Here is a 115,343-nt window from a genome sequence, read left to right as displayed (position 1 = left end):
GATCAGGAAGCGCGGGCCGCCGACCACGGCGCGGGCCAGCGCCAACCGCTGCCGCTGCCCGCCAGACAGACTCAGACCCTGCTCGCCGACCTGCGTGTCGGTGCCCTGCGGCAGCGCGTACACGAAGCCCGCCTGGGCGACCTCAAGGGCCCGGGCCAGCTCCTCGGGCCCCGCGTCGGGGGCGCCCATCAGCACGTTCTCGCCGACCGTCGCCGAGAACAACGTCGGGTCCTCGAAGGCGACGGCGACCAGCCCGCGCAGCTCGTCGCGCGACAGCGCGGTGATGTCCACGCCGTCCACGCTGATCCGGCCGCCCGTGGTCTCCAGCAGCCGCGGCACCAGGGCGGTCAGCGTCGTCTTGCCGCTGCCGGTCATGCCCACCAGGGCCATGGTCTCGCCCGTACGGACGTGCAGGTCGATGCCGCGCAGCAGGGGCGGGGAGTCGGCGGGCGCGTCCGCGTAACGGAACTCGACACCCTCGAAGCGCAACCCGTCCCCGGTAGGCGCTCCGCCCCTGGCGGTGGCTCCGTCCGCTGTGAGTGCCCCGTCCTCGGTCGCCCGGTCTTTGGCGAGCACTGTGCGGTCTTTGGTGAGCACTGTGCTGTCTTGGGAGGGCACCGGGTGGTCTTTTACGAGGGCCGTGCGCTCGTCCGGCGGCGCGCTCGCGGCACGCGAAGTGGCGGCAGCCGGGGCGTTCTTGCCCAGGCGGGTCCGTACGCTGGCGTCGGCGGGCGCCGGTCCCGGCTCCGCCTCCTCGGCGTCCATCACCTCGAAGTAGCGGTCCGTGGCTGTCGCCGTCTCGTTGCTCATCGCCAGCAGGAAGCCGATCGACTCCACCGGCCAGCGCAGCGCGAGGGCCGTCGACAGGAACGCGACCAGGGTGCCCGCCGACAGGTCCCCGTCCGCGACCTGCAGGGTGCCGAGCACCAGCGCGGCGCCGAGCGCCAGCTCGGGCAGCGCCATGATCAGGGCCCACAGGGTGGCGAGCAGGCCGGCCTTGTGCAGCTCGGTGCCGCGCAGCCGCACCGCCAGCGAGCGGAAGGACCTGGCCTGGCCCCGGTGCTGGCCGAATCCCTTGATGATGCGGACGCCGAGGACGCTCTCCTCGATGACGGTGGTCAGGTCGCCGACCTGGTCCTGCGCGGTGCGGGCGACCAACGAGTACCGCCGCTCGAAGTACGAGCACAGGAACACCATGGGCACGGCGGGACCGAGCAGCACCAGACCGAGGCTCCACTCCTGTGCGAAGAGGATGATGAAGCCGACGATGATGGTCGCCCCGTTGACCACGAGGAAGGTCAGCGGAAACGCCAGGAACATACGCACCAGTTGGAGATCCGTGGTGGCGCGCGACAGCAACTGGCCCGAGGCCCAGCGGTCGTGGAAGGAGACCGGCAGCCGCTGGAGATGCCCGTAGAGATCGGCCCGCATCTCCGCCTCCACCGCGGCGAGCGGCCTGGCCACCAGCCAGCGCCGCACCCCGAACAGCACCGCCTCCGCCACACCGAGCCCCAAAAGCAGCGCGCCGCCCAGCCAGACGCCGCCCGGGTCCCTGTGGGCGACCGGACCGTCGACGATCCACTTCAGCGCGAGCGGGATCACCAGGCCCATGCAGGAGGCGATGATGGCGACGGCCCCGGCGGCGATCAATCGCCCCCGGACAGGCCGCACATACGGTGCCAGCCGCAGCAACGAGCGCACGGTCGACCGGCGTTCCGGCCCGCCGCCGCCCTTCGGCGCGCCGTCGCCGTCCGCGTCCTCCGCTGCCGTCACTTCCCTCGCCGCAACCATCATGGGTGAGACTACGGTTCGCCACTGACATCGCTCACTGGGTTTTTCGCCCTAGGTCCGTGGTCCCTCTCTCCTGGCGGGCCTGCGACCTGGGCCGATGGCCCGGAAGACCAGAACCGATCGGGCGGGCAGCGAGATCGTGGACCCAGCCGTGTGACCGCTGCCGGGAGGAGCGCTCTGGTCCTCGCGCGAGGTGTCGACGAGGAGTTCGTACGCGGCGGCCCACGGCGGGTCCGGGAGCGCGTACGCGAGGGCGTCCGGGCCCGCGTGCAGGACGATCAGGAAGCTGTCGTCCGTGACCGGCGCCCCCCGCTCGTCGCGCTGCGGGATGTCCTGGCCGGAGAGGTACATCCCGACCGTGGCGGTCGGGGTGTACCAGTCCTGCTCGGTCATCTCCGTGCCGTGCGGGGTGAACCAGGCGAGGTCGCGCAGCCCGTCCGGGGCCTGCGGGCGGCCGGAGAAGAACCCGCGGCTGCGCAGCACGGGGTGGGCACGGCGCAGGGCTATCAGCCGTGTGGCGAGCGCGGTCAGACCCCGCCACCCGGCGTCCGGCCCCGGCTGGTACGCCGGAGCCCGCCCGTCCGCGCCCGCCGATCCGTCTGTTCCGTCTGTCGCGTCTGTTCCGTGTGTTCCATCGACGCTCGCCGCGTTCCCTGTGTCTTCCGCGTTCTGTGCGTCCACCGCGGGTGCGTTCTGTGCTTCCTCCGGACGCGGGGGCTCGCCCCCGGTGGCCCCGGTGGTTCGGGTGGCTCCGGTGGCCCCGGTGGTGAGCGGCGACCAGTCGAGCCAGCTCGTTTCGTTGTCCTGGCAGTAGGCGTTGTTGTTGCCTCCCTGCGTACGGCCCATCTCGTCCCCGGCCACCAGCATCGGCACCCCGGTCGACAGCAGCAGCGTGGCCAGCAGGTTGCGCAGCTGGCGGCGGCGCAGCGCGCACACCGCCGGGTCGTCGGTCTCGCCCTCGGCGCCGCAGTTCCAGGACCGGTTGTCGTGGGTGCCGTCCCGGTTGCCCTCGCCGTTGGCCTCGTTGCGCTTGTGTTCGTAGCTGACCAGGTCGCGCAGGGTGAAACCGTCGTGCGCCGTGATGAAGTTGATGGAGGCGTACGGGCGGCGGCCGCCCCACGCGTAGAGGTCGCTGGAGCCGGAGAGGCGGTAGCCGAGGTCGCGTATGTCCGGCAGGGTGCCCCGCCAGAAGTCGCGTACGGCGTCCCGGTAGCGGTCGTTCCACTCGGTCCACAGCGGGGGGAAGGCGCCGACCTGGTAGCCGCCTGAGCCCACGTCCCACGGCTCGGCGATCAGCTTGACCCGGCGCAGCACCGGGTCCTGGGCGATGACGGCGAGGAACGGGGAGAGCATGTCGACGTCGTGCATCGAGCGGGCCAGGGCGGCGGCGAGGTCGAAGCGGAAGCCGTCGACGCCCATCTCCGTCACCCAGTACCGCAGCGAGTCGGTGATCAGCCGCAGCACATGGGGCTGCACCACATGGAGGGTGTTGCCGCAGCCGGTGTAGTCGGCGTAGCGACGGGTGTCCTGCTGGAGCCGGTAGTAACCGCGGTTGTCGATGCCGCGCAGCGACAGCGTGGGGCCCAGCTCGTTCGCCTCGGCCGTGTGGTTGTAGACCACGTCGAGGATGACCTCGATGCCCGCGTCGTGCAGCGCCCGAACCATCCGCTTGAACTCGCCGACCTGCTGGCCCCGGGTGCCGGAGGCCGAGTAGGCGGCATGCGGGGCGAAGTAGCCGATGGAGTTGTAACCCCAGTAGTTGCGCAGGCCACGGCTCAGCAGGTGGTCCTCGTGCGCGAACTGGTGCACGGGCAGCAGCTCCACGGCGGTGACGCCGAGCCGGGTGAGGTGGTCGATCGCGGCCGGGTGGCCGAGCCCGGCGTACGTGCCGCGCAGCCGGGGCGGGATGCGCGGATGGCGCATCGTGAAGCCGCGGACATGCAGCTCGTAGATCACCGTGTCGGCCCATGGCGTCTTGGGTCGGTGGTCGTCGGTCCACTCATCGCTGGGCCCGTCGGCGGGCGCCGCCTCGTGCACGATGACGCCCTTGGGGACATACGGGGCGGAGTCGCGCTCATCGCGGACGGTGTCGGCGACCTGCTGCTGCGGCCAGTCCCGCACATGCCCGTACACCTGCGGCGGCAGCCCGCCCCCGGCTCGCGCGCCGCGCGCCGGGGCCCCGTCGGAGCCCGCGGGGGCGAGGGCCGACTGGCCGAAGTCGCCGTCCACAGCGCGTGCGTAGGGGTCGAGCAGCAGCTTCGCCGGGTTCCACCTGGCGCCGGTCCACGGGTCCCAGCGGCCGTGGACGCGGTAGCCGTACCGCTGGCCTGGCAGGGCGCCGGGAACGAAGCCGTGCCAGATCTCGTGCGTCAGTTCCGTCAGCCGGTGGCGCGTCTCGGAGCCGTCGGACGCGAACAGGCACACATCCACGGACTCGGCGCCGCCCGCCCAGAGCGCGAAGTTGGTGCCGGGCACGCCTGTGGGTCCCGTACGGAACCGGGCACCGAGCGGCTGCGGGCTGCCCGGCCACACGGGCGCTTCCGCGAGGGAGGCGCCGCGCTGCCGGGGCGGACGGCTCACCCTGGCCCGATCCGGCGTGCCCGTACGACCGTCGGGGGAGCCGTTGTGCGCGGGGTCGGGTGCCGCACCGGAGCGGGAGGGGGGCGCGGGCGCGGACGGTGGGGCGGACGGCGTGCTCAGTTCGGTGAAGACGTCGGCGCGGGGCCGGGCCGTGGCCGGTTCCGGGCGCTGCTCGGGTGGGCTCGACACGTATTCGCCTCCGGCGGCTCGCGGGCAAGCTCGCGGACAGACCGGGTGGGGCAGGCGCGGCTCACGCCGGTCCCGCCGCAGAACGCGAGCCCGCGCGGCGTCCCGTGCCGCGCGGGTGCGGACCTGTCCTCTCCCCTGTTCTTCCCCTTACCCCGGCGGCCCTCACACACGTGATCGGACCGTGCCGTGCCCTGTGACGTTTCCCCTGACGGGGGCGGTCGTTGGGGAATGCATGACACAGAGACGGCGGGCCGGGTGATGACGGCGCACAGAACGACGAGGCACGGGGCGACGGAGCACGGAGCGAAGGGGCACGGAGCGCGGGGCCACGGGGCCGCGGGGCGTGAACCGACGGAGTACGGGGCGGCGGGGCACGGGGCCACGGAGAACGAACCAACGGGGCACGGGGCCGCAGGGCGTGAGCCCACGGAGCACGGGCCCACGGAGCATGGGCCCACGGAGCATGGGCCCACGGAGCATGGGCCCACGGAGCACGGGCCTACGGAGCACGGGCCTACGGAGCACGGGGCGGGGCCGTGGCGGGGCTCGTCGTGTGGGGCGTCGGTGCGGGGGACGGTCGTGTGGCGCGTGCCGGTGCGGGGTGTGGTCGCGCTGGGAGCACTGCTGGCGCTCACGGCGTGCGGGCTCGGCGGCGTGGGCGGCGTCGCTGACGACGGCCGCCCGTCCGCCACCGAGGCACTGCGTGTCACCCCCGCCGAGGGCGCGAAAGCCGTACGCGCCGACAGCGTGCTGGAAGTGAGCGCTCCCGGCGGCCGGTTGGAGAGGGTCCAGGTCACCCGCTCCGATGGCGGCGGGGCGCTGCCGGTTCCCGGCCGGGTCTCGGCGGACGGCAGCCGGTGGCGGCCCACGGCCAAGCGGCTGGCGCCGGGCGCCAAGTACACCGTGGACGCCGTCGCCGTCGGCGAGCGAGGCCGTCGCTACGCCCGGCACACCACCTTCACCACCCGTGTGCCCAAGCGCCGTTTCACCGGCTACTTCACGCCCGAGCACGGTTCCACCGTCGGCACCGGGATGATCATTTCGCTGGAGTTCAACCGGCCGGTCACCCGCAGGGCGGCGGTCGAGCGCGCCATCCGCGTCACGGCCAGCCCCTCGGTGCCGGTCGCCGCGCACTGGTTCGGCGCCGACCGGCTCGACTTCAGGCCGGAGAGGCACTGGAAGCCCGGTACCAAGGTCACCCTCGATCTGCGGCTGCGCGACGTCCAGGGCGCCCCCGGCGTGTACGGCGGCCAGCGCAGGACGGTGCGCTTCGCCATCGGCCGTGACCAGGTGAGCACCGTCGACGTCGCCACGCACGTCATGCAGGTATGGCGTAACGGGCGGCTGGCGGCCATGCTGCCGGTCAGTGCGGGCGCCACGGACAGTGCCACGTACAACGGCAAGATGGTCGTGATGGACATGCTGGAGGTGACCCGGATGAACGGGTCAACGGTCGGCTTCGGCGGCGAGTACGACATCTCGGATGTCCCGCACGCGATGCGGCTCACCCAGTCAGGGACCTTTCTGCACGGCAACTACTGGGCGCCCGAGGACACGTTCGGCGCCGCCAACACCAGTCACGGCTGCATCGGACTGCGTGACGTACGAGGCGGCGGCCGGAACACCCCGGCGGGGTGGTTCTTCGCGCGCTCTCTGGTCGGCGACGTCGTGGAGGTGATCAACTCCGGCGACCGTACGGTCGCTCCCGACAATGGTCTCGGTGGCTGGAACATGACCTGGCGCGCCTGGCGCGCGGGCTCCGCGCTCCACTGAGACGCCGCGCCGGCAGCCACCCGCGCAACCCGGCGCGCACGCCCACCGTGCCCCCGCGCTGTCCCTCTCCTCCCTGGTCAGCCCGGCAACGCCAGTCCGCCCCCGCACTGGTGTCACCCCCTTCGTACGCCCTCTACCGGCGGTCCCACTTGGGACGGAACAGTGACAATCGCGGGCAGTCCACTTTGCATACGTTGTGGTTATCTATCGCCATGCGCGTATGCCGCGCGTTGGGGTGCCGCGGGGGCGCGGGCCGTGCGAGGGGAGACGACCGTTTTGAACGTGCAGCCGAAATGGGGGGCGCGAGGCCGTAAGGGTCTCCTCGCGCTGCTGCTCGGAACATCGCTGATGCTGGTGTCCGCGTGCGGGGGAGACGACGATTCGGACAACAAGGGCAACGGGAAGGTCGGCGACAAGGAGGCGTCGCAGGCCGTGGTGGCGATCGCGCCCAGGGACGGGGCGGACGGCGTCGGGACGAACGGCGCGCTCAAGGTCACCGCGGACAAGGGCAAGCTGACCTCCGTCAAGGTCGCCGACAGCAAGGGCAACGTTGTCGGCGGCAAGATCTCCGCCGACGGGTCGAGCTGGCAGCCGACCAGCCATCTGGGCGCTTCCACGAAGTACACCGTGGACGCCGTCGCCAAGGACGATGACGGCCGCGAGTCCGCCAAGCACTCGACGTTCACCACCCTCGTCCCCAAGGACACCTTCATCGGGCACTTCACGCCCGAGAACGGTGACAAGGTCGGCGTCGGCATGCCGGTCTCGCTCAACTTCAGCCGCGCCATCACCAACCGCGAGGCCGTCGAGCGGGCGGTCACCGTGACGGCGAAGCCGTCCGTGCCGGTCGAGGGGCACTGGTTCGGCAACCAGCGGCTGGACTTCCGGCCCGAGAAGTACTGGGCGGCCGGCACCAAGGTGACGCTCAACCTCCGCCTCAGCGGCGTCGAGGGTGCCTCTGGTGTGTACGGCACGCAGGCCAAGACGGTGAGGTTCACCGTCGGCAGGAGCCAGATCAGCGTCGTGGACGCGAAGACCAAGAAGATGACCGTCAAGCGTGACGGCAAGGTCGTCAAGACCATCCCGATCACCGCGGGCGCGCCGGGCACCGAGACGTACAACGGCAAGATGGTGATCAGCGAGAAGCACCCGGTGACCCGGATGAACGGGGAGACGGTGGGCTTCGGCGGCGAGTACGACATCAAGGACGTGCCGCACGCCATGCGCCTGTCGACCTCGGGCACCTTCATCCACGGCAACTACTGGTCGGGAAAGCCGACCTTCGGTTCGGTCAACGCCAGCCACGGCTGTGTCGGCCTCTTCGACCAGCGCGGCGGGGGTGACAAGTCCACCCCGGGCGCCTGGTTCTTCAACAACTCGCAGGTCGGCGATGTGGTCGTCATCAAGAACTCCAACGACGACACCATCCAGCCGGAGAACGGCCTCAACGGCTGGAACATGTCCTGGTCGGAGTGGACCGCCAAGCAGTAGACCGTCAGCACTGAACCGCCGGCCCGGACGTGGGACGGCCGCGCGCGCCGCGGCTGAGCTCCGGGCGCGGCCGTGACCGGCCCCAGGCGGGGGCGGGGAGCGTGGGCGGGCCGGGGCGGGCGGCACAGCGGACGGGAGGCCACCCGGGGCGGAAATGCCCCCGGGTGGTCTCCCGCCGTGCTGTTAGCGAGCGCTAACCTGCGCTCATGACTGAGACTGTGCACCTTGAGGTCGCCGACGGCGTGGGCGTCATCCGCCTGGACCGTCCCCCGATGAACGCTCTGGACATCGCCCTCCAGGACCGGCTGGGCGAGCTGGCCGCCGAGATCTCCGGCCGCGACGACGTACGCGCCGTCGTCGTGTGGGGCGGGGAGAAGGTGTTCGCCGCCGGCGCGGACATCAAGGAGATGCAGGTGATGGACCACGCCGCGATGGTGGCCAGGTCCCGCGGCCTGCAGGACGCCTTCACGGCCATCGCCCGCATCCCCAAGCCCGTCGTCGCCGCCGTGACCGGTTACGCCCTCGGTGGCGGCTGTGAGCTGGCGCTGTGCGCGGACTTCCGGATCGCCGCCGAGAACGCCAAGCTCGGCCAGCCGGAGATCCTGCTCGGCCTGATCCCCGGGGCGGGCGGCACCCAGCGGCTGGCCCGGCTGATCGGCCCGTCCAAGGCCAAGGACCTGATCTTCACCGGGCGGCAGGTCAAGGCGGACGAGGCGCTGGCGCTCGGGCTGGTCGACCGCGTCGTACCGGCCGAAGAGGTGTACGAGCAGGCGCTCGCGTGGGCGACGCGGCTCGCGAAGGGCCCCGCCATCGCGCTGCGTGCGGCGAAGGAAGCGGTGGACTTCGGCCTGGAGACCGACATCGACACCGGCCTCGCGATCGAACGGAGCTGGTTCGCGGGGCTGTTCGCGACCGAGGACCGGACGACTGGCATGCGCAGCTTCGTCGAGGACGGCCCGGGCAAGGCCAAGTTCCGCTGACCGGGAGCGAGTTACGCACGGGGCCCGTCATCGGCGGGCCCCGTGCCTCTTGCGGGCGAATTTTCGGCGTTGTGGAGCGGGTCTCGGCGCGAGGCGCGATGGACGCTCGGCGATCAGTGGTGGCCGTGGTGTCACCGCTGGTCAGACGGTCATGCGGGTTGCTTCAGTGCCTTTGGCATATGTCATGACCGGGATATCCGGCGTTGCGCGCGGCCGTGCCGATTCCCACGGTTCCGCCCCCAGACGGCCGTTGGGCGGCCATGATGGGGGCATGGCGGGCACGGAGGGAATGGACCACTCGCGCCGGGAAGCCGATACGGCCCCCGCGCGATGGGTGTCAACCGTTGACGACGACCTCGCCATGAAGGCGCTCGACCTTTTCGGCAACCCCACCGTGGACGAGGTACGGCTCCCCTCCCGCCCGGAGTCGGCGGGCACGGCGCGCCGCCTGGCGCAGGCGCTGGTCCTCCGGCACTGGGGGCTCGGCCCGCAGCTCGCCGAGCACGCCGTGCTCCTCGTCTCCGAGCTTGTCGGCAACGCCGTACGGCACACCGGTGCCCGCACTTTCGGTCTGCGCATGCTCCGCAGGCGCGGCTGGGTCAGAATCGAGGTCCGCGACCCCTCCCGGGGGCTGCCGTGTCTGATGCCGGTTCACGAGCTGGACATCAGCGGGCGGGGACTGTTCCTGGTGGACAAGATATCCGACCGCTGGGGTGTGGATCTGCTGCCGCGCGGCAAGACGACCTGGTTCGAGATGCGCGTGACCGACCGCTGAGCGGCCGCCGTGGGGACTCCCGGCGGCCGCCGACAGGGCCGCCCGACGCGGGGCGACCGATCCGAGGCGCCCGGTCTGAGGCGCCCGATCCGAGGCGGCCGGTCCCGGGATGACCCGCCCGGCACGACCGGCTCGGGATGACCGGCCCGGGATGACGAAAAGGCTCCCATCGTCGTTTCCGACGGGGCGGGAGCCTCTTCGTATCGCTGCCGCCACGGCATAAGGGGTGTGTCCGTGACGTCAATGGACGACCTGGCCCGGGTCAATGGGGGTCGCTGCCCCGACTATCGCAGAGAGGGTGCGATGCTTTCAAAGTGATTTTTGGGACACCGGACCTCAAATGCAGCCATATCAGATGTCAACTTAAGGTGAACTGCGACACTCACCTTTCAAGCAGCGGGTTAATGGCGGAGTTCCTTGAGGATTACATGAGCCTCGGGCCTCGAAACAAGGATGGGTCTAGACCTGGAGGGGGAATCTTTCTTTGCCGAGGCGTTAGCCGGATAGGCCGTGTGGTGCCTTGGCAGCTCCCGTACGGGAGCTCACCATGAGATCCGTGACCTGTGTCATGTCCCTGCCTATGTCCGCTGCCGGGTCCGGCGCGTCAGCGGACGCCGACCATCCCCCACTGGAACGGACTCGGAGGACCCCCATGGAAGCCCACGCCCCCATCCCGTCCCGCCGCAACCTTCTGCGCGGCGCGCTCCTCGGCGCCGCCGCCGTCGGGCTCACCGGGGCCGGCGGCCCGTCCGCCGTCGCCAGACCCGCCGGCCGCGCCGACGTCGACTACCCCGGCGCCAGCTGGGTCCCCGCCAGCACCTCCAACTACACCGCCTCCCGCCGCCCCACCTCGTACCCGATCGAATTCGTCGTGATCCACGTGACGCAGGAGACGTACGCCGACACCCTCGCGATCTTCCAGAACCCGTCCGCCAAGGTCTCCTCGCACTACGTCGTACGTTCCGCCGACGGGCTGATCGGGCAGTGCGTGCGGGAGAAGGACATCGGCTGGCACGCGGGCAACTGGGACTACAACACCCGCAGCATCGGCATCGAGCATGAAGGGTGGGTGGACAAGCCCGAGTACTTCACCGACGCGATGTACCGCGCGTCGGCCGCGCTGACCGCCGACATCTGCGCCGCGTACCGGGTGCCCGTGTCCCGGAAGCACATCATCGGGCACAGCGAGGTCCCCGGCGCCACCCACACCGACCCCGGCCCGCACTGGGACTGGGCCCGGTACCTCGACCTGGTCAACGCGGCGGCCTGATGGGACCGACTCCCCGGAGGTCGCTAATGTGTGCTGGTCAGGCAAGCACATAGAAGGGGCGGCTCACGTGGCGGACATCGAGGCGGCGCGGAATGCGTTCGAGCGGTTCGACCTGAACGGGGATGGGTTCATCTCCGCGGCCGAGTACAAGAGCGTGATGGCTCAGCTGGGGGACCCGTTCGTCACGGAGCCCGTCGCCGAGGCCATCATCAAGTCGGCCGACACCAGCAAGGACGGGCAGCTGTCCTTCGACGAGTTCTGGGCGATCCAGAACCGCTGACAGCTCGCGCTGCCAGTTCACCCGGAGCCCCCGTGAGCCCGGCGCCCCTCGGCGCCGCGCCCCACGGGGGCTCCGGCGCGCTCACGGCCCCCGGCGCGGCGCGGGGGTCCGGGGTGTCGCCGGTTGGGCCGGTGTGTGAGGCGGGCGGTGGGGGAGGGCCGCCGGGTCAGCGCCCGCCGCGCCGCTGGGCGTTCGCCCGCCGCCTGCGGTCGTTGCACAGCAGGCAGCGGCCCCAGCCGGGCGGCAGCGGATCGTCCTTGTCCCCGTACAGCGGATCGACGGCCCCGCGCGGATGGTCGGAGCAGCCCGTCGCGCCGTGCTCGGCGCCGAGCGCGTTCGCCGCGGTCAGCGCGCGCCGCAAGGCGTCGGTGAGCTGACCGGTCTCCAGTGCGGACGGCTCGGCCTCCAGCGAGAAGGCGATGTCGGATGCGGTGTTTAGCGCGCTCTGGAGCTCGCGCACCTCTGCGTATCCCATGCCCCTGAGCCTAAGCGGTCCCTCTGACAACGCCTTCGGCCCGGCCTTCTCAGCCCGCTGCGGCCCAGTCGCGCAGAGCCGCCTTGCTGGGGAAGGCGGCGACGTTCTTGTCGATCGGATTGTCGGTGTACTGGTGGATGCGCCACTTGGCCTGGATGCGGGGCTTGCCGGACGCCACGTAATCGGCGATCCACAGCCCGTCGCCCGCGTAGGAGGTGGTGTCGTGGTTCAGCCAGAAGTACCGGTTGCAGTACAGCAGCACCCGGTGGCCCGGGCGCAGCCGCTTGACCTCGCGGAGGAACTTGTCCTTCTCCGCGTTCGTGGCGCGGGTGTTGTTGCCGGTCGTCTCCCAGTCGACGGCGAGGAGGTCGTTCTCCTTCGACGCGCACTTGTCGACAAAGTAGCGGGCCTGCGCGGCGAGGTTGCCGGGCCACAGAAAGTGATAGAAGCCGACCACGCAGCCGGCCTCTCTCGCCCGGCTGGCTTGCGCCGACTGCTTGGGATTGATGTAGGAGCGGCCCTCCGTGGCCTTGATGATGACGAAGGACAGGCCGGAGGTGCTGAAGCTGGAGCTCTGATGTGAGCTGACGTCTATTCCACGCAGCATGCTGCTGCCTCCCGAGGGGGTGAGGGGGCTGGGGGGAGTGGGGGATGCGGGGGTGTGGGGGGTGGCTTGTTCTTGGTTGTTCCCGGTAACCGTCCGTACGGAACCGATTACGCACGACTAACTGTTCGGATACAACATTCAACGGCTCAACGAGTCATCGTCAACGGCTCAGCCGGTCGGCGCGCCCCTGGGCCCCGCGCGTGGATCACCGCGCGGACGCGCCCGCGTAGGCATGGCGGGTGAGCCGTGCCAGCTGAGGGCCGTGCGCGGCGAGTTCGCCCATCCGGGGCCAGGCGAGGAGGAGCTGGAAACGGGTGGCGCCGTCGTCCAGTGGGACGTACACGATGCCAGGCAGCGGTGCGGGCACGGGGAAAGCGGGGAACGCGGCGCTGCTCGTACAGGCCAGGGCCGACGCGACCGTCTCGTCGGCCGCCCGGGAGAGCCGCAGGCACACGCCGCTGTGGGCGGCGGCGCCCAGGAAGTACTGCCGCAGCGGACTGTGCTCGGGGTCGATGAGGATGCAGGTCTCGGACGCCAGGTCGGCCATCGTCACGGACCGCCGGCCCGCCAGCCGGTGCCGGGTGGCGACACCGGCAAGGAGGCACTCGCGGGCGATCACGGCCGTCTCGACGCTCGCGGGCAGCGGACGGTCCAGCCGAGGGAAGTGCCGCAGGACCGCTACCTCAAGGCGCTGGGCGCCCAGCAGGTCCAGGAGTGCCGCGCTCGACTGGTCGGTGTGCACCGAGATCGACGCGTGCGGCAGGAGCGAGGACAGCGCGCTGGCGAGGGCCGGCAGAGCCGGGTGGGAGACGGAGCCGACGCGGACGGGCTGGGCGGCCGCCTCGTCGCGGGTGTGCTCGGTGGCCGTGGTGAGGAGCCAGTCGATCAGCGGCAGTACGGTGTCGGCGCCGCTGAGGAGGAGCCGTCCCGCCTCGGTCGGGGTGGTGCCGCTGTGCTGGCGGCGGAAGAGCACCGCGCCGGTGATCCGTTCGATGCGCTGGAGATGGTGGCTGATGTTGCCCTGGCTGGTGCCGAGTTCGCGCGCCGCACCGGCCAGGCTGCCGGTGTCGGCGATGGCTCGCAGGATGCGTAAGTCGTGGATCTCCAGGTTCATATCCGTCGTGGGGCCGGGTGGCGCGGGAGGTGGTCGTACGGCGGGGAGCTCGCCACGCGCGGGCGTGGTCCGGCCAGAACGGCCAGGGCGCCGCCCGGCGTACGCCTGCCCGCCAACTCCTCGTGCGCCGCCGCCAGTAGCTCGACGAGGGGCGGCAGCAGAGGAGCCAGCGGGTTTCCGGGCTGGGTGGCGATGGTGTGGTGGGCCCGCAGCGGAAGGTCGCTGACCTGGCGGTGGACGACCCCCGGGGCGGCCGGGCGGATGCCCTGAATGAGGGCCACGCAGCCGCGGTTGCGGATGACGTCGCCTCGCGGGCCCGTCACGGGCACGTCGTAGGCGATCTTCGGGGCGAAGCCGAAGGACCCGCACAGGCGGCGCAGTACGTTGTCGCAGCCGTCGGGGCCCGCGGTGGATATCCACTCCTCGTCCGCCAGATCGGCCATGGTGATCGACGGGGCCGACGCCAGTGGGTGTCCGCTGGCGAGGGCGACAGCCACGGGACTGCGGGCGATGAGGTGGGTGTGCAGCCCCTCGCGGCTCGGGGCGGTGGCCTCACCGCACTGGCTGAACAGGGCGATGTCGATCTCACCCGCGCGGAGCCGGCTGTCGAGCTCATGGGAGGAGTCGACGGTCACGATCTGTAGGTGTCCGTCGGGGCGCAGCCGCCACAGGGCGCCGAGCAGGGCGTCGGAGAGCGGCGTCGCGTCCCAGCCGACCCGCAAGGTCCGCCGCTGGCGCGACTGATGGGTGCGCAGCCGCTCGGCCAGGTCGTCGAAGCGCTCGATGATGGTCTCGGCGTGGCTGACCATGCTGGCGCCGAGGACGGTCAGCCGGACCCCCGCGGTGTCCCGCTCGAAAAGGGGCCCGCCGAGGAGGTTTTCCAGTCGCCGGATCTGACGGCTCAGTGCGGGCTGCGGTAAACCCAGCACGGCTGCCGCCTTGTTGAGACTTCCCGCATCCGCGACAGCGCAAAGATTGCGCAAATGGCGCAGCTGCAACTCCATGAGCTTTAATGTAAGGCTCTGCCGTCGCAGGCGCCAGGGTGTGGGCGGTGAATTCAACCGTTGGCACATTCACCTTTCTCGCGCGTTCCGCTTGGCGCGGCGCGCATTGCGGAAATTGGTATGTACTATTCGCGTCCGTTGTGCGAGTTCTACGCGCGGAGCGGTTCTCGCGGCACTGAGGTATGCGTGCGCGGCATACCCCGATGACACTACCGGCGGCCCGTGTTGAGCGGTCAACATCCTGCCGACGGTCCCTTCCAGGAACCGACCCAGACGTGACCGCGACGGGATGGCGGTCATGCGAGCCGTGGGTGAGGTCCAGTCATGTTTACAACGCAACCACTTACCGCGGGGTGCGGCGCATTGCTCCCCACCGCGACACACGCCTGTATCGGGGTCAGCCCCTTTAATAGCTACTTCAGCACAAAGAGGCTGACCGCACTGGCGAAATGGGCGCTGGAGAACTTCACGCACTGCCACTTCTTCATTCCGGACACGGCCGCCGCGTACACGCTCGAAGCGCTCGGATATCCGCCGGACCGGGCCCGGCACAAGGCGCAGCGGCAGGGCCAGTATGTGCACAACAAGGTGACAACCGCCCTGCGCGCCCTGGATGTCGCCGAGCCGCGGCGGCTCATCTGGGGCATGGAGCGCCTGCACGCCGACGAGCGGTACAGCGCACTCCTCGAAGAGGCGGGCGCCCTCTACGAGCGGGACGGGACCTTCCAGGCGGCGTGTCTGGAGGCCACGCACTGGGTGCTCGACCGCAAGCTCCCGCGCGGCGCCAGGCCGACCGAGGAGCAACTGCGGCTCGCCGTCCGGTACTTCCTCGCCGAACTCCCGCTCTTCGCCGACTCCGGCGGGATCGCGGGAGTACGCCCGTCGATGTTCGTCTACCACCACCGGGTGGCGTTCCTGGAGCGCTTCTACGCCCGGGAGCTGCCCTGGCGGCCGGCCGAGGACCAGGGCTTCCTCGTCGCGCGCGACGCCGCCGCCGAGCCGCCGGTGGACGGGGCCCCGCAGCCGGACCTCGCGGCCACCACCGCCACCGGGCAGCGGGACACCCGGCGGCCGAACGGCCCGCGGTTGACCGGCCGGGACGGCGCACGGCCGATGTACGGGATGAGCAGCCCATGAGCGCCGCCGGCGACGAGGAGAGGTTCGACGACTACTCGCTGACCCGGGTGCCCCTCGAAGCGCGGCACTCCTGGGTGTCCGTCGCCGTGCAGCGGTTCGGCCAGGTCTCCTCCTTCCAGCAGTTCCTCGTGGGCGCCTACCTCGGTTTCGGCATGACCTTCACCGACGCGGTCATCGCCATCACCATCGGCTCCGTGATGCTGGAGATCATCACCATCGCGCTCGGTATCGCCGGGGTCCGCGAAGGGCTGTCGGTGTCGGTGCTCGCCCGCTGGTCCGGATTCGGCCGCAAGGGTTCCGCCCTGGTGGGCCTGCTCATCGCGCTGAGCCTCGCGGGCTGGTTCGGGGTGCAGAACGGCGTGTTCGCGCAGGGGATGCACGACCTCGACGGCGGGACGCCGGAATGGGTGTGGGCACTGGCCGGGGGCGCCGTCATCACGGCGATCACCGTCTACGGCTTCACCATGATGGCGTGGACCGCGTTCCTCACGGTGCCCGCGTTCCTCTTCCTCGCCGGGTACTCCATCGTGGACATCCTGGCCGACCACTCGCTGAGCGACCTGCTGACCTCCGAGGCGCCGGGGCCCGCGATGTCCCTCGCCGAAGGCACCACACTGGTCTCCGGCGCCTTCATCCTCGGCGCGATCATGACCCCGGACATGACGCGCTTCAACCGCCGTCCGTCCGACGTCGTCAAGCAGACCTTGATCAGCGTGACGCTGGGTGAGTACCTGATCGGCCTGATCGCCGTGCTGCTCGCGCACGCCGCCCGCACCGCGGACATCGTCGGGATCATCACCTCGTCCTCGGGTCTGCTCGGCACCCTCATCCTGGCGACGGCGATTTTGAAGATCAACGACTGGAATCTGTATTCGTCCTCGCTGGGTCTCGTGAACTCGATCGACGTGCTGACCGGGCGGCGCGTCAGCAGACGCGCCGTCACCCTCCTCATCGGCGCGGCCGGTACGGCGGCGTCGGCCATGGGAATCGTCGACAACTTCACGGACTTCCTGGAGACCATCGGCATTCTCGCGCCACCGGTCGCCGGAATCATCATCGCCGAATACTTCCTCGTACGAAGATTCCGCGCGGATCTCGACAGGGCCAGGGAAAACAACACCCTGCCCGCCCAGAGCGCCGACTGGATGCCGCTCTCGCTGGTGTGCTGGGCGGCTGGAGCACTCGTCGGCGAATACCTGGACGCCGGAATACCGTCCATCAACTCGGTGGTCGTCGCCCTGCTCCTCTACACCGTGCTCGGCAGAGCCGCCAGTGGCAGGAAGGCACCACCGACCGGCGAGCACCCCCCGGCAGAAGCCGACATGACGACAACCGGAGGATGACGTGCTGCCCCTCGTGAAACGAGAAGAACTGCGCAAGGAGATCGACCACGGCTCGGTCATCGTCGTCGACACGATGCCCACCGAGTACTACGAGCGCGAGCACCTGCCGACCGCCGTGAACATCCCCGGCTTCCCCTACGAGGAGGCCGCCCGGTTCACCGACGAACTCGCCCCCGGCCTCCTGCCGGACGCCACCGCCCCCATCGTCGTGTACTGCGCCAACGTGCCCTGCCGCAACAGCGAACTCGTCGGAGCACGACTGCTGGCGCTCGGCTACACCAACGTCCGGAAATACCGCGAAGGCATCGAGGACTGGGTCGCGGGCGGGCTGCCAACGGAGTCAGCCCCGCCATGACCTCATACGGGCGGCCAGTGACCGTGGCCGCCGGGGGACAGGCCACACCGCGAAACCGCGAAACCGCGAAAGGAGGTCGGCCAAGGACAGGAATACCGGACCGCCGGGCGCGGTCATCTCGCAGCGCATTCCCCGCCCCACAGCATTGAACGCGAAAGGACACCAGCATGTTTCTTCGCACCATGACCGTCACGGTGACCGCGGCAGCCGCGCTCATGGGAGGCGCCGTGCTTCCCGCGGCGGCGTCCCCGGCACCCCATTCCGCCAGTTCGTCCACCACCGCCGACCCTACGGTCATCGACGTGACGTCGGCCAACTACGCCCAGGTCATGGAGATGTCCAAGAAGAAGCCCGTCGTCTTGGACTTCACCGCCACCTGGTGTTACTGGTGCCAGCAGCAGAAGCCGTACTTGCAGAAGTACAACGCCGATGACCAGGGAACGTGGATATGGGCGAAGGTCGACGTCGACCGGAATCCCAGCCTGAAGACCAAGTACGGGGTGCGGGGCATTCCCACGCTGCTCAACATTCAAAACGGTCAGGAAGCGGGCAGCCGGCTCGTCGGATTTGACGGCCCCCAGTCCCTGCGCACCTGGCTCGACAACCTGTAGGACCTACCGCCGCCCCGCTCCCGGCGGGGCGGCCGGCACCGATCGGCGCCGGCCCACCGGGGTGGTCCCCTGACCAGCCGACCGCCCCGGTGGGCACCCGGTGCCCACGCCGTACCCCCGACCGGCGGCCCGCGCCACCCCCGGGCCGCCCCACCGCCTGGCCGGAGAGCCCTCCCCGGCCGCCCGGTCCGGCCACCTCGACGCGCCACGGCCCCGCCAGCGCACCCGGCACCACCCCACCGGACGCGTACGCCGACCCGCCCGCCACCCACCAGCCGCACGGCCGCGACGGCGGCCCCGCCCGTGACCGCCCCGCCACCTCCCCAGCGCCGCGCACCTGCCCCTCGCGCCGCGTAACCCCCTTCGTGAAAGGCACGCGATGCAGAAGAACGCCTTACTCTGGCCGGTCGCAGCGACCGTCCTGGCCCTGCCGCTGCTGGGCTTCTCACCCAGCGCGGACGCCACCACCACGGCGGACGCCTCCGTCTACGTGGTCGAGATCCACGGCACCGAGGCGACGCGCGAAGCCGTTCTCAAGGCGGCCCGGCAGCTGACCGCCGACGATGGCGGGAAGCTCCGCCGCGTCTACTACTCGGCGACGCAGGGCTTCTCGGTCACCCTGACGCGGGATCAGGTGACGAAGTACCTCAAGGACACCCGTGTCAGCTCGGTCACCCCCGACAAGGTGTACCGGGTGGCGGGCCGGACGGGTACCGCACGGAGCGCCAACGGCCCCACGGGCAGCGCCCCCAGCGCCCTCGGCGTCAAGGAGCCCACCCGGTCCTGGGGCCTGGACCGGATCGACCAGCGGGACCTGCCGCTCGACGGCGCCTACAGCTACCCCGGCACCGCCCCCGACGTGCGTGCGTACGTCGTGGACACCGGCGTCCGCGCCACCCACGAGGAGTTCGGCGGCCGGGCCCGCGCCGCGTACGACGCGATCAGTCAGACCACGGGCAGGGCAGTGGACTGCAACGGGCACGGCACCGCCATGGCGTCGGCCATCGCCGGAAAACGGTCCGGCGTCGCCAAGCAGGCGCGCGTCGAATCAGTGCGCGCCTTCGGGTGCGACGGCACGGGGACCATGGAGCACATCATGTCCGCCGTCGACTGGATCACCGCCCACGCCAGGAAACCCGCCGTCGTCAACCTCGGCTTCTCCGGCCCGCCCGGCTCGGTCCTCGACCTCCAGCTGTACGAGATGACGGACAAGGGCATCGCCTATACCGCCGCCGCGGGCAACGGCGACAGCGCGGGGAAGGGCGTCGAGTCCTGCGAGACGACACCCGCCAGGCAGACCACCGCCATCACCGTCTCGGCGACCGGCAAGGACGACACACGGGCCCCGTGGTCCAACTTCGGTTACTGCCAGCACCTGTTCGCCCCCGGTGTCGACGTCCCCACGGCGAGCCGGGCGGGCGACCGGCACTACACCGAGACCAGCGGGACGTCCGTGGCCGCCGCGGAGGTGGCCGGAGCCGCAGCCCTCTACCTGTCCAGGAACCCGGCCGCCGGCCCCGTACAGCTGGACAAGGCACTCGCCGAAGCGGCGACCAAGGACCACGTGAAGGACCCCGGCGAGAACTCCAAGGACCTGCTCCTCTACGTCGGCGGGACCACCGGGTCCGCCACCCCCGGCTCCACCGCCCAGGGCCTCTCCGCCGCGCCGGACGAGCGGACCGCCAGCGGGGAGGACCGGTGACCGGCCTGCCCGGGCCGGACACCGGCATCCGCGACACCATCGTCATCGGCTCGGGCCCCGCCGGGTACACCGCCGCCCTCTACACCGCGCGCGCCAGCCTGCGGCCCCTGGTCTTCTGCGGCACGCTGTACGTCGGCGGCGCCCTCATGACGACCACCGAGGTCGAGAACTTCCCCGGCTTCCCCGAGGGTGTGCAAGGCCCCGAGCTGATGGACGACATGCGGGCGCAGGCGCGGCGCTTCGGCGCGGAACTGGTCGACAGCGACGTCGTAGCCGTCGAACTCACCGGTGACATCAAGCGCGTCATCGACTCCCACGGCACCACCCACCGCGCCCGGACGGTGATCATCGCGACCGGCTCCCGCTACCGCAAGCTGGGCCTGCCCAACGAGGGAGAACTGTCAGGGCGGGGCGTGTCCTGGTGCGCGACCTGCGACGGGTTCTTCTTCAAGCACCAGGACCTCGCCGTGGTCGGCGGCGGCGACACCGCGCTGGAGGAGGCCACCTTCCTCACCCGCTACGCCAGGTCGGTCACGGTCATCCACCGCCGCCACACCCTGCGCGCCTCCAAGGTCATGCAGGACAGGGCGTTCGCCGACCCGGCGATACGTTTCGCGTACGGCAGCGAGGTGGTGGCCATCCACGGTCAGCGGCAGCTGTCGGGCGTGACCGTGCGCGACCGCGCCACCGGCGCCACCCGCCCCCTCGACGTCACCGGTCTGTTCATCGCCATCGGCCACGACCCGCGTACCGAACTGTTCGCGGGACAGCTCGACCTGGACGACAACGGATACCTCGTCGTCGAAGCCCCGACGACCCGCACCAGCCTGCCCGGCGTCTTCGCCGCCGGTGACGTGGTCGACCACACGTACCGGCAGGCCATCACCGCGGCGGGGACCGGCTGTGCGGCGGCCCTCGACGCGGAACGCCACCTCGCCGCCCTCGGCGACGCCACCCGGCCGGGCGACGCAGCCGCAGTTCGGCCCGATGGCCGGCGGCGGGGCAGTCCGCGGGAGGAGGCGCCAGCGGCGACGTAGCGACCACCGGTGGACCGCTGATGGCCCACTTGTGGCAGCTGGTCCCCGTGTCCGGCGGCCCCGCGGCCCGCGCCTGCCCGGGGACGGCGGAGAAGGAGAGGGGCACGGGGAAGCCGGCCCTCTGGCAGATGCCAGGGGGCCGGCGCGCGGGCGCGCGGCGCCTCGACGTGCGGCGCCCGCCGGTCGGCTGCCCCGGCTGCTCGCAGCGGTGGCCGAGACGGGCCACCCCAGGCACCAGCCCGCTGTCCACAGCCCGCCCCTCGGCGTCCGGGCTCCGGGCTCCGGGCTCCGGGCTCCGTGAGGTTGTCAGTGGTGCGCCGTAGGCTCGGACACGCTTGAAGAACAGGGGGAATCGTCATGCGGGGACCGCGGGGTGGCGCCGCCGCTGGGCGCCGCCGCCTCGTGCGCTAGGGAGCGGCTGGGTCCGAGGGGGTCGAGCGGCCGCCAGGGCGGGCGAAAGTCTCCGGGCGCGGGATCTCCTGGAGCTCCTGCTTGCTCGGCAGGCCCTTGGGCAGCGTGTGGACCCCGTAGGAGGCGGCGGCGGGGACCTCGCGGTCACCGAGCAGATCGCGTTCGGTGCGGAACCCGGCGTTCGCGCTCACGGCCGGGCCGCGGCCGTGGCGCGGGCGGTCAGGCCCTGGGGCGCGAGCAGCTGCCGCAGCACCTCGGTCCGCGCGGCCGTGCCGGTGGAGTGCAGCAGCGCGCTGAGGACGGCGATCCTGGCCTGCGCGGCGCGCAGCGTGCCTGTCGGCACCGCCCCGGCGGCCACCAGGTCCACGGCCCCGCCACCCGTGTACAGCTCGGTCACCGGTCCCGCCGCGACGCGCGTGGTCAGGGCGACGAGGACGCCGGAGGACACCGCCTCGGCCACGGCCTCAGCCACTTCGGGGGTGGCGTTCCCCGCGCCCGTGGCGACCAGCACGATGCCCTGCGCACCCGCGCCTACCGCCGCGCGCAGCAGATAGGGGTCGGCGTCGCAGTGGTGCATGATCATGTCGACCCGGGGCGGCCGCGCTCCAGCGGGCGGCAGCTCCAGCGGGGCCGGGCGGTCGGGCTCGTGCCGCACCAGCACCTGGCCGAGGCCCACGTCCCCGACCCGGACCCCGGTCGGGTCACCGAACGCGTCGTTGGCCAGCGTCTGCTGCTTCACGGTGCCCCGCGCGGCGTGCACCATGCCGTCGAAGACGACCAGCACGCCCAGGTCCCGTACGGTCGCCGCGGTCAGCAGGGCGTCGCGCAGATTGCCGGGCCCGTCGCTCTGCTCGTCCTCCAGCGGCCGCTGCGCCCCGGTGAAGACCACCGGCCTGCGGTCCCTGTGGTGGAGGTCGAGCAGGAACGCCGTCTCCTCCAGGGTGTCCGTCCCATGGGTGACCACCACGCCGTCCACATCCGGGTCGACGAGTATCCGGTCGACGGTGCGCAGCAGGGTCAGCTGCTGCGCCGTGGTCAGCCTGGCGCTGTTGACCGTGAACAGATCGACGACCTCCGTCGTCACCCCGTCCGGCACCGAGACTGAGGCGACCAGCTCCTGCCCACGGGTCTCCGCGGCGTACCCCGATCCCTGCCAGCGGCTGGCGATCGTCCCGCCCGTGCTCACCACCACCACGCGTCCCATATGAACGGCTCCTGTTCCCGGCTCTGGGCCGCTCGTGGCGGCGGTCTCTCGCGAAAGGGACGCGCGCCAGGACTCCGCTCATGACGGAGTGGGCGCGCGCCCCGGGGCAGCCCGTGGATGGCGGGCATGTCTGTACGCAACGATAAGACGAAACGGGCGCAATGGGATCGCGAATATGCGGCCGTTACGCGCGACATGGGGTGGATAATCGCGTCATGGACGCGATCGATCGCCATATCTTGCGCGAGCTACAGAAGGACGGCCGACTGACCAACCAGGAGCTGGCCCAGCGGGTCGGCCTCTCGCCCTCCCCGTGCATGCGGCGGGTCCGCCAGCTGGAGCAGGACGGCGTGATCGAGGGCTACCGGGCCATCGTCAATCCGGAGGCCGTCGGCCGGGGCTTCGAGGTCCTGGTCTCCATCGAGGTCGAGCGCGACCGGGAGGCCGTCGAGGCGTTCGAGGCCGCCTTGCAGGACATCCCCGACGTCATCGAGGCGTACCGGCTGTTCGGCAGCCCCGGCTGTCTGCTGCGGATCGCCGTCGCGGACATCACCGCGTACGAGCGGCTGTGGATCGAACGGCTCACGACGCTGTCCGGCGTCTCCGAGGTCAACTCGCAGATCGTGATGAAGCGGGTGAAGGCGCCACAGGGCCTGCCGGTCGACCCCTGACGGACGAGGACTGGGCGGGCCCTGACGTACGAGGGCAGGCCGACCCCCGGCGTACGAGGGCGCGGAGGAGGCCAGGGGTGGGGCGGGGACACGCCGAATCACGCCGTATGTCTTCTCATCACGCCCGCTATCCCCGAAGATCGCCGGAGCCTGCTCGCGTATGCCGCGATGCGGGCTTCTGCGTGTTCCCGGCGTCCCGGTGGCCCGGGCGTCCAGGGAAAGACCGAAAGGGGAATTGAGAATGAAATCCGCTGAACCAGGACACAAGTCGTTCATTCACCGTTCGTTCCACCCCGGCAAGGTGCCCGCATGAGCAGCACGGACAGCACTTTGCGGGCCAGCGCCACCGCGCTCGACCACGGCGAGTGGATATCTTTCGACTACACGACACCGAAACCCGCCGACCGGAACTGGATAGCCGTCTTCGCGACGGGAACAGAGCCGGTCGACGGCCGCAAGAACGGCCCGTATCTGTGGTGGGAGTACGCGCCGGAACGGTCGGGAAAGGTGGGCGTGAGTACGGGCGCGCTGAAACCCGGTGCGTACACCGCCTGTTATCTCCATAACGACGGGTACACCGCCCTGACCGACCCGGTCAGGCTCACCGTGCGGCCCGTGGCGCAACTGCCGTCCCCGGCGGTCCGCGGCACCATCGGCAGGCACGGCCACGGGCCGGGCGAGTTCGTCAGCCCCGCCGGAATCGCCGTGGACGCGGCAGGGCAGATCTGGGTCTGCGACACGGGAAACCACCGCGTCCAGGTACTCAGCCCGAAGGGGACGTTCCGCCGCGTCATCGGGCGTGGCGAACTCCGCGCCCCGCAAGCGGTGGCTGTCGGCGCGTCCGGTTCCGTATTCGTCGCCGACGCCGGCAACAACCGGGTCGTCGAATTCGCCCAAGAGGGCGGCAAACGAAGGACGTTCACCGGTACGGAAAACCCGCGCGGGGTCGCCATCGCCGAAGACGGCCAGCTGCTGGTGACCGATACCGGGGGAGAGCGTATGGTCCGTTTCGACACCCGGACGGGGCAGTCGGTCGGCACGGTCACCGCGCGCATGAGCGGCCCGCAGGGAATCTGCGTCGCACGCGACGGCTCAACCTGGGTCGTACAGAACGGAATCAGGGACAGCGGGCGCAATGGCATCGTGCGGTACGCGGCCGACGGAAGGGCGGAATTCTCTGTCGGCTACGGCCAGAACAGCAAGTTCGGCGGCCTGTCCAACCCGGCCCACACCGCCGTCGACACCACGGACCTCTACGTCACGGTGCCGGACTACGGATGGGTGGCCCGCTTCCGGCGCTCCGGCCCCTTCCTCGGCGAGTTCGGCGCGGAGACCCTGCGTTTCCCGCAGGGCATCGCACTCGACGGCCATGGCGGCCTGATCGTCGCCGACAGCGGAAACCACCGCCTTGTGCGCTTCGGAGGTAAGTGATGACCGGATTCACCCGACGTCGGCTGCTCGGCGCCGCCGGAGCGTCAGCGCTCGGCGCGACCGCCTTGCCCCCGAACCTGCGCCAGGCCATGGCGGACACCCCGCACCGCGCCAAGGGCAAGCTGGCGGACATCGAACACGTGGTGATCCTCATGCAGGAGAACCGCAGCTTCGACCACTACTTCGGCACCCTGCCCGGCGTACGGGGCTTCGGCGACCCCGACGTCGCCAAGCTGCCCGACGGGCGCCCCGCCTTCTACCAGCCGGACTCCGCCCACAAGGACGGCTACCTGCTGCCCTTCCGGCTGGACACGTCGACGACGAACGCCCAGGCGATGTCCGCGCTGCCGCACGACTGGGACGACCAGCACGCGGCGTGGAACAAGGGCGCGATGGACAACTGGGTCGCCGCCAAGGGCCGCCGCACCATGGGCTATTTCACCCGCGACGACATCCCCTTCCACTACGCCCTCGCCGAGTCCTTCACCGTCTGCGACAACTACTTCTGCTCGGTGATCGGCCCCACCAACCCCAACCGGCTGTACATGTGGAGCGGCTGGATCGACCCCGAAGGCCGCCACGGCGCCCCGGCCACCCACAACTCCATGTCCTCGGCCAACCCGCGCCTGAAGTGGAAGACCTACCCCGAGCGGCTCACGGACGCCGGTATCAGCTGGCGTATCTACCAGGAGGAGGACAACTACGACGACAACTCCCTCGCCTGGTTCCGGCGGTTCGCCGAGGCGCCGAAGGCGTCACCGCTCCACCGCAACGCCATGGTCCGCAAGTCGGCGGGCTGGTTCGAATACGACGCCATGCACGACAAGCTGCCCGCCGTCTCCTGGCTCGTCGCCCCCTCCGCGCAGACCGAGCACCCCGACTGGATGCCCGCCGCCGGAGCCCAGTACATCGCCTCCAAGCTGGAGGCCATCGCCTCGAACCCGGACGTCTGGCGCAAGACGGCGTTCATCCTCACCTACGACGAGAACGACGGCTTCTTCGACCACGTGTTCCCGCCGGTCGCCCCCGCCAAGACACCCGGGGAGTACGTCGACGGCGTCCCCATCGGCCTCGGCTTCCGCGTCCCCACGGTGGTCATCTCCCCGTGGACGGTCGGCGGCTACGTCTGCTCGGAAACGCTCGACCATTCGTCCCTGCTCCGCTTCCTCGAAGCGAGGTTCGGCGTCGGCGAGCCACACATCAGCGACTGGCGCCGCCGCACCGTCGGCGACCTGACCTCCGCCTTCCGCTTCACCCACCGCCCTCGCCCCTACCCCACCCGCGACCAGCGCCTCAGCTACACCGCCGCCACCCGCCAGCACATAGCCGCCCAGAAACAAGCCCGCGACAACAAGGACGTCCAGCCCCCGACCGGCAGCCAGACGATGCCGACGCAGGAACGTCGGCACTGACCGACGTCCGTCGCGGCCCGGCGGGTGTTGTGGGCGAGCGACGGTTGTGGCCGGTGGCCGCCGTCTTGGTGAAGGGCGGCGGTCACCGGGGGCGCCCCCGCTGGTGCGGCGGACTCCCACTCACGGCCCGATGACTCCTGGGCGCGGGCTGCGGAGGAGCGCAAGGCGCCGGTCCAGCTCAGCGTCGAGACCCTGCTGCTCGGTCGCGGTCGGGGTGTACCTGGTCCACTCCCGCAGAGCGGTCATCTCCTTCTCTGCGCGCTCCGCACGCTCTTGGGGAATCGGCGTGGTCTCGGCGAGACGGGCGAGGTAGGCGCGCAGTGACACGCCCTCAGCGGCGGCGATCGCGGCGAGCCGGTCCTTGGTCTCCTTGGGGATACGGATACTGGCGTCGGACATCGTCGTGCTCCTTCATCAGCCAGCTCACGATCCGCTCAGCCGTGTCCGGCAGTCGGGTTGGCCACCCGCACGATCAGCACCGTCCGCAGCCGCCAGTGCTCCATGTACCAGACGATCCACGCACCCTCAGCCAGCGTCTGCACGCCCGAAACCCCGGAGCTCTCGGCGCGCGGGTCACCCAGGTACTTGACGTCCGCGGCGTCGGCGAGACGCTGCGCCATCGTCTCGACCTCACGCACCAGGACCGGGGATAATCCACCGGTGATGTCCTCGCGGCTCGTCATGTACTCCCACGACCACTCGCTCACCCGGCGACCTCCGCCGCAGCAGCGTCCAGCAGGGCTGTGATGCCCGCGCCCGCTTCCCTCGCCGCCTCGACGGTGTCTGCGTCGGCGACCGCCGCTTCGAGCTCGCGGAGCCGTGCCGATCGGGCCGGGTACCGGTGCAGGGCGACGAACACGGCCCAGCGGTGAAGGAACGTGTGCATGGGCACGGTGCTGTCCGACTGGAGTGCCTGCTCCCACGCGGTGTGGAACTCCCGCTCGAACTCTACCGCCGCCGCCAGGTCCAGACGCTGCACCGCTGTCCGCAACGGCGCCTCTGACACCGGTGGCATCGCGAACAGGGGTGCGTCAGCGGGAGACTCTATGGGTTGTGCACTCACAGTTCCTCCAAGTGACAAAACATGCGCAATGGGGCGGGCGGGCAGGCCCGGCACCAGTCTGCCTCACTCACGCTACAGAGATGCGGAGAACCCCGACGACAGCCCGTTCGTGGCGCAGTCGGCGGGCCGATGTCCAGTCCCGGGATGGAGCGGCGGAGCGGCGGTCCTGTTGGCTTCGGTCGGCATGGCAGCCTCCGGTGTCATCGGTGATCGCTTGATGACTGACCGTTCAGCGCGACCGTCGTCGGTCCGAAGGTCCCGAGGAAATCTCGCGGCGTGTGTTCGCGGCCGAGTGCGACGGCAGCCGATCTCGCCAGGCGAATGGCCTGCTCGGCCTCGTCGGGCCGACCGTCGGGGACGGCGGCCGCGGACACCCGTAGGAGTAGCCACCCCCAGGTACTCAGTTCCTCCGCGGTCGCGCGCGACATGCGGGGCTCGACCTCGTCCGCCCAGCGCATGGCCAGTGTGCGGGCCCGGGCCAACTGCCCCTGCCTCAGCAGGAGCCAGCACAGTGTGGTGACCGTGCCGGCGCCCATCAGTGGGTTCGGAGCGTTACGGAGCGAGCGGTTCAGCGCGTCGCCGGCAGCCTGGAACTGGCGCGTCGATGTCAGCAGCCAGCCAGTCAGGTGGAGCACTCTGGCATGGACGGCGCGGCCGTCCGGCCCGGCTTCGGATACCGCCTCGGCGTCGCGCAACAGCGGGGGGAGGACCAGGGACAGCTCGGCGAACCGGTCGTCCGCGAAGAGCGGGAGCGCGGCACTGAGGGTCTCGTGAACGCCGGTGACAGTCGGCCCCCCGGGCGGCTCGCCGGTGGAGCCAGGGCAGTGAGGGCCTCCCGTACCGCCGCCCAACGGTCATCGCCCGTGACCGCCTCATCCTCATCGGCGTCGCGCCGGAGGCGACCGCTCGTGGGGATTCCGAGAGCGACGGCCAGCCGACGCGCGGTCTCCAGACGGGTGTCCCGCACTTCTCCCTGTTCCAGCTTGCGGATGAGGGAGAGGGACACGGCTGAGCGGGAGGCCAACTCGCGTTGCGTCATGCCCCGTCGTTTCCGGACAGTGCGTAACCGGGCCCCGATGTCCTGTGGCGTGCTCGGTGACATGAGATCGCACTCCGTTCTGACTGCTCCCCAGAACGGTACTCCGGGCGGGGCTGGAAGCTCAGTGAGTCAGGATCGACCCTCGCCCGCTACGCGCCGTCTCTTTGGGCGAGCGAGCATGTCTCGGGCCTGACGTCCGCCCCGGCCCCGAGCGCATCGACAAGGATGCGAGGAATCGGGCCTTACACCCGGTCCCCCTTCGGCTTTCCCGGCTGGTCGGGGGTGCCGTGGGGCGGGGGGCTGACCGGTGGGGCGGCGGTTTCGGGGGAGACGGGGGAGCCGCTGCGGGAGGTTGTCGGATGGTCGACGCCCGCGTTCGGGTCGCCCTGCGAGGGCGTGCTGCCGTGCTTGAGCTGGTCGAGCCGGGTGGAGAGCAGTTGCACCGCCCCGGTGCGGTTGGCGTGCTTGCGTTCGTAGTTCAGCAGCTTGTCGGTCTCCGATGAGCTCAGTGAGCGGATGCGGTGCTGCAGGGAGCCGAGGGCCAGCTGGTCGTAGTCGGCGAGCGGCAGTTCGTCGTGTCGCTGGGTGCTCATCTTTCCTCCTACGCGGAACGGCGGCGGCCACGCCCGGCTGGGCCCGCCGGAACGGGCCGCCGTGCGAGCGGGCGGCGCGTGCTGCCGCGACCCGCTCGCGCCTCGCGGCTGGGTTCTCGCGGGCGCGCTCTCGCAGGCGCCCGTACTCGGGGACCGGGTTCACCGGCCTCCGGTGTTCAAACCCCTCCCGTCTCAGGAGTCCCGCATCGATGCCCGGTCCCGGCACGGACGTTCAGGATCACCATGCCCGGGCCGTCCTCGTACTCGGCGGAAGCCGACTCCGAACCGCCCGGGCTCGCCGCCCGTCCTCAGTGCGGGTGCCGGGGGCCTGCGGCCAGAGGGACGCCGGTGCGCAGGCTCTGGAGGACGGAGGGCCGTGAGTCCCGGCTCTTGGCCGCCTCCAGCGGGATGACCGGATCGCCGCCCGGCCGGTCGGCGGGCGGTGGGTAGTCGGCCAGCTTCGCGGTGCCCCAGACGTACGGATCGGCCTGGGCGCTGCCGTACGGGGACCACGCGAGCCGCGTCTGGCCGGTCTTGTCGGCCGTGTCGGAGTCGTAGACCAGCACGTTCGCCGTCAGTGAGGTGGGGTCGACCGAGGCGGGCAGGTCGCCGAGGGGAATCCGCAGCTCGACGGTGTACCCGGCGGACGGGCCCTCGCGGACCGTGGAGGCCCACCGCATGCCCGGTGCCGTGGAGGCGGCGGGGCCCTGGTGGTGGTCGGCGTCCCGGGCCGCGCACGCTCCGCCGTCAGAGGTGAAGGGGAGGACAGCGGCCTTGAACGTGGTTGAGGTGTCATCGGCCGTGCCGCGCGGGTCGAGGGCGATCTCGACGGAGTCGGTACGCCAGTGCCGCTTGCAGTCCGCGCTGTCGAGAGCGGCGCCCTTGGTGTCGTCGGCGACGTCGACCAGGGCGTACAGGTCGTCACCGTGCCTGGTCAGGCGGGCCGTCGCGGAGCAGTCGGCGGGCGACGCGCAGCGCTCGCCCTCCCAGTGCGCCAGCCGCAGCTCCTCGCCCGGGTATTCGCCGGGGCTCGCGGTGCCGTCCACGGCGGGCCGCCGTGGCGCGGCCGGGACCGTGGTGGCGGGGGCGGCGGGGTAACGGGGCTGCGCGTCGTTGGCCAGCCACGGCAGGCCGAGCCGTTGGGTCCAGTCCCTGAACTCCGCGAACAGCGGGCGCAGGCCGTCCTGCGCGCGGGCGGGCGCGCGTACCGGCTCGCCGTTCTCGGCCAGCACGGAGAACCAGTCGCAGCCCAGCTTCTCCCGGGGCGTGGTGATCTTCGCGGGGAGGGAGCCGAAGCCCTGGGTGACGTACTCGCGGGCGGCCGTCCGCTCCTGCTGCGCCCAGGTCGTGCCGTGTTTCCTGGACCACGCGCCCTCCCAGACCCCCAGGAGCGGGAGGCCGGTGGCCGGGTCGCGTGGCGTGGCGGTGGCGCAGCCGGAGCCGACCGGGCCCTTGTAGCGCCAGTTCTGCGCCAGCAGCCGCGAGGGCCGCCACGCCCGGTACTTCTCCCGGCTGATCTGGTGGGGGAAGGCGGTGGGGTCCCCGGCCAGCCGGAACGCCTCGGTGGCCAGGCGCCCGGCGGACTGGTGGCCGCCGTGCTGGTTGAAGGGGCGCGGGTCCATGGTCACGACGGTCTTCGGGGTGGTGGCGCGGATCAGCCGGACGAGCCGTTCCAGGGTGTCGGTCCCGCCCGCCCGGCCTTCCCAGACGCGGGAGGTCAGCGGCGCGGAGAGGGTGTACCAGAAGTCGGGCTTGTCGAGGTAGAAGACGTTGCGGACACCCGCGTGCCGTACGGCCTTCCGTTCCTCCCGCTCCCTGATCATGCCGAGTTCCGCGCCCTCCTCGGGGCCCTCCGCGTTGCCGCCGCCCTCGCCGCGCGTGATGGTGACGACCCCGGTGCTCTGGCCGTCCCGCTCGCCCCACTGCCCGAAGGCGGCCAGCGACTGGAACTCGTCGTCCGGGTGAGCGCCGATGAACAGCACATCGGTGTGGGCCCGCCCCGAGGGCGGGGTGGCGGCGTCGCCCGGTGTGGCGCCGACGGCGGGCGCGGAGCCGAGGGCGCCGACCGCCGCCAGGCTCAGCGCGGCGAAGGAGGCGGCGAGTGCCGTACGTGCGGAGGGGGCGCGCCGTGAGGTGGCCGCCCGGCGCGCGGGGCGGCGGCCATGGAGGGCTGACACTCGCCTGCCCCGTCCGGGGGCGGCTGCGTCGTCTGGAACGGGGGCGACTGGCACGGGCGGCTCCCTCTCACGGCTGGGCAGGTCGGTCCATGTCTGCCCATGAGCGGTGCCTGTTCGAACATCGTCGGTGCCCCGGCTGACCCAGCCACCCGGGCTGCCCCGGCTGACCCAGCCACCCCGGCTGCCCCGGCTACCCGGGCGGCCCCGTCTGCCTCAGCACTCGATGACGTTGACCGCGAGCCCGCCGCGCGCCGTCTCCTTGTACTTGACCTTCATGTCCGCGCCCGTCTCCTTCATCGTCTTGATGACCTTGTCGAGCGAGACATGGTGGCGGCCGTCGCCGCGCAGGGACATGCGGGCGGCGGTGACGGCCTTGACCGAGGCCATGCCGTTGCGCTCGATGCAGGGGATCTGCACGAGGCCGCCGACCGGGTCGCAGGTGAGGCCGAGGTTGTGTTCCATGCCGATCTCGGCCGCGTTCTCGACCTGCTCGGTGGAGCCGCCGAGCACCTCGGCGAGGCCGCCGGCCGCCATGGAGCAGGCGGAGCCGACCTCGCCCTGGCAACCGACCTCGGCACCCGAGATGGAGGCGTTCTCCTTGAAGAGCATGCCGATGGCGCCCGCGGCGAGGAGGAAGCGGACGACGCCGTCCTCGTCGGCGCCGGGCACGAAGTTCATGTAGTAGTGCAGGACGGCGGGGATGATCCCGGCCGCGCCGTTGGTGGGGGCGGTGACGACCCGGCCACCCGCCGCGTTCTCCTCGTTGACCGCCATCGCGTAGAGAGTGATCCACTCCATGGCGTGCGCGGTGGGGTCGCCCTCGGAGCGCAGGGCGCGGGCCGCGGTCGCCGCGCGGCGGCGGACCTTGAGGCCGCCGGGGAGGATGCCCTCGCGGGCCATGCCCCGCGCGACGCACGCCTGCATGACGCGCCAGATCTCCAGCAGCCCCTCGCGGATCTCCTCCTCCGTGCGCCACGCCTTCTCGTTCTCCAGCATCAGGCCCGAGATGGAAAGGCCCGTCTCGCGGGAGAGGCGCAGCAGCTCGTCGCCGGTGCGGAAGGGGTGGGCGAGCACCGTGTCGTCGAGCTTGATGCGGTCTTCGCCGACCGCGTCCTCGTCGACGACGAATCCGCCGCCCACCGAGTAGTACGTCTTCTCCAGCAGCGGCAGACCGGTCTCGTCGTAGGCGAAGAGCGTCATGCCGTTCGCGTGGTACGGGAGGGAGCGGCGGCGGTGCAGGATCAGCTCGGTCGGCTCGTGGAAGTCGATCTCATGCGCCGTGCCGATCTCCGCGCCGAGCAGCCGCAGGCGCTTGGTCTTGCGGATGCGGTCGACCTCGGCGTCGGCGCCCTCCACATCGACCGTCTTCGGCGCGTGGCCCTCAAGCCCCAGCAGCACCGCCTTCGGGGTGCCGTGGCCGTGGCCGGTGGCGCCGAGCGAGCCGAAGAGTTCGACGCGGACGGAGGTGGTGTGGGCCAGCAGGCCCTCGTTCTTCAGGCGGCGTACGAACATGCGGGCGGCGCGCATTGGGCCGACCGTATGAGAACTGGACGGGCCTATGCCGATGGAGAAGAGATCGAAGACGGAGATGGCCACGGTGGCTGACCCCTTTGTCTGCTCGTGGTGGGTGGTTCAGGGGCGGAGAGAGCACGGGGTGATGTGCGGTCGTGCGGTGATGGTGTGCGCGGTTCCGGGCGGGCTCACTGGGCGGAGAGAGCCTGTAGCGACGACGCGGGCAGCGACGGCGCCCGCAGGGGCGAGGCCCATAGGGGGCGAAAGGAACCTTATGCGGTTGAACGGTGGAATGGTTGAACGGTTTATTGAACGGCTGGGCGGACGAGACGGGGCACCGGCTCACTACCAGTGTGCGCGGTGCCCCGTGACACGCGTCCCGCCGGAGGGTTACAGCGAGGGGTACAGCGGGTGCTTCCCGGCCAGCGCGGTGACGCGGCCACGCAGTGCCTCAGCGTCGTACGACGGCTTCAGCGCCTGCGCGATGATGTCGGCGACCTCCCGGAAGTCCTCCTCCTGGAAGCCTCGGGTGGCCAGCGCCGGGGTGCCGATCCGCAGACCCGAGGTGACCATCGGGGGGCGCGGGTCGTTCGGGATGGCGTTGCGGTTGACCGTGATGCCGACCTCGTGCAGCCGGTCCTCGGCCTGCTGGCCGTCCAGCTCGGAGTTGCGCAGGTCGACCAGGACCAGGTGCACGTCCGTGCCGCCGGAGAGGACGGAGACGCCGACCTCGGTGACGTCGGGCCGCGTCAGCCGCTCGGCGAGGATGCGGGCGCCGTCCAGGGTGCGCTGCTGGCGCTCCTTGAACTCCTCGGAGGCGGCCATCTTGAAAGCCACCGCCTTCGCCGCGATGACGTGCTCCAGCGGCCCGCCCTGCTGGCCGGGGAAGACCGCGGAGTTGATCTTCTTGGCCAGTTCCGCGGTGGTCAGGATCACACCGCCGCGCGGGCCGCCCAGGGTCTTGTGCGTAGTGGTGGTCGTCACATGCGCGTGCGGCACCGGTGACGGGTGCAGCCCGGTGGCGACCAGACCGGCGAAGTGCGCCATGTCGACCATCAGGTACGCGCCGACCTCGTCGGCGACCCGGCGGAAGGCGGCGAAGTCGAGCTGGCGCGGGTAGGCGGACCAGCCCGCGATGATCAGCTTCGGGCGGTGCTCCTTGGCCAGGCGCTCGACCTCGTCGAGGTCGACCTCGCTGGTCTTCTCGTCGACGTGGTAGGCGACCACGTTGTAGAGCTTGCCGGAGAAGTTGAGCCGCATGCCGTGCGTCAGGTGCCCGCCGTGCGCGAGGTTCAGGCCGAGGATGGTGTCGCCCGGGGTGAGCAGGGCGGCCATCGCGGCGGCGTTCGCCTGCGCGCCGGAGTGCGGCTGCACGTTGGCCGCCTCGGCGCCGAAGAGCTTCTTCACACGGTCGATGGCGATGCGCTCGATGACGTCGACGTGCTCGCAACCACCGTAGTAGCGGCGGCCGGGGTAGCCCTCGGCGTACTTGTTGGTGAGAACCGAGCCCTGGGCCTCCAGGACGGCGACCGGAGCGAAGTTCTCCGACGCGATCATTTCCAGAGTGGACTGCTGGCGGTGGAGCTCGGCATCGACGGCGGCGGCGACGTCGGGGTCGAACTCATGGAGGGAACTGTTGAAAGGCGACATCAGAATCCCGATCAGATCTCAGTCGTGAAGGTCACGTGGGCGGTTGGGTCAGTTGCCGGTGAAGGCGACGTACTCATCGGCTGAGAGCAGGTCGTCCGGCTCGTCCGTCACCTTCACCTTGAACAGCCAGCCACCCTCGAAGGGGGCTGAATTCACCAGCGACGGGTCGTCCACGACGTCCTGGTTGACCTCGGTGATCTCGCCGGAGACCGGCGCGTACAGGTCGCTGACCGACTTGGTCGACTCCAGCTCACCGCAGGGTTCACCCGCGGTGACCTGGGCGCCGACCTCGGGGAGCTGAACGAAGACGACATCGCCGAGCGCGTTGGCCGCGTGCTCGGTGATGCCGACCGTCGACGCGCCGTTCTCGGCGGCCGACAGCCACTCGTGCTCCTTGCTGTAGCGCAGCTGCTGGGGGTTGCTCATGGCGTGATTCTCCTGGATGCGGTGGCGTGCTCGTGCAAAGGGGGCTGAAAGGGCGCGATGGACCCGCGGTGCGGCCAGTCTGTCCGGTGGGACGGCGGCCGCGGTACGTGGCGTACGGCTAGCGCTGACGCTTGTAGAACGGCAGTGCGACTACTTCGTACATCTCGTGCGTGCCGCGGATGTCCACCGCCACGCCCGCAGTGCCGGGAGCGGCGTACGAGGCGTCCACATACGCGATGGCGATCGGCTTGCCGAGGGTGGGGGAGGGGGCACCGGAGGTGACCTCGCCGATGACCGACCCGTCGGCGGTGGAGACGACCGGGAACCCGGCGCGCGGCACCCGGCGGCCCTCGGCGACCAGGCCGACCAGCTTGCGCGGCGGGGCCTGCTCGGCCCGCCCGGCCGCGGCCTCCAGCGGCTCGCGGCCGACGAAGGCACCCTCGTTCGTCGTCTTCTCGAACTTCACGACCCGGCCGAGACCGGCGTCGAACGGCGTCGTGGAGGTGGTCAGCTCGTGCCCGTACAGCGGCATGCCCGCCTCAAGGCGCAGGGTGTCACGGCACGAGAGCCCGCAGGGGATGAGCCCGGCGGCCTTCCCGGCCTCCGTCAGGGCCTGCCACAGCGGCTCGGCGTCGCCCGGGGCGACGAACAGCTCGAAGCCGTCCTCACCGGTGTACCCCGTACGGGCGATCAGTGCGGCCACCCCGGCGACCGTGCCGGGCAGGCCCGCGTAGTACTTCAGGCCGTCCAGGTCGGCGTCGGTCAGCGACTTCAGGATGCCGGGGGACTCGGGGCCCTGGATGGCCAGCAGCGCGTAATTCTCGCGGTCGTCCCGTACGGCGGTGTCGAAGTCCGCGGCACGCTCGGTCAGCGCGTCCAGCACCACCTGGGCGTTGGAGGCGTTGGCGACGACCATGAACTCCTCGTCACCGAGCCGGTAGACGATCAGGTCGTCGAGGATGCCGCCCTGGGCGTCGCAGATCATGGTGTAGCGGGCGCGGCCGACGGCGAGCGCCGAGAGGTTGCCGACGAGCGCGTAGTCCAGCGCCTGGCCCGCCTGCGGGCCGGTCAGGGTGATCTCGCCCATGTGGGAGAGGTCGAAGAGCCCGGCGCGGGTACGCACCGCGTTGTGCTCGTCGCGCTCGCTCGCGTAACGCAGCGGCATGTCCCAGCCCGCGAAGTCGGTCATGGTGGCGCCGAGCGCGCGATGGGTCGCGTCCAGAGCGGTCCGGCGCGAGGGATCGGGCAGCGTGCTCATCGGTGGTGACTCCCAAGGTGGGCAGGGCAGACGAGGACATCCTCCCCATCTGTCATCGGAACCTGAGAGGTTCGCCATGACCCCTGACCGGGGTTCGGCTTGCACCTTGGGTGGAGCCGCGCGAACGGCTCGCTTTTCAGATCTGCCTCGTCCACGCGGTATCGGGGCCTGAGAGATTCAAGGGAGGACTTGCTCCTTCGGCGCCCCGGGCGAGTGATCGTCACCGATCATCGCTGGTCCGGGAACTCTCCCGCATGGGTTCAAGCGGCCTGTATGGAGTTTGCGCGCACATCATTACACGGACCCGCTCGGGGCGGGCCCCCGTCCGCCATCCTGTCCCGCATCCGGTGACGGCGTCTCCATCCGCCTTGTGGGGCATTACCTTTTCTTTACACTCAACGGATACGGACCGTAGTGACTGACTGGCCGTGGTGACCGACTGGCCGTAGTGACGCGGCGAACGACTGGTCGTGAGGACCGGTGACTGACGCGGTGACGCGCGCCTGGTCACTGGTGACTGGATGACTTGTGACTGGTGGCGTAGTGACCGGCTGACCGTAGTGACCGCGTTCGGGGAGGACGATCACGTTGCAGGGGCAGGGCATGCATGCGAGGCCGCCGGTTCCCGCTCGGCTTCCGTGGCCGCGACAGCGTCACGGGGAGCCGGTCAGGCCGGGCCGGGGCGCCGCCGTCCGCGACCTGCGAGCCGGCGGGAGAACCGGCGAGCCGGACGGCGAGGGCGCTGACGAACTCGCTGACGAACTGGCTGACGAGCTCGCCGGTGAGCCCGCGGACGAGCGGTCTGAGTGCCGCCGGACGGACGGCGGCCCCGGTCCCGCTCGCGGCGGCGGCCAGGACCACGTACGGGAACTGCGGTACGTGGCGGGAGACCTCCTGGTCGTGTCCGGCCTCCCGGGCAGCGGCAAGAGCACGCTGATCCGGCGCGTGGTGGCGGCCCTCGACGCGGGCGGCGGTGAGGTGCGCCGCGTCGACTCCCAGGACGCGCGGGACCGCTGGGACCGGTGGCTGCCCGGCTGGCTGCCGTACGCGCTGTACCGGCCGCTGGTCCGGCTCACGCACTATGCCGCGCTGTACCGGGCGCTGCGCTCCGGGGACAGCGTCGTCGTCCACGACTGCGGCACGCTCGTCTGGGTCCGCCGCTGGCTCGCCCGCACCGCGCGGCGGCGCGGCGGCGCGCTGCATCTGGTGCTGCTCGACGTCCCGCCCGAAGTCGCCCTGGCGGGCCAGGCGGCGCGCGGACGCGGAGTCTCCGGCTACGCCTTCGGCAGGCACCGCAGCGCCGTCGACCGGCTCCGCGCGGGCACCTTAGCCGGACGCCTGCCGGACGGCTGCGCGTCGGCGGTCCTCCTCGACCGCGCGGCGGCGCGGGAGCTGCACGGCATCGGCTTCGAGTAGGCGCTCCGGCCCCCGCCGCGTACGGCGCTGTCTCGCGGCGCGGATTCCCGGCGCGGTCTCACGGCGCGGAGGAGCCCCGGTCGCCGGGGTTCCGGGGGACCGGGGCTCCTCCGCGCCGCGGGGGGACGGGCCGGGCGGGGCGAGCGGCCGTCGTGCGGGGCTCGCGGCGTGCGGTCCGCGTGGCGCCTGGTGCGCGTCAGCGCGGGTGGACCTCCGCGGGCAGCGTCATCGGGGCGCCCGGCAGCGTCGGCAGCTTCGGCAGGCCCTTCAGGTCGGGGGCGGGCAGCTCGCCGCTGAGGATGATGGCGGTCATGACGTTCACGGTGCCCCGCAGCGTGGCCTGCGCGGCGGCCACCCGGTCCGCGGGCTTGGCCTTGGCCGAGGTCTTGACCAGGGAGTCCACCTTCGCCTTCAGGTCGGCGACGGCCTGCGCCCGCATGGTGCCGGCCGGCGGCGCGGCGCGGTGGGAGATGCCCGCTCCCTGACGGCCCATCTGAGCCTGCTTGGCCGGCTTGACCTGCTTCGCGGGCTTGGCGGGCTTGGCCTGCTTGGCGGGCTTCTGCGCCGCGCTCTGGCGCAGCGCCTGCAGGGCCTTGTCGACCGCCTTGCTGTGCTTGGCCAGCTCGCTGTCGGTGAGCTTGTTGTCCTTGGCCTTGAGGACGTCTTCGGCCAGCTCGGTGATGGGGTCGATGAGCTTGCCCGTGTGGTCGAGCAGCTTCGTCTGGGCGGTCACGGTCGCCGGGTCGGGTGCGGGCTTGGGTGCGCTGACGGAGCGAGCGGGGGCCTCGTCCATGGCCAGGGCCACGGTGGTGCCCGCGGAGCCGAGAGCCAGTGCGGTGACCGCGGCGGACGAGATGAGGACGCCGGTCTTCCGGGAGATGCGCATGAGAAGGATGTCCCTTCATGTTGCTGACAGGTACTCGACCACCGTGTGAAGGGCTGGCACTGTGTGCAACTCGTCGGCTACCGAGGGTGGCGTAACGGCTGGCGTGCGGATGCCTGCCGGACCGCTCCCACCTGGGGATTCATCGGAGAATGCGGCGGCCGCCAGGAGGGCTTGACGGTGCAGCCGTTAGGGTGCGTGTGCAGGTCGGACGAGATGGCGGTTGGACGACATGAACATCCCTGAGAGTTACGAAACCTCCCCGGCTGTCGGCGGATTCCCGTGCAATGAACTCGAAGAGGTACTGGCCGCTTCGCTGTCGATGAGCGCGACGGGGCCGGAGCAGGCGAGTGCGGGCGCCCGTATCGTCGAGGTGCTGGGCCGCAGCCATATCTGGGTGCCGCTGCCCAAGGGCGGCGGGCCCGCGAGCCGCGACCTCGATGTGGCCACCCTTGAGCTGAACGGTGCCGCCTTCGTGCCCGTCTTCAGCTCCGAGCAGCAGTTCCTCCAGGTCGTCGGCGCTCATATGCCGTTCACCGTCGCCCCGGCCGTGGAGTTCGCGCGCGGGCTGCCGCCCCAGGTCGGCATCGCGGTGAACCCCGGCGGGGTGATCGGTGTGCCGCTGCCGCCGCCCGCCGTCGCCCAGCTGTGCCGGGCCGGGCGCTCCGCGCTCGACCCGCACGCCGGGGGCTACGGGGAGGGCGCCGCCTCGGGCGGCCGGGTGCTGCTCTATGAGCCTGACTGGCAGGAGGAGCCCGTCGACTTCCTGGCCGCCGCCGGTCTGGAGTTCACCGCCACCCCCGGCGTGCGGACCGCGCGCCGCGCGCTGGCCAGCGTCGAGGGTGACCCTCCGGCGCTGTTCGTCGGCGTCGAACTCGACCGTCCCGATCCGCGGTCACGCGCCGTCGTGCTGGACGCGCTCGGCCGCGCGCTGGGCACGGTCCCCGTGCCGTGGCCGGTGCAACTGGTGCTGCTGGACATCGCCCAAGACCCGGTGGCCGACTGGATGCTGGGCCGCGTGCGGCCGTTCTTCGACCGTGACCTGTGACGTCTTCCCTGAGCTGCCTGTACGGGCTCGTAAGCTGGTTGGATGACTGGACGGGGTGCGTGCGAGCGCCCCCGCATTGGCTGACAGAAGGGGCGTAACCAGGTGAGCGCGGGCGCGGACAGGGGGGTGCGCAGCGACTCGTATCTCGGCGGTGGCGGGCGACGGGAGGCCGGCGCGCCCGCTGCCGGGCAGGTCGAGGACGCGCTGCGGCAGGTCACCCCGGGCAGGTATGACGCCTACGAGGCGCTGCTGCGCGCCCTCGAAGGCGGGCAGGTCTGGATGCTGCTGTGGCATGGCCAGGCCGGGTCGCCGGACGCGCAGTACGGGAACATGGACGTCGACGGCTTCGGTTACGCGCCCTGTGTGACGTCGGCGCGGGAGCTCGCCGCCAGTGGCTGGAACCGCATGCACGAGGTGGTCTCCGGGAGGCAGGTCTCGGCCGCGCTCTTCCCCGACCACTGGGGGCTGTGGCTCAACCCGCACGCGCCGGGCGGCGGCGTCGGCATTCCCTGGCTCGATCTGCGGCGCGTCGCCGGCGGTCTCGACCGGCTGCCCGCCGGGCCGCTGCGGCTGTCCGAGCCGACCATCGAAATCCACCAGTTCTACGGCCTGTTGGGGCAGAGCGCGCACCGCACCCCGGCCGTGCGGTCGTTGCGCCGGGCGTGGGTCCAGCCCGCTCTCGGCAGCCCGTATCTGGCGATCGGGCTCGATCTGTACGACACGAGCCAAGTGGCCGTGGAATCCGTACGGATGATGATGCGTCAGTCGGTCGGCGCGGTGCCCGACGGGCTGCCGGTCTCGACAGTGGCGATGTCGGACGAGTACGACCCGGTGGCGATGTGGATGCGGGCCAACAGCCGCCCGTTCTTCGACCGCGATCTCTACGGTGGCGCGCCCGCGCCGACCGCCGGTTACGGCTATCCGCCGCAGCCGTACTAGCGCCTCCCCCGCCTCCGGCTGCCCACCTCGCCCGCCTCCGTCGTTCGCGGAGGCGTTTGTGTTTCCTCCGGGGCAATCTGCCCCACTGGCCTGGCCTGATACTCCCCGGCCCCGTGCTGTCACCCGCGGGGCTGAATCCCGCCGTCTTTTCCTGAGACCTCGCTGATTTCCCCATACGCCTCCGGGCGGACGCCGCACAGGGCATGCTGGCCGCCTGGAGAGCCGTTCGCCGCACCGGTCGCGGGGCCACCGTGCCGGAGGGTGCGTTTCCGGTTCCGTCCGGGCGGCGGCGGAGTGTACGGCTCCGCATGGAAGGTGTCACTCCGGCCTGGCGCGAAGATCCACGTCTCCTCCGGCTTACGGGGCGCGCAGACCGGCGGCCGAGGCGTCGCGCGCGCCCCGGCGGTTGCCAGAAGTCCCTGATGGCGGGCTTTGACCCCCTCCCATCCGTCCCGCTCACCTGTCCCCAATGTTCGGATACCGGAACACCCCTGGCCACATCACAGTTGCGCATCCATTGCGGGTCAGGGCTGGCGGGTGATCGCGGCAGCGTTGAAGACTCCCGCACCAAGGGTTCTGCGACTCTTCGTACAGCCCGCAAGTGACTCACTTCGCGTGAACTTGCCGCTTCACCCGCACTCTTGCACCAGCTCTTGCGTCAAAGCTTTGTACTAGGTCGGCACTCTTGGCCTAGCTCCGCACTCTTTGCACCAGCTCGACACTTCTTGCACCAGGCGATGTGAACGAAGCCGCTACAGCGGCGGGCGTGGGCCGGTCACCACCGGCCGAGAGGGGTCCCCACCACGATGACGGCACCACTTCACGACACAAGCGCGGCCGAGACCGCGGCTGTCGATGTCGCGGCTGATGCCACGGCCAAGGAGATTTCGGGGCGCTCGCCCGCGCAAATCGCCTGGGTGCGGCTCAAGCGGGACAAGCTCGCGCTGACCGGCGGGTGCGTAGTGCTGTTCCTGGTACTCGTCGCGGTCTTCGCTCCGCTGATCGTGGACTGGTTCGGGCATCCGCCGAACGAGTTCCACGACGGTCCCGAGACCGTTGACGCGCTCCTCGGCGGCCAGCCCGTCGGCGACTGGGGCGGGATGAGCAAGGACTTCCTGTTCGGCGTCGAACCCGTCAACGGCCGCGACGTGTTCAGCCGGGTCGTCTACGGCACCCGCATCTCGTTGATCGTCGCCTTCCTCTCCGCGGTCTTCGCCGTGCTGCTCGGCACCATCTTCGGCATCATCGCCGGCTACTTCGGCGGCATTGTCGACACGATCATCAGCCGCACCATGGACCTGCTGCTCGCCTTCCCGCAGCTGCTGTTCATCCTCGCGCTGGTCTCGGTGGTGCCCAACGAGCTGTGGGGCCTGAGCGGTACGGGCGTCCGGATGGGCGTACTGATCGTGGTGATCGGCTTCTTCGGCTGGCCGTACGTGGGACGCATCGTCCGAGGCCAGACGCTGAGCTTGCGTGAGCGTGAGTACGTGGAGGCGGCCCAGAGCCTCGGCGCCGGCCGTCGCTACATCCTCTTCAAGGAGCTGCTGCCCAACCTGGTCGCGCCGATCACCGTCTACATGACGCTGATGATCCCGACCAACATCCTCACCGAGGCCGCCCTGAGCTTCCTGGGCGCGGGCGTCAAGCCGCCCACCGCCTCCTGGGGTCAGATGCTGTCGACGGCGGTGCGCACCTACGAGATCGCGCCCACCTTCATGATCTTCCCCGGCCTGGCCATCTTTGTGACCGTCCTGGCCTTCAACCTCTTCGGCGACGGCGTGCGTGACGCGCTCGACCCGAAGGGGAGCCGCTGACCCCTTCGCTCACCCAGCAGTTCCATAACGCTACGCAAAGTAACGTCACCACCACGGAGGTTGCGAGATCGTGACAACCCATCGCACATCGAAGCGCAGACTGGCCGCAGGCGCAGCAGTCGTCGTCGCGGCTCTGCTGACCACCGCGGGCTGCGGTGGCGGCGACGACGACAACAACGGCGAGGGCAAGGGCGCGGGCTTCAACGCCGCGAACGGCAAGGTCGCCAGCGCGTCCGAGAAAAAGGGCGGCACCCTCAAGTTCATCGGTACGCAGGACGCCGACTCGTGGGACACCACGCGTGGTTACTACGGCTTCGTGTGGGACTACGCCCGGTTCTACTCGCGTCAACTGATCTCCTACAAGCCCGCCCCCGGCCCGGCCAGCAAGGAGCTGGTGCCGGACCTCGCCACCGCCAACGCCAAGATCTCCGAAGGCGGCAAGCGGTACGAGTACAAGCTGCGTGACGGCATCACCTGGCAGGACGGCAAGCCGATCACGTCGAAGGACATCAAGTACGGCATCGAGCGGGTCTGGGCGCAGGACGTGCTGTCCGGCGGCCCGATCTACCTCAAGGAGGTGCTCGACCCCAAGGGCGAGTACGAGGGCCCGTACAAGGACAAGTCCAAGGACAAGCTCGGCCTGAAGGCGATCGAGACGCCGGACGACAAGACGATCGTCTTCAAGCTGCCGAAGCCCAACGGCGACTTCGAGCAGATGCTGGCGATGCCCGCCGCGTCCCCGGTCCGCATCGACAAGGACACCAAGTCCAAGTACGGGCAGATGCCCTTCTCCTCGGGCCCGTACAAGTGGGTGTCGTACGAACCCAACAAGTCGATGAAGATGGTCCGCAACACCCACTGGAAGAAGTCCTCGGACCCGATCCGCAAGGCGCTCCCGGACCAGATCACGCTGACCCTCATCACCAACTCCGATGAGATGGACAAGCGCCTGATCAAGGGCGACTACGACGTCGACCTCAACGCCACCGGCGTCGGCCAGGCCGGCCGCGTGGAGGCGCTGCGCAAGCACAAGGGCAACATCGACAACCCGGCCACCGGGTTCATCCGGTACGCGGCCTTCCCGCAGACGGTGAAGCCGTTCGACAACATCGAGTGCCGCAAGGCCGTCATCTACGGCGCCGACAAGAAGTCGCTCCAGACGGCGCGCGGCGGCCCGCAGGCCGGTGGCGACATCGCCACCAACATGCTCCCGCCGGTCGTCAAGGGCTCCGACCCCAAGTACGACCCGTACAACGCGCTCAAGGGCACCCCGGAGACCGCCAAGGCCAAGGAAGCGCTGAAGAAGTGCGGCAAGCCGGACGGCTTCAGCACCACCATCGCGGTGCGTAACAACAAGCCCGCCGAGGTCGCCACCGCCGAGTCGCTCCAGGCGTCGCTGAAGAAGATCGGCATCAAGGCCGAGATCGACCAGTACGACGGCTCGCAGACCACCGGCATCATCGGCAACCCCGAGGTCGTCAAGAAGAAGAACTACGGGATCATCATCATGGGCTGGGGTCCCGACTTCCCGACCGGCCAGGGCTTCTCGATGCCGCTCGTCCACAGCAAGTACATCCTGGACAACGGCAACAACAACTACAGCATGCTGAAGGACCCGAAGATCGACGCGAAGTTCGCGGAGGCCGAGGGTGAGCTGGACGAGGACAAGGCCGCGAAGATCTACGGCGAGATGAACAAGCTCGTCTCCGAGCACGCCGTGTACCTGCCGTTCGTCTTCGAGAAGAACATCATCTGGCGCAGCAGCAGGCTCACCAACGTCTACACGGCCGACGCTTACAACGGCCGCTACGACTACTCCGCACTGGGCGTCAAGTGACCGCCATCCTTATCCGCACAAGCGTCAGGCCACACGCACCCCGGCGCACCCGCCGCTAGGCACGAAGGGCAGGTGATGGCCGCGTTCCGCGGCCTGGGGTCACCGGACGACCTCCGGTGACCCCAGGCCGCGGCCGGGCCGAGAGCAGTGCTCGCATACCTCATCCGGCGGCTCTTCGCCGTCGTCCTGACGCTGATGGTCGTCATCCTGGTGACCTTCGGCATCTTCTTCATCATCCCGAAGTGGACCGGCGTCGACCCGGCGACGATGTACGTCGGCAAGCAGTCCGACGCGCAGGCCATCGAGGACATCCGGCAGAAGCTGGGGCTCGGCGACCCGATCCTCGTGCAGTTCTGGGAGTTCCTGCGCGGCCTCGTCGTGGGACGCGACTACACCGGCAACGGCGAGACCATCAAGTGCTCGGCGCCGTGCTTCGGCTACTCCTTCCGCAACGAGCAGGCCATCTGGCCCGTGCTCACCGACCGGCTCCCGGTCACCCTCGGACTCGCCGCGGGAGCCTCGGTGCTCTGGGTCTTCGGCGGAGTCGCCACCGGCATCGTCTCCGCGCTCAAGCGGGGCACGCTGTGGGACCGTACGGCGATGAGCGTCGCCCTCGCGGGCGTCTCGCTGCCGATCTACTTCACCGGCGTCGTCTCCCTCGCGATCTTCTCGTACCAGCTCGACTGGGTGAGCAACGAGTACACCGAGTTCGGGGACAACCCGGCGGAATGGTTCAGCGGGATGATCCTGCCCTGGGTCACCCTGGCGTTCCTGTACGCGGCGATGTACGCCCGGCTCACCCGGGCGACCATGCTGGAAGTCCTCGGCGAGGACTACATCCGCACCGCCCGCGCCAAGGGGCTGCGAGAACCCGTCGTCATCGGCAAGCACGCCATGCGCTCCACGATGACCCCGGTGCTGACCATCCTGGGCATGGACCTGGGCGCCCTGGTCGGCGGTGCCATCCTCACCGAGACCACCTTCAGCCTCCCGGGCCTCGGCCAGGCGGCGGTCCGGGCCATCAGCGAACGCGACCTGCCACTCATCCTCGGCGTCACGCTGATCACGGCGGGCGCGGTCGTCATCGCCAACCTCGTCGTGGACTTGTTGTACGCCGTGATCGATCCCCGAGTGAGGCTCTCATGACGACGGAATCCGCTCCGGGGCCCGTCCCCGGGCCCGCCGTGACCAAGACCGGCGCCACCGGCGAACCCGTCCAGGCCGGTGCGCCCGGGTCCGACGTCTTCCTCGACGTCCGCGACCTCCAGGTGCACTTCCCCACCGACGACGGCCTGGTCAAGTCCGTCGACGGGCTCTCCTTCACGCTGGAGCGCGGCAAGACCCTCGGCATCGTGGGCGAGTCGGGCTCCGGCAAGTCGGTCACCTCGCTGGGCATCATGGGCCTGCACACCGTTGGCCAGTACGGCCGCGGCAAGGCGCGTATCTCCGGCGAGATCTGGTTCGACGGCAAGGAACTGCTCTCGGCGCCCCCGGACGAGGTGCGGCGGCTGCGGGGCCGCGAGATGGCGATGATCTTCCAGGACCCGCTGTCGGCGATGCACCCGTACTTCACCGTCGGCGCGCAGATCACCGAGGCGTACCGGGTACACAACGACGTCGACAAGAAGGTGGCCAAGCGGCGCGCCGTCGAAATGCTCGACCGCGTCGGCATCCCGCAGCCCGACCGGCGCGTGGACGACTACCCGCACCAGTTCTCCGGCGGCATGCGGCAGCGCGCGATGATCGCCATGGCGCTCGTCAACAACCCCGAACTGCTGATCGCCGACGAGCCGACGACGGCCCTGGACGTCACCGTCCAGGCGCAGATCCTCGACCTCATCAGGGACCTGCAGAAGGAGTTCGGCTCCGCGGTCATCGTCATCACCCACGACCTCGGCGTCGTCGCCGAACTGGCCGACGACATCCTCGTGATGTACGGCGGCCGGTGCGTGGAACGCGGCTCCGCCGAGAAGGTGTTCTACGAGCCGCAGCACCCCTACACCTGGGGTCTGCTCGGGTCGATGCCGCGCATCGACAGGGACGACACCGAACGGCTCATCCCGGTCAAGGGCTCCCCGCCCAGCCTCATCAACGTGCCGGACGGCTGTGCCTTCAACCCCCGCTGCCCGTACGCGGACGTGCCGAAGGACAACCGCACCCGCACCGAGCGGCCGGAGCTCCGCGAGGTCGGCAGCCACCACTTCTCCGCGTGTCACATGTCGCAGGAGGAGCGGACGCGGATCTGGACCGAAGAGATTGCGCCCAAGCTGTGAAGGACCAAGCTGTGTCTGAGAAAGACGTGACGCTGCAGAAGCAGCGGCCGGCCGAAGAGGGCGAGCCGCTGCTCAAAGTGACCGGCCTGGTCAAGCACTTCCCGATCACCAAGGGTCTGCTGCGCCGCCAGGTCGGCGCGGTGCAGGCCGTGGACGGGCTGACGTTCGACGTACGGGCGGGGGAGACCCTGGGCGTGGTCGGCGAGTCGGGCTGCGGCAAGTCCACCATGGGGCGGCTCATCACCCGGCTGCTCGAACCCACCGGCGGTACGGTGGAGTTCCAGGGCAAGGACATCACGCACCTGGGTGTCGCCGCGATGCGGCCGATGCGCCGCGACGTCCAGATGATCTTCCAGGACCCGTACTCGTCGCTGAACCCGCGGCACACGGTCGGCACCATCGTCAGCGCGCCGTTCAAGCTCCAGGGCATCACGCCCGACGGGGGTGTGAAGAAGGAGGTCCAGCGGCTGCTGTCGCTGGTGGGCCTGAACCCCGAGCACTTCAACCGCTACCCGCACGAGTTCTCCGGCGGCCAGCGGCAGCGCATCGGCATCGCCCGCGCGCTCGCGCTGAACCCCAAGCTCGTCGTCGCCGACGAACCCGTCTCGGCGCTGGACGTGTCCATCCAGGCGCAGGTGGTCAACCTGTTGGACGACCTCCAGCAAGAGCTGGGCCTGACGTACGTGATCATCGCGCACGACCTCTCGGTGATCCGGCACGTCTCGGACCGGATCGCGGTGATGTACCTCGGGAAGATCGTCGAGCTGACCGACCGCAAGTCGCTCTACGACTCCCCGATGCACCCGTACACCAAGGCGCTGCTCTCCGCGGTGCCGGTGCCCGACCCCAAGCGGCGCGCCAAGCGCGAGCGCATCCTGCTCAAGGGCGACGTGCCCTCGCCGATCTCGCCGCCGACGGGCTGCCGCTTCCACACCCGCTGCTGGAAGGCGACGCAGGTGTGCACCGTGGAGGAGCCGCCGCTGATCGCCCTGAAGACCGGCCACCAGGTGGCATGCCACCACCCGGAGAACCACGAGGACCAGCGGCCCGGCGACACGCCCCTGGAACACCTTCCGGAAGGCGCCGGGTCGGTGACCATCTCCACGACGAAGTCGCTCGCGGGGTCGCCGGCGGACGCCGGGCCCGCCAGGGCGGAGGCCGGGAAGGGCGCGGCCGGGAAGGGCACGGCTGGAAACACAGCGCCCGCCAAGGGCGCGAAGCCCGCTCCGGTGGACGCCGCTCCGGTGGAGACCGCCAAGGCGGACGCGGGCCAGGCTTCGATGTCTGACGCGAAGACGTCTGACGCGAAGGCGGCGGCCAAGGCCGGCGAGGGGCCTGCCGAGGGGGCCGCTGAGGGCTCCGGCGACGGTTCAGGTGCCGGGTCAGGCGCTGGGGCGAATCAGGACTGAGGCGGGCGGCGGCGCGGCCCGCGCCGCCCTGGCCCGCCCCCGGCCCATGGATGTCGGCGGAGGGCGGGGGCGGGGCCCCGTTGGGAGGCATCGGCGCCGGGCACCGGTCGGCACCGGCGGACCCCTGTTCGCCCGGCCGGGGTAAAAATAGCGGGTGCTCACCGATTTGTTCACTCCCTCCCTCCTGCACTCGCTGGACCTCGCCGGGATCTTCGTCTTCGCGATCTCCGGCGCGCTGCTAGCCGTCCGCAAGAACTTCGACGTCTTCGGTATCGCGGTCATGGCCGAGGTCACCGCGCTGGGCGGCGGGCTGTTCCGGGACCTGATGATCGGTGCCGTGCCGCCCGCCGCCTTCACCGACCTCGGCTACTTCCTCACCCCGCTGATCGCCGCAGGGATGATCTTCTTCCTGCATCCCGAGGTCGAGCGGATCAACGGGGCGGTGGGGGTCTTCGACGCGATGGGTCTCGGCCTCTTCTGCGTCGCGGGCACGACGAAGGCTCATGAGTACGGGCTGAGCCTGACCGCTTCAGTCACCCTGGGTGTGGCCACGGCGGCGGGCGGCGGCGTGCTGCGCGACGTGCTGGCCAACGAGGTGCCGTCGCTGCTGCGCTGGGACCGGGAGATCTACGCGGTACCGGCTCTGGTGGGCTCCTCGGTGGCGGCGCTGCTGATCCACTTCGACGCCCTGAGCGCCGGAACCAGCGCGGTCGCGGCGATACTCGCCTTCGGGCTGCGGCTGATGGCGATGCGGTTCGGCTGGCGGGCACCACGCGCCTGGCACCGGCGCAGCGCGGCCAGCGAGGAGACATGAGCGGGGCTACCCGTCGGTAACACCTGCGTGTACGGTGCCGTGTATGGCACAGGCAACCATCGGTAACAGCGAGTTCGACCGGGACACCGCAGTGACGCTCCGCGCGTCCTCCGCCGACTCAGCGGCCGATTCCGGCACGGCACCCAGTGCGGCTCCCAGCGCGGCCACCGCGATCTACGACACGGACCTCTCCGCAGGCTGGGCCATCCTCAAGGCCCTCAACGGCGGCTACTTGCTGGCGCTGATCGGCCGCGCCCTCGGCGACGCGCTGCCGCACCCGGACCCGTTCTCGATCACGGCGCACTACCTGACCGCCTCCCAGCCGGGCCCCGCGGAGGTCCGCACCGAGCTGGTCCGCGGCGGCCGCACCCTCTCCACCGGCCAGGCGTCCCTGGTCCAGTTCGACGACAACGGCGCCGAGGTCGAGCGCATCCGCGTACTCGCCACATACGGGGACCTCGACTCCCTGCCCGACGACGTCCGCACCACCGCCAAGCCGCCCGCCATCCCCCCGTACGAGCACTGCCTCGGCACGGACGACGCACCCGAGGGCAAGCCGTCCCTCCCCGGCGCCTCCGCGATCGTCGACCGGTTCGACATGCGCCTGGACCCGGCGACGGCGGGCTGGGCCATCGGGCAGCCCAGCGGGCGAGGCGACATGCGGGCCTGGTTCGGCCTCGCCGACGGCCGCGACGCCGACCCGCTGTCACTGCTGCTCGCCGTGGACGCCCTGCCGCCGACCGCCTTCGACCTCGGCCTGTCCGGCTGGGTGCCGACCGTGGAACTCACCACGCACATACGCCGCCGCCCTGCCCCGGGACGGCTGCGGGTCTCCATCACCACCCGCAACCTGGCCGGGGGATTCCTGGAGGAGGACGTCGAGGTCTGGGACGGCGAGGACCGGCTGGTGGCCCAGGCCCGCCAGTTGGCCCGGGTACAGCTGGGCTAGCGGGTCAGCAGCGGTCCCCGCGGCGGTCGGCCGACCGGGCGGGCGCTGGTGGAGACTGGGCGGCCGGTGAGCGCCAGGCGGTCGGTGGGAGCCGGGCGGCTCGCTGTGGCGGGCGGGCCCAACTGGGGCTGCCCGAGGCGCCGTTCCGTCCCCCGGCGCTGTGGGCCACATGGCACACTGATCGGCATGGGGGACCTGGCACTGACCTTCGATGACGGCACCACCGCCTGGGTGCGTCTCGTCCCGGTCGCTGACGGTGCGCGGCCGGTGCCGCGGCCGTCCACCGAAGACGGGCGCGACAAGGCGGAGCACGGAGACGGCGCGTACGGAAACGGTACGTACGGCGACAGTACGCACGGCGACGGCGCCTACGGCGGAACGAGCCCCGGCGGTGGCGACAGCGGCGGCACGGGGCGCACGGACAGCCCCGGGACCGGCACCGGGGCGAGCCAGGGGGACGGCGCCGCGCCGCCCGACCTCGACCTTCCCGCCGGATTCGGTCACGCACGCCCGGTGAGTTCCGACGGCCGGGCCGCCCGGGCCCTCACCGCCAGTGGGCAGGTCCTCGCTGACGCGCTGCGCCCGCTGGGCGGGGTGCTGGAAGGCATCCACCGCTCGCTCGCCGACTCCACCCGGCGCCCGGACGAGGTCACCGTGGAGTTCAGCGTCACCCTGGGCACCGATCTCAGCCTCGGAGTCTTCTCGGGCAAGGGCGAGGCGAGCTTCACCGTCTCCGCCACCTGGAACCTCGGCCCGGCGACCGGCTGAGCCAGCGGGACACCGGGGCGGCGGGACAGCGCGATGCGGGCATACGGCGACGCGGGGCCGCCCGGTGCCGCTGGCGCGCGAGGACGCGCGGAAGCGGGCGCGCCCACGGTGGGGTGACGCCCGCGCGCCCGCGCGGGGCGGCGAGGCCCTGCCTCCGCCTCGCGCCCGCGTACCGGGCTCCGGTTCCGGCACGCCGCCTATCCGGCGACTTCCCGCAGAAAGCCGGTCAGCGCTCCGGTCAGCTCGGCCGGGGTGTCCTCCTGTACGAGGTGCCCGGCCCCTTCGAGCAGCCGGAGGCGGGCGCCGGGGATGAGCGAGACCAGTTCATGCGCCTTGGCGACGGGAATCCACGTGTCGTCGGTGCCCCAGCAGACGAGCACGGGCAGGTCGAGTTCGCCGTAGCGGCCCTGGATCTCGTCGGTGAAGCGCTGGTCGTTCTGGGTGATCTGCCGGTAGAAGGCGGGCTGTCCGGCTTCCCCGCACCATGGCTCGACGAGCTGGTCGAGCACCGCCGGATGCAGCCCGCGGGCGCTCGCCGAGCTGACGTACTCCCGCACCAGCGCGCGGTGCAGCGCGGGCGGCAGCTGCTCGAAGACCTCGGCGTGGCCGCCGAGCAGCCGGTACGTCGGCGACCCCCACGGGGCGAGGGCGACGGGATCGACGAGGGCCAGCGCGCGGTAGGCGGCGCCGTGGAGCAGCCGGGCACGGAGCGCCACGCAGCCACCGAAGTCGTGTGCGATCACGTACGGCGCTTCTGTGCCGCCGTCGAGCCCCCAGTGGGCCAGCAGCTCGGTGAGGACCCGGGCCTGGGCGGCGAGGGAGACATCCTGCCCGTCGTGCTTCTCGGAGGCCCCGTAGCCGGGCATGTCCCAGACGAGGACGCGGTGCCGGTCGGCGAGGGAGCGGGCGACGCCGCGCCAGACGTACGAGGAGAAGGGCGTGCCGTGCAGCAGGACGACGGGCGGCCCGTCCGCAGGCCCGAGTTCGGCCCACCGGACGGTGCCGGAGGAGCTGCGGTACGTATGATTCAGCGTCCACTGTGTCATGGGTGAAAGCCTAATGACTCCTTACCTGCTTGTCACGGTGAACACCATCCGGCCGGTGCCGCCCCACGCGGCACACCCCCAGCGGAGAGTTCCCTCTCGGGCGCCCCCGACCCGGCGCGCTCGCCCCTGGAACCGGCCCGCAGGACATCCGTACGCCGCGCCGCTCCCACGCGGGAGTTCTCGCGTGGGAGCGGCGCTGCCACCACGAAAACGGCGGGTGCCTCCGCGCGCTTGGCACGCGCCCCCATGCCCGCTCTCCCTGGCTCGTAGAATCGACGCATCATGGCCTACCTCGACCACGCCGCCACCACCCCGATGCTTCCGGAGGCGGTGCGGGCGATGACCGACCAGCTCGCCGTCACCGGCAACGCCTCCTCGCTGCACGCCGCCGGGCGGCGGGCCCGCCGCACCGTCGAGGAATCCCGCGAATCACTGGCGGCGGCGCTCGGCGCGCGCCCCAGTGAGGTGGTGTTCACCGCCGGTGGCACCGAGTCGGACAACCTCGCCGTCAAGGGCCTGTACTGGGCCCGCCGCGACGCCGACCCGGCCCGTACACGTGTCCTCGCCAGCCCCGTCGAGCACCATGCCGTGCTCGACGCCGTGGACTGGCTCGCCACGCACGAGGGCGCGCGCGTGGAGTGGCTGCCGGTCGACGCGTACGGGCGGGTGAGCCCCGACGCGCTGCGCCAGGCCATCGCCAAGGACCCGTCCGATGTGGCGCTCGCGACCGTGATGTGGGCGAACAACGAGATCGGCACCATCATGCCGGTCGGCGAACTGGCGGAGGTGGCCCGCGAGTTCGAGGTGCCCCTGCACGCCGACGCGGTGCAGGCGTTCGGCCAGATCGAGGTCGACTTCGCCGCCTCCGGGCTCGCGGCGATGACGGTGACCGGACACAAGATCGGCGGCCCGTACGGGGTCGGGGCGCTGCTGCTGGGCCGGGAGTACGCGCCCGTGCCGCTGCTGCACGGCGGCGGCCAGGAACGCCATGTGCGGTCCGGCACGCTGGACGCGCCCGCCATAGCGTCCTTCGCCGTCGCCGGTGAACTGTCGGCCGCCCGCCGCGAGGACTTCGCCCGCGACGTCGGCGCCCTCCGTGACGCGCTCATCACAGCGGTCACCACCGCCGTCCCCGACGCGGTCCTCGGCGGTGACCCGGACCCGAAGGGCCGCCTTCCCGCCAACGCGCACTTCTCCTTCCCCGGCTGCGAGGGCGACTCGCTGCTGCTGCTGCTCGACGCGCAGGGCATCGAGTGCTCCACGGGCTCCGCCTGCACGGCGGGCGTCGCCCAGCCCAGTCACGTCGTCCTCGCCACGGGCTCGTGCCCGCAGCTGGCGCGCGGCACGCTGCGGTTCTCACTCGGCCACACCTCGACGCAGGCGGACGTCGACGCGGTGAGCGCGGCGATCGGCCCGGCGGTGGCCCGAGCGCGGAGCGCGGGCCTGAGCTGACGGCCGCCGCCGGGCGGGGCGCCAGGCCCGGGCGGCGGCCGGGCGGGCTCGGCACCCGGTCCGACGACGGAGAACCGCCGTCGTACGGCGACCCCGGCCGCACCCGTACCCTGGTAGGGCTATGACTGACTTCCCCGGTGCCCCCGACCCCACCGCTCCGCGCGACGGCCGTCGCCTCCGCGTGCTCGCCGCCATGTCCGGCGGCGTCGACTCCGCCGTCGCCGCCGCCCGCGCGGCGCAAGCGGGCCACGACGTGACCGGCGTCCACCTCGCCCTGTCCGCGAACCCGCAGTCCTTCCGCACGGGCGCGCGTGGCTGCTGCACCATCGAGGACTCACGGGACGCGCGCCGCGCGGCCGACGTCATCGGCATCCCCTTCTACGTCTGGGACCTCGCCGAGCGGTTCCGCGAGGACGTGGTGGACGACTTCGTCGCCGAGTACGCGGCGGGGCGCACGCCCAACCCGTGCCTGCGCTGCAACGAGAAGATCAAGTTCGCCGCGCTGCTGGACAAGGCCCTCGCCCTCGGCTTCGACGCCGTGTGCACCGGCCACTACGCCACGGTCATCGTCGGCGCCGACGGCTCCCGCGAGCTGCACCGCGCGTCCGACATGGCCAAGGACCAGAGCTACGTCCTCGGCGTCCTGGACGACCGGCAGCTCGCCCACGCGATGTTCCCGCTGGGCGACACCCTCACCACCAAGGAAGAGATCCGCGCCGAGGCGGAGCGCCGGGGCCTGGCGGTGGCGAAGAAGCCCGACAGCCACGACATCTGCTTCATCGCCGACGGCGACACCCAGGGCTTCCTGGCCAAGCGGCTCGGCGCGGCGGAGGGCGACATCGTCGACGAGGACGGCACGAAGCTGGGCACCCACGAGGGCGCGTACGGCTTCACCATCGGCCAGCGCAAGGGCCTGCGCCTCGGCGTCCCGGCCGCCGACGGCAAGCCGCGCTACGTCCTGGACATCTCCCCGGTGAACAACACGGTCACGGTCGGCCCGGTCGACGCCCTGGACATCGCCGCCCTCACCGCGATCAAGCCCCGCTGGTGCGGCACGCCGCCCACCGGGCCCGGCACCTACACCGCTCAGCTGCGCGCCCACGGCGGCGAGACGCCGGTGGCCGCCGAGCTCGTCGGCGACACCCTGGAGGTCCGCTTCACGGAGCCGGTACGGGGCGTCGCGCCGGGCCAGGCGATCGTCCTGTACGACGGTACGCGCGTCGTCGGCTCGGCGACGATCGCCACGACGGAGCGCCGGGAGCCGGCCGGGGCGGCGGGTTAACGCCCTTTCACGGCAGTGGGCTGTCGAGCGCCCCAGTCTTTATGTGGGCGAGGAGAGCGCGGAGCGCGCTCCGGTCGGTCGTGATCAGCTGGGCTGGTGTCTCGCTCTCCCGTAGCGCCACAGTGGCACCCGTCGCGGCGACCTCGACGCAGTTGTTCCCCCCTTCCTCGGAAAAGGAAGACTTGAGCCACACCAGCTCGGACAACAGTCGTACCTCTCACAGCTCGGCGACAAGCGCGCGGATGAAGTCTCTCGACCTTCTTGAAGTCAACGCCACGCTCTCGATCAAGTCCAGCCGCGTCCGGAAGTTGGTCAACTGCGTCGGTGAGTCGAAGAACACGGCACCAGCTGGTGAGTCCATATGAACTGTGTCCAAGTGCGGATTAGCGGCTTCCGCGTACAGGACCGAGTCTCCGGCCATGGGAAAACCTCCGGCCGTGAAAGGGATCACCCGGAGGGTCACGTTGTCGCGTTCGGTGGCCTCCAGGAGGCAGTTGAGCTGAGCACGTGCCACCTGACGCCCTCCAAGTTGCATGCGTAGCGCTGCCTCGTGGATCGTGCCTGCGTACGGCGTCGGTTTGTCGCCGTCAAGAACAGCTTGCCGAGCGAGTCGGTGTGCCACGCGCAGCTCGACCTCAAGGCGCCGCAGGGGCGGCACGATAAGTTCGAAGATGGCTCGGGCGTGCTCCTCGGTGTGAAACAGACCAGGAAGATGTGCCGTTTGCGCAGTGCGCAGCCGCACAGCGTCGTGCTCCAGCTCGGAGACATCGAGGAATCCCGGAGGGATCTTGCCCCGGTATTCGTCCCACCAGCCAGCCTTGCGTCCTCCCGTCATCTGGGCCAAGGCGTCGATGAGCGCTTCGTCGCCGCATTCGTAGATGCTCGCGAGCCGCCGCAGGCGTTCCTCGCTGATGCCGAACCGCCCCGCCTCGATGTTCGAGATCGCCGTCCGGTCGGCTCCCAGTAGACCGCCAGCTATCGGCGCCGACATGCCCGCGGCCTCGCGGAGCCTCCGCAGCTCTGTGCCAAATCGGCGCTGACGGATCGTCGGGGTGTGCCTTGGCGCCATGTGCCCTCTCCTCGCTCGCGCATAGTGTGCCCGCGCGCACAGCAGGGGTCCAGCGCGTCACGGGATACAACTCGTTTCAGTGAAGTAGGTCGCACGCGTTATAGCCGCTGCTCTACAGTGTGAGCCATGCCACTAACTCCCTGGCCCCGCGCCCAGCGGAAGCGCACCGCGTCACCGCGCGGCAATGCCACCGCCAAGCGCTACCGCCAGCGAGGAAACGGCAGCCGTACAGCCGTAACGCCGTACAACTCCCGCGCCGCACAAGGAGGTGCCCGCGTGACACCGGACCCGAATCTCCGTCCACCCGAGCCCACGCCCATCCCGTTCGCCGACCCCTGGGAGTACGAACTCGCCTTCCCGCGTGACCCCCGGGGCCCCGGTATCGCCCGGGTCGCCCTGCGGGCGATTCTCGCGGGGCACGGGCTCGGTGAACTCGCCGAGCGGGCCGAACTGCTGGCTTCCGAGCTGACCACCAACTCCGTCAGGTACTCCGGCGGCTCCGCGTCCGTCCGCCTCCGCTGGGCGCATCCCGTGCTGAGGATCAGCGTCACCGATACGAACGCCGAGTTCCCGGTCTCGCTGCCGCCGCCGGAGGCAGACGCACCGCACGGGCGCGGGTTGCTGATTCTCGATCTCGTCGCCGATCACTGGGGCGGCTGCGCGCTCAGTGACTCGCTGCTCGGTCCTGGCGGCAAGGTCATCTGGTGCGAGCTTGCCTTGGATGCCGGGCCGCCGCCTGCCCTGGTCGCCTGAGCCCACGCGGGGGCGGGGCGGGGGAGTGCCCCGCCTCGTACAGTGGCGGCTATGAACATCTGCGTCTTCTGCTCCGCCGCCGACCTCGATGAGCGGTACACCGCCCCCGCCCGTGAGTTCGCCGAGCTGCTCGGGAAGGGCGGCCACACCATGGTGTGGGGCGGGTCCGAGAGCGGGCTGATGAAGGTGATGGCGGACGGCGTGCAGGAGCACGGCGGGCGGCTGGTCGGGGTGTCCGTGGAGTTTCTGCGGCACAAGGCCAGGGAGAACGCCGACGAGATGGTGGTCACCAAGGACCTCGCCGAGCGCAAGGCCGAGATGCTGGCCCGCGCCGACGCGATCGTGATCATGGTCGGTGGAACGGGGACGCTGGACGAGGCGACCGAGATCCTGGAGCTGAAGAAGCACGGTCTGCACGCCAAGCCGGTCGTGCTGCTCAACGCGGACGGGTTCTACGACGGGCTGAAGCAGCAGTTCCAGCGGATGGAGGCGGAGGGCTTCCTGCCGCTTCCCCTGGTCGACCTCGTCTTCTTCGCCGAGGAAGGCGTGGGCGCGCTGACCTACCTGGAGGAGCAGCAGGGCATCCAGGCCGCCCAGCCCTGACGCGTGTCCTCGCGCGCGCCCACGCGCGGGGCCGAGCGCCCCGTTGAACCCGGGCTCCGTGCGTTCGCCGGGCCCGTCGTTAGGATCGCCGCATGGGTACGCATGTGATCACTGGGGCAGGCTCGGGCATCGGCACCGTCGTAGCGGAGCGGTTGTGCGCACGCGGCGAGGAGCTGTGGCTGCTGGCGCGCGACGCGGGGCGGGCGAAGGAGCTGGCGGACCGGTTCCCGGGAGCCCGGACGATCGTCGGCGATCTGGCGGAGCCGGAGCGGCTGTCGTGGGCGCTCAGCCACCAGGAACTGCCCGGCGAGGTGGACTCGCTGCTGCACATCGCGGGCGTCGTCGAACTCGGGGAGATCGGTGAGCTGACCCCGAAGGCGTGGAACCAGCAGCTCGCCGCCAACCTGGTGTCCCCCGCCGAACTGACCCGGCTGCTGCTGCCGCAGCTGCGGCAGGCGAAGGGGCACGTCCTGTTCGTGAACTCCGGCGCCGGCCTGCGCGCGAACGCCAACTGGGGCGCGTACGCGGCGAGCAAGCACGGACTGAAGGCCCTCGCCGACGCGCTGCGCTGGGAGGAGAGCGGCCACGGGGTGCGGGTGACGACGGTCTACCCGGGCCGTACGGCGACGCCCATGCAGGTGAAGGTGCACCAGCAGGAGGGCAAGGAGTACGACCCCGAGCGCTGGATGGCGCCGGAGTCGGTCGCGACCACGATCCTGACAGCGCTCGACCTGCCGCGCGACGCGGAGATCACGGACCTGTCGGTCCGCCCCCAGGGCTGACCGGGACGGCTGGAGGCCGGCCGAGTCCCGGCGCGGGGGCCGGCGGCTCGCGGCTCCTGGCTCGCGGAGAGCGTGCGCGGTGTGCCGGGGGGGCTCCCGGCGCGTGCCGGATCGTGTTGTTGGCGCGCGGCCATCTCTTCGCGCCCTCGAACCGGACGGCTCCAGACGTACGCTGACTGAGTGAGCAGCAGGAGCGAAGCGACAGCCACCGCCAAGGCGGGGTGTGGGATCAGGGAGGTCCGGGGGCTCGTTACGGAGCTGTCCCGGCGGATGGACGCGCACCGGCGGAGCCGGATCGCGGAGCTGGACCTCACGCCGACGCAGGCGAAGGCCCTGGAGGAGCTGGGGGAGCCGAAGACGGCGCGCGAGCTGGCGGGCGTGATGTGCTGCGAACCGCCCAACGTCACGTACGTCATCGACAAGATGGAAAAGCAGGGGCTCGTCGTACGCCAGCCCGACCCGGGAGACCGGCGGGCCAAGCAGCTCGTGCTGACCGACGCGGGGCGGGAGTTGCGGCTGGACCTGCTGCGGCGGATGGGCCAGGACTCGCCGCTGGATCATCTGCCGGAAGAGGCGCGCGCCGAGTTGCGGACGCACTTGCTGAGGGCTCTCGACCGGGCCGAGTAGCCGCTAGCCAGCCGCTGGGGCGCGACCGCCCCCGCCTGACCGGGCTCACCCAGGTATGCCGTTCGCATCGATCGCGTACGCCCTTCGTAAAGTTATAGCTGTAATCATTGTTGGGTGTTGGTTACAGCTATAACTTGTCTGGGTGATCCAAAAGACTCAGACCGCACCGCGCACCGGCGGGCTTCAACTCCTCGCTCTCGCTCTCGGGTTCGTCATGGCGACCCTCGACGTCACGATCATCAACGTCGCGGGTCCCGAGCTGCGCGGCAGCCTTGACCTGTCGCTGTCGGGGCTGACCTGGGTCGTGGACGGCTACGTTCTCGTCTTCGCCTCGCTGCTGCTGCTCGCCGGGTCGCTCGCGGGCAGATACGGGGCGCGGCGGGTGTACCTGACGGGGCTCGCGCTGTTCACCGCCGCCTCCCTCATCTGCGCCGTCGCTCCTGGCCCCGCCGTGCTCGTGGCGGGACGGCTGTTGCAGGGCGCGGGCGCCGCCCTGTTCATGCCCAGTTCGCTCACTCTGCTCATGAACGCATTCCCTGAGGCGCGGCAACGCGCCCGCGTGCTCGGGCTGTGGTCGGCGATCATCTCGACGGCGGCAGGACTCGGGCCCGCCCTCGGCGGCGTACTCGTCGGGACGCTCGGCTGGCGCAGCATCTTCCTGATCAACCTGCCCGTGGGGATCGCCGGACTGCTGCTCGCCCGGCGCGTGGTGGCGCCCGTGGCGGGCCGCCGGACGCCGCTGGGCGTGACCGGGCACGCGCTGGGACTGCTCGCGCTCGCGGCGCTCGCGTTCGGACTGATCGAGGGCCCGGAGGCGGGCTGGAGCGCGCCCCTGGTGCTGGGCGCCTTCGCCCTCTCACTGTTCGCCCTGGTGGTCTTCCTGCTACGGGAACGGAGCGCGCGGGTGCGCGTTCTGCCGGGCGAACTCTTCGCCAACCCCGCCTTCTCCATCGCCAACGCCGTCGGTTTTCTCTTCAACCTCGGCTGCTACGGCGGGATGTTCATGCTCGGCCTGTTCCTGCAGAACGCGCGCGGCGCGAGCGCGATGACGGCGGGACTCCAGATGCTGCCGACCCAACTCGTCTTCCTGCTCGGCAATCTCCTCTACGCCAAGGTGGGCAACCGGGTCGGCAACCGGGCCGCACTCGTCGGCTCGCTCGTCTTCTCCTCCGTGGGCATCGCCTCGCTGGCGCTCACCGTGTCACCGCAGATGCCGTACTGGGTGCTGGCCGTGGTGCTGTCGACGTTCAACATCGGCCTGGGCGTGGCCTCTCCGGCCATGACCGGCGCGCTGATGGAGGCGGCGGGCCGCGAGCACGCCAACGTCGCCAGCGCCACGCTCAACGCCAACCGGCAGATCGGCACGCTGGTGGGCATCGCGGTGATGGGCGCCGTCCTGGCGGGCGCGGGCGGCTGGTACGCGGGCGCGGCGGTCTCGTTCGCGATCACCTCGGCCGCGTACGCCGGAGCCGCACTGCTGGCCTGGCTCGGCCTGCGCGGCGGGAGCGGAACGCCCGGCGAGCCGGGCGGCCTGCCGCAACCCGGGACGACCACGCCGAGGGCGAGCGGGAGGCGGACGTCGGCGGCGGGAGCGGCCGCCACGCGAGCGACGACCGAAGCGTAGGCCGCCGGGAAGCGCGACAGGAGGCGGGAAGCGGGAGGCTGGGGAGCGGGACGGGGCACGGGGCACGGAGCACGGGGCTGGACCGCACGGGGCACGGAGCACGGGGCGGGACTGGACGGGGCAGACGGAGCACGGGGCACGGGGCACGGAGCCTGGGGCTTGGCCGGACGGGGCGCGGGGGCGCCGGAGGTCCGGGGAGCGGGCGCCGCCTCGTACGCTTCCTGCGTGAGCGACAACGATGAGATGAGCTGGGGCGCGGGCGCCGCGACCGGGATCGGGTCGATGCCGGGCGGCGACGCGCGCGAGGCCGCGAAGACCGTGATGGGATCGCTGGACAAGCTGCCCTACCTGCCGGAGCTGCCGGCGCGGGGGCCGGGCGCCGACATGATCGGGCGCACCGCGGGCATGCTCGTCGAGCTGTACGCGCGCGTGGAGCCCAGCGGCTGGCGGCTGGGCGACCGGCCGGGGCGGGACACCAAGCGGGCGCGGTCCTGGCTGGGCGAGGACCTGGACGCGCTGGAGGAGTTCGCCCAGGGCCACCAGGGAGCGCTGAAGGTGTCGGCGGTCGGGCCGTGGACGCTGGCGGCCGCCCTCGAACTGCGCGGCGGCGAAGCGATGCTGAACGACCCCGGCGCCTGCCGTGACCTGACCGGTTCGCTGGCCGAGGGGCTGCGCGAGCACCTGGCCGAGGTGCGGCGGCGGCTGCCCGGCGCCGAGGTCGTCCTCCAGCTCGACGAGCCGTCGCTCGGTGCGGTGCTGCGCGGGGAGGTCCGCTCGGCCAGCGGCTACCGCACCTACTCGGCGGTGGACCGGAGCGTGGTCGAGGGCGCGCTGCGCGAGGTGTTCGCCGTGAGCACGGGGCCGGTCGTCGTGCACTGCTGCGCGCCCGCCGTGCCGTTCGCGCTGCTGCGCCGTTCGGGGGCGGCAGGCGTCTCCTTCGACTTCTCACTGCTTACCGAGCGTGAGGAAGAGACGATCGGCGAGGTGGTGGAGAGCGGCCTGACGCTCTTCGCCGGTGTGGTGCCGGGCACGGACCCGCAATCGGGGGCATTGTCAGACCCTGCCGGTAGCGTCATGGGTGTCAGGACGCTGTGGCGCAGGTTGGGGCTCGCGCCGGGGACTCTCGCCGAGTCCGTGGTGGTGACCCCGGCATGCGGTCTCGCGGGTGCCTCACCGGGGTACGCGCGAGCCGCGCTGCCCCATTGCGTCCGGGCGGCGACATCACTCGCGGACAACCCTGAGTGATGAAGCGCGCCCCGCGGCGGGTGCCGCGGGGGCAGCGGGACCGGGTGGCGGAGTGCGCCGCGACGGGCCCCGCGGCAGTGGCAGAGCAGAGGCCGCGGCGGCGGTGAGCGCTGGGGGAGGCGTGTGCGCGACGCGCGCCCCCCGGGCGGTGGACTTCAGGTAACGGGAGGACGAGACGGTGGCTGGCGAAACGGTGGACGGCGGCGAGGGCGCGGCTGATGAGCAGCGGGGGCAGTCCGTAGTGCCCACCGAGGCGCGGTCGACGGTGCCCGCTGAGGCGCGCGAGCGGCACAAGCAGCTGTCCGAGCAGATCGAGGACCACCGCTTCAGGTACTACGTCAGGGACTCCCCGGTCGTCAGTGACGCGGAGTTCGACAAGCTGCTCCGGTCGCTTGAGGCCCTGGAGGCCGAGTATCCGGAGCTGCGTACGCCTGATTCGCCGACCCAGAAGGTCGCCGGGGCGTACGAGACGGAGTTCACGGAGGTGGAGCACCGTGAGCGGATGCTCAGCCTCGACAACGCCTTCGATGACGAGGAGCTCGCGGCCTGGACCGACCGCATCGCCAAGGACGTCGGAGAGGACACCTCGTACCACTTCCTGTGCGAGCTGAAGGTCGACGGCCTCGCGGTCAACCTCACGTACGAGCAGGGACGGCTGACGCGCGCGGCCACTCGGGGCGACGGGCGCACCGGCGAGGACATCACGCCCAACGTGCGCACGATCTCGGAGATCCCGCACCGGCTGACCGGGAAGGACGTGCCCGCGCTGGTGGAGGTCCGGGGCGAGGTCTTCATCCCGATGGAGCGTTTCCAGGAGCTGAACGCCGGGCTGGTCGAGGCGGGCAAGCCGCCGTTCGCCAATCCGCGCAACGCGGCGGCGGGTTCGCTGCGCCAGAAGGACCCGAAGGTCACCGCGAGCAGACCGCTGCACATGGTGGTGCACGGCATCGGCGCCCGCGACGGCTTCGACATCGACTGCCAGTCACACGCCTACACGCTGCTGCGCGAATGGGGCCTGCCGACCGCCCAGCACAACGAGGTGACCGACTCGCCGGAGGGCGTGCGCGCCTTCATCGCGCGGTACGGCGACCCGAAGGCCAGGCACTCGGTGGAGCACGAGATCGACGGCGTGGTCGTCAAGCTCGATGAGATCCCCCTCCAGGGACGACTCGGCTCGACCTCCCGGGCGCCCCGCTGGGCCATCGCCTGGAAGTACCCGCCGGAGGAGGTCAACACCAAGCTGGTCGACATCCGCGTCGCCGTGGGCCGCACCGGCAGGGTCACGCCGTACGCGGTCGTCGAGCCGGTGACGGTGGCGGGCTCCGAGGTCGAGTTCGCGACGCTGCACAACCAGGAGGTCGTCAAGGCCAAGGGCGTCCTCATCGGCGACACCGTCGTGCTGCGCAAGGCGGGTGACGTGATCCCGGAGATCCTGGGGCCCGTGGTGGACCTGCGGGACGGCAGCGAGCGCGAGTTCGTGATGCCGGGCGAGTGCCCGGACTGCGGGACCGCGCTGCAGCCCATGAAGGAGGGCGACATCGACCTCCGCTGCCCCAACGCGCGCTACTGCCCGGCCCAGATCCGGGAGCGGATCTTCTACCTCGCCGGGCGGAAGAGCCTCGACATCGAGCACCTGGGATACGTGGCGGCGGGAGCGCTGACCCAGCCGCTGGCGCCCAGCGACCCGCCGCTGCGCAACGAGGGCGACCTCTTCGATCTCGATATCGACGCCCTGCTGCCCATCCGCTCGCACGTCCTCGACCCGGACAGCGGCCTGCCCAAGCGCGACCCGGAAACGGGCGAGGAAAAGGTCGTCACCTTCTTCGCCAACCAGAAGGGCGAGCCGAAGAAGAACGCGCTCGCGATGCTGGAGAACATCGCCGCCGCCAAACAGCGGCCGCTGGCCCGGATCATCACCGGGTTGTCGATCCGTCACGTCGGGCCGGTCGCAGCGGTGGCCCTGGCCCGCGAATTCCGGTCGCTGGACCGGATCTCGGAAGCGAGCGAGGAAGAACTCGCGGCGGTCGAAGGCGTCGGCGGGATCATCGCCGCCTCGGTGAAACAGTGGTTCGCTGAGGACTGGCACCGGGAAATCGTGGAGAAGTGGCGTGCGGCTGGAGTGCGCCTGGAGGAGGAAGCGGGCGAGGATGAGGGGCCCCGCCCGCTGGCCGGGCTGACCGTTGTCGTCACAGGAACCCTCCAGTCGTATACACGTGACGGTGCGAAAGAGGCTCTGCAGAATCAGGGAGCAAAGGTGACCGGCTCAGTTTCCAAGAAGACTGACTTCGTGGTTGTGGGTGATAATCCCGGCTCCAAGTACGACAAGGCCATGCAATTGAAGGTGCCTGTCCTCGACGATCAGGGCTTTGGCGTCCTGTTGGGGCAGGGCCCCGACGCCGCCAGAGAGGTCGCCGTGGCGCCCCCGGAGGCACCGGAATAGTTCAACAGCGTTCTATGGGTGGCCTGGGCATAGCCAGCGGGCATCACTCTTACAGCGCATATCAGATGGTTACGGAGAGCTGGGGCGCATTCGGGCAAGGGTTGTCGATCGCCGCCCGCCGTAGCCTGGTGCGGCCTACTGTTGAGATGTGCGCCTGCCGTGGCGCGGGCATCGCCGGCTGTGAGAGGGACGGGTATGAAACCGACCGACAGCGCCGCCCCAGTGTCGCGGCTGTGCCGGCTCGCTCTGCCCGGATTACCGGTGGCGGTCGTCGCGCTCGCCGGGATCGCGCTGGGCGTGGGCGTGTTCCGGTTACTCAGGACCGACACCGCGCTCTTCCCCAGCGGCAGGGTCGGCTGGTCGCTGGCCGTGCTGACCGGCGCCATCGTCGGCCATCTCGTGGCCCTGGGACGCGATCGCTGGTGGGGCGGCACCGGATCAGGTGCCGCCCTCACACTCGCCGCGCTGCTGCTGTACGGCTGGCTCCCGGCCGTCGTCATCAGCCTCGCCGTGGTGGTCCTGGTCGGCGCGGCCCGGCGGCACCGCTGGCGGCAGGCCGTGCTGCACGGCGCGGTCGACATCCTCGGCATCGGGGCCGCCGGACTCGCCCTCGCCGCCCTCGGCACGGTGCCCTCCGTCGAACACCCCTGGCGGCCGGACGCCTGGGATCTCTACGTCATCCCCCAGATAGCCCTGGTGGCCTTCGCCTATCTGCTCGTGACCCGCGCCCTCCTCTGGTACACGATGGCGCCGCGCAGTGGCGGGCTCCGCACCGTCGTGCGCACGGCGGTGGTCCGGCAGGCGCTCGTAGGCGTGGCCCTGCTCGGCATAGCGCCACTGATCGTCGTCGTCGCCGTGCACACCCCGCTGCTGCTCCCGCTGTTCGCCGTGCCGCTCATAGCCCTCGACTCGACCCTGTGGATCGCCCGGGTCCGCGCCGAGGAGCAGCTGCGCGACCCGCTCACCGGGCTGCCCAACCGGCAGTGGCTGCTGGAGCGCACCTGGTCCGCGCTGGACGACGCCGAGCGCGCCGGGACCCGTTCGGCGCTGGTCCTGATCGACCTCGACCGGTTCCGCTCCGTCAACGACACCCTCGGCCACCTGGCGGGCGACCGGCTGCTGTTGCAGATCGCCGAGCGGCTGCGGCTGGCGCTGCCGCGTGGCGCCGAGGTCGCCAGGCTCGGCGGTGACGAGTTCGCTGTCCTGCTGCCCACCGCCGACTCCCTCACCAGCGCCCAGCGTGTCGCCCGCTCCCTCATCGCCGCCCTCGGCTCCCCACTCGACCTCGACGGACTCACCCTCGTACTGGAGGCGAGCGCCGGAGTCGCCGTCTTCCCCGACCACGCGATCGACGCCGAGGGCCTGCTGCGGCGCGCCGACGTCGCCATGTACCAGGCCAAGCGGGACCGCAGCGGAGCCGAGGTGTACGAGGCGCAGCGCGACGGCAACACGCCCGACCGGCTCGGCCTGTTGGGCGACCTGCGCCGGGCCCTCGACGCGGGCGACGTGGAGCTGCACTACCAGCCGAAGGTCGGCTTCGACGGGCACGTGGCCGGTCTTGAGGCCCTGGTGCGCTGGGTGCACCCGGACCGGGGCAGGGTGCCGCCGGATGAGTTCATCGCCATGGCGGAGAGCTCAGGACTGATGCCCAAGCTCACCGAGTACGTGCTGGAGACCGCGCTCGGGCAGGTCGCCAAGTGGCGGGCCGCCGGGCTCGACGTGCCGGTCGCCGTCAACGTGTCCCCGCGCGATGTGCACACCCCGGGCTTCGCCGGTGCCGTCGCCGCCCGGCTCGCCCGGCACGGAGTCCCGCCCGGGGCGCTCCAGCTGGAGATCACCGAGCACGTGCTCCTGGAGGACCCGCAGCGGGCCGCCGACACCATGGCGGGCCTCACCGGGCACGGCGTGAAGATGTCGCTGGACGACTTCGGCACCGGCTACTCGTCGCTGGTGCACCTGCGGCGGCTGCCGGTCAGCGAGCTGAAGATCGACCGGTCGTTCGTCGCCCGGCTCGTCGTGGACAACGAGGACGCGGAGATCGTCCGCTGCACGCTCGACCTCGCGCATTCGCTCGGCTTGCTGGTCGTCGCCGAGGGCGTGGAGGACGACGAGACCTGGGAGCGGCTGCGCGACCTGGGCTGCGACGCCGTACAGGGCTGGCTGGTGGCCGCGGCGATGCCACCGGATGAGACCACGGCGTGGCTGAAGCTGCGCGGCAAGAGCGGCTGGCACCGCGAGGCGGAGCGCGCCGCCCTGGAGTCGGCGCGGACAGACGCGGAACCGGAGCCCGAGCCGGCGGTGGCGGCAGTGCCGGGGGCACCGGAGCGGGCCGCCGCCGCGGTCGGCGAAGAAGCGGACCAGCCGGTCACGTAGGCCTGGCCGCCTCGTGTCTTCTGCCGCCCGCGGCACCGTACGCGAAGGGCTGCCGCCCCCTCTGAGGGAGCGATCGGCGCCCCGTGGGGCGGGGCCGGTCAATAGTGCTTCGTCGGGACGCCCCCGTGGCGCATAGGATTGGGCGCGAATCACCCACCGGGGACCCAGCGACACCCAGTGACACCACAGGGTCCCCGACCAGCACACCGGGGACCCGACAACACCCACAGCGAGCATCAGCTCACCCCAGTCACCAACACCAGCCAAGAATCCAGCCAAGAACTCAGAGGATCGCTGCATGCCTGGCATCACGCGCGAGGAGGTCGCCCACCTCGCCCGGCTGTCGCGTCTGGAGCTGAAGGACGAAGAGCTCGACCACTTCGCCGGACAGCTCGACGTGATCATCGGCGCGGTCGCCCGCGTTTCCGATGTGGCCGACGAGGACGTACCCCCGACCTCCCACCCGCTGCCGCTGACCAATGTCATGCGCGCGGACGAGGTCCGCCCGTCGCTGACCCCGCAGGAGGCGCTGTCCGGCGCCCCGGCCCAGGAGCAGCAGCGTTTCAAGGTGCCGCAGATTCTGGGGGAGGAGTGACCGCTGTGACGAACACGACCGATTTGATCAAGCTCACGGCGGCCGAGACCGCCGCCAGGGTCGCGTCCGGAGAGGTGACCGCGGTCGAGGTGACCGAGGCGCACCTGGCCCGGATCGCCGCCGTGGACGAGAAGCTGAACGCCTTCCTCCACGTGGACCGCGAGGGCGCGCTCGCGCAGGCCCGCGCCGTCGACGAGAAGCGTGAGCGGGGCGAGAAGCTGGGCCCGCTGGCGGGCGTGCCACTGGCGCTGAAGGACATCTTCACCACCAAGGGCGTTCCGACGACCGTCGGCTCCAAGATGCTTGAGGGCTGGGTCCCGCCCTACGACGCGACGGTCACCCAGCGGCTGAAGGCCGCTGGCGTGGTCATTCTCGGCAAGACCAACATGGACGAGTTCGCCATGGGGTCCTCCACCGAGAACAGCGCGTACGGGCCCACGGGCAACCCGTGGGACCTCACCCGCATCCCCGGCGGCTCCGGCGGCGGCTCGGCCGCGGCCATCGCCTCGTACGAGGCCGCGCTCGCGATCGGCACCGACACCGGCGGCTCGATCCGCCAGCCCGCCGCCGTGACCGGCACCGTGGGCGTCAAGCCGACCTACGGCGGTGTCTCCCGGTACGGCATGGTCGCCTTCTCCTCCTCCCTGGACCAGGGCGGTCCGTGCGCCCGTACGGTGCTGGACGCGGCCCTGCTGCACGAGGTCATCGCCGGGCACGACCCGCTCGACTCCACCTCGATCGACGCTCCCGTGCCGCAGGTCGTCGCGGCCGCCCGCAACGGTGACGTCAAGGGCATGCGCGTCGGCGTCGTGAAGGAGTTCGCGGGCGAGGGTTACCAGCCCGGCGTCATGCAGCGGTTCAACGAGGCCGTGGACCTGCTTCGTGAGCTGGGCGCGGAGATCGTGGAGATCTCCTGCCCGTCCTTCGACAAGGCGCTCGCCGCGTACTACCTGATCGCGCCGTCCGAGTGCTCCTCGAACCTCGCCCGCTTCGACGCCATGCGGTACGGCCTGCGGGTCGGCGACGACGGTACGAGGTCCGCCGAGGACGTCACCGCGCTCACCCGCGAGGCGGGCTTCGGCGACGAGGTCAAGCGCCGCATCATGCTCGGCACGTACGCCCTGTCGTCCGGCTACTACGACGCGTACTACGGCTCGGCGCAGAAGGTGCGCACGCTCATCACGCGCGACTTCGAGAAGGCGTTCGAGTCGGTGGAGGTGCTGATCTCGCCGACGACACCGACCACGGCCTTCCCGATCGGTGAGCGCGCTGACGACCCGATGGCGATGTACCTTGCCGATCTGTGCACCATCCCGTCCAACCTGGCCGGCAACGCGGCGATGTCGCTGCCCTGCGGCCTGGCGCCCGAGGACGGCCTTCCGGTGGGACTCCAGATCATCGCTCCCGCCATGGCCGACGACAGGCTCTACCGGGTGGGCGCCGCCGTCGAGGCCGCGTTCACGGCCCGGTGGGGTCACCCACTGCTTGAGGAGGCACCGTCACTGTGAGCGGCAAGCTTGAGAAGGCCAAGGGTTTCAAGAAGTCCAAGCCCGGCCTGTACCTGTCCATCGGGACCACCCTGTTCGGCGCGGTCAGTGTCCTCAAGCAGGGCAAGAAGGCCCGCTACGAGAACGACACGCTCCAACTGGTCGACGCCGTGGTCTCGGCCGCGGCCATCGCCACCGGGGTCGCACTGCTCCTCCGAGAGCTGAAGCGGCTCGGCGACGACGACGTTCTGCTGGGCTGAGAGGTTAGTTTTCCGTGACCGTCACTGAACTGGTGTCGTACGAGGACGCGCTGGCCACCTATGACCCCGTGATGGGTCTTGAGGTGCACGTGGAACTCGGCACCAAAACCAAGATGTTCTGCGGGTGCTCGACGACGCTGGGCGCCGACGCCAACTCGCAGACGTGCCCCACCTGTCTCGGCATGCCCGGCTCCCTCCCGGTCGTCAACGCGATCGCTGTGGAGTCCGCCATCAAGATCGGTCTCGCGCTGCACTGCGAGATCGCCGAATGGTGCCGCTTCGCCCGGAAGAACTACTTCTATCCGGACATGCCGAAGAACTTCCAGACCTCCCAGTACGACGAGCCGATCGCCTTCAACGGCTATCTGGACGTCCAGCTGGAGGACGGGGAGATCTTCCGCGTCGAGATCGAGCGCGCCCACATGGAGGAGGACACCGGCAAGTCCACGCACGTGGGCGGCGCCACGGGGCGCATCCACGGCGCGTCGCACTCGCTCCTCGACTACAACCGTGCGGGCATCCCCCTCATCGAGATCGTCACCAAGCCGATCGAGGGTGCGGGGGAACGCGCTCCCGAGGTCGCCAAGGCGTACGTCGCCGAGCTGCGCGAGCTCATCAAGGCGCTCGGCGTGTCCGAGGCCCGCATGGAGATGGGCCAGATGCGCTGCGACGTGAACCTGTCGCTGCGGCCCAAGGGCGTCGCCAAGTTCGGCACCCGCTCCGAGACCAAGAACGTCAACTCGCTGCGCTCCGTGGAGCGGGCGGCGCGCTTCGAGGCCCAGCGGCACGCCGCCGTGCTGAACAGCGGCGGCACGATCGTGCAGGAGACCCGGCACTTCCACGAGGAGGACGGCTCCACCACCGCCGGCCGCATCAAGGAAGAAGCCGAGGACTACCGCTACTTCCCAGAGCCCGACCTGGTGCCGGTCGCCCCGGCCCGGGAGTGGGTCGAGGAACTGCGGGCCGGACTGCCCGAGCTGCCGCGCGTACGCCGTAACCGGCTGCGTGAGCAGTGGGGCATCTCCGAGCACGAGATGCAGTCGGTCCTCAACGCGGGCGTCATCGACCTGATCACCGCCACCATGGACGCGGGTGCCGACTCCGGCTCCGCCCGTAAGTGGTGGATGGGCGAGCTGGCCCGCCGTGCCAACGAGGAGGGCATCGACCCCGCCGCGCTCCCCATCACGCCCACCCAGGTCGCCCGGGTCGCCGCACTCGTCGCCGACGGCTCGCTCAACGACAAGCTGGCTCGCCAGGTCATCGAGGGCGTCCTCGCGGGCGAGGGCGACCCGGACACGGTCGTGGAGAAGCGCGGCCTGAAGATCGTCTCCGACGAGGGCGCGCTCGGCACCGCCGTCGACGAGGCCATCGCGGCGAACGCCGCCATCGCGGACAAGATCCGCGGCGGCAAGGTCGCCGCGGCGGGCGCCCTGGTCGGCGCGGTCATGAAGGCCACACGCGGCCAGGCGGACGCGGCACGTGTGCGCGAGCTGATCCTGGAACGGCTGGGCGTCGAGGGCTGACGTCTGACGTAAGCGGTACGCGTGCGCGTACGGGCGTGTGTGTTTGTGGCGTGCGTACGAGTGCGCTGACGAGTTCATGTGGCGGCGGTCCCCTCCGGGGGGCCGCCGCCGCTGTCGTGCCGCGCCGGAGTCCGCCAGGCGTGGGGGCCACTGAGCTGGCGAGTCGCGCCGCCGTGGGCGGTCGGCCGAAGTGGTGGCGGCATGGACGGGGCATGGGGGCCGGGCGCGGGCCATGGGACGGGGCACGGAGCGCGGAGCCACGGGGCCTGGCGCTCCGGAGACCACGCGATGCCGGGCACCCGCAGCACGGGCGACGGGGCCACGGGTACGGAGCGCGACGCACGGGGCCATGGCGCACGGGGCACGGAGCGCGGGGGACGGGGCATCGGGCAGGAGCCACGGAGCGCGGGGGACGGCGCCCCGTGGCGTAGGGGACGGAGCGCGGCGCCCCGGAGGCCGCACGATCCCAGGCTCCGCGGCACGGAGCGCGGAGCCATGGCGCACGGCGCACGGCGCACGGGGCACGGGGCCACGGAGCGCGGGGCACGGGGCACGGGGCCACGGAGCACGGGGCACGGGGCACGCAGCCAGGGGCGGCTCTCGGTGTACGCGGCATAGGGCGCCCGGAGCGTCCGCAAAGCGCCAGGGCGCTGAGCCGGAGGCGTACGGGGACGTACGGGCGTACGTGCGGCGGGTCAGGGGGGTGGTGCGATGGAGTCGCGGGCGATGAACTCCGTCTCCAGGGTGATGTGCTGGGGAGGGCGCGCGTCGCCCTCTATGCGGGACACCAGGGCACGTACGGCCCGCGCGCCCAGTTCCTGGACCGGCTGGGCCACCACGCTGAGCCGGGGGCGGACCACCTGGGCCCAGTCGGCGTCGTCGAAGGCCACGACCGACACATCGGCGGGTACCCGCAGTCCCCGGGCCCGTACGGCGCTGAGGACGCCGAGGGCGATGACGCTGTCCGTGGCGAAGATGGCGGTCGGCGGCTGGGGGAGTGCCAGCAGTTCGTCGGTGAGGGCTGCGGGGTCCTGCCGGTGGAAGGTGCCGACCCGCAGGTACGCGTCGGTGTGCTCGATGCCCGCGGCGTGCAGGGCGGCGCGGTAGCCCTCGACGCGTTCGATGCCGGTGGAGATCGGGCGGGGGCCGGGGTGGGCGGCGGAGACCCGGCCCCGGGCCGTGTCGTCCTCGTCTCCGTCGCTGCCGACGAGCGTCACCAGGGCGATCCGGCGGTGACCGGCCGCGAGCAGGCGACCCACGGCGTCCTCGGTGGCGCCCTGGTTGTCGACGGTCACCGTGTCGGCCGGCAGGCCGGGTGCGCGCCGGTCGAGGAGGACGACGGGGCGCCCCGCCTCCGTCAGCGCGGCCAGGTGGCCGACCTCGGTCGTCGAGGCGGGGGAGACCACGAGGCCGTCGACGTGCTTGTCGCACAGCATTTTCACGGCGGCGCGCTCCGTGGCGACGTCCTCGTCCGTGTTGGCGAGCAGGACTTGGTAGCCGGCGGCGTGGGCGGCGTCGGTGATGCCGCGGGTGACACCGGCGAAGAAGGGGTTCTGGATGTCGGCTATGACCACGCCGAGGGTGTGGGTGCGCCCGGTGATCATGCTGCGGGCGAGCTGGTTGGCGCGGTAGCCGAGCTTCTCGGCGGCGGCGCGGACGCGTTCGCGGGCTTCGGGGCTGACCGAGCCGTAGTCGGCGAGGGCACGGGAGGCGGTGGACCGGGAGACACCGGCCTCCCGGGCGACATCGGGGATGGTCGCGGCGCGGCGTCGATTGGTCGTCATGGCCAGCTCAGGCTATCGGGTGCGCGAGACCAATGGGCGCACGACTCTTGACGGGCTCTCGACACCGGTGGGAAGGTTCCCAACATCGCGATTGAGAACGTTCTCAAAGCGCGCCGTTGGGAACCTTCCCACGCCCCGTCGAAAGAGGATTCGCGTGACCACCGCCACCCTTCCGCTCAAGCCCATCACCGAGGACTTCAAAGAGGCCGTCGCCTTCGCCCTCAGCCAGAACGACACCGCGCGCGGCTTCGTCGGTGACGTCGTCGCCTCGGGGCTGCGCAACGTCTTCCTCGTCGGCTGCGGCGGCTCACTGACCGCCGCCTACCCGGCGCACTACCTGCTGGAGACGCGCCTCCCGCTGCCCGTCTTCCACATGAACAGCGACGAGTTCAACCTCCGCCGCCCCGCACTCCTCGGCGAAGGCTCCCTGGTCCTGGTCTCCTCCCACACCGGGACCACCAAGGAGACGGTCGCCGCCGCCCACTACGCCCGCGAGGCCGGGGCCCGCGTCGCCGCCCTCACCCGCAGCGCCGACAGCCCCCTCGCCCAGGCGGCCGAGGTCGCCTTCACGTACCGCAGCGAGGACACCGTCGTCGCGCCCAAGCACGTGCTGTTCGGTCAGCTGGTGTACGCCGTGCTGGAAGCGGTGGGCGTCGAGGGCGACTACGCCGCCGTACGGACCGCCTACGAGGCGCTGCCGGACGCGCTGTACACGGCGCAGGAGGAGACCGAGGAACTCAACCACTCCATCGCCACCGCGCTGGCCGACGAGGAGGTCACCTATGTGCTCTCCGCCGGGCCCAACTACGGCGCGGGCTACGGCTTCTCCATGTGCTACCTGATGGAGATGCAGTGGAAGCACGCCGGTTCGTTCAACGCGGGTGAGTTCTTCCACGGCGCGTTCGAGGTCGTCACCGAGGACCAGCCGGTGCTGCTGCTTCTCGGCGAGGACAACACCCGCCCCATGGCCGAGCGCGCCCAGACCTTCCTCGACAAGTACACGAAGAAGGCCCACACCATCGACGCCCGCAAGCTGTCCCTGCCCGGGGTGCCCGAGCGGCTGCGCGGCGATATCACCCCCATCGCCCTCGACGTCGTCGTCACCCGCCTCGCCCGGCACTACGAGGCGGTCCGAGGCCACGACCTCGACAAGCGCCGCTACATGTTCCAGGTCGACTACTGAGCCGGACGGGACGGCTCCCAGGCCAGGACCGCCGCGCCGCCGACCGGTCCAGCCGCCTTCCCCCGGAGAACCGGCCCGTCCACCACCGGCCCGGTGCGCCGCGCGAGGAGCGCCGCACCGGGCCGCCCACACCCCGTCAGGCGGCTCTCTCCGTATGGTCCCTGGCGAACCCGCCCCGTACGGCCCTGCGCGGTCCGTACGAGCCGTCGCGGAGCCCGTCCGCAGGGCGCCGCCCCTCGCACGGCGGTCCCGTACGGCTGCTCCGTGCCCCGTGCCCCGTGCCCCGTGCCCCGTGCTCCGTGCTCCGTGCCCCGCGTGCCCCGTGGCTCCGTGCCCCGTGCCCCGTGCCCCGTGCGGCCCAAGCCGGGGCCGCCCCACCCCGCGACCCAGAGAGGACCGACCATGCGCATCTGCGGAGTCGGAGACAACGTCGTCGACCGCTACCCGCGGCGCGGGCTGATGTATCCCGGCGGCAACGCGCTCAACGTGGCCGTGCACGCCGCACGGTGCGGAGCCCGGAGCGCGTACCTCGGCGTCACCGGCACCGACGAGGCGGGCGCACACATCCGCACCGCCCTCGAAGCCGAGGGAGTGCTCACGGAGCGGGCGCGCACCGCCGAGGGGCCCACCGCGTACGCCACCGTGCATCTCGACGACAGCGGCAACCGGCACTTCGGTGACTGCTCGGACGGGGTCTCCCCCTTCCGGCTCTCGCCCGCCGACCTCCACTGGCTCTCCGGCTTCGACTACGTCCACACCGGCGACTGCGGCCGGCTGGAGGAGCAGCTGCCGCAACTCGCCCGCGCCGCCCGCCGGGTCAGCTACGACTTCTCCGACCGCCCCTGGTCCTACGCCGAACCCCTGCTGCCGCACCTGAGTTGCGCGGTCTTCTCCCGGCCCGACGCCGACGACGAGGAGACGGCCGACCTCATCGCCCGCGCGCGGGCGCTGGGCCCTGGCCTGGTGGTCGTCACACGGGGCGGCCGGGGCGCGCTGCTGAGCCAGGTGGACGGCTCCTCGCACCGCCAGCCGGTCGTCCCCGTCCAGGCCGTCGACACGCTCGGCGCCGGGGACTCCTACATCGCCTGCCTGCTCGTCGGACTCCTCGACGGGCGGCCGTTGCCCGAGGCGGCCGCCCGCGCCGCCGCCTACGCCGCCGAGGTCTGCACCCAGCCGGGCGCCTTCGGCCACCCAGCCGCCTTCCCCGCCCCCGATGCCCCGGCCACCGACCGGGTGCACGCCTGACCCACTCCGACTCCGCCAGGAGAGAGCCGATGCGCACAGCCGCCGCCATCTCCGCTTGCCTGCTCGCCCTGCTGCTCACCGCCTGCGGCCAGGCCCCCATCCGCAGTACCCCGAACGACTTCACCTTCACCGGCAAGCCCTCGGGCCATCTCACCGTCCTGGAGAAGTGGGCCGACCCGGAGTACACGCCGTACTTCGAGGCCGCCGCGCGCGCGTACGAGAAGCGCAACCCGGGCGTCACCATCGAACTGCAAGCGGTGGGCGACCAGCCGTACAAGGACCGGATAGCGGTGCTGGCGGCCTCGCGCGACCTGCCCGACATCTACTTCTCCTGGCCGGGACGGTACGGCCGCAAGTTCGCCGACGGAAAGCTGGCCGCCGACCTCAGCTCCCAGCTCAAGGGCTCAGCCTGGGGCCGGACCTTCGAAGCGGACGCCCTGGACGCCTACACCTACGACGGCCGGGTCTACGGCGTGCCCCTCAACCTCGACGCCAAGGTCTTCGCGTACAACAAGAAGATCTTCGCGAAGGCGGGCGTGCGCGAGCCGACGACCTTCCCCGGGCTCCTCACCGCCTGCGACCGGATCAAGAAGGCGGGCTATGTGCCGATCGCCTTCGGCAACCAGTACGGCTGGCCGGCGGGGCACCTGCTCACCCAGTTCAACGCGATGGAGGTCCCCGCCAGGACCCTCGCCCGCGACTATGACGGCGACGGCGGGAAGGACGCCTTCCAGCACCCCGGTTACACCCGCGCGCTGAGTGACCTCAGCCAACTGCGCAAGCGCTGCTTCGCACCGGGCGGCACCAGCGCGAGCCATGAGACGGCGCAGGCGCGGATGGTCTACGGCAAGGCCGCGATGCAGTTCCTGGAGACGCTGGAGTTCTCCTACCTCGCCGAGTCCGGCGGCGCGCCCGCGTCGTTCGCCGACAACTGGGACTTCTTCGCCATGCCCGCCATCCCCGGTGCGGCCGGGAGCCCGCGCGCCATCGCCGGTGGCACGGACGGCCTGATGGTTTCCAACAACTCGCCGGACAAGGCCCTCGCCGTCGACTTCCTGCGCTTCCTCACCAGCCGCACGCAGGCCGACGCCGTGGTCCGTGATCTCGGGTGGATCAGCGCGGTCAAGGGAACGGCCGACGCGGGGACCCTGCGCGGCCTGCGCAAGGCGCAGCGCACCATCGCCGGCCACGACATGGCGTTGTGGCTCGACACCCGCGCCGACGACAAGATCGTCAATCCCTATCTCTCCGCGGCCGAGTCCGTGCTGTCCGGCGGCGCGACGCCCGAGGCGGCGATGCGCGAGGTGCGGCGCGGGGCGGAGAAGGCCCGGCGGTTCGGCGTACGACGATGAGACCCGCCCTGCGCCGGCCCGGACCTTCGCCCGGCTGCCCTCCCGGCCCCGCTCCCGGCCCCGCTCATGGCCGCGGAACCGGCCGCCGGCCCGGCCGCGAGCCGGCTCCCCGCCCGGCCCCCTCGCCCCGCTCCGTACCCGGCCCCGCCCCCGGCCTCGTGTCCGGCCGACCGCCCGCCCGCGCGCCCGGCGGTCCCGGTCCCGGACCCCGGCGACAAACGCGACGCGAGCCGCGCGGCGCCCACCGATGCTCAGCCCGTCCTCGCCCGAGGAGACGCCCATGAAAGCCCGCCGCACCCGGCGCTTCAGCCACGCGATGTACGTCGCTCCCGCGCTCGCCCTGATCGCGCTCTTCGTCTACTACCCGATCGTGGAGAACGTCCGGCTCTCCCTCTACAAGTACAGCGTCTTCTCACCCGGCATGCGCTTCGTCGGCCTGGACAACTACCGCCAGGCCGCCGAGGACCCGGTCTTCTGGGAGGCGCTGGTCAACAACGTGCTGTACGCCGTCACCTCCGTCGTCATCCAGGTGGGAGCGGCGCTGGTGCTGGCGGCCGCGCTGGAGGAACTGGTCGGCCGCAGACTGCGGGGCGTACTGCGCACCGTGTACTTCATCCCGGCGGCCGTCTCCATGACCGTCACCGGGCTGCTCTTCCAGTTCCTCTACCAGCCCGACGCCGGAATGGTGAACGGCGCACTGCGGGCCGTAGGGCTCTCTTCCCTGCAACACGACTGGCTCGGCGACCCCGGAACGTCCATCTGGGGCGTCATCGGGATGAGCCAGTGGCAGTCCTTCGGGTACACCACGATGCTGCTCACCGTCGCCGTGCAGCGCGTTCCGCGCGAGCTGTACGAAGCGGCCTACGTGGACGGCGCGGGACGCGTCCGCACCTTCTTCACCGTCACGGTGCCCATGGTCCGCGAGATGACCGCCCTGCTCGTCGTCCTGACCGTCTCCCAGGCGTTCCTGGTCTTCAACGAGGTCATGGTGATGACGGGCGGCGGGCCCAGCAACTCCAGCCAGGTGCTGGGCACCTGGCTGTACGCCAGCGCCTTCACCGGCGACGACATGGGCTACGCCTCGGCGATCGGGACGGTGATGTTCCTGATCACCTTCACTGCGGGCGCGCTCCAGCTGATCTACTCCAGGAGGAAGGCGGCGGCATGACCCTCACCCTCGACAAGGAGCGCTCCGCCCCCCGGCAGCGGGCCGACCGCCCCGCGCGCCCGGCGCACGGCGCGGCGTTCCGGGGACGCCCGGTGATCCTGCGGCTGCTGGCCTACTGCGGCTTCGCCGCCCTGGCCGTCGCCGTGCTCTACCCGCTGTGCTGGATGGCCCTGTCCGGGCTGAAGTCCAACGGCGAGATCTTCGCCGACCCGTGGGCCCTGCCCGCCGACCCGCACTGGGGCACGTACGCCGACGCCTGGAACCAGGGCGTGCTGCGGTACCTGCTCAACAGCGCGCTCGTCACCTCCGCCAGCGTTCTGGCGGTGACCCTCATCAGCGCCTGGGCGGCGTACGGGCTCACCCGCCTCGACATCCCCTGCTCGCAGCCCGCCCTGCTGCTCATCCTCGGCGCGATGATGCTGTCGCCGACCGTCGCCCTCGTACCGCTGTCGCAGCTGCTCCAGGCCATCCACATCTACGACACGTACTGGGCGCTGATCGTCCTCTACACCGCCTTCAAGGTCCCCTTCACGACCTTCCTCATCCGCGCCTACCTCGTCGGGCTGCCCGTCGAGGTGGAAGAGGCGGCGCATGTGGACGGGGCGAGCCGCTGGCAGATCTTCTGGCGGGTCGTGGTGCCCATGTCGCGCCCGATCCTGATGTCGGCGGCGATGCTCCAGGCGCTGTTCGCGTGGAACGAGTACGCCTTCGCGCTGGTCTTCATCACCGACGACCGACGCAAGACCCTGCCGGTCGGCCTCGCCGACATGGCGGGGCGGCTGAACTCCGACTGGCCGATGCTCTTCGCCGGACTGACGATCGCCGCCCTGCCCATGATCGTGATCTTCCTGATCGGACAGCGGCACTTCGTCCGGGGCCTGGCGGAGGGGGTGGGCAAGTAGCCACCCGGGGCCCTGATGACGGGAACGGCGCGGGAAAGCCCCGCTCCCGCCGGACGTGCCGGCGGGCGCGGGGCTTTCGCGGGCGCGGGGAACGGTGGCTACCGCCCGGCGGAGCCGGAAACGGTCAGCTCGTGCCGATGACGACGGCGAGCGGGGATTCCGTGACCTTCTGGCCGTCGTCGGGCTTGCTGACGATCGTCTCGCCCAGGTACAGCCGCTTGTTCGCGTAGTGGTAGCGGCCACCGGCCTCGTAACTCGCCTCCACGTCGCGGCCCGCGTTGGCGTTCTGCAGGACCTTGGTCTTCTCGTACGAGCCGGAGTCGATCCGCCAGACCGCGCCGCCCTGCCCGCCGAAGGTGGTCTCCTGGTACGCGAACACGGAGCCGTCCTCCTCGGCTCCGAGCAGCCTCAGATTGGCGTCCGCCGAGCCGGGCGTCCTGCCGGTCTCCTTGCCCGTCTTCAGGCTGAAGGCGACGATCTCGTTCATCGTCTCGGCGTCGACGTTCTGCTCCGTCGCCAGGAAGAGGGCGTCGGCCTTCTTGCTGACGGCCAGCTGCGTGCAGCCCTCGATCTTGCTCAGGTCGCACTCGACGTCGAGCTTCTGGCTGCCGACGCCGATCTGGCCGCGGAGCTTGCCCCGTGTGGCGCTGTCGTCGATCGACAGGAAGTCCGTGGGGCCGCCGCCCCGCTGGTTCTTCTTCTCGTCCTCGACGCCGACGACGAGCGGGTCGGCCGAGGCCAGGTACACGTCCTCGATGCCCGCGGCGATCCGGTAGCCCGACTTCACGTCCCCCGTCTTCGGGTCGAGGGTCACGACGTCGATGTCCGGCTCCGAGATGTCCCCGCACTCGCGCACGGCGACGAGCTTGCGCGCACCGCCGCCGTAGCCGATGTCCTCGCACTCCGCGTCCGGCTCGGGCTTCCACAGCGGCTCGCCCTCCAGGGACCAGGCCGCACCGCCGTCGTCGCCGCCAGCGGCCACGGTGCCACCGCCGATGCTCACCTCGTTGAACAAGGTGTTCGACCCGTACTCGCCCGTCGCCTCACGCTGCCAGATGAGCTTGCCCTTCTTCAGGTCCACCAGGCCGACCTGGGTGCAGACCGCGTCGTCCTTCCCGGATTCCTCGAAGAGGACCGCGGTCTTGCCGTCGGCGGTGGCCTGGGGCCAGGACCGGCAGATGTTGCCGTCGAGCGGGATCTCCCACTCGGCGGCACCGCCCTGCGACGGGTAGCCGACGATCTTCTTGATGCTCGCCTTGACGAAATTCCTGTCGGTCGTCCACAGGCCGTCGACGACGATGGGGTCCTCGGTCAGCGGCGGCATGGCGACCTTGTGGAGGACGCGGCCCTCGGCCGCCTGGTCCGTACCGGACTCGCCCCCGCTGCCGCCGTCGCCGCTGTCACCACTGGCGGCGAACCAGACGCTCCCGGCGATGAGCACCGCGGCCGCGGCCACCCCGCTGATGAGGACCGGCTCGCGGTTCTTCTGCCGACGCCGACCGCGTGGCGCGCCACCGCCGGGCCCGCCCGAGCGGCCGCCGCCCACCGGACCACCGCCCATCGGCCCGCCGCCCCCTGGGCCACCGCTCCCCGGCCCGCCGCCGTCCATCGGACCGCCCGGGCCGCCGGGTATGCCGTCGCCGCCGGGGTACGGGGGCTGGGGCGGCTGCGAGGGGCCCTGGGGATAGCCGAAACCCTGCTGGGCAGGGGGCTGCTGCGGGTCGTACGGGGGCGGTTGCTGGGGAGGGTGGCCGTAGGACGGGTAGTGCGGTGCGTTGGGGTTTCCCTCCGGCTGATAGGGCGGCGGAGTCGGCTGCGACATGGGAGAAGTCCTTCGCGCGGGTCCATCAACCGACCCGGTCTCCCCCCGTTGTTCCGGGGACCGCGCCCGCCGGATGAAGCCAATCGGAAATGAATCCCGCAGCTCGGTGCTGAACACGCGGCAAAATAACGGGAGTTATTTCTATCATCCCCCCAGGTGGCGGCAGCTGAGGGCGGTTATCCGCGCCAAGTCTTCACACGAGTTCCCCATCTCGGCCTTGACGCCGGATCGTGGTGGCTTGCGACTCGGGGATGAGGGGCGATGGGTGCGGCGGGTGCGATGTCCGGCAAGCCCGACCGCGCCCGGTCCTGGCCGTGAATCCCTGGGGTGCGGGCTACGTCTCATGGCCTGGCCACGTCTCACGGGCTACGGGGCGCGGGTCAGGAGCGTGGGCGTCAGGTCCGGGGCCTCGAAATCCGCGTCATCGAACGGGTACAGCGGGCGTTCCACACGATGGTGGCCCAGGCGCAGCAGATCCTGGTCGACGCCGCCCGGGGTGAGGGCGAGGAGCCAGTCGGCGGCCATGTCGTACAGCTCGGGCTCCAGATAGCCGATCTTCACGACGACGAGATCGTACGCGCGGGGGTCCAGCGGCCCGCAGTCGGCGACCGTGTGGAACGGTGTGCGGCGCTCGGTGAGGACGACCGTCACACCGCCCCGGGTGAGCGCGGCGCAACGGCCGCCGCCGTCGTAGGCCGGGTTGCCGCGTGGCCCGTCCGCCCCGGGACCCGCCGTGTCCCACAGGGCGGTGACGGTGCCGGTGAGGGCGTACGGGGCGGCGTGCGGCCCCGTACCGGCGCTGACGCAGCCGCCGACGGTCAGGGTCAGCTCGGTGCCGGGCCCGGCGGCGAAACACGCCGCGACGGCTTCCGGGTCGGTGATGCCGGGGTGCAGTGCGGTGGTGGTGCCGCGGGCGAGGTCGTCGTTGGCCAGGAGGCGCTGGAGCATGTACGGGAGGTCGCCCGCCCCGCCCGCCGTCGGATTGTCACCGGAGTCGCTGATCAGGTACGGGCGGGCGGTGGACGCCACGGCCTCGGCGACGCACGTGTCGGCGTCCCCGGTCGGGCCGACGAAGACGAAGTCGCGGCGGGCGTCCCAGTACGCGCGCGCGAGGGCGTGTGCCTGCTCGGTGATCAGCTCGCGGTCGTCGCCGGTGACGACGATCGCGGCCTTGCAGCGCGGCTCGTCGGCCCAGGCGTAGCCGACCCACATCGCGGCGTCCACGACACCCTCAAGCCGCGCGATCGCGGCGAGGCGCCCGTAGAGCGACTTCGCGGGTTCCAGGCGGGTGCTGGTCTTCTCCCCGGGGAGGAGGACGGGAACCTGCACCCAGGCGACGTGCGGGCGGCCCTTGCCGGAGGTGAGGCGTTCGACAAGGTTGCGCGCCGCGCGTTCGCGGGTGTCCCAGGCGTCCTCGTGCGGGGCGAGACGGTGCGCGGTGATCAGGTCGAGGCAGTCGGCGAAGCGGCGCGAGACGTTGCCGTGCAGGTCCATCGCCGCGGAGACCAGTGGCTCGGGGCCGAGGGCGGCCCGTACCGCCTCGGTGAGGTCGGCTTCGGCGTCCTCCATGCCGACGACGCTCATCGCGCCGTGGATGTCGTACACCAGGCCGTCCAGCGGCCCCGCCGCGCGGATGCGGTCGGTGAGTTCGGCTTTGACACGCTGGTACGTGCCGGGGTCGACGGGCCCGCCGGGCAGGGCCACGGCGTGTACGAGCGGCACCCACTCGACGAGGTCGGCCAGGTCGCCGCCGGGCCGGGTCCAGGCGTAGCGGTCCAGTAGCGCGCGCCCGCGCGTGACGCGGAAGTCGTCGTCGGTGGAGCGGTGGGGGCAGAAGGTGCTGGACTCTATGGCCATTCCGCCGATGGCTACGCGCAGGCGAGTCGCCCCGCGCGGGCGGGGCGGTGTCGGGCTTGGCACGGTCGGCTACCTTCCGTCGGTTGTGGTCGCTGCGTGGTGTTCTCGGCTGCGGGGTGTCCTCAAGGGGTCGGCGCGTGGGGAATCAAGTCCGCTGGGGGGACTGCCCGGCGTCAGCCGCCGGCGTGCGAGGACACGGGTCCGGCGCCTTCGGCGGCCAGCTCCCGCAGGGCTGCGTAGCCCGCGCCGAGCAGGCCGCCATCGGGGCCGAGAGAGGCGGCCTTGATGGTCAGTTCGCTGGTCGCCATCGGCAGGCAGCGCTCGTAGAGCACCCCCCGTACTGCCGCGACCAGCGGCTCCGCTCCGGCGAGTGCGCCGCCCAGCAGGACCGCCTCCGGGTTGAAGAAGTTGACGACGACGGACAGCACTTCGCCGATGTGCCGACCGGCCTGGCGGACGAGAGTCGTCGCGTTGGGCTCTCCGTCGGCGACGAGGCGCAGGATGTCGGCGGCGCCGTCCGTCTCGATGCCGCGCGCGCTGAGCGCCGTGGCGATGGCGGCCCCGCTGGCGACGGTCTCCAGGCAGCCGATGTTGCCGCAGGAGCAGGGGCGTTCGGCTGCGGCGTCGACGCGCACGTGGCTGATGTCGCCCGCGGAGCCGCGCGCGCCGCGGTAGAGGCGGCCACCGCTGATGATGCCGGAGCCGATGCCCCGTCCGGCCTTGACGACCACGATGTGGCGCAGCGCGGAGTGGCCGGCGCGGTGCTCGCCGAGAGCCATCATGTTGGCGTCGTTGTCGACGAGGACGGGCAGGCCGAGACGTTCGCCGAGGCGGTCGCGGAGCTCGTACAGGTGCCAGCCGGGCATCCGGGACGGGGCGATGACCCGTCCGGTGGCCGGATCGACGGGGCCGGGGAAGCCGATGCCCACGCCGCGTACGGTACGGCCCGCCGCGCGCTGCCGTTCGGCGAGCGCGGTGAGGTGCCGGGCGAGCAGTTCGACGGCCGGTTCCGGCCCCGTGGTCAGGTCGAAGGCGTGCTCGGCGATGTCGATGGCCGTGCCGGTGAGGCTGACGGCGCCGGTGCGGGCGTGGTGGCTGCCCAGGTCGGCGGCGAGGGCGACGGCTCCGCTGTCGGGTACGCGCAGCAGCCGGGGCCGGCGGCCGCCGCGTGAGGCGCCCTCGCCGTACTCGTCGAGCAGTCCCGCGTCGACCAGTTCCTGCACCCGGGCGGAGACGGTGGAGGGGGCGAGGCCCAACTCCCTTACCAGGTCGGCGCGTGAGGCGACGGAGCCTGCGGCGACGAGGTCGAGGATGTGCGCGGCGGAGCCGGGCTGGTCCTCGGCGGCGGTCATGGCGGACCTTTCCTGTCGGTGGTTCGGTGCGGGAGCGGGGCGGACGGGAACGGTGGGATTGCTCAAGGGGGTGACCGGCCGGTCCGGGCGGTCGAGGTCGGCCCGGGGTGGCAAATGCGCTGTATGGCACCGACTTTGTTCGGTTGACGAAGCAAGTAAACGAAGGATCTTGGCGCTAGTAGACATCATTTGCCGAAGCTCGCGCCAGACTCTTGACCTAGCTTCGGCGAAGTCCGTACTTTGCTCGCACTCTTCGAACTGGCCCCCCGGAGGCGGCATGGGACTGCGCGGCACACGAATACGCGGGGGCCTCTCCGCCCTGCTCGCCGGGCTGCTCGTGGCGGGCGCGCTGGGCGGCTGCGGACCGGCCTCCGACGCGGTCACCGATGTGGGGGCCACCGGCGGTGTCCGGGTCGAGGGCGGAACAGCGACCATGGCTCTGCCGCCCGCCTCCAACCCGAACTGGATCTTCCCGATCGGCGCCCCGGGCTATCTGGCCACGTACAACAGCGCGATCCAGAACCTGCTGTTCCAGCCGCTGTACACGCCCGAGAAGAAGGGCGAGGGGCTGACCATGGACAGCCCGCGCGACCTCGCTGAGCGGCCCCGTTACAGCGACGGCAACAAGACGGTGACGGTCACGCTGAAGAAGGGCCGCCACTGGTCCGACGGAAAGCCCGTCACCAGCGACGACGTACGGTTCTGGTTCGAGCTGATCCGGGACAGCAAGGCCGACTGGGGCGGCTACTCGCCGAAGCTGCTGCCCGACAACGTGCGGCGCTTCGAGACCCTGGACGACCGCACGTTCCGGCTCCGTCTCGACCGGGCGTACAACCCCGACTGGTTCACCGGCAACCAGCTCGTCCACTTCACCCCCCTGCCCCGCCACGCGTGGAACCCGGACGGCGAGACCCCGAAGCAGGCCTTCGCGCGGCTTACCCTGCACGCCAAGCAGCTCTCGAAGTTCGCCACCGACCCCCTGTGGAAGACCGTGAACGGGCCGTGGCGCATCGAGCGGTGGACCACGTCCGGGCAGGTCGCGCTGGTGCCCAACAAGGCCTACGACGGTCCGGACAAGCCGCACCTCGACCGCGTCGTCTTCAAGCCCTTCACCACCGCCGACTCCGAGTTCAACGTGCTGCGGGCGGGCGACATCGACTACGGCTACATCCCGCCGTCCGTACTGGCCCAGGCCGGGAAGTTCAAGGATCTCGGCTACCGCGTCGACCCGTGGGAGGGCTGGGCGGTCACGTACATCGTGCTGAACTTCAACCACCCCACCGCCGGACCGATGCTCCGTCAGCGTTATCTGCGGCAGGCGCTCCAGCACCTCATCGACCAGCGGTCGATCTCCCGCGTGGTGTGGCAGGGCGCGGCCCAGCCCACCCGGGGGCCGGTGCCGGCGAGCCTGCTCGACAAGGACCCGTATCCCTACGACCCGGCGCGGGCGCGGCGGCTGCTCGCCGCGCACGGCTGGCAGCGGGACGGCGGCCTGCTCCGCTGCGTGCGGCCGGGAACGGGGCCCCGCGCATGCGGCGAAGGGATCGGCGAGGGGCAGCGGCTGCGGCTCAAGCTGCTGTCGCAGTCCGGGTCCACGGAGACGTCCAACACCATGCAGGAGATCAAGTCATCGCTCGACAAGGCCGGGGTCACCCTCGACATCCGGCAGCAGCCGCTCAACACCGTCCTCGGCACCACCGTGCCATGCGAGCAGGGCGAGCCGGTGTGCGACGAGTGGGAGCTCGGTTTCTTCGGGACCCAGGGCAGCTGGTACTTCCCCACCGAACCCAGCGGTGAGCAGCTGTTCGCCACCGGCGCCCCGTCCAACATGGGCAACTGGTCGGACCCGAGGACCGACGAGCTGATCAAGGCCACCGAGTACTCCGGTGACCCGGCCGCCACGCGCGCGTACGCGCGCTATGTCGCCGATCAGGTCCCGGTTCTGTGGACGCCCAACCCCGCCTACCAGGTCTCCGTCATCCGCAACGACCTGCGAGGCATCGACCAGAACCCGACGCTCAGCCTGGCGCCGCAGGACTGGTACTTCGTGAAGAAGACACCCGCGAAGAAGACGCCCGCGACGAGGTCGTCCGGACAGAAGGGGGCGGGCCAGTGATCCGCTTCAGGAGGGGGACGGGCGCTGTGGTCCGCTTCCCGGTCCGCGCCGCACGGGAGGCGGGACGGTGATCCATTTCCTGGCCAAGCGCGTCGCGCAGGCCGCCATCGTGCTGCTGCTGGTCTCCGTCATCGTCTTCGTCCTGCTCCACATGCTGCCCGGCGGCCCGGCGCGCGCCATCCTCGGCCAGCACGCCACCCCGCAGGCCATCGAGCACTTCAACCACCAGCAGGGATACGACCGTTCGCTGCCCGTGCAGTACGTGAAGTACCTGGGGCGGCTGCTGACGGGCGACCTCGGCGAGTCCTACAGACTCAACCAGACCGTCACCGACCTGCTCTCCGAACGACTGCCCAAGACCCTGGTACTCACCGGGCTCTCCGTCGCACTCGCCGCCCTGCTCGCCATTCCGCTCGGCGTCCTCCAGGCCGTACGGCGCGGCAAGGCCGCCGACTACCTCTTCACCGGAGTCGCCTTCCTCGCGTACGCCACACCCGTCTTCTTCCTCGGCCTGGTGCTGATCCTCGTCTTCAGCCAGCAACTCCAGCTGGTGCCCGCGGAGGCCCCGCAGGCCGACACCGTCGGCGGCATCCTCGGTGACCCGCGCGGGCTGGTGCTGCCGGTGGTGACCATGGCGCTCGGCATCATCGCCGCGTTCAGCCGCTACATGCGCTCGGCCGTGCTCGACAACCTCAGCGAGGAGTACGTACGCACCGCCCGCGCCAAGGGCCAGTCCAACGCCCGGATCATGGCCAGGCACGTGCTGCGCAATGCCCTCATCCCCCTCGCCACCCTCCTCGGGCTGTACCTCCCGACCCTGTTCAGCGGCGCGCTCGTCGTGGAGTCGATGTTCAACTACCCGGGGATGGGGTTGCTGTTCTGGAACTCCGCGCAGGGCTCCGACTTCCCGGTGCTGCTCGGAGTGACCCTCGTCGTCGGCGTGGCAACCGTCCTCGGATCGCTGATCACCGACATCGCGTACGCCGTTCTCGACCCCCGGATCAGGAGCGTCTCGTGACCACCGTACGAGCAGGGACGGGGCCCGGAGCGGGCGATGAACCAGGCACGCGGACGGATGGGGGAACGGGGCACGGAGCGGACGGCGGACGGGGCACGGAGCGGGGCTGGGCACGGGGCACGGGGCACGGGGCCGACGGCGGGACGGGGCACGGAGCGCGGACCGGTGCCGCGTTCGCCGACGAGACCGCCCTGGCCACCCCCAGCCTCGCCCGCCGCACCCTCACCGTCTTCACCCGCAACAAGCTCGCCCTGCTCGGCGCGGCCCTGCTCACCGCGCTCATCGCCTTCTGCTTCCTCGGGCCACTGATCCACGACACCGACCAGACCCACACCGACCTCTCCCAGGCCAACCTCGACCCGGGCACCTCCGGTCACCTGCTCGGCACCACCGACCTCGGCTACGACATGCTCGGACGCCTCATGCACGGCGGTCAGACCTCGCTTGAGGTCGGCCTCGCCGCCGGACTGCTCGCCACCCTCTTCGGCACCGTGTACGGGGCGGTCGCCGGCTACTTCGGTGGCTGGGTGGACGCCACGATGATGCGGATCACCGACGCCGTACTCGCCATTCCCGCGCTGTTCCTGCTGGTCGTCGTCGCCGCGATCGTCACCCCGACCAAGACCGTCCTCATTCTCATCATCGCCTCCGTCGCCTGGCTCTCCCCGGCCAGGCTGATCCGGGGCGAAGCACTCGCACTGCGCAGCCGGGACTATGTGCACGCGATGCGCCTGATGGGCGGTGGCGGGGGGCGGGCCGTGTTCCGGCACATCGTGCCGAACGCGGTCGGCACCGTCATCGTCAACGCCACGTTCCAGATCGCCGACGCCATCCTCTACGTCGCCTACCTGTCGTTCCTCGGGCTGTCCATCCCGCCGCCCGCCGCCGACTGGGGCTCCATGCTCAGCTCCGGCATCACCTACACGCAGGTCGGCTACTGGTGGCTGATCTTCCCACCGGGCATCGCGATCGTCCTCGTCGTCGCGGCGTTCAACTTCATCGGTGACGGTCTGCGCGACGCGTTCGACGTGCGACTCCAGAAGAACTGAGGCGCTGAACATGACCGAACACCTGCTCCGCGTCGAGGACCTGCGGGTCGACATCACCTCCCGCGACCGCACCGTGCACGCCCTGGACGGGATCTCCCTCGACCTGGCCCCCGGCGAAGCGCTCGGCATCGTCGGGGAGTCGGGCTGCGGCAAGACGATGACCGCGCTGAGCGTGCTCGGCCTGCTGCCCGGCGGCGGCCGGATCACCGGCGGGCGGGTGCTCTTCGACGGTACGGACCTGGCGGCGGCACCCGAACCGGTACTGCGGGACGTCCGCGGCAACACCATCGGCATGGTCTTCCAGGACCCGCTGACCTCCCTGAACCCCACCATGACCATCGGCGCCCAGGTCGCCGAGCCACTGCTGCTGCACACGGACCTCGGCAGGCGCGCCGCGTGGGCGAAGGCTGAGGAGACGCTGGGCCTCGTGGGCATGCCGCAGCCCGCCGAGCGGATGCGCAACCACCCGCACCAGCTCAGCGGCGGCATGCGGCAGCGCGTCGCCATCGCCATGGCCCTCATCTGCGAACCCAAGCTCCTCATCGCCGACGAGCCGACCACAGCGCTCGACGTCACCACCCAGCACCAGATCCTCGAACTCATCGACGGGCTCCGCTCCCGCCTCGGCATGGCCATGATCCTCGTCACGCACGACCTCGGAGTCATCGGCAGGCGGGTCGACCGCGTCGCGGTGATGTACGCGGGGAAGATCGCGGAACGAGCGGACGTACGAGAGCTGTTCGTGGCACCGCGCCACCGCTATACCCAGGCGCTGTTCGCCGCGCTGCCGGAACGCGCCACCGGCCCGGACCGGCCGCTGGCCACGATCCCCGGGCTGCCGCCGTCCCTGGTGACCCGCCCCGTGGGCTGCCGCTTCGCGCCACGGTGCGGATTCGCGAGCGAGGAGTGCGGGGCGGCTGAACCGGTACTGCGGGCCGCCGGTGAGGAGGGCGGGGCGGGGCGCGCCTTCGCCTGCTTCCACCCGGCGGCCCCGGGCACCGACCCGGTAGCAGAACTGGTGCCGGTCCCCTCCCGGCCCGGCGGCTCCGCGCCGGGCACCAGCCCTGAATCGCCTGCGGCCGCCCTGGCACCCGCAGCCGCTCCGGCACGTGACGACGGGACGACGCTTGACGACGGGGCGGCAGCCCGTCCCCCGGTGGCCGGAGCTGACGCGGGCGGCGGCGACGCGGAAGAAGAGCCAGCCGCGAACGCACCCGTCCTGCTTCAACTCACCGGCTTGGTCAAGGAGTACGCGCTGCGCAGCGGTCCGTTCTCCTTCCCCCGACGACGCGTCACGGTCGCGGAGGCGAACGGGGACGGGGTACGGGGCATGGAGCACGGGGCACGGGGCGCGGCCCCCGACGGGGTACGGGGCATGGAGCACGGGGCACGGAGCGCGGCCCCCGACGGGGCACGGGGCGTCAGGCGGCCTCGCCCCGTGGTGAGCGCCGTCGCCGACGTGTCACTGACCGTCCGGCAGGGTGAGACCTTCGGCATCGTGGGGGAGTCCGGCTGCGGCAAGTCCACGCTCGGACGTCTCGTCGTCGGCATGGAGCCGCCGTCCAGCGGCACGATCCGGTTCAACGGCCGCGACATCAGCACGCTCGGGCGGCGCGAGCTGCGCGCGCACCGGCGCGACGTCCAGCTGATGTTCCAGGACTCGTACGCCTCCATGGACCCCAGGATGCGCGTCGGGGCGATTCTCGGCGAGCCGCTGGTGATCCAGGGCGTCGGCGACCGGGCGGCGCGCGCGGCTCGGGTCGCCGAGCTGCTGGACGACGTGGGGCTGCCGCGCGGCGCCGTGCGCCGCTATCCGCACGAGTTCTCCGGCGGGCAGCGACAGCGGCTCGGCCTCGCGCGCGCGCTCGCGCTGTCCCCCTCGCTGGTGGTGGCGGACGAGCCGGTGTCCGCGCTGGATGTGTCGGTGCAGGCGCAGATCCTCAACCTGATGCGCGACCTCCAGCGGGAGAAGGGGCTGACATACCTGTTCATCTCGCACGACCTGGCGGTGGTCCGCTATCTCGCGGATACGGTCGGCGTGATGTACCTGGGCAAGCTGGTGGAGACAGGCCCCGCGGAGCGGGTGTTCGCCACGCCGTCGCACCCGTACACCCGGGGTCTGCTCACCACCGTGGGCACGGCGGACCCCACCACAGCTCCGGCCACCGGGCGGCGACCCACCGGGCCGACCGGTGGCGTGCTGGGTGGCGAGGCGCCATCGGCGGCGAACCCGCCGTCCGGCTGCCGGTTCCGCACGCGCTGCCCGTCGGCGCGCGACATCTGCGCCGAGACCGAGCCGGCGCTGGCCCCGTCAAGCGAAAGAGCCGAAGCGGCCGGCCCCTTCGGGGTCCCCGCGCCCGGCCACCGGGTGGCGTGCCACTTCCCCTTGCCGGCCGTCGCGGGCCGGGCGGTCTGAGAGGACGGGGGGTCCCAGGGGCCGGTCGGAGCGGCCTCCGGTGCCGCTGTCACCCGGCCGTTCGCACATCAGCCACCCCCCTACCTATCGCTCGCCATGTGACTGCACTACGGTCCCCACCGTACGTTCCCAATGGTGCGACGTTGAACCATTGGCAGTCGACCTGGAGGATGAACGTGGCACCGGAGATATCTCGTAGGCGGGCCCTCGCACTTGGCGCGGGCGGCGCGGGCCTGGTCGCGGCGGGCTCGCTGCTGCCGCCGTCCCTCCAGCAGGCGCTGGCCGCTTACACGGCCGACGCGGACGAGACGGGGCGGGGGCGCGGGGGCCTCGCTGACATCAGGCATGTCGTCGTGCTGATGCAGGAGAACCGGTCCTTCGACCACTACTTCGGGATGCTGCGCGGCGTACGGGGCTTCAGCGACCGCAACGCCATCGAGCTCCCCAGTGGCAAGAGCGTCTTCGAGCAGCCCGGGGCGCTCGGCGTCGGCACCGTGCTGCCCTTCGGGGTGCGTGGCGCTGCCGAGACGCAGAAGAAGGACCTCCAGTACATCGGGGACCTCGACCACAGCTGGGACGGCGGCGCCAAGGCGTGGCACGGCGGCTGGATGGACAACTGGGTCACCGCGAAGACCGCGGCGACCATGGCGTACTACGACCGCGCCGACGTCCCGCTGCACTACGAGCTGGCCGACACCTTCACCGTCTGCGACGCGTACCACTCCTCCATCCACTCCTCCACCAGCCCCAACCGCAACCACCTGGTGAGCGGCTGGACCGGCTTCGAACCGGATGGCGACCGCGCCGTCGGCAACGACGCGTACGACGAGGACAAGCACACCGGTTACACCTGGTCCACCTACGCGGAGCGGCTGGAGAAGGCCGGTCACAGCTGGCAGGTCTACCAGGAGTGGGACAACTTCACCGACAACAACCTGGAGTTCTACGCGAGCTTCAAGGCCGTCGCGAAGAAGGCCCTCACCAAGGTGCAGGGCGTGAGCAACATGACCGCCTTCTACGGGAAGCTCGCCGGTGCCGGCGAAGCCGAGCGCAAGCGCTTGAACGGGCTGCTCGACGAAGGCGTGAAGGGCCTGAGCGCGGGCGAGCGCGGCCTCTTCGAGCGCGCCCTGCGGCGCGGCGAGCCGGGCTCGACCGCCACCGCCTTCGCCGCCGACGTGGCCGCCGGAAAGCTGCCGAAGGTCTCCTACATCGTGCCGTCGGCGGCCGACTCCGAGCACCCCGGCTCGTCGTCCCCCGTCGCCAGCGCCACCATCGTCTACAAGGTGCTCGACGCGCTCGGCAAGAACCCCGACGTCTGGCGCCACACCGCGCTGTTCCTCACGTACGACGAGAACGACGGCTTCTACGACCACGTCCCGCCGCCGGTGCCCCCGGCGGGTACCAAGGGCGAGTTCTGGAAGGACAAGCCGACCGGCCTGGGTATCCGGGTGCCGATGCTGGTGATCTCCCCGTGGACGGTCGGTGGCTACGCCTGCTCCGAGGTCTTCGACCACACCTCCATCACCCGCTTCCTTGAGCGCTGGCTCGGGGTCCGCGAGCCGAACATCAGCGACTGGCGCCGCACCGTATGCGGCGACCTGACATCCGCCTTCGACTTCTCGCGCGGACGCAAGCTGCCCGGCACCGAGCGGCCGGGGCCGATCCCGCCCTTCCACGGCCGCTGGCAGCCGCGCCCGCCGTCCAAGCAGCAGCTCCCGCAGCAGGAGAGCGGCACCAGGCCGGCCCGCCCCGTGCCCTACCAGCCGGACGCGGACGGAGCCCTGGACGCGGGTGCGGGCGTCTTCCGGCTCGCGCTGCGCAACCGGGGCGCGTCCAGCGCGCACCTCGCGCTCTATCCGTACGCCAAGGAGTACGCCGTTCCGCAGCACCGGGACGTGCGTGGCGACAGCCGCTGGGAGGTGCCGGTCAAGGGCGGCGGCTACCGCTTCACGCTCACCGGGCCGAACGGCTTCCGCCGCGAGTTCGCGGGCACGACGAAGGGCGCGGCGGCGGCCACCGAGGTCCGTACCCGGCTCGACGCCGACCGGCGCGAGCTGCGTCTCACCGTCAAGAACGGCGGCGACAAACCGCTGACCTTCACCCTGAAGCCGCTGGCCTACTCGACTGCCGCACCCCGCACCGTCACCGTGGCGGCGGGGCGCAGCCGCACGCTGCCGTTCACGGCCGACCGGGCGCACGGCTGGTACGACCTGTCCCTGACGGTCGCCGAGGACACGTCCTTCACCCGTCGTCTCATGGGCCACATCGAGAACGGCAAGGAGTCGATCACCGGCTGAGGCACGCCCCACCGCGCCCGACCAGGCCGCGCCCGCGCCGCCCACACTTCTCGGGGGCACGGGGCACGGGGCACGGGGCACGGGGCCGCGGAGCGGAGCGGGGCAGCAGGCCACGCGGCAGGGCGCGTCATGGCGGGTGGTGCGGGAGCGGCGCTGCGTCGGCCACCGGAACGGTCGTAGCAGCCGTTCCCGCCGCATCACCCGCACCACGGGAATCACCCGATACGTGAACCCTGTGCGCTTTGTGGGGAAAACCACAAAGCGGTCAAACGATCTCCTCGGGCTGTCAGAGTTCTCGGCAGAGGGCCCCGCCGCTCCTTCGTCGGCAGGCGGCGGGTCCCCGAGCCCCCTCGTACGTCACGCGTTCGGCACTCCCGGTGACCTCTCCCGGCGGAGAGCGGCGCCCCAACCGGGAAGCGACACAAGTACACGATGGCCGCACTCGCACGGTGGTGTATCAGGCGCCGTCTCCTCGTCATCGTCCTGTGGCTGGCCGTCCTCGGGGGCACCGCCGCCGCGGCCGCCGTCGCCGGTGCCGCGTACTCCAACGACTACGACGTTCCGGGGACGGAATCCTCGAAGGCCGCCGCGCTGGTGGACAAGGCGTTCCCCGGTCAGTCCGGCGACACCGACCGCATCGTCTGGCACACCGGGGCCGACCGGGAGCCCGTCCGCTCCGCCACCGTGGAGGGGCGTATCGCACCCGCCCTCGACGACATCGCGCGCCTCCCCGGGGTGGCGTCCGTGGTCAGCCCGTATGAGGGCGCGGACGGCGCCCACCAGATCAGCCGCGACGGGCACACCGCGTACGCCACCGTCACCTTCGACAAGCGGGCCGAGGACCTCCCCGTCGGCCAGGCGCGGTCCGTCGTGGAAGCGGCGAAGGCCGTCGAAGGCGACGGCGTGCGCGTCGAGGCGGGCGGCAGTGCCACCGCGCTCACCGAGAAGAGCACCACCCACGTCAGCGAGATCATCGGTGTCGCCGTCGCCGGAGTCGTGCTCTTCATCGCCTTCGGATCGCTCGCCGCCAGCCTGCTGCCGATCATCACCGCCGTGGTCGCCGTCGGCACCGCTGCCATGGGCATCACCCTCCTCGGGCATGTCATGACCGTCGCCGACTTCGCCCCCATGCTGGGCATGCTGATCGGCCTCGGCGTGGGCATCGACTACGCGCTGTTCATCGTCACCCGGCACCGTAAGGGCCTCAGACAGGGCCTGCCGGTCGGGGAGGCGGCCGAGCGGGCGGTCGCCACCACCGGCCGCGCCGTGGTGTTCGCGGGAGGTACCGTCTGCGTCGCCCTGCTCGGCATGCTCATCCTGCGGCTCGACTTCCTCAACGGCGTCGCACTCGCCGCCTCCCTCACCGTCGTACTCACCGTCGCCGCCTCCATCACCCTGCTCCCGGCCCTGCTCGGCGCCATCGGCATGAAGGCGCTCAGCCGCCGGGAACGGCGCCGACTGACCGAGAGCGGACCGCAGCCCGTCCAGCCCACAGGACTCGCCGCCCGCTGGTCCGTCTTCGTCGAGCGCCACCCGCGGCTGCTGGGCGGCATAGCCGCCGCCGTGATGCTCGTCCTGGCGCTGCCGACGTTCTCGCTCCACCTGGGCACCTCCGACCAGGGCAACGGCCCGGCGTCCGCCATCACCCGGCAGGCATACGACCTGCTGGCCGGAAACGCCGAGGACCAGGGTCCCGGCGGCGGCTTCGGCCCCGGCGTCAACGGACCCCTCACCCTCGTCGCGCACCTGGACGGGGCGGACGACCGGGTCGCGCTCAACCGCCTGGAGAACACCCTGCGGCACACCGAGGGCGTCGCCTCGGTGACCGGCGCGGCCACGGACGGCACCGCGACCAACAGCAGCGGCGACACGGGCATCATCACGGTCATCCCGGAGACGCCCCCGCAGTCGCAGCGGACCAGCGACCTCGTGGACCGGCTGCGTACCGACGTCCTGCCCAAGGCCGAGCAGGGCACCTCGCTTGAGGTGTACGTGGGCGGCCTCACCGCCAGCTACGACGACTTCGCCGATGTCATCGTCGGCAAGCTCCCGCTGTTCGTCGGGGTCGTCGTCGGCCTCGGCTGTCTGCTGCTGCTCCTGGCCTTCCGCAGCGTCGGCATCCCGCTGAAGGCGGCAGCCATGAACATCGCCGCCGTGGCCTCCTCCTTCGGCGTCGTCGTCGCCGTCTTCCAGTGGGGCTGGGGCAGCGAACTGCTCGGCCTCGGCAGTGCGGGCCCCATCGAGCCCTTCCTCCCCGTGATCATGGTGTCCGTCCTGTTCGGGCTCTCCATGGACTACCAGGTCTTCCTGGTCAGCCGGATGTACGAGGAGTGGCTGGAGACCGGCGACAACCGGCGTGCCGTCCGTGTCGGCCTCGCCGAGACCAGCCGGGTCATCAACTCCGCCGCCGTCATCATGATCGCCGTGTTCGCCGCCTTCGTGCTCAGTGGTGACCGCATCATCGCCATGTTCGGCATCGGCCTGGCCGTCGCCGTCGCCCTGGACGCGTTCGTCCTGCGCACCCTCCTCGTCCCCGCCCTGATGCATCTGCTGGGCGGCGCCAACTGGTGGCTGCCAGGCTGGCTCGACCGCTGGCTCCCCCGAGTCAGCATCGAGCCCCCCGAGGACACGGCCAGGACCGCCCCCGCAGCCGAGGCCGTCCCCGGAGCCGAGACCACCGCCGACGCCGCGCTCCTCACCGTGCCCGCGCCGCGCGAGACGCGGGACGACCGAGCCGGGGCGCACTGACGTCGCCTGCGTCGTCAGTGCCGCCGCGCGGCCCCGTGCCTCGTGTCGCGCGGCCCCGTGTCGCGCCGCGCTCCATGCCCCACGCCCCGTGCCCCGTCGTCCTCCCGGGGCCAGGGCTCCGGGCTCCATGCCCCGTGGCCCCGTGCTCCGCCGCTCCGTCCGTCCCCGGTGGCCCTGGCCGGGGACGACCGCCCGCTCTTCCGCGCGCTCGCGCGTACCGCCTGCGGTCGCTCAGAGCTTTCTCAGAAAGCACACCTACGGTGTGCCGCCATGGACATCAAGAAGAGCACCAAGCCAGACACGACCGAAACGGCGCCCGAGAACGAGCCTGGTGAAGAGCCGGGATCGGCTGCCCGAGCGGGGCAGGAAACGAAGGACGGGGCGAAGGTCCGGGCCGGGGGAGCGGAGCGGGCGGACGGCGCGGTAGCCGCAGCCGACGGCGGCGCCACCGCCACCAGCGGCACGACAGCCACGCCCACGCTCTCAGCCACCGACATGGACGGCCGCGGCGACGCTGACAGCGACCATGACGACGACTCCGACGACTCCCGTGACTCCGATGGCTTCCCTGACGTCGACGACGCCGATCTGGCGGAGGGGCGGGACGGCGCCGCCGGGAAGGGGATCGGTGCGGGCGCCGCGGCCGTCGTCAGCGCCGCGCTCGGCCTCGCCGGGCTCACCGGCACCTGGGTGGGGGACCTGGTGTCGGAGCGTAAGAAGCTGACAGGTCAGATCGACACGACGAACGGTTCGGCGAGCGACCAGCTCACCGCCGTCTACGGCACCCCGTGGCACACCATCGCGCTGTTCAACGGCTTCTTCGCGCTCGCCGCTGTAGTCGTCGCCGGTGCCGTGCTGCTGCGCCAGTTCTTCAGCGCGTCCGGTCGGCCCGCGGCTCCGTGGGCCCGCGCCGTGGCTCTGGGCGGACTGGCCCTCGGGGTGCTCGGGTTGCTGATCTCCGGCGCCATGTACTTCGACGTCTTCGCCGACCTGCCCTCCGTACCCGACAGCCCTGCCCCTGCGGGCGGCTGACCGCCTTACGGGGCCAACGCCCTTGGCGGCGGGTATGTCGCCGGACAGGCGACGGTCCTTAGCCGTCTCTAAGGCACCTTCCGACCCGCCTAAGGAGGCTGAGACCCGCCTCCGGTCCGATCACCACGGCGCCCTAAGGACTTACGGTGCCGGGAGATCGGGAAGTCTCCCGATGTGCCGCGCCCCCCTGGGCGACGAAGCTGGAAGCACACCAAGAACGGACCCGAGAGGGCCCGGAAGGACCCGCCAACGGGTCCGGCGGCTTCTTGGTCTTCCAGCCTTCATCACCAGGGGAGAAAGCGATGTTCCACTACGAACTGCACCAGCTGCGCGAGGCCGAACTGATCCACGAGGCCGCCACCGGCCGGCTCGCCCATGCCGCCACGCGCCGCCGCGCCGCCACCCGCCGATCGGCCGCTGAAGAACCGGAGGGGCAGGTGAGCAGGCGCGCCCTCCGGTCGGCTCGGTTCCACCGCGCCACCGTCTGAACCGGCCCGACCACCCGTGCCCGCCCGACCATCCGTGCCCGCCCGGCCATCCGTGCCCGCCCGGTCCCACCGCCCCGTGCGCGCCCCGTCTCCCCGTACGGACAGCGACGTCCCGTCCCTCCCCGCCAGGGGACCCGGGGCGGCCTCCCGGGCGGAGGAGACCGCCGCCGCCTCCTCCCGCGTTCTCCACCAGGCGGGTACGCCATCGCACACCGCACCGCGTGCCGGTCCGCACGCCGGAGCGCCCCGAGCGGCGGCAGGCCCCGGGCCTGACGCCGTCGCCCGCACCGGCGCCACGAAAACCACGACCTGGGTGTCGGACCTCTGTGCGATGCTCAGCTCTGTGCAGAACACGTCCATCAGCCCGGTATTCGTCGGCCGCACCGAAGAACTGACCGCGCTCACCGCCGCGCTCGCCCGTGCCACAGCGGGCGAGCCGCAGGTGTTGCTCATCGGCGGGGAAGCGGGTGTGGGCAAGACGCGGCTCGCCGAGGAGTTCCTGGGCGTGGCGTGCGCGGCCGGAGCGGTGACGGCGCTCGGCGGCTGCGTCGAGATGGGCGTGGACGGCCTGCCCTTCGCGCCGATCTCGACCGTCCTGCGGGCCCTGCGGCGACAGCTCGGTGACGAACTGGACCGGGCCGCCGCGGGTCAGGAGGGCGAGTTGGCGCGGCTGCTGCCCGAACTGGGCGAAACCGCCCGCGAGTCGCGGCACGAGGACGGCCGTGCCCGCCTCTTCGAGCTGACCGCCCGGCTGCTGGAGAGGCTGGCCGCCGACCGGACCCTCGTGCTCATGATCGAGGACCTCCACTGGGCCGACCGCTCCACCCGCGAGCTGCTCGGCTACCTCTTCCGGTCCGTCCAGGCCGCGCGGCTGGTCATCGTCACGACCTACCGCTCCGACGACATCCACCGGCGGCACCCGCTGCGTCCGTTCCTCGCCGAGATCGACCGGATGCGCACCGTCGCGCGCATCGAGCTGTCCCGCTTCAACCGCGCCGAGGTGCGCGCGCAGATAGCCGGGATCAACGGCGCCGAGCCCGACGGGCAGCTCGTGGACCGCGTTTTCGAGCGGACAGACGGCAACGCGTTCTTCGTCGAGGAGATCGCCCAGAGCATCAACGACAGCTGCCAGTCCGGGCTCAGCGAATCGCTCCGCGACCTGCTGCTGGTCAGGGTCGAGGCGCTGCCCGAGGACGCGCAGCGTGTCGTGCGGATCGTCGCGGAGGGCGGCTCCCGGGTGGAGCACGGCCTGATCGCGGCCGTCGCGCGGCTCTGCGAGGACGACCTGATCGAGGCGCTGCGCGCGGCGGTCGGCGGCAACATCCTCCGGCCGACCGACGACGACAGCGGCTACCGCTTCCGGCACGCCCTCATGCGCGAGGCGATCGGCGACGACCTGCTGCCCGGGGAGCGCGCTCGGCTCAACCGGCGCTACGCCGCGGCCCTGGAGGCCGCCCCCGGCCTCGTCCGCCCCGACGAGTACGACGCGAGGCTCGCCAGCTACTGGTACCACGCACATGACCCGGCCAAGGCGCTGCCCGCCGTGCTGGCGGCCTCCGCCCAGGCCCGCCGCCGCCACGCCTACGCGGAGCAACTGCGGCTGCTGGAGCGGGCCATGGAGCTGTGGGAAGACGCGCCGGAGGAGGTCAGGACCGCGCAGCGGCCGATGGACGAAGCGGGCGCCTACCCGGCCTGCGGCGTCTGCGAGGACGACGCTCTGCGCCATCTCGACCTGCTCGCCGAGGTCGTGGTCGCCGCTCATCTGTCCGGCCAGCGGGAGCGTGCCCTGGCCGTCATCAAGCGCGCGCTGCCGAAGATCGACGAGAAGAGGGACCCGCTGCGGGCGGCGTGGTTCTGGACCCAGCGTTCGAAGATCATGGAGGGGCTGGCCCGCGGCGACGGCTGGGCGGAGCTCAGCAAGGCGCAGGAGCTGGTGCGCGGGCTGCCGCCGTCGGTCGTGCACGCGGACGTGCTCGCCGCGGCGGCGGGCTGGCTCGCCGTGCACCAGCCGGGGCCCGACAACTACCCCACCGCCGAGCGTGCCGTGGAGCTCGCCCGGCTCGTCGGCGCGGAGGAACTGGAGCTGCACGCCCGGGTCACGCTGGGCTGGTTGATGTTCGACTCCGGCAATGTGGAGGGCGGCCTGGCGGAAATGGCCGAGGCCTGCGAGCGGGCCGTAACGGAGGGCTACGTCAGCGTCATCTCCCGCTGCCACGTCAATCTCGCCTCGGCGCTGGAGGGAGCCGGGCGCTCCGCGCAAGCGGTGGAGGTCGCCAGGGAAGGCATCCAGGCCGCCGACCGCTTCGGTCTTGTGGACACGAAGGCGTGGACCTTCGGCAACCTGGCCGAGTCGCTGATGTCGCTGGGCCGCTGGGACGAGGCGCTGAACGCCGTCAACGACACCGCGCGGTTCGCGCAGGGCACGAAGCCTCGCGGCGCAGCGGCCAGCCGCCGCGCGCACCTGGCCATCGCGCGCGGCGAATGGGACGTGGCGGAGCGGGAGCTGGCGGCCGCGCGAGCCCACTACGGCAGCCATGACCCGCAGCCGCAGTACACCATCACGCTCGCCCGCTTCGCCGTCGAACTCGCGGCGGCCAGCGGCGACGTCGTCCAGGCGCGCGCCATCCTCGACGAGACGCTGGACACGGGAGTGCCACTGGGCACCCAGCGCTACGTATGGCGGCTGCTGCTCGCCGCGGCCACGGCGGAGGCCGAGACACGCGGCTTGCCCGCCGCTGAGCCGGGCAGGGCGGAAGCCCTGGCCCGCATTCGTACGGCGGCACGGCGCCTGGCCCAGCCGGTGCCGGTGTGGCAGGCGTTCGCCCTGATGGTGTCGGCCGAGCTGCTACGGGCGGAGGGCCGCGACAAGCCCTGCCACTGGCAGGAGGCCGCCGCCGCGTTCGAGCCGCTGGACCGCCCGTATCAACTCGCCCAGATTCACTACCGCTGGGCGGAAGCCCGCCTGACCGAGGGAGACACCGCGCCGCCCGCCGACGGTGCGGGGAGCGATCCCGGTGCGGAGGCCGCCTCGCGAGCCGGGGGCCCCGCTGGCGCCGTCTCCACCGGGACGGCGCGTGAGCATGCCACCGTCTTGCTCGCACGCGCGTACGCCACGGCGGAACGGCTCGGCGCGCACCCGCTGCGGGCCGCGATCTCGCTGCTCGCCGCGCGCGCAAGGCTCACTCTCCCGGCGGCGCGTGGCAGCGGCGACGGGGCGGCGGGCGCGGGCGCTGCCGTCCTGCGCGCGATCACCAGCGGGCCCGGCCGGTCGAGGGCGCTGCCCGGTGGCGGGCCGGGGACGGCAGACCGCGCCGCGCCGCCCGCCGTGAAAACCGGGAACGGCGTCCATGCCGGTCCCGCCACCGGTGGCCCGGACACTCCGGCGACGCCTCCCCCCGATCCGGCGGAGGCGTTCCGGCTGACGCCGCGTGAGCGCGACGTGCTGCGCCTGGTGGCCGTGGGCCGGAGCAACCGGCAGATAGCCGAGGAGTTGTTCATCTCCCCGAAGACGGCGAGCGTCCACGTCTCCAACATCCTGGCGAAGCTGGAGGTCTCGGGCCGCGGCGAAGCCGCCGCCCTGGCTCACCGCCTGCGACTGGTCACCACGGCCGAGTCGGCGTAGGAGCCGGGGGCCCACGGCCGCTCGCGCGGTCCCTTTAGCCCGGAAGCGGGCGGGCACGGGCCGCGCTGCCCGTGCCCGCCCCGTGCCGCCGCCCGCCTCGCGCCCGGGGCGGGGCGGGGGCGGGGGGCGGACGACCGGGTGTCACTTCACGTCGAGGCGCAGCACGCGGTCGTCCTGCGCGGCCGGGTCGCCGCGGCCGTCCGTGTTGCTGGTCGTCAGCAGCAGGCTGCCGTCGTCCGAGGTGACGACCGAGCGCAGCCGCCCGTACTCGCCGACGAGGAACTCCTGCGGCTTGGCCACCGGCCGGGTGCCGTCCAGTGGAACGCGCCACAGACGCTCGCCGCCCAGTGCCGCCATCCACACGGAGCCGTCCGCGACGGCGATGCCGCTGGGGGAGGAGTCGGAGGTCTTCCACTGCTCGACCGGGTCGATGAAGCCGTCCGCCTTCGACTCGCCCTTCTCGCCCTTGCCCTCGACGTCCGGCCAGCCGTAGTTGCCGTCCGGCTTGATCAGGTTCAGCTCGTCCCAGGTGTCCTGGCCGAACTCGGCCGCCCACAGCCGCTTGTCCTTGTCCCAGGCCAGGCCCTGGACGTTGCGGTGGCCGTATGAGTAGACGGCCGAGTCCGCGTCGGGGTTGCCGGGGGCCGGTTCGCCGTCCGGTGTCATGCGGAGGATCTTGCCGCCCAGCGACTCCTTGTCCTGGGCCAGCCCGCGGTCCCCGGTCTCGCCCGTGCCCGCGTACAGCATCTTGTCCGGGCCGAAGGCGATCCGCCCGCCGTTGTGGATATGGCCCTTGGGGATGCCCTTGAAGATGGTGTCGGGTGCGCCCAGCTGCTCGCCCTCGGGCCGCTTCTCGTCGTAGAGCATGCGTGCGATGCGGTTGTCGGAGGCGGTGGTGAAGTAGGCGTACACCATCTGGTCCGAGCCGAAGCCGGGCGATATGGCCAGCCCGAGCAGCCCGCCCTCGCCGCTGGGGGAGGCACCGGGCACCGAGCCCAGCTCGGTCTTCTTGCCGTCCTCCGCCCCGATCCGGAAGATCTTTCCGGTGTCCCGCGAGGAGGCCAGCAGGTCACCACCGGGCAGTTCGACGAGGCCCCAGGGCGTGTCGAGCTTCTTGGCGACCGTCCCGACGACGTCGGCCGAGCCCTTCTTGGGCGCCGCCGATGAACTGGCGGTGGAGCCGGGTGACGGAGAGCCACTGCCGGACTTCGTCGGCTTCGCGGACGTCTCGCCGGTGTCCAGGGGACCCTTGCCGTCGCCGTCGGACGAGCAGGCCGATACGAGCAGCAGCGCGGTCACGACGGACGCGGCGGTGAGACCAGGACGTCGCACGATGGGTTCCTCTCACTGGGCACGGAGCCACCGGCCGGGTGGCCTGGGGCGCGGAGACGACGTGCCTGGGCACGGCACTGCTTCTTATACACCGCGTGGCATGAGGAACATGCGGCAGACCGGCTGCCGGGTTTCCGCCCGTCGCCCCGTACGGGCCGTGAGGTGCCGCTCTCCGCACGCGGTTCGGCCCCGTCTCCGCAGGCTTGCTGACGGCCCGTCGTGCGCGGTGGGTCACGCTCCGTGGGCGTGGGTACGGAGTGCGCCGGGCACCATACGCGGGGCGTGGGCTGGTTCGTAGGCGAATATCGGCCACCGGCATCCGACCGGCTTCCGGGGCCCCGCGCTGGAGGGACGCGAGCTGAGATGGCGGCGCGCGGGCGAGCGCCCAGCGTGCCCCTGCCGTCAGTCCCAGGAGCCGCGCGCGGGCGGCAGCGCGGCGATCTCCGCGAAGTCGGACTCAGCCAGCCGTACGTCGGCGGCCTGGGCGTTCTCCACGGCCCACCGCTCCTTCTTCGTCCCCGGTACCGGCACCACGTGCCGCCCTTGCCCGAGCAGCCAGGCGAGCGCCACCTGGGCCGACGTGGCCCCGTGGCGCTCCGCCACCCGGCGCAGCCCGGCCACGATGGGTTGGTTGGCGGCCATCATCTCCGCGGTGAAGCGCGGATGCCTGGCGCGGACGTCGTCGGGTTCGAAGCCCTGACCGGGCGTCAGTGTGCCGCTGAGGAAGCCGTTGCCGAGGGGCATCGCGGCGAGGAACCCGACACCGCGCGAGGCGCACCACGGCACGAGCGCTTCCAGCGCTTCCGGTGACCACACCGACAGCTCGGCCTGTACGCAGCTCACCGGGAAGATCTGCTGGACCCGCTGAAGCTGCCGGATCGTGGCGTCGTGCAGCCGCGCCGCAGCCGACGCGCCGGAGCGCGCTCCGGCGCGTCGAAGCTGTCCGCGCGCCCCCACGGCGCACAAGCCCAAGGAGCGCACCTTCCCCGCGCTGACGAGCTCCGCCATGGCGCCCCAGGTCTCCTCGACGGGTACCTCGGGGTCGGCCCGGTGCAACTGGTAGAGGTCTATCGTGTCGGTCTGCAACCGCCGCAGTGAGGCGTCGCACGCCCGCTTCACATAGCCGGGCCTGCCGTTGGCGACGACATGCTGCTCGCCCACCAGCAGCCCGCACTTGGTGGAGATGAAGGCGTCCGCGCGCCGCTCCTTGAGCACGCGGCCCAGCAGGAGCTCGTTGGTGAACGGGCCGTACATGTCAGCGGTGTCGAGCAGGCTGACGCCCTGGTCGAGCGCGGCGTGCACGGTGCGCAACGAGCTGTCGCCGCTCTGCTGGGACGTGGTGTACGCCCAGCTCATGGGCATGCAGCCCAGGCCGACCGCGCCCACCGACAGCGCCCCCGCACCGATTGTCCTGCGCTCCACCTGCCCGTACCCCTCCCGTTCCCGAACCCCAACGTAACGTCTGTGACCGAGCGCCCTTCGCATAGCCTCCTGTCATGCATGCAGACGACAGCGAATCCGCCCGTCCCCTGGTGTGGCTGCCGGTGCCGCCCGACGAGGTAGAGGGCTTGCCGGAGAGCCTGGAGTACGCGTTCTGGGACGGCGATCAGGCGTATCCGACCGACCCGGCACGCTGCGTTTTCTACGGCGTTCCCTACCTCAAGGGCGCGGAGCTGGCCGTACGCCCGCTTCCCGAGATGCGGCGGGTGCGTGTCGTCCAGACGCTGACCGCCGGCATCGACCACGTGGAGCCCGCGCTGGCGACGCTGCCGCCGGGCACCCGGCTGTGCAACGCGCGAGGTGTGCACGACGCCAGCACCGCCGAGCTCGCGCTCGCCCTCATCCTCGCCGCCCTGCGCGACATCCCCGGCTTCGTGCGCGACCAGGACGCGGGACGGTGGAACAGCGGCTACCGGCCGGCGCTGGCCGACAAATCCGTCCTCATCGTGGGGTACGGGGCGATTGGCAGCGCCGTGGAAGACCGGCTCACTCCGTTTGAGTGCGCGCGGGTGGCGCGCGTCGCGCGCTCCGGCCGAGAGTCCGAGCGCGGTCCTGTGCATCCACTCACGGCACTGCCCGAACTGCTGCCCGAGGCCGACGTCGTGGTACTCACGCTTCCGCTGACGGAGGCCACTCGATCCCTGGTGAGCTCGGGTTTCCTTGGCCGGATGAAGGACGGGGCGCTGCTGGTGAACGTCGCGCGGGGCGGCATCGTGGACACCAAAGCCCTCCTCGCCGAACTGGAGACAGGCAGGCTGCGCGCCGCGCTGGATGTCACCGATCCTGAACCACTGCCGCCCGGGCACCCGTTGTGGCACGCTCCAGGAGTCCTCATCACCCCACACGTGGGCGGCCCCTCATCCGCCTTCCTGCCGCGCGCCAAGCGGCTGCTGCGCGATCAGCTGCGGCGCTTCTCCGCCGGTGATCCACTGCTCAATGTGGTCGCGACCACTGGCTGAAACACACCGAAGCGACACCCGGAACGCACAATTCCGGCACACAGTGAAATCGCGTGATTGCGTTCTGTGTCCACAACGCCCCTACCCGTCACGCTGTGTAGATAGGCTATGTCCCTGTGTGACCGATCTGGTGTATCGTCCGGAACGGGGACCCACGCCTCACATAGCACGGCGTGAGTGATGGACAGATACCGAGGGGGGCGACGGGCGATGGATGGCCGATGGATGGACCACCCGACGCGGCTCACGCGCCGACCACAACGCCGACCAGAGCACCGCATCGCGGGCGGATCGCTGCGCGAGCGGCCGGTGGTGGCACGGTGAGCGCCTCGGGAGCGGTCCTCACCCGCCCGCGCGCGCTGAGCGGCGGCGCCGCGACGGCGCGCCAGCTCCTGCTGACCCTGGTGTGCGGCGGGTACGCCCTGGGTGCCGTGCTGGGCTGGGGTTCCGCCGAACTGGCTCTGATCATGGGCGACTTCGGGCTCTGCGCCGCCGCCCTCGGTGCCGCCGTCTCCTGCTTCTGGTACGGGCGGACGCGTTCCGGCCGCTTCAGCCCGGCCTGGTTCATGTTCGCGGGGTCGTCCGCCATGGCCGCGCTGGGCAACGGCGTCTGGGGCTGGTACGAGGTGGTGCTGCGGCAGCCGGTGCCGACGCCCTCGTTCGCCGACTTCTGCTTCCTGATGTTCGCGCCGCCCGCCATCGTCGGGCTGCTCGTGCTCGCCAAGCGCCCGGTGAACCGGGCGGGCTGGCTGTGTCTCAGCCTCGACTCCTGGCTGATCGCTGGTTCGCTGCTGACCCTCTCGTGGAGCCTCGCGCTCGCCCACACGGCGCGCTTCGACGGCGAGAGCGTGGCCCGTACGGCACTCTCACTCGCCTACCCGCTGCTCGACATCGCCCTCGTCAGCGTCGTCCTCGCGGTGCACTTCCGGCGCTCATCGGCGAACAGGTCCGCCATCAACACCGCCATCGGCGCCCTGGCGCTGACCGTGCTGTGCGACGCGATGTTCACCTCACCGCTGCTGCGCGAGCAGTACCGCTCCGGGCAGATCCTTGACGCCGGATGGTTCACAGGCTCCCTGCTCCTCGCCTACGCGCCGTGGGTGGCCAAGCGGTCCGCCCAGGACTGGGACCGGCAGGTGCGCCGCCCGCAGCCCGCGGGGCGCCCCATCGCCAGCTCGCTCGCCGCCCTCACGCCGTATCTCGCCGCCGCCATCTGCGTCCTGGGCATCATCTACAACGTGCTCCACGGCCGCGCGGTGGACCGGGTCGTGCTCTTCACCGGTTGCGCGGTCGTGCTCGCGCTCGTCGTCCGGCAGGCCATCATGCTGATGGACAACATCACCCTCACCCAGGAGCTGGCGCAGAAGGAGAACCACTTCCGCTCCCTGGTGCAGGGCTCAAGCGACGTCATCATGATCGCCGCGCCGACCGGCATACTGCGCTACGTCAGCCCGGCGGCCTCCGGCGTCTACGGGCGCGACGCCGACGAGCTCACGGGCTCCGAGCTGGCCTCGCTCATCCACCCCGAGGACCTGGGCCCGGTCGTCCACGAGGTCCGGCGCTTCCTCGCCGCGCCGCCGAGCAAGGAACCCACCACCCGCATCGAATGCCGCTTCCGCTCCGGTACCGGCGAGTGGCTGAACGTCGAGTCCACCGTCAACCGGCACCACGGCGGCCTGATCCTCAACAGCCGCGACGTGACCGAGCGCGTCCGGCTCCAGGCCCAGCTCCAGCACAACGCCGAGCACGACCCGCTGACCGACCTGCCCAACCGGGCGCTGTTCACCCGGCGCGTGCGCCAGGCGCTCTCCGGGCGCCGCCGCACCGACGCCGGGACGGCCGTGCTCTTCATCGACCTCGACGGCTTCAAGGCGGTCAACGACACCGTCGGCCACCAGGCGGGCGACGAGCTGCTGATCCAGGCCGCCCGCAGGCTCCAGGAGTCCGTGCGGTCGGGCGACGCCGCGGCCCGCCTCGGCGGTGACGAGTTCGCCGCCCTGATCATGGGCGACGGCAGCAGGGACCAGGCCGCCCACGAGTACCGCGTCCACGACATCGCCGACCGGCTGCGGCTGGCCCTCTCCCGCCCGTACCGCGTGCAGGGCACCGAGGTCCGCGTCGCCGCCAGCATCGGCGTGGCCTTCGCCGAGCCCGGCATCACCCCTGGCGAGCTGATGCGCAACGCCGACCTCGCCATGTACCGGGCCAAGTCCGGCGGCAAGAACCGTGTCGAGCTGTACGCCCCGCAGATGCAGGCCGACGTGGCCCGCCGCACCGAGCGGGCGACCCGGCTGCGCACCGCCCTGCACGACGGCGAGTTCGTCCTGCTGCACCAGCCCGTGGTCGAGCTGAACAGCGGCCGTATCGCCGCCGCCTCCGCCCAGCCGCGCTGGCGCTCGACCCAGGGCATTCTCTTCACCCCGGCCGAGTTCCTGCGGGTGACCGACGGCGGCCGTAGCGCCGACGGCGGCCGTAGCGCCGAGGGCGGCCGGGGCGAGGACGCCGCCCGCAGCGCCGAGCTGGGGCGCTGGACGCTGGAGGAGGCCGTCGAGCAGGCCGCCCGGCGCCGCCGCGCCGGGCACACGGTGCCCGTGTCCGTCCGGCTGCCCGCCAGCCGCCTGCTGGACAAGGCCATGCCGCCCAAGAGCGTGGAGGCCCTGCTCGCCCGGCACAGCCTGCCGTCCGGCAGCCTCATCGTCGAGCTCGCCGAGAGTGACCCGCGGCTGCCGATGGACGACCTGGAGAACCGGCTGATGGCCCTGCGCCGCCTGGGCGTACGCATCGCCCTGGACGGCTTCGGCAGCGGGTACGCGGCGATCAGCGCGCTGCGCAGACTCCCCATCGACATGGTCAAACTCGATCGCGGCCTGGTCGAAGGCGTGCTGGAATCGGCCCGGCTCCACAAGATCACCGCAGGGCTGCTGCGTATCGCCACCGACCTCGGCACCGAGTCCGTGGCGGAAGGGGTCGACCTGCCGGAGCAGCTGGCCGCCCTGCGCGCCATGGGATGCACCCATGGCCAGGGCGCGGTCTTCTGCGGCCCGCTCGACGAACACCGGCTGCGCCGCGCCCTGACCGCCGGCGGGTACCCGCTGCCGCGCCCGGAGCCGCGCCGCGTGCCGCGCGCCGAGACCCGCTCCGACTACCGGCCCGATTTCCACCCCGAGCCCCCCGCGCTCGTCGGCGGAGCCCTGCCGGTGCGGTACAGCGGTTCCCACGGGACACGACGCCACGAGTCACTCGCCCATACGCCATTGCGTTCAAATAATGAGACGCCCGTCCCACCCACTTGACACTCCCTAGCCGCCGGGGGGAGGGTCAAAGCCATGCGCACCCGAATTCTCGTACTTGGACAGCGCGTCGGCTAAGCAGGGTCAAGACGAAATCCCCTGCGGACCTCCTCCCGACGCGCTCCCCTCGCTTGCCTCACGGCACGAGGGGTTTTTTGTTGCACTGACGCATCTCCCACCCCCGCACGAACCCTCATCTTCGAGAAGAGAATGCCGATGACCGAGCAGGCCACCGGGGCCCACCATCCCCAGCCGCGAGCCCGTAGCGGCGGGCCGCAGCCCGTCACCACCGAGCACGTCACGGGCGCGCAGTCCCTCATCCGCTCTCTTGAGGAAGTCGGAGCCGACATCGTGTTCGGCATCCCCGGCGGCGCGATCCTCCCCGCGTACGACCCGATGATGGACTCCTCGAAGGTCCGGCACGTCCTCGTCAGGCACGAGCAGGGCGCGGGCCACGCCGCCACCGGCTACGCGCAGGCCACCGGCAAGGTCGGCGTCTGCATGGCGACCTCAGGTCCCGGCGCCACCAACCTCGTCACCCCGATCGCCGACGCCCACATGGACTCCGTCCCGCTGGTCGCGATCACCGGTCAGGTGGCTTCCAAGGCGATCGGCACGGACGCCTTCCAGGAAGCGGACATCTGCGGCATCACCATGCCGATCACCAAGCACAACTGGCTGGTCACCAACGCGGACGACATCCCGAAGACCATCGCTGAGGCGTTCCACGTCGCCTCGACCGGCCGCCCCGGCCCCGTCCTCGTCGACATCGCCAAGGACGCCCTCCAGGCGCGGACCACGTTCGTGTGGCCACCGCAGACCGACCTCCCCGGCTACCGCCCCGTCACCAAGCCGCACGCCAAGCAGATCCGCGAGGCCGCCCGGCTGATCAACCAGGCCAAGCGCCCCGTGCTGTACGTCGGCGGCGGCGTGATGAAGGCCCGCGCCACCAACGAGCTGAAGGTGCTCGCCGAGCTGACCGGCGCGCCCGTCACCACCACGCTGATGGCACTCGGCTCCTTCCCCGACACCCACCCGCAGCACCTGGGCATGCCCGGCATGCACGGCACCGTCGCCGCCGTGACGGCGCTGCAGAAGGCCGACCTGATCGTCGCCCTCGGTGCCCGCTTTGACGACCGGGTGACCGGCAAGCTCGACTCCTTCGCCCCGTACGCGAAGATCGTGCACGCCGACATCGACCCCGCTGAGATCGGCAAGAACCGCACCGCCGACGTGCCGATCGTCGGCGACGCCCGCGAGGTCATCGCGGACCTCGTGGCGGCCGTCCAGGCGGAGCGCGGCGCCGGAAACGAGGGCGACTACACCGCCTGGTGGGCGGACCTCAACCGCTGGCGCCAGACGTACCCGCTCGGCTACGACCTGCCCGCGGACGGCAGCCTCTCGCCGCAGCAGGTCATCCAGCGGATCGGCCAGCTCGCCCCGCAGGGCACCATCTACGCGGCCGGAGTCGGCCAGCACCAGATGTGGGCCTCGCACTTCATCGACTACGAGGAGCCCTCGACCTGGCTCAACTCCGGTGGCGCCGGGACCATGGGATACGCCGTCCCGGCCGCCATGGGCGCCAAGGCCGGACAGCCTGACCGCACCGTGTGGGCGATCGACGGCGACGGCTGCTTCCAGATGACGAACCAGGAACTGGTCACCTGCGCCCTGAACAACATCCCCATCAAGGTCGCCATCATCAACAACGGGGCGCTGGGCATGGTCCGCCAGTGGCAGACCCTCTTCTACAACCAGCGCTACTCCAACACGGTGCTGCACTCCGGCGGTCCCACCACCTCCGGTGACAACGCCACCAAGAGCGCCGGGACCCGGGTGCCCGACTTCGTGAAGCTGGCCGAGGCGATGGGCTGCGTCGGCCTGCGCTGTGAGGACCCCGCCCAGCTCGACGCCGTCATCGAGAAGGCCAACTCCATCAACGACCGCCCCGTCGTCGTGGACTTCATCGTCCACGAGGACGCCATGGTCTGGCCGATGGTCGCGGCGGGCACCTCCAACGACGAGGTCATGGCCGCCCGCGGCGTCCGCCCGGACTTCGGCGACAACGAAGACGACTGAGCCGTCCGAGACGACTGAGAAGCAGAGAGACCGAGCCCATGTCCAAGCACACGCTCTCCGTCCTGGTGGAGAACACCCCCGGCATCCTCGCCCGGATCGCCGCGCTGTTCTCACGCCGTGGTTTCAATATCGACTCCCTCGCCGTCGGCGTCACCGAGCACCCCGACATCTCCCGTATCACCATCGTGGTGAACGTCGAGGAGCTGCCGCTGGAGCAGGTCACCAAGCAGCTCAACAAGCTCGTCAACGTGCTGAAGATCGTTGAGCTTGAGGACAGCTCCGCCATCCAGCGCGAACTCGTCCTGGTGAAGGTCCGCGCCGACAACGAGACCCGCTCCCAGGTGGTGGAGATCGTCCAGCTGTTCCGCGCCAAGACCGTGGACGTCTCCCCGGAGGCCGTCACCATCGAGGCGACCGGCGGCAGCGACAAGCTGGAAGCCATGCTGAAGATGCTGGAGCCGTTCGGCATCAAGGAGTTGGTGCAGTCGGGCACCATCGCCATAGGGCGTGGGGCGCGCTCCATCACCGACCGGAGCCTGCGCGCCCTCGACCGCTCCGCGTAGGCCCGGCCCCACCAGGCACGAGCCGCGCCGGACCGCCCCACCAGGCGGCTGTCCGGCCGGCTCCCCGGACCGCATAGCGAGACCCGAAGACCTTCCTCCGTCCGCCCGTCATACGGTGGGACGCACAACCGAAACGCTAGGAGATACCCGAAGTGGCCGAGCTGTTCTACGACGCCGACGCCGACCTGTCCATCATCCAGGGCCGTAAGGTCGCGGTCCTCGGTTACGGCAGCCAGGGCCACGCCCACGCGCTGTCGCTGCGCGACTCGGGCGTCGACGTCCGCGTCGGCCTGCACGAGGGGTCCAAGTCCAGGACCAAGGCCGAGGAGCAGGGCCTGCGCGTGACGACGCCCGCCGAGGCGTCCGCCGAGGCCGACGTGATCATGATCCTCGTCCCGGACCCGATCCAGGCCCAGGTCTACGAGGAGTCCGTCAAGGACAACCTGAAGGACGGCGACGCCCTGTTCTTCGGCCACGGCCTCAACATCCGGTACGGCTTCATCAAGCCCCCGGCCGGTGTGGACGTCGCCATGGTCGCCCCGAAGGGCCCGGGCCACCTGGTCCGCCGCCAGTACGAGGAGGGCCGCGGCGTTCCGTGTATCGCGGCCGTCGAGCAGGACGCCACCGGCAACGGCTTCGCGCTGGCGCTCTCGTATGCCAAGGCCATCGGCGGCACCCGCGCCGGAGTCATCAAGACCACCTTCACCGAGGAGACCGAGACCGACCTCTTCGGCGAGCAGGCGGTGCTCTGCGGTGGCGCTTCCGCGCTGGTCAAGGCGGGCTTCGAGACCTTGGTCGAGGCCGGTTACCAGCCGGAGATCGCGTACTTCGAGTGCCTCCACGAGCTGAAGCTGATCGTGGACCTGATGTACGAGGGCGGCCTGGAGAAGATGCGCTGGTCGGTCTCCGAGACCGCCGAGTGGGGCGACTACGTCACCGGCCCGCGGATCGTCAACGACGGCACCAAGGCCGAGATGAAGAAGGTCCTCTCCGAGATCCAGGACGGCACCTTCGCCAAGAACTGGATGGCCGAGTACCACGCGGGTCTGCCGAAGTACAACGAGTACAAGAAGGCCGACCAGGACCACCTCCTGGAGACCACGGGCAAGGAGCTGCGCAAGCTCATGAGCTGGGTCGACGACGAGGCGTAAGCCCTTGGCGCGCGGCCGCGCCGCGGCTCTTTTCCCTCCGCCCGCCCCGGTCCGCCGGGGCGGGCGGAGGGCCCGTTGCCGCGTCCACGGGCCCGCGCCCGCCCCTGCCGGGCCGCTGACCTGCCGCTTCGCCCCGCCGACGCCATGACCCTGTGCCGTTGTCCACCGCGTACAGCCACGACCGGGTGATGCTTCCGCGACGGCGCAAGACTCCAGCTCATGCGCCACTACACTGCTTTCCACAAGCGCGTCAGGCTCACAGCGTCGTGCGTCTTCCACGCGGCTGCCCCCTTCACCGCCTTCGGCCGTCGGGACGGCCGTCCTAGGGACTAGTGAGGACTGAGGACCACGTGAGCACTGCTACGTCCAGCAAACCTGTCGTACTCATCGCTGAAGAGCTGTCACCCGCCACCGTCGACGCCCTGGGACCGGATTTCGAGATCCGGCACTGCAACGGCGCCGACCGGGCCGAGCTGCTCCCCGCCATCGTCGACGTGGACGCCGTGCTCGTGCGCAGCGCCACGAAGATCGACGCCGAGGCCATCGCCGCCGCGCGCAAGCTCAGGGTCGTCGCCCGCGCGGGCGTGGGCCTCGACAACGTCGACGTGTCGGCCGCCACCAAGGCGGGCGTGATGGTCGTCAACGCGCCGACCTCGAACATCGTCACCGCCGCCGAGCTGGCCTGCGGCCTGCTCGTCGCCACGGCGCGCAACATCCCGCAGGCGAACACCGCCCTGAAGAACGGCGAGTGGAAGCGGAGCAAGTACACCGGCGTCGAGCTGAGCGAGAAGACCCTCGGCGTCGTCGGCCTCGGTCGCATCGGTGTGCTCGTCGCCCAGCGGATGTCCGCGTTCGGCATGAAGATCGTCGCGTACGACCCGTACGTGCAGCCCGCGCGAGCCGCGCAGATGGGCGTCAAGCTGCTCTCGCTGGACGAGCTGCTCGCGGTCGCCGACTTCATCACCGTCCACCTGCCGAAGACGCCCGAGACGCTGGGGCTCATCGGCGAGGACGCGCTGCACAAGGTCAAGCCGGAGGTCCGCATCGTCAACGCGGCCCGGGGCGGCATCGTCGACGAGGCGGCGCTGGCCTCGGCGCTCAAGGAGGGCCGGGTCGCGGCCGCGGGCCTCGACGTGTACGCCACGGAGCCCTGCACCGACTCGCCGCTCTTCGAGTTCGACCAGGTCGTGGCCACCCCGCACCTCGGTGCTTCCACGGGGGAGGCGCAGGAGAAGGCGGGCATCTCGGTCGCCAAGTCGGTCCGGCTCGCGCTGGCCGGTGAACTGGTGCCCGACGCGGTCAACGTGCAGGGCGGCGTGATCGCCGAGGACGTACGGCCCGGGTTGCCGCTCGCCGAGAAGCTGGGCCGGATCTTCACGGCGCTGGCCGGTGAGGTCGCGGTCAGGCTCGACGTCGAGGTCTACGGCGAGATCACCCAGCACGACGTGAAGGTGCTCGAACTCTCCGCACTCAAGGGAGTCTTCGAGGACGTCGTCGATGAGACCGTCAGCTACGTCAACGCGCCGCTGTTCGCGCAGGAGCGAGGCGTCGAGGTCCGGCTGACCACCAGCTCGGAGTCGGCCGAGCACCGCAACGTGGTGATCGTGCGCGGCACGCTCTCCGACGGCGAGGAGGTCTCGATCTCCGGCACACTGGCGGGCCCGAAGCACCTGCAGAAGATCGTCGCGGTCGGCGAGCACGATGTGGACCTGGCGCTGGCCGACCACATGGCCTTCTTCCGCTACGCGGACCGGCCGGGCGTCGTCGGCACGGTGGGCCGCATCCTCGGCGAGGCGGGTATCAACATCGCGGGGATGCAGGTCTCCCGGGCGGCGGCGGGCGGCGAGGCGCTGGTGGCGCTGACGGTGGACGACACCGTTCCGGCCACGGTGATGGCGGAGATCACGGAGGAGATCGGCGCGACGTCGGCGCGGTCGGTGGACCTCACGGACTGAGGCGAACGGGCGCTCCGGCGCCGTGTGTGACTGGGCCTGGCCCGCTTCGGCGGGGTGGGCCCAGTTTTTTTGGCGTATTTTTCATCAGGTGATGAATTTCTGGCGCCGAGGCTCTACGCTGTTCTAAGTGGAGAGATTTCATCCACCTATCGACTTCCCCGCTCTCTGCCTGGATTCACCAGGCCCGTCTCCGCCCGTCCCGGCCCCGTGTCCGAGTCCCTCCGAGGAGGAATCCCGTGTCCGCCGACAGCGACACCCCCGCCAGCGCCACCAGGGCGCCCGTACGTATGCGCGCCGACGCCCGGCGCAACCGGGAGCAGATCCTGCACGCCGCCCGGGAGGTCTTCGTCGGTCAGGGACCGGACGCCCCGTTCGACGAGATCGCCCGGCGCGCGGGCGTCGGGGTCGCCACCCTCTACCGGCGCTTCCCCGACCGGTCCGACCTGATCCTGGGCGTCGCGGTCGATGTGCTGACGGACCTGGGGGAGGCCGCGGCCGAAGCGGCGGAAGCGGAGGACCCGTTCGAGGGGCTCCGCCGCTTCATGCACGCGGCCCTCGACCTCAAGGTCGGCTCGGTGATGCCCGCACTGATCGGGCGGTTCGCGGTCGACGACGCGCTTGACGGGGCCCGCGGTGACGCGGCCGACCCCGTCGAGGAACTGGTGGCCAAGGCCCACGCCGCCGGAACCCTCCGCCCCGACGTGGCCTTCGGTGACATCGCGCTGATGATCATCCGGCTGTCCCGCCCCCTCCTGGGCGGGCAGCTCCCGGAGGATGACGCTCTGGCTCACCGGCAGCTGGAGATCTACGTCGACGGCCTGCGCACCGCGCACGACGCAGCCGAAGGCCGCACCGGGCTGCCCGGCCCCGCCGTGGACATGAGCTGGTTCAAACGGATGAGGGCGCGCGTACTCGGCGGCACTCCCCGCGACGGCGGCTGAGCCGATGACGACATATCCGCTGCCGATGGAGCCGACGACAACTGAGCGATGACGACCGCCCGGACAGGAACCGCACCGAGGAGGGCCGAACCGAGGAGGGCCGAACCGAGGGGGGCGAACCGAGGAGGGCCGAACCGAGGGGCCTCGCCCAACTGGACTGAACGCCAACTGAGCTGAACGACAACCGAATCGAACAACCGTCGAATCGAACGACAACTGAACCGGCGAACCTGAAGGCCGTCCACCGCCCGGCGGAATGTGAAGCCGTGCGCTTGACGACCCGGAGCCCCCGGCGGGATGAACGACGCCCCGCGCTGTGGCGCCGTGCCCCGTGTCGCGTGCTTCGTAGCGCCGCGCCCCGTGCGCGTCGGTGGGCGGCACTCCGTGCTCCGTGCTCCGTGCGCGTCAGCGCGTGGCCACCCCGTGGCCCCGTGCCCCGTACCCCGTGCCCCGTGTGTATCGGCGCGTGGAGCCCCGTGCTCCGTGTCCGTGCGTGGCGCCGTGCTCCGTTGCTCCATCGCTCCGGCCCGTGCTCCATCGCTCCCTGCTCCGTACCCCGTAGCCGTCATGCCCGTCAGGTCGTGGCACTCGGCGCCGCGCCAGGGGCTAGTGCCCCGCTTCGGCGGTCACCTGCGTCGGCCCCATGCCACCCACCGGGGTCCGGTCCCGCTTCCACATCTCCCCCTCCGCGGCGTCCCGCCCCCCCCCCCAGCCCCCGATGTCACACTCGCGTACCAGAAAGGCGACACCATGCCCGTCACCGACCCCAAGCCCGAGGGCCAGCGAGGCCCCGAGCCGGCGGCGCAGCCCGCCGAAGCCGCACGGACCCACCCCAAGCGGTGGCTGGCGCTGCTCTTCGTCGGCCTGGCCCAGCTGATGATCGTGCTCGACATCACCATCGTGAACATCGCGCTGCCCTCCGCGCAGCGCGACCTCGGGGTATCCGATGGCGACCGCCAGTGGGTGATCACCGCGTACACCCTCGCCTTCGGCAGCCTGCTGCTGTTCGGCGGCCGTATCGCCGACTACACCGGCCGCAGGCGGGCCTTCCTCATCGGCCTTGTCGGCTTCGCCGGGGCCTCCGCGCTCGGCGGCGCGGCCGGCAGCTTCGGCGTCCTGCTCGGAGCCCGCACGCTCCAGGGCGTCTTCGCCGCGCTGCTCGCCCCGGCGGCGCTGTCCCTGCTCGCCGTGATGTTCACCGAGGCCAAGGAACGCGCCAAGGCGTTCGGTGTCTTCGGCGCCATCGCCGCGGGTGGTGGCGCGATCGGCCTGGTGCTCGGCGGGCTGCTCACCGAGTACCTCGACTGGCGCTGGTGCCTGTACGTCAATGTGCCGATCGCTCTCGCGGCGGTCCTCGGCTGGTCCGTACTGCCGGTCGACGCCCGCCCCGCGGGCAGCCGCGGCCGGTTCGACCTCCCCGGAGTCCTGCTGGCCGTCGGGGGACTGGTGGCTGTCGTCTACGGGTGCAGCGAGGCGGAGTCGCAAGGCTGGAGCTCAGGCACCGTCCTCACGCTGCTGGTCACCGGCGGGGTGCTGCTCGCGGCCTTCGCCGTCGTGGAAGTGAGGGTCGCCCAGCCGCTGCTGCCGCTGCGCGTGGTGCTCGACCGTACGCGAGGTGGCGCCTATCTGGCGGTGGGCCTCTCGGTGGTCGGCATGTTCGCGATGTTCCTCTTCCTCACCTACTACATGCAGATCGTCAAGGACTACTCCGCCGTCGTCACCGGTCTGGCGTTCCTGCCGCTGACGGCCGGTGTGCTGTTCGCGGCGGGCGGGATCGCCGCGCGCCTGATCCCCAGGGTGCCGCCCCGTGTCCTGATGACGCCCGGCATGCTGATCGCCGCGGCTGGTGTGGCCTGGCTGATCCCACTGGAGCCCGACAGCTCGTACGCGGCCGGGGTGCTGCCCGCCGAACTCCTCGTCGGCATCGGCATGGGCCTGGTGATGGCTCCCGCGATGAACTACGCCACGCACGGAGTCGCCGCCGAGGACACCGGCATCGCCTCCGCCACCGTCACCACGGCGCAACAGATCGGCGGCTCGATCGGTACGGCTCTGCTCAACACCGTCGCCACCAGCGCCACATCGGACTACATGGCCTCACACGGCCGCTCTCCGCTGGCCGCCAGGGAGGCGCTGACGGACGGCTTCTCGCACGCCTTCGTCTGGGCCTCGATCATCCTTGTGGCGGGCGGGCTGATCGTGGGTGTTCTGATGAACACTCCCCGCCCGCGGCGCGAGCCGGGCACGGCGGATGCCGCGCCCGCCGCCGTACACCTGGGCTGACCCCCCATCAGCCGCGCCGCCCCGTAGGGGGCACCCGTCCGGTACGCGTCCGCGCGCGCGAGGCCGCGCGTCAGGTGAGCCTCAGGGGCGGTGTCGGGGGCGGGTCCGGGGCGGGGATCGTCTGGCCGGATGAGCCCCGGGCGAGCCGCGATCGTGAGGATGGAGATCCACCACGAGAGAGGTCACTCATCATGCGGAAATCCGCCGCGACCGGTGCCGTCCTCACCGCCGCGTTATTGGCGGCCATCGGTCCCGCAGCCGCCGGTAACGGGGCGGTCGGCGGCACCGCCGCCCCGGTCGCCCCAGCCGCTCCGGTGGCGGAGACCGCCGGTGCCCTCCCGCCGCTGAACCATGCCGTCCTGCGGCAGGCGATCAGCGGGCTGCCGGACGACAAGGTGACCGCCGCGCTCGTCAAACTGAGCGGGAAGTCCGGAAGGTGGTCAGGCACCTCCGGGCACGCCGATGTGCACACCGGGCGCCCCGTGCCCGCCGATGCGCGGTTCCGCATCGGCAGCGTCAGCAAGGTGTTCACGGCCGCCGTCGTCCTGCAACTCGCCGCAGCGGACCGGATCGACCTCGACCGGCCGGTCCAGCACTACCTGCCGGACCTGCTGCCCGCTTCGTACCCGGACATCACCGTCCGCCAGTTGCTCAACCACACCAGCGGGCTGCCCGAGAGCCGAGAGGGAGGCGGAGACGCTGCCTGGTTCGTCAAGCACCGGTTCGACAGCTGGACGCCGCAGGAGATCGTCGCGTCAGCGGCCAAGAACGACATGGCCTTCGCGCCCGGTACCCAGCAGGCGTACAACGGCACCAACTACTTCGTCGCAGGACTGCTGATCGAGAAGGTCACCGGCGCGTCGTACGCCCATGAGGTCGACCGCCGCGTGCTGCGCCCGCTCGGCCTGCGCCACACCTATGTGCTGGACCGCAGGGACTCGCGCCTCCCGGGCCCCCACGCGCACGGTTATGTCCGGGTCGACGGCGAACTGGTGGACGTCACGGAGCAGAGCGCTTACCCGTGGGCCGAGGGCGGGCTGATCTCCACCAGCGCGTACCTCACCCGCTTCTTCAGCGCGCTCTACCGGGGTGACCTGTCTCAAGGAATCTAGTCGTCGACGAGCTTTTGACCTGGTGGGACTTGGTTGGCTGAGACGGGAGACTCCT

92 protein-coding genes and 1 riboswitch (1 of these 93 running past the window's edge) are annotated in these 115,343 nt (G+C 71.3%); of the genes, 63 read left to right on the top strand and 29 right to left on the bottom strand.

Features of this window, described 5'->3' with window-relative positions:
• Nucleotides 1-1,794 carry the 5' portion of an ABC transporter ATP-binding protein gene (locus AC5P1B_RS28555; RefSeq protein WP_493890771.1) on the bottom strand. 246 nt of this gene lie to the left of the window's left edge, so only the first 1,794 of its 2,040 coding nucleotides appear in the window; the start codon lies at nt 1,792-1,794; its stop codon lies off the left edge, out of view.
• Between the two features lie 48 nt (nt 1,795-1,842).
• Complete coding sequence (gene glgX, locus AC5P1B_RS28550) at nt 1,843-4,371, bottom strand: glycogen debranching protein GlgX (RefSeq protein WP_493890784.1); 2,529 nt, start codon at nt 4,369-4,371, stop codon at nt 1,843-1,845.
• 753 nt (nt 4,372-5,124) lie between these two features.
• Here glgX and AC5P1B_RS28545 point away from each other — a divergent pair.
• From AC5P1B_RS28545 to AC5P1B_RS28520, 6 genes are all read left to right on the top strand, one after another.
• On the top strand, nt 5,125-6,333 hold the full coding sequence (locus tag AC5P1B_RS28545) for a L,D-transpeptidase (RefSeq protein WP_493890770.1): 1,209 nt from the start codon (nt 5,125-5,127) through the stop codon (nt 6,331-6,333).
• Nucleotides 6,334-6,681: 348 nt separating this feature from the next.
• The gene (locus AC5P1B_RS28540; protein WP_493890783.1) at nt 6,682-7,824 is read left to right on the top strand and encodes a L,D-transpeptidase; all 1,143 of its coding nucleotides are present in this window, start codon (nt 6,682-6,684) and stop codon (nt 7,822-7,824) included.
• 206 nt (nt 7,825-8,030) lie between these two features.
• Complete coding sequence (locus AC5P1B_RS28535) at nt 8,031-8,804, top strand: enoyl-CoA hydratase/isomerase family protein (RefSeq protein ID WP_493890769.1); 774 nt, start codon at nt 8,031-8,033, stop codon at nt 8,802-8,804.
• Nucleotides 8,805-9,075: 271 nt separating this feature from the next.
• Complete coding sequence (locus AC5P1B_RS28530; RefSeq protein ID WP_493890768.1) at nt 9,076-9,579, top strand: ATP-binding protein; 504 nt, start codon at nt 9,076-9,078, stop codon at nt 9,577-9,579.
• Nucleotides 9,580-10,231: 652 nt separating this feature from the next.
• Nucleotides 10,232-10,849 carry an N-acetylmuramoyl-L-alanine amidase gene (locus AC5P1B_RS28525; RefSeq protein ID WP_493890767.1) on the top strand — a complete coding sequence of 206 codons (618 nt, stop codon included), beginning with the start codon at nt 10,232-10,234 and terminating at the stop codon, nt 10,847-10,849.
• 67 nt (nt 10,850-10,916) lie between these two features.
• On the top strand, nt 10,917-11,129 hold the full coding sequence (locus tag AC5P1B_RS28520) for an EF-hand domain-containing protein (RefSeq protein ID WP_493890766.1): 213 nt from the start codon (nt 10,917-10,919) through the stop codon (nt 11,127-11,129).
• 166 nt (nt 11,130-11,295) lie between these two features.
• On the opposite strand, the gene AC5P1B_RS28515 is transcribed toward AC5P1B_RS28520, so the two are convergent.
• The 4 genes from AC5P1B_RS28515 to AC5P1B_RS28500 form a co-directional block, all read right to left on the bottom strand.
• Complete coding sequence (locus AC5P1B_RS28515; protein WP_493890765.1) at nt 11,296-11,604, bottom strand: hypothetical protein; 309 nt, start codon at nt 11,602-11,604, stop codon at nt 11,296-11,298.
• 49 nt (nt 11,605-11,653) lie between these two features.
• The gene (locus AC5P1B_RS28510; RefSeq protein ID WP_493890763.1) at nt 11,654-12,211 is read right to left on the bottom strand and encodes a GH25 family lysozyme; all 558 of its coding nucleotides are present in this window, start codon (nt 12,209-12,211) and stop codon (nt 11,654-11,656) included.
• A 205-nt stretch (nt 12,212-12,416) separates the two neighbouring features.
• A complete protein-coding gene (locus tag AC5P1B_RS28505; RefSeq protein WP_493890761.1) occupies nt 12,417-13,325 on the bottom strand; it encodes a LysR family transcriptional regulator in 909 nt (302 codons plus the stop codon).
• On the bottom strand, nt 13,322-14,329 hold the full coding sequence (locus tag AC5P1B_RS28500; protein ID WP_493890760.1) for a LysR family transcriptional regulator: 1,008 nt from the start codon (nt 14,327-14,329) through the stop codon (nt 13,322-13,324). Before AC5P1B_RS28500 ends, AC5P1B_RS28505 begins: the two co-directional genes overlap by 4 nt.
• A gap of 324 nt (nt 14,330-14,653) precedes the next feature.
• On the opposite strand from AC5P1B_RS28500, the gene AC5P1B_RS28495 reads away from it, so the two are divergent.
• The 6 genes from AC5P1B_RS28495 (at nt 14,654) to trxB (ending at nt 20,514) form a co-directional block, all read left to right on the top strand.
• Nucleotides 14,654-15,466, top strand: a complete 813-nt coding sequence (locus AC5P1B_RS28495; RefSeq protein ID WP_493890759.1) for a tRNA-dependent cyclodipeptide synthase — start codon at nt 14,654-14,656, stop codon at nt 15,464-15,466.
• Nucleotides 15,463-16,809: a purine-cytosine permease family protein gene (locus tag AC5P1B_RS28490; RefSeq protein WP_493890758.1), complete on the top strand. Its 1,347-nt coding sequence runs from the start codon at nt 15,463-15,465 to the stop codon at nt 16,807-16,809. The genes AC5P1B_RS28495 and AC5P1B_RS28490 overlap by 4 nt, the downstream gene beginning before the upstream one ends.
• A 1-nt stretch (nt 16,810) precedes the next feature.
• Nucleotides 16,811-17,164, top strand: coding sequence for a rhodanese-like domain-containing protein (locus tag AC5P1B_RS28485; protein ID WP_493890757.1), 354 nt, complete (start codon nt 16,811-16,813; stop codon nt 17,162-17,164).
• 167 nt (nt 17,165-17,331) lie between these two features.
• The gene (locus AC5P1B_RS28480) at nt 17,332-17,775 is read left to right on the top strand and encodes a thioredoxin family protein (RefSeq protein WP_493890756.1); all 444 of its coding nucleotides are present in this window, start codon (nt 17,332-17,334) and stop codon (nt 17,773-17,775) included.
• A gap of 379 nt (nt 17,776-18,154) precedes the next feature.
• Nucleotides 18,155-19,477, top strand: coding sequence for a S8 family peptidase (locus AC5P1B_RS28475; protein ID WP_493890754.1), 1,323 nt, complete (start codon nt 18,155-18,157; stop codon nt 19,475-19,477).
• 5 nt (nt 19,478-19,482) lie between these two features.
• Nucleotides 19,483-20,514, top strand: coding sequence for a thioredoxin-disulfide reductase (gene trxB, locus AC5P1B_RS28470; RefSeq protein ID WP_493890782.1), 1,032 nt, complete (start codon nt 19,483-19,485; stop codon nt 20,512-20,514).
• Between the two features lie 407 nt (nt 20,515-20,921).
• Here the strand turns inward: trxB and AC5P1B_RS28465 are convergent, their stop codons facing one another.
• Both AC5P1B_RS28465 and AC5P1B_RS28460 read right to left on the bottom strand, forming a co-directional pair.
• The gene (locus AC5P1B_RS28465) at nt 20,922-21,116 is read right to left on the bottom strand and encodes a hypothetical protein (protein WP_493890753.1); all 195 of its coding nucleotides are present in this window, start codon (nt 21,114-21,116) and stop codon (nt 20,922-20,924) included.
• Nucleotides 21,113-22,129 (bottom strand): asparaginase, encoded by a 1,017-nt coding sequence (locus AC5P1B_RS28460; protein ID WP_493890751.1) that lies wholly within the window; start codon nt 22,127-22,129, stop codon nt 21,113-21,115. Before AC5P1B_RS28460 ends, AC5P1B_RS28465 begins: the two co-directional genes overlap by 4 nt.
• 215 nt (nt 22,130-22,344) lie before the next feature.
• Here AC5P1B_RS28460 and AC5P1B_RS28455 point away from each other — a divergent pair, with 215 nt between their 5' ends.
• The 3 genes from AC5P1B_RS28455 (at nt 22,345) to AC5P1B_RS28445 (ending at nt 25,643) form a co-directional block, all read left to right on the top strand.
• The gene (locus AC5P1B_RS28455; RefSeq protein ID WP_493890750.1) at nt 22,345-22,800 is read left to right on the top strand and encodes an Lrp/AsnC family transcriptional regulator; all 456 of its coding nucleotides are present in this window, start codon (nt 22,345-22,347) and stop codon (nt 22,798-22,800) included.
• 309 nt (nt 22,801-23,109) lie between these two features.
• The gene (locus tag AC5P1B_RS28450) at nt 23,110-24,231 is read left to right on the top strand and encodes a hypothetical protein (RefSeq protein ID WP_493890748.1); all 1,122 of its coding nucleotides are present in this window, start codon (nt 23,110-23,112) and stop codon (nt 24,229-24,231) included.
• Entirely contained in the window at nt 24,231-25,643 is a 1,413-nt protein-coding gene (locus tag AC5P1B_RS28445) for a phosphocholine-specific phospholipase C (RefSeq protein ID WP_493890747.1), read from the top strand. Before AC5P1B_RS28450 ends, AC5P1B_RS28445 begins: the two co-directional genes overlap by 1 nt.
• A 120-nt stretch (nt 25,644-25,763) precedes the next feature.
• On the opposite strand, the gene AC5P1B_RS28440 is transcribed toward AC5P1B_RS28445, so the two are convergent.
• The 11 genes from AC5P1B_RS28440 to gcvT form a co-directional block, all read right to left on the bottom strand.
• The gene (locus AC5P1B_RS28440) at nt 25,764-26,042 is read right to left on the bottom strand and encodes a hypothetical protein (RefSeq protein WP_493890746.1); all 279 of its coding nucleotides are present in this window, start codon (nt 26,040-26,042) and stop codon (nt 25,764-25,766) included.
• Nucleotides 26,043-26,077: 35 nt separating this feature from the next.
• Entirely contained in the window at nt 26,078-26,350 is a 273-nt protein-coding gene (locus tag AC5P1B_RS28435; RefSeq protein WP_493890745.1) for a hypothetical protein, read from the bottom strand.
• Complete coding sequence (locus tag AC5P1B_RS28430) at nt 26,347-26,658, bottom strand: hypothetical protein (protein ID WP_493890744.1); 312 nt, start codon at nt 26,656-26,658, stop codon at nt 26,347-26,349. Before AC5P1B_RS28430 ends, AC5P1B_RS28435 begins: the two co-directional genes overlap by 4 nt.
• A 248-nt stretch (nt 26,659-26,906) precedes the next feature.
• Nucleotides 26,907-27,401, bottom strand: coding sequence for a hypothetical protein (locus AC5P1B_RS28425; protein ID WP_493890786.1), 495 nt, complete (start codon nt 27,399-27,401; stop codon nt 26,907-26,909).
• Nucleotides 27,329-27,745 carry a helix-turn-helix domain-containing protein gene (locus AC5P1B_RS28420; RefSeq protein ID WP_493890743.1) on the bottom strand — a complete coding sequence of 139 codons (417 nt, stop codon included), beginning with the start codon at nt 27,743-27,745 and terminating at the stop codon, nt 27,329-27,331. The genes AC5P1B_RS28425 and AC5P1B_RS28420 overlap by 73 nt, the downstream gene beginning before the upstream one ends.
• Before the next feature lie 242 nt (nt 27,746-27,987).
• Nucleotides 27,988-28,338, bottom strand: a complete 351-nt coding sequence (locus AC5P1B_RS28415; RefSeq protein ID WP_493890741.1) for a DUF8129 domain-containing protein — start codon at nt 28,336-28,338, stop codon at nt 27,988-27,990.
• Between the two features lie 308 nt (nt 28,339-28,646).
• Nucleotides 28,647-30,515, bottom strand: a complete 1,869-nt coding sequence (locus AC5P1B_RS28410; protein ID WP_493890739.1) for a sugar-binding protein — start codon at nt 30,513-30,515, stop codon at nt 28,647-28,649.
• A gap of 213 nt (nt 30,516-30,728) precedes the next feature.
• Nucleotides 30,729-32,111: an L-serine ammonia-lyase gene (locus AC5P1B_RS28405; protein WP_493890738.1), complete on the bottom strand. Its 1,383-nt coding sequence runs from the start codon at nt 32,109-32,111 to the stop codon at nt 30,729-30,731.
• 306 nt (nt 32,112-32,417) lie between these two features.
• Complete coding sequence (gene glyA / locus AC5P1B_RS28400; protein WP_493890737.1) at nt 32,418-33,677, bottom strand: serine hydroxymethyltransferase; 1,260 nt, start codon at nt 33,675-33,677, stop codon at nt 32,418-32,420.
• A gap of 48 nt (nt 33,678-33,725) precedes the next feature.
• Nucleotides 33,726-34,103, bottom strand: coding sequence for a glycine cleavage system protein GcvH (gene gcvH / locus AC5P1B_RS28395; RefSeq protein WP_493890735.1), 378 nt, complete (start codon nt 34,101-34,103; stop codon nt 33,726-33,728).
• Between the two features lie 118 nt (nt 34,104-34,221).
• Complete coding sequence (gcvT, locus tag AC5P1B_RS28390; RefSeq protein WP_493890733.1) at nt 34,222-35,361, bottom strand: glycine cleavage system aminomethyltransferase GcvT; 1,140 nt, start codon at nt 35,359-35,361, stop codon at nt 34,222-34,224.
• A 146-nt stretch (nt 35,362-35,507) separates the two neighbouring features.
• Nucleotides 35,508-35,624: riboswitch (glycine riboswitch) on the bottom strand.
• A 340-nt stretch (nt 35,625-35,964) separates the two neighbouring features.
• Here gcvT and AC5P1B_RS28385 point away from each other — a divergent pair.
• Entirely contained in the window at nt 35,965-36,777 is an 813-nt protein-coding gene (locus AC5P1B_RS28385) for an AAA family ATPase (protein ID WP_493890732.1), read from the top strand.
• Nucleotides 36,778-36,973: 196 nt separating this feature from the next.
• Here AC5P1B_RS28385 and AC5P1B_RS28380 read toward each other — a convergent pair whose 3' ends face one another.
• Nucleotides 36,974-37,663, bottom strand: coding sequence for a hypothetical protein (locus AC5P1B_RS28380; protein WP_493890730.1), 690 nt, complete (start codon nt 37,661-37,663; stop codon nt 36,974-36,976).
• 229 nt (nt 37,664-37,892) lie between these two features.
• Between AC5P1B_RS28380 and AC5P1B_RS28375 the strand changes: the two genes are divergently transcribed.
• The 10 genes from AC5P1B_RS28375 (at nt 37,893) to AC5P1B_RS28330 (ending at nt 49,511) form a co-directional block, all read left to right on the top strand.
• Nucleotides 37,893-38,708, top strand: a complete 816-nt coding sequence (locus AC5P1B_RS28375) for an enhanced serine sensitivity protein SseB (RefSeq protein WP_493890729.1) — start codon at nt 37,893-37,895, stop codon at nt 38,706-38,708.
• A 126-nt stretch (nt 38,709-38,834) separates the two neighbouring features.
• Nucleotides 38,835-39,647, top strand: coding sequence for an enhanced serine sensitivity protein SseB C-terminal domain-containing protein (locus tag AC5P1B_RS28370; protein WP_493890781.1), 813 nt, complete (start codon nt 38,835-38,837; stop codon nt 39,645-39,647).
• An 806-nt stretch (nt 39,648-40,453) separates the two neighbouring features.
• Nucleotides 40,454-41,461: an ABC transporter permease gene (locus tag AC5P1B_RS28365; RefSeq protein WP_493890727.1), complete on the top strand. Its 1,008-nt coding sequence runs from the start codon at nt 40,454-40,456 to the stop codon at nt 41,459-41,461.
• A 70-nt stretch (nt 41,462-41,531) separates the two neighbouring features.
• Nucleotides 41,532-43,298: an ABC transporter substrate-binding protein gene (locus tag AC5P1B_RS28360; protein WP_493890726.1), complete on the top strand. Its 1,767-nt coding sequence runs from the start codon at nt 41,532-41,534 to the stop codon at nt 43,296-43,298.
• Nucleotides 43,299-43,445: 147 nt separating this feature from the next.
• Complete coding sequence (locus tag AC5P1B_RS28355; RefSeq protein ID WP_493890725.1) at nt 43,446-44,444, top strand: ABC transporter permease; 999 nt, start codon at nt 43,446-43,448, stop codon at nt 44,442-44,444.
• Complete coding sequence (locus AC5P1B_RS28350) at nt 44,441-45,571, top strand: ABC transporter ATP-binding protein (protein ID WP_493890723.1); 1,131 nt, start codon at nt 44,441-44,443, stop codon at nt 45,569-45,571. The genes AC5P1B_RS28355 and AC5P1B_RS28350 overlap by 4 nt, the downstream gene beginning before the upstream one ends.
• A gap of 11 nt (nt 45,572-45,582) precedes the next feature.
• Nucleotides 45,583-46,980, top strand: coding sequence for a dipeptide ABC transporter ATP-binding protein (locus tag AC5P1B_RS28345; protein WP_493890722.1), 1,398 nt, complete (start codon nt 45,583-45,585; stop codon nt 46,978-46,980).
• A 154-nt stretch (nt 46,981-47,134) separates the two neighbouring features.
• Nucleotides 47,135-47,794 carry a trimeric intracellular cation channel family protein gene (locus AC5P1B_RS28340; protein ID WP_493890721.1) on the top strand — a complete coding sequence of 220 codons (660 nt, stop codon included), beginning with the start codon at nt 47,135-47,137 and terminating at the stop codon, nt 47,792-47,794.
• Between the two features lie 43 nt (nt 47,795-47,837).
• Nucleotides 47,838-48,743, top strand: coding sequence for a thioesterase family protein (locus AC5P1B_RS28335; protein ID WP_493890720.1), 906 nt, complete (start codon nt 47,838-47,840; stop codon nt 48,741-48,743).
• Between the two features lie 186 nt (nt 48,744-48,929).
• Nucleotides 48,930-49,511 carry a CU044_2847 family protein gene (locus AC5P1B_RS28330; RefSeq protein ID WP_493890718.1) on the top strand — a complete coding sequence of 194 codons (582 nt, stop codon included), beginning with the start codon at nt 48,930-48,932 and terminating at the stop codon, nt 49,509-49,511.
• Between the two features lie 197 nt (nt 49,512-49,708).
• Here the strand turns inward: AC5P1B_RS28330 and AC5P1B_RS28325 are convergent, their stop codons facing one another.
• Nucleotides 49,709-50,557: an alpha/beta fold hydrolase gene (locus AC5P1B_RS28325; RefSeq protein ID WP_493890716.1), complete on the bottom strand. Its 849-nt coding sequence runs from the start codon at nt 50,555-50,557 to the stop codon at nt 49,709-49,711.
• Between the two features lie 282 nt (nt 50,558-50,839).
• Here AC5P1B_RS28325 and AC5P1B_RS28320 point away from each other — a divergent pair, with 282 nt between their 5' ends.
• Both AC5P1B_RS28320 and mnmA read left to right on the top strand, forming a co-directional pair.
• Complete coding sequence (locus tag AC5P1B_RS28320; RefSeq protein WP_493890714.1) at nt 50,840-52,009, top strand: cysteine desulfurase family protein; 1,170 nt, start codon at nt 50,840-50,842, stop codon at nt 52,007-52,009.
• Nucleotides 52,010-52,130: 121 nt separating this feature from the next.
• Nucleotides 52,131-53,291, top strand: a complete 1,161-nt coding sequence (gene mnmA / locus AC5P1B_RS28315; protein ID WP_493890713.1) for a tRNA 2-thiouridine(34) synthase MnmA — start codon at nt 52,131-52,133, stop codon at nt 53,289-53,291.
• 7 nt (nt 53,292-53,298) lie between these two features.
• Here the strand turns inward: mnmA and AC5P1B_RS28310 are convergent, their stop codons facing one another.
• Together AC5P1B_RS28310 and AC5P1B_RS28305 are read right to left on the bottom strand one after the other, a co-directional pair.
• Nucleotides 53,299-53,496 carry a DUF397 domain-containing protein gene (locus tag AC5P1B_RS28310; protein ID WP_493890711.1) on the bottom strand — a complete coding sequence of 66 codons (198 nt, stop codon included), beginning with the start codon at nt 53,494-53,496 and terminating at the stop codon, nt 53,299-53,301.
• Between the two features lie 12 nt (nt 53,497-53,508).
• Nucleotides 53,509-54,360, bottom strand: a complete 852-nt coding sequence (locus AC5P1B_RS28305; RefSeq protein ID WP_493890709.1) for a helix-turn-helix domain-containing protein — start codon at nt 54,358-54,360, stop codon at nt 53,509-53,511.
• Between the two features lie 126 nt (nt 54,361-54,486).
• On the opposite strand from AC5P1B_RS28305, the gene AC5P1B_RS28300 reads away from it, so the two are divergent.
• The 12 genes from AC5P1B_RS28300 (at nt 54,487) to gatB (ending at nt 68,672) form a co-directional block, all read left to right on the top strand.
• Complete coding sequence (locus tag AC5P1B_RS28300; protein WP_493890707.1) at nt 54,487-55,113, top strand: ATP-binding protein; 627 nt, start codon at nt 54,487-54,489, stop codon at nt 55,111-55,113.
• A 51-nt stretch (nt 55,114-55,164) separates the two neighbouring features.
• Complete coding sequence (locus AC5P1B_RS28295) at nt 55,165-55,716, top strand: LOG family protein (RefSeq protein WP_493890706.1); 552 nt, start codon at nt 55,165-55,167, stop codon at nt 55,714-55,716.
• A gap of 92 nt (nt 55,717-55,808) precedes the next feature.
• The gene (locus tag AC5P1B_RS28290; protein WP_493890705.1) at nt 55,809-56,498 is read left to right on the top strand and encodes an SDR family oxidoreductase; all 690 of its coding nucleotides are present in this window, start codon (nt 55,809-55,811) and stop codon (nt 56,496-56,498) included.
• A 180-nt stretch (nt 56,499-56,678) separates the two neighbouring features.
• Nucleotides 56,679-57,125: a MarR family winged helix-turn-helix transcriptional regulator gene (locus tag AC5P1B_RS28285; RefSeq protein WP_493890704.1), complete on the top strand. Its 447-nt coding sequence runs from the start codon at nt 56,679-56,681 to the stop codon at nt 57,123-57,125.
• Nucleotides 57,126-57,267: 142 nt separating this feature from the next.
• Nucleotides 57,268-58,749, top strand: a complete 1,482-nt coding sequence (locus AC5P1B_RS28280; protein WP_493890702.1) for an MFS transporter — start codon at nt 57,268-57,270, stop codon at nt 58,747-58,749.
• 243 nt (nt 58,750-58,992) lie between these two features.
• The gene (locus AC5P1B_RS28275; RefSeq protein WP_493890780.1) at nt 58,993-59,994 is read left to right on the top strand and encodes a methionine synthase; all 1,002 of its coding nucleotides are present in this window, start codon (nt 58,993-58,995) and stop codon (nt 59,992-59,994) included.
• Between the two features lie 241 nt (nt 59,995-60,235).
• Entirely contained in the window at nt 60,236-62,434 is a 2,199-nt protein-coding gene (ligA, locus tag AC5P1B_RS28270) for an NAD-dependent DNA ligase LigA (RefSeq protein WP_493890779.1), read from the top strand.
• A gap of 195 nt (nt 62,435-62,629) precedes the next feature.
• Nucleotides 62,630-64,807 carry a putative bifunctional diguanylate cyclase/phosphodiesterase gene (locus AC5P1B_RS28265; protein WP_493890700.1) on the top strand — a complete coding sequence of 726 codons (2,178 nt, stop codon included), beginning with the start codon at nt 62,630-62,632 and terminating at the stop codon, nt 64,805-64,807.
• 298 nt (nt 64,808-65,105) lie between these two features.
• Nucleotides 65,106-65,402 (top strand): Asp-tRNA(Asn)/Glu-tRNA(Gln) amidotransferase subunit GatC, encoded by a 297-nt coding sequence (gene gatC, locus AC5P1B_RS28260; protein ID WP_493890699.1) that lies wholly within the window; start codon nt 65,106-65,108, stop codon nt 65,400-65,402.
• 5 nt (nt 65,403-65,407) lie between these two features.
• Entirely contained in the window at nt 65,408-66,910 is a 1,503-nt protein-coding gene (gene gatA, locus AC5P1B_RS28255; protein WP_493890697.1) for an Asp-tRNA(Asn)/Glu-tRNA(Gln) amidotransferase subunit GatA, read from the top strand.
• On the top strand, nt 66,907-67,149 hold the full coding sequence (locus tag AC5P1B_RS28250; protein WP_493890695.1) for a hypothetical protein: 243 nt from the start codon (nt 66,907-66,909) through the stop codon (nt 67,147-67,149). Before gatA ends, AC5P1B_RS28250 begins: the two co-directional genes overlap by 4 nt.
• A gap of 14 nt (nt 67,150-67,163) precedes the next feature.
• On the top strand, nt 67,164-68,672 hold the full coding sequence (gatB, locus tag AC5P1B_RS28245; protein WP_493890694.1) for an Asp-tRNA(Asn)/Glu-tRNA(Gln) amidotransferase subunit GatB: 1,509 nt from the start codon (nt 67,164-67,166) through the stop codon (nt 68,670-68,672).
• Between the two features lie 695 nt (nt 68,673-69,367).
• Here gatB and AC5P1B_RS28240 read toward each other — a convergent pair.
• Nucleotides 69,368-70,456: a LacI family DNA-binding transcriptional regulator gene (locus AC5P1B_RS28240; RefSeq protein WP_493890692.1), complete on the bottom strand. Its 1,089-nt coding sequence runs from the start codon at nt 70,454-70,456 to the stop codon at nt 69,368-69,370.
• A 154-nt stretch (nt 70,457-70,610) separates the two neighbouring features.
• Between AC5P1B_RS28240 and AC5P1B_RS28235 the strand changes: the two genes are divergently transcribed.
• From AC5P1B_RS28235 to AC5P1B_RS28215, 5 genes are all read left to right on the top strand, one after another.
• Nucleotides 70,611-71,639 carry an SIS domain-containing protein gene (locus AC5P1B_RS28235; protein ID WP_493890691.1) on the top strand — a complete coding sequence of 343 codons (1,029 nt, stop codon included), beginning with the start codon at nt 70,611-70,613 and terminating at the stop codon, nt 71,637-71,639.
• Between the two features lie 402 nt (nt 71,640-72,041).
• Complete coding sequence (locus tag AC5P1B_RS28230; RefSeq protein ID WP_493890690.1) at nt 72,042-72,884, top strand: PfkB family carbohydrate kinase; 843 nt, start codon at nt 72,042-72,044, stop codon at nt 72,882-72,884.
• A 29-nt stretch (nt 72,885-72,913) separates the two neighbouring features.
• On the top strand, nt 72,914-74,236 hold the full coding sequence (locus AC5P1B_RS28225) for an ABC transporter substrate-binding protein (RefSeq protein WP_493890689.1): 1,323 nt from the start codon (nt 72,914-72,916) through the stop codon (nt 74,234-74,236).
• 280 nt (nt 74,237-74,516) lie between these two features.
• The gene (locus tag AC5P1B_RS28220) at nt 74,517-75,404 is read left to right on the top strand and encodes a carbohydrate ABC transporter permease (RefSeq protein ID WP_493890687.1); all 888 of its coding nucleotides are present in this window, start codon (nt 74,517-74,519) and stop codon (nt 75,402-75,404) included.
• A complete protein-coding gene (locus AC5P1B_RS28215) occupies nt 75,401-76,306 on the top strand; it encodes a carbohydrate ABC transporter permease (protein WP_493890686.1) in 906 nt (301 codons plus the stop codon). Before AC5P1B_RS28220 ends, AC5P1B_RS28215 begins: the two co-directional genes overlap by 4 nt.
• Before the next feature lie 124 nt (nt 76,307-76,430).
• Here AC5P1B_RS28215 and AC5P1B_RS28210 read toward each other — a convergent pair whose 3' ends face one another.
• The 3 genes from AC5P1B_RS28210 to AC5P1B_RS28200 form a co-directional block, all read right to left on the bottom strand.
• On the bottom strand, nt 76,431-78,128 hold the full coding sequence (locus AC5P1B_RS28210; protein ID WP_493890685.1) for a hypothetical protein: 1,698 nt from the start codon (nt 78,126-78,128) through the stop codon (nt 76,431-76,433).
• Between the two features lie 366 nt (nt 78,129-78,494).
• Nucleotides 78,495-80,006: a M81 family metallopeptidase gene (locus tag AC5P1B_RS28205; protein ID WP_493890778.1), complete on the bottom strand. Its 1,512-nt coding sequence runs from the start codon at nt 80,004-80,006 to the stop codon at nt 78,495-78,497.
• A 152-nt stretch (nt 80,007-80,158) separates the two neighbouring features.
• Nucleotides 80,159-81,337, bottom strand: a complete 1,179-nt coding sequence (locus tag AC5P1B_RS28200; RefSeq protein ID WP_493890683.1) for an ROK family protein — start codon at nt 81,335-81,337, stop codon at nt 80,159-80,161.
• Nucleotides 81,338-81,614: 277 nt separating this feature from the next.
• On the opposite strand from AC5P1B_RS28200, the gene AC5P1B_RS28195 reads away from it, so the two are divergent.
• The 9 genes from AC5P1B_RS28195 (at nt 81,615) to AC5P1B_RS28155 (ending at nt 98,123) form a co-directional block, all read left to right on the top strand.
• Nucleotides 81,615-83,453, top strand: a complete 1,839-nt coding sequence (locus AC5P1B_RS28195) for a peptide ABC transporter substrate-binding protein (RefSeq protein ID WP_493890682.1) — start codon at nt 81,615-81,617, stop codon at nt 83,451-83,453.
• A 67-nt stretch (nt 83,454-83,520) separates the two neighbouring features.
• Nucleotides 83,521-84,471, top strand: coding sequence for an ABC transporter permease (locus tag AC5P1B_RS28190; RefSeq protein WP_493890680.1), 951 nt, complete (start codon nt 83,521-83,523; stop codon nt 84,469-84,471).
• Nucleotides 84,472-84,662: 191 nt separating this feature from the next.
• The gene (locus tag AC5P1B_RS28185) at nt 84,663-85,520 is read left to right on the top strand and encodes an ABC transporter permease (RefSeq protein ID WP_493890777.1); all 858 of its coding nucleotides are present in this window, start codon (nt 84,663-84,665) and stop codon (nt 85,518-85,520) included.
• Between the two features lie 10 nt (nt 85,521-85,530).
• Nucleotides 85,531-87,936, top strand: a complete 2,406-nt coding sequence (locus AC5P1B_RS28180) for a dipeptide ABC transporter ATP-binding protein (RefSeq protein ID WP_493890679.1) — start codon at nt 85,531-85,533, stop codon at nt 87,934-87,936.
• Between the two features lie 176 nt (nt 87,937-88,112).
• Nucleotides 88,113-90,233, top strand: a complete 2,121-nt coding sequence (locus AC5P1B_RS28175; RefSeq protein WP_493890775.1) for a phosphocholine-specific phospholipase C — start codon at nt 88,113-88,115, stop codon at nt 90,231-90,233.
• A 432-nt stretch (nt 90,234-90,665) separates the two neighbouring features.
• Entirely contained in the window at nt 90,666-92,981 is a 2,316-nt protein-coding gene (locus AC5P1B_RS28170) for an MMPL family transporter (RefSeq protein ID WP_493890677.1), read from the top strand.
• A 270-nt stretch (nt 92,982-93,251) separates the two neighbouring features.
• On the top strand, nt 93,252-94,013 hold the full coding sequence (locus tag AC5P1B_RS28165; RefSeq protein WP_493890675.1) for a hypothetical protein: 762 nt from the start codon (nt 93,252-93,254) through the stop codon (nt 94,011-94,013).
• Nucleotides 94,014-94,315: 302 nt separating this feature from the next.
• Entirely contained in the window at nt 94,316-94,501 is a 186-nt protein-coding gene (locus AC5P1B_RS28160; RefSeq protein ID WP_493890674.1) for a hypothetical protein, read from the top strand.
• A 331-nt stretch (nt 94,502-94,832) separates the two neighbouring features.
• Nucleotides 94,833-98,123 carry a helix-turn-helix transcriptional regulator gene (locus AC5P1B_RS28155; protein WP_493890673.1) on the top strand — a complete coding sequence of 1,097 codons (3,291 nt, stop codon included), beginning with the start codon at nt 94,833-94,835 and terminating at the stop codon, nt 98,121-98,123.
• Between the two features lie 141 nt (nt 98,124-98,264).
• On the opposite strand, the gene AC5P1B_RS28150 is transcribed toward AC5P1B_RS28155, so the two are convergent.
• Together AC5P1B_RS28150 and AC5P1B_RS28145 are read right to left on the bottom strand one after the other, a co-directional pair.
• Nucleotides 98,265-99,455 (bottom strand): PQQ-dependent sugar dehydrogenase, encoded by a 1,191-nt coding sequence (locus AC5P1B_RS28150; RefSeq protein ID WP_493890671.1) that lies wholly within the window; start codon nt 99,453-99,455, stop codon nt 98,265-98,267.
• A gap of 402 nt (nt 99,456-99,857) precedes the next feature.
• On the bottom strand, nt 99,858-100,877 hold the full coding sequence (locus AC5P1B_RS28145) for an aldo/keto reductase (RefSeq protein ID WP_493890670.1): 1,020 nt from the start codon (nt 100,875-100,877) through the stop codon (nt 99,858-99,860).
• Between the two features lie 74 nt (nt 100,878-100,951).
• On the opposite strand from AC5P1B_RS28145, the gene AC5P1B_RS28140 reads away from it, so the two are divergent.
• The 9 genes from AC5P1B_RS28140 to AC5P1B_RS28100 all read left to right on the top strand — a co-directional run bounded on the left by AC5P1B_RS28140 (nt 100,952) and on the right by AC5P1B_RS28100 (nt 115,288).
• Nucleotides 100,952-101,914, top strand: a complete 963-nt coding sequence (locus AC5P1B_RS28140) for a 2-hydroxyacid dehydrogenase (protein ID WP_493890669.1) — start codon at nt 100,952-100,954, stop codon at nt 101,912-101,914.
• 320 nt (nt 101,915-102,234) lie between these two features.
• Entirely contained in the window at nt 102,235-105,207 is a 2,973-nt protein-coding gene (locus tag AC5P1B_RS28135; RefSeq protein WP_493890668.1) for a putative bifunctional diguanylate cyclase/phosphodiesterase, read from the top strand.
• A 207-nt stretch (nt 105,208-105,414) separates the two neighbouring features.
• Complete coding sequence (locus tag AC5P1B_RS28130) at nt 105,415-107,283, top strand: acetolactate synthase large subunit (protein ID WP_493890666.1); 1,869 nt, start codon at nt 105,415-105,417, stop codon at nt 107,281-107,283.
• Between the two features lie 38 nt (nt 107,284-107,321).
• Nucleotides 107,322-107,846, top strand: a complete 525-nt coding sequence (ilvN, locus tag AC5P1B_RS28125) for an acetolactate synthase small subunit (RefSeq protein WP_493890665.1) — start codon at nt 107,322-107,324, stop codon at nt 107,844-107,846.
• Between the two features lie 152 nt (nt 107,847-107,998).
• Complete coding sequence (gene ilvC / locus AC5P1B_RS28120) at nt 107,999-108,997, top strand: ketol-acid reductoisomerase (protein WP_493890664.1); 999 nt, start codon at nt 107,999-108,001, stop codon at nt 108,995-108,997.
• Between the two features lie 350 nt (nt 108,998-109,347).
• Nucleotides 109,348-110,952 (top strand): phosphoglycerate dehydrogenase, encoded by a 1,605-nt coding sequence (gene serA / locus AC5P1B_RS28115; RefSeq protein WP_493890662.1) that lies wholly within the window; start codon nt 109,348-109,350, stop codon nt 110,950-110,952.
• A gap of 236 nt (nt 110,953-111,188) precedes the next feature.
• Nucleotides 111,189-111,893 carry a TetR/AcrR family transcriptional regulator gene (locus tag AC5P1B_RS28110; protein WP_493890661.1) on the top strand — a complete coding sequence of 235 codons (705 nt, stop codon included), beginning with the start codon at nt 111,189-111,191 and terminating at the stop codon, nt 111,891-111,893.
• A gap of 750 nt (nt 111,894-112,643) precedes the next feature.
• Nucleotides 112,644-114,176: an MFS transporter gene (locus AC5P1B_RS28105; protein ID WP_493890659.1), complete on the top strand. Its 1,533-nt coding sequence runs from the start codon at nt 112,644-112,646 to the stop codon at nt 114,174-114,176.
• Between the two features lie 191 nt (nt 114,177-114,367).
• Nucleotides 114,368-115,288, top strand: coding sequence for a serine hydrolase domain-containing protein (locus AC5P1B_RS28100; protein WP_493890657.1), 921 nt, complete (start codon nt 114,368-114,370; stop codon nt 115,286-115,288).
• Nucleotides 115,289-115,343 lie beyond the last annotated feature (55 nt).

It is taken from the genome of Streptomyces sp. A01, from assembly GCF_059026195.1.
This window is presented reverse-complemented; position numbering and strand designations above follow the sequence as displayed.

Coding starts and splice junctions, on each gene's coding strand:
- AC5P1B_RS28215 (WP_493890686.1), top strand. CDS start 75,401: ATGACCCTCACCCTCGACAAGGAGCGCTCCGCCCCCCGGCAGCGGGCC.
- AC5P1B_RS28140 (WP_493890669.1), top strand. CDS start 100,952: ATGCATGCAGACGACAGCGAATCCGCCCGTCCCCTGGTGTGGCTGCCG.
- AC5P1B_RS28535 (WP_493890769.1), top strand. CDS start 8,031: ATGACTGAGACTGTGCACCTTGAGGTCGCCGACGGCGTGGGCGTCATC.
- AC5P1B_RS28180 (WP_493890679.1), top strand. CDS start 85,531: ATGACCGAACACCTGCTCCGCGTCGAGGACCTGCGGGTCGACATCACC.
- AC5P1B_RS28530 (WP_493890768.1), top strand. CDS start 9,076: ATGGCGGGCACGGAGGGAATGGACCACTCGCGCCGGGAAGCCGATACG.
- AC5P1B_RS28325 (WP_493890716.1), bottom strand. CDS start 50,557: ATGACACAGTGGACGCTGAATCATACGTACCGCAGCTCCTCCGGCACC.
- AC5P1B_RS28495 (WP_493890759.1), top strand. CDS start 14,654: ATGTTTACAACGCAACCACTTACCGCGGGGTGCGGCGCATTGCTCCCC.
- gatC (WP_493890699.1), top strand. CDS start 65,106: ATGCCTGGCATCACGCGCGAGGAGGTCGCCCACCTCGCCCGGCTGTCG.
- AC5P1B_RS28430 (WP_493890744.1), bottom strand. CDS start 26,658: ATGCCACCGGTGTCAGAGGCGCCGTTGCGGACAGCGGTGCAGCGTCTG.
- AC5P1B_RS28130 (WP_493890666.1), top strand. CDS start 105,415: ATGCCGATGACCGAGCAGGCCACCGGGGCCCACCATCCCCAGCCGCGA.
- AC5P1B_RS28240 (WP_493890692.1), bottom strand. CDS start 70,456: ATGACGACCAATCGACGCCGCGCCGCGACCATCCCCGATGTCGCCCGG.
- glyA (WP_493890737.1), bottom strand. CDS start 33,677: ATGTCGCCTTTCAACAGTTCCCTCCATGAGTTCGACCCCGACGTCGCC.
- AC5P1B_RS28320 (WP_493890714.1), top strand. CDS start 50,840: ATGGCCTACCTCGACCACGCCGCCACCACCCCGATGCTTCCGGAGGCG.
- AC5P1B_RS28265 (WP_493890700.1), top strand. CDS start 62,630: ATGAAACCGACCGACAGCGCCGCCCCAGTGTCGCGGCTGTGCCGGCTC.
- mnmA (WP_493890713.1), top strand. CDS start 52,131: ATGACTGACTTCCCCGGTGCCCCCGACCCCACCGCTCCGCGCGACGGC.
- AC5P1B_RS28455 (WP_493890750.1), top strand. CDS start 22,345: ATGGACGCGATCGATCGCCATATCTTGCGCGAGCTACAGAAGGACGGC.
- AC5P1B_RS28475 (WP_493890754.1), top strand. CDS start 18,155: ATGCAGAAGAACGCCTTACTCTGGCCGGTCGCAGCGACCGTCCTGGCC.
- AC5P1B_RS28385 (WP_493890732.1), top strand. CDS start 35,965: ATGCATGCGAGGCCGCCGGTTCCCGCTCGGCTTCCGTGGCCGCGACAG.
- AC5P1B_RS28305 (WP_493890709.1), bottom strand. CDS start 54,360: ATGGCGCCAAGGCACACCCCGACGATCCGTCAGCGCCGATTTGGCACA.
- AC5P1B_RS28375 (WP_493890729.1), top strand. CDS start 37,893: ATGAACATCCCTGAGAGTTACGAAACCTCCCCGGCTGTCGGCGGATTC.
- AC5P1B_RS28330 (WP_493890718.1), top strand. CDS start 48,930: ATGGGGGACCTGGCACTGACCTTCGATGACGGCACCACCGCCTGGGTG.
- gcvT (WP_493890733.1), bottom strand. CDS start 35,361: ATGAGCACGCTGCCCGATCCCTCGCGCCGGACCGCTCTGGACGCGACC.
- gcvH (WP_493890735.1), bottom strand. CDS start 34,103: ATGAGCAACCCCCAGCAGCTGCGCTACAGCAAGGAGCACGAGTGGCTG.
- AC5P1B_RS28210 (WP_493890685.1), bottom strand. CDS start 78,128: ATGTCGCAGCCGACTCCGCCGCCCTATCAGCCGGAGGGAAACCCCAAC.
- AC5P1B_RS28500 (WP_493890760.1), bottom strand. CDS start 14,329: ATGGAGTTGCAGCTGCGCCATTTGCGCAATCTTTGCGCTGTCGCGGAT.
- AC5P1B_RS28170 (WP_493890677.1), top strand. CDS start 90,666: ATGGCCGCACTCGCACGGTGGTGTATCAGGCGCCGTCTCCTCGTCATC.
- AC5P1B_RS28540 (WP_493890783.1), top strand. CDS start 6,682: ATGCTGGTGTCCGCGTGCGGGGGAGACGACGATTCGGACAACAAGGGC.
- AC5P1B_RS28200 (WP_493890683.1), bottom strand. CDS start 81,337: ATGACCGCCGCCGAGGACCAGCCCGGCTCCGCCGCGCACATCCTCGAC.
- AC5P1B_RS28155 (WP_493890673.1), top strand. CDS start 94,833: ATGCTCAGCTCTGTGCAGAACACGTCCATCAGCCCGGTATTCGTCGGC.
- AC5P1B_RS28350 (WP_493890723.1), top strand. CDS start 44,441: ATGACGACGGAATCCGCTCCGGGGCCCGTCCCCGGGCCCGCCGTGACC.
- AC5P1B_RS28220 (WP_493890687.1), top strand. CDS start 74,517: ATGAAAGCCCGCCGCACCCGGCGCTTCAGCCACGCGATGTACGTCGCT.
- ilvN (WP_493890665.1), top strand. CDS start 107,322: ATGTCCAAGCACACGCTCTCCGTCCTGGTGGAGAACACCCCCGGCATC.
- AC5P1B_RS28105 (WP_493890659.1), top strand. CDS start 112,644: ATGCCCGTCACCGACCCCAAGCCCGAGGGCCAGCGAGGCCCCGAGCCG.
- AC5P1B_RS28510 (WP_493890763.1), bottom strand. CDS start 12,211: ATGCTGCGTGGAATAGACGTCAGCTCACATCAGAGCTCCAGCTTCAGC.
- AC5P1B_RS28460 (WP_493890751.1), bottom strand. CDS start 22,129: ATGGGACGCGTGGTGGTGGTGAGCACGGGCGGGACGATCGCCAGCCGC.
- AC5P1B_RS28415 (WP_493890741.1), bottom strand. CDS start 28,338: ATGAGCACCCAGCGACACGACGAACTGCCGCTCGCCGACTACGACCAG.
- AC5P1B_RS28300 (WP_493890707.1), top strand. CDS start 54,487: ATGCCACTAACTCCCTGGCCCCGCGCCCAGCGGAAGCGCACCGCGTCA.
- AC5P1B_RS28505 (WP_493890761.1), bottom strand. CDS start 13,325: ATGAACCTGGAGATCCACGACTTACGCATCCTGCGAGCCATCGCCGAC.
- AC5P1B_RS28515 (WP_493890765.1), bottom strand. CDS start 11,604: ATGGGATACGCAGAGGTGCGCGAGCTCCAGAGCGCGCTAAACACCGCA.
- AC5P1B_RS28490 (WP_493890758.1), top strand. CDS start 15,463: ATGAGCGCCGCCGGCGACGAGGAGAGGTTCGACGACTACTCGCTGACC.
- AC5P1B_RS28165 (WP_493890675.1), top strand. CDS start 93,252: ATGGACATCAAGAAGAGCACCAAGCCAGACACGACCGAAACGGCGCCC.
- AC5P1B_RS28195 (WP_493890682.1), top strand. CDS start 81,615: ATGGGACTGCGCGGCACACGAATACGCGGGGGCCTCTCCGCCCTGCTC.
- AC5P1B_RS28450 (WP_493890748.1), top strand. CDS start 23,110: ATGAGCAGCACGGACAGCACTTTGCGGGCCAGCGCCACCGCGCTCGAC.
- AC5P1B_RS28275 (WP_493890780.1), top strand. CDS start 58,993: ATGAGCTGGGGCGCGGGCGCCGCGACCGGGATCGGGTCGATGCCGGGC.
- AC5P1B_RS28525 (WP_493890767.1), top strand. CDS start 10,232: ATGGAAGCCCACGCCCCCATCCCGTCCCGCCGCAACCTTCTGCGCGGC.
- AC5P1B_RS28295 (WP_493890706.1), top strand. CDS start 55,165: ATGAACATCTGCGTCTTCTGCTCCGCCGCCGACCTCGATGAGCGGTAC.
- AC5P1B_RS28230 (WP_493890690.1), top strand. CDS start 72,042: ATGCGCATCTGCGGAGTCGGAGACAACGTCGTCGACCGCTACCCGCGG.
- AC5P1B_RS28335 (WP_493890720.1), top strand. CDS start 47,838: ATGGCACAGGCAACCATCGGTAACAGCGAGTTCGACCGGGACACCGCA.
- AC5P1B_RS28225 (WP_493890689.1), top strand. CDS start 72,914: ATGCGCACAGCCGCCGCCATCTCCGCTTGCCTGCTCGCCCTGCTGCTC.
- AC5P1B_RS28100 (WP_493890657.1), top strand. CDS start 114,368: ATGCGGAAATCCGCCGCGACCGGTGCCGTCCTCACCGCCGCGTTATTG.
- AC5P1B_RS28160 (WP_493890674.1), top strand. CDS start 94,316: ATGTTCCACTACGAACTGCACCAGCTGCGCGAGGCCGAACTGATCCAC.
- AC5P1B_RS28380 (WP_493890730.1), bottom strand. CDS start 37,663: ATGCGCATCTCCCGGAAGACCGGCGTCCTCATCTCGTCCGCCGCGGTC.
- AC5P1B_RS28480 (WP_493890756.1), top strand. CDS start 17,332: ATGTTTCTTCGCACCATGACCGTCACGGTGACCGCGGCAGCCGCGCTC.
- AC5P1B_RS28365 (WP_493890727.1), top strand. CDS start 40,454: ATGACGGCACCACTTCACGACACAAGCGCGGCCGAGACCGCGGCTGTC.
- AC5P1B_RS28290 (WP_493890705.1), top strand. CDS start 55,809: ATGGGTACGCATGTGATCACTGGGGCAGGCTCGGGCATCGGCACCGTC.
- AC5P1B_RS28440 (WP_493890746.1), bottom strand. CDS start 26,042: ATGTCCGACGCCAGTATCCGTATCCCCAAGGAGACCAAGGACCGGCTC.
- AC5P1B_RS28420 (WP_493890743.1), bottom strand. CDS start 27,745: ATGACGCAACGCGAGTTGGCCTCCCGCTCAGCCGTGTCCCTCTCCCTC.
- AC5P1B_RS28445 (WP_493890747.1), top strand. CDS start 24,231: ATGACCGGATTCACCCGACGTCGGCTGCTCGGCGCCGCCGGAGCGTCA.